Here is a 115,343-nt window from a genome sequence, read left to right as displayed (position 1 = left end):
AAGACACTTCAACATTTGAAAGTTGGATCGTAAGTAGATTTGGAAAAGAACTTTATAACATGTTTTTCAAGAATTATACAGAAAAACTTTGGGGTATACCATGTAATAGAATCGATTCTGATTGGGCAGCTCAACGAATTAAAAAATTAACACTATTTCAAGCTATAAAACATTCTATATTTCAGGACAAAAATAATACACACAAAACCTTGGTAGACCAATTTATGTATCCTAAGGGTGGCACTGGGAAGTTATATGACAATGCCGTGGAACAAATTATAGAGAACAAGGGCAGCGTGTTTTTAAATCAAGGAGTAAAAAGAATACTTTTAAATGAAAGCGAAACAAGGGCAATAGGTATTGAACTTATGTCCGGAGAAAAAGTTTTAGGAGATCATATGATATCCACTATGCCGCTAACGATAATGGTCAAGCATCTTCCAGGGCTACCCCCGGAGGTAAAAAAAGCAGCAGATTCTCTATATTTTAGAAATACAATATTGGTATATTTAGAGGTTGACAGAAATAATTTGTTCGATGACAACTGGCTTTATATTCATTCTAATGATGTCCTTCATGGTAGAATCACCAATTTCAGCAATTGGTGTCCCACATTGAACGCCAACAAAACTTCTACAATTCTTTGCTTGGAATACTGGTGCTTTGAAAGTGACGGTATATGGGAGGATATTGATTCTAAGCTTATTGAGTTAGCTTCTAAGGAGGTTAGAGAAATAGAATTAGTATCGGAGAAGGATATTATTCTAAATGGGAAAGTAATTAAGATTCCAAGATCATATCCAGTTTACGAAACTGGGTATTCAAATAATGTGAACATAATAAAAAAACATTTGGATAAAATAGAAAATTTAGATGCCATAGGAAGGTATGGATCGTTCAAATATAATAATCAAGATCATTCGATCTTAATGGGGTTGATGGTTTCGGATAAAGTTTTAGGGGAGTCAGGGATTGATCTATGGAATGTAAATTCAGATGATGAATATCAAGAAGATGCGGCTGTAGATGTTTTAACTGATTAGTTAAAAGAATTCTTGTTCGCAACACCACACATATCATTAAATATTTTTAAAAATAAGTTTCTATAAAAGGAACGTTATATAGCCTATAAAAAATAAAATGTTGGATAAAAAAGAAATATTTTGGTATCTATCCGGTATTGTAATTGTCTGTTTTTATTTTTTTCCCTTTCTGATTTTGGGGGAAGAATCCAAAATTTTTATCCATGACAACTTAGAAATATCATTTATACAAAGAGTTATTTTAGTCAGAAACGGAATCCCTTTTTCGCCAAGTTTTCCAATGGAACAAGTAATGAATGGTTTGCCTAGAGCCTATTACCCCTCCTCACTTAGTATAATAAACGTGTTTTTTTTTATGTTCCCGCCTTTTGTAGCCTATATGGTCAATGAATTTTTCGTGAGAATTATTGCATACACTGGAATGTACTTATTGCTAAAGAATTATTTAATGGAAGATAGCAACTGGAATAGGTATCTAATTATTTTGGGATCTATTTTGTTTGCCTTTATCCAATTTTATTCCATACAAGGATTAACTGTGGCCGGCCAACCATTATTGGTGTATGCATTTTTAAACTTACTTTATGGGAGAAACAAAAAACTTAGTTATACTCTAATATGTTTATTCTCACTGTATAGTTTCTTTGTATACTCCACGCTATTTATTTTAGTTTTTTTGCTAATTTTTGGGTTAGTTTATGTCTTTAAAACCAAAACCATTCCTACAGATTATATCAAAGGTTTTCTTTTATTGTTTGGATTCTCTTTGTTGGTAGAATACAATTTGGTCATACAGGTATTAGACAGCTTTTATATAAGTAATAGAACAGACTTTGTTGTCCCCATACTATCGCTGAATGAAATTAGAGATCAAGTGTATAATAAATATACGACTCCATACCATTCGGGAACTTTTGATCCAATTTTGGTCATTACCGCATTTTGCCTTTATATTATAATTCATAGGAAAATACCACTCAAGATTCAAATCGGGGTAGCTTCCATTGCCATGGTTTTCGCTATGATTTTTGGGGCTATTTACTTAAAGCAAATTACCGTTTCCTGGGGTTTAGAACTTGCAAAAGCATTTGATGCTACAAGGTTTTCATTTTTATTGCCCTTCTTATGGACTACTTTATTTATAGTATCTTTGTCAGGAATTATATCAAATAAATTTTTAAGGCTAATAGTACCAGTTCTATTTTTTTTCCATATCAAAGGTGTTTTAAAAGGAGATCCAAAAACAAATACTTATTTGCCAAACTGGGAAAATGTCTTAAAAATAAACGATAAGAAAGAAGATAAGGCTGATTTAAATTACGCTTCTTTTTTCGCAACAGATTTATTTAAAGAAATAGGGGAATTTATTGCTAAGGATAAAAGCACTTATAGAGTAGTAAGTGTAGGCATGTCTCCAAGCATAGCACAGTACAATGGGTTTTATACCCTAGATAGTTATGAGAATTCATATTCACTTGAATATAAAAGAGATTTTAGAAAAATAATTGGAAATGAAATTCAAAAAAACCCGGTAATAGAAAGATACTATGACACTTGGGGTTGTAGATGTTATGTTTTGCCGGTAGAGCTGAATAGAAATTATTTCTTTGATAAAAATTCAAAAAAAGTAATAAAAAATTTGGATATTGACATAGGCCAATTTAGCAAAATGAATGGGGAATACATATTTTCAGCCGTCGAGATTTTAAATGCAGAAAAAAAACATTTGAAATTAGAAAAAATATTTACAAATAAGACCTCGTTCTGGAAAGTATTTTTGTATAAAGCCTAAGTTTCATATTCGAATTTAAATCTTAACTTTTACAGAAATTAATGGGAAAAATTATAAAAGACAAATTAATATATGCAATAATTCCGGCTCGTTCTGGGTCCAAAGGGGTTATAGACAAGAATATCAGATCAATTGATGGGAAACCACTTCTATCGTATGCCATTGCTTTCGCAAAAGCAATTAATGCGGATAGAATTATTTGTTCCACAGATTCTCCAGATTATGCCAAAATTGCAGAGTTTTATGGAGCACAGGTTCCATTTCTACGCAGTCGAAAAGCCGCCTCGGATTCTGCCATGGAAGGTGATATTTTAGAAGATCTTTATGCAAACTTTGAGAAGATGAAAATAAGTCAACCGGATTATATTATTTGGTTGCGTCCTACTTTCGTATTTAGGGATAAAGTTTCAATATTAAACTGTTTAGAGGTTTTAGAAAAAGACCAAACACTATCAAGTGCAAGAACAGTTTGTGAGGCAGAAAGTAGGCTTTATTCATTGAATATTGATAAATTACTCATTCCGAATTTTGAAGATTCCGGAAAATCTATGATTAGACGACAAGATGTCGAGTCAAAATTTAAAGTTTACAGTACTGATATCATTAGATCCAACACAAAAGATTTTTCCAATACTTTTTTGGGAAATAAGGTATTTGGATATGAAATAGACAAAATTTGTGGTCTTGATATCGATGACGAAATTGATTTTAAAATTGTTGAATTATTAGTAAAATATGAAAAATCCCTTATCAATCAGTATTTGTACTGAAATAAAAGAATTAATTGAAATTAATTTAAATCTCATTATAGAGCTAAGAAGTAAAAAAACTTTAAAGGCCGATGGAAGTTACGTTTCTGAAGGTGATTTATTATGCGAAAGTTTAATAAAGGGTTTTCTTAAAAAAAAATACCCGAAAATCTGGTTAGTATCTGAGGAAAGTCCTATTGATAATGTTGAGAATATTAAGAAAGATGAGGTTTTGATCCTAGACCCTATTGATGGGACAGAAAACTTTGTGTCCGGGTTAATGGAATGGGGAATGGCCATATGTTATTATAAAAATGGCCAACACATAGAGTCCATGTTAGCGCTTCCTGAGCTTAGAAAATATTTAAAGACAGGTGATAAGATAGAAACTATTCAATCAAGGATATGTGGAATTTCATCCAGTTTAACAAAGGAAGATATTTTAAAATTAAAACCAGGCTTTGAATACAGAATCATAGGTTGTTGCGTTTATAATATGCTAAATGTTGTAAATGGATCTTTTAATTCATTTGAAAACCCTAAAGGAGCCTACATATGGGATATCATACCAGGATTGAATCTTGCATTGGAAAATGGATTAAACGTCGTTGTAAACAATAAAAAATACAACGGGGAATTGCTAAGTCCAAATGATAAATATACATTCAAAATAACTAGAAATTAGGGATACAACAATTTAGATAAACTTGATTAAATGAGCGAGTCCATTAAAAAGTTAATTAGGAAGGCCTTAAAAAATATAGATTTCGATACAAATAAGATCTACATCATAGGGAAGGGTCCAAGCATGAATAATGTTGACAAAAGCATTATGACAGACGGTTTAATAATTAACCTAAACGATTCAGAGATAATCCTACCGGGGCATTTTTCCCTTTTACATTCTAACTGGGCCATTGAAAGTGTTAAAAGAAACGGTTTTAAATCCAAAGTATATATATCAGATTCAGTATTGGAAAGCAATTCTATTTCTGTTCCTTATGTGCCAGTCTCGTTCGAACAAGTGCAAAATGCTACGATCGATTTAATCAATAAAGAATTTAGTCTTTCCGATTTTTTATTTTTAGGCGCAATTAAGCTAGCAAGAATAATAGCCGAGATTCAAAATAAAAAATATGAGGTGTATTTTTTAGGCTTCGATTTTAATTTTTCAATGGAAAAGACCATAAAAGACTTTTCTAATTATAATTCCGAATTTTCTTCAATATTGCTTCAAACACAGGAGCAAATATTTACAGTAATAAAATATCATTCAGATTATTATTTAAAAGATATAGATATAATTCATGTCGGAACTAAATCCTTTAGTGATTTATCTGTTGAAGATTTTAATAATAAAAACAGTATTGTTAATAAGACAACAAAATCTAATTCTGAACTTTATCTGAGTCTTATTGAAAAAATAAATGACAATATTCCGATTATTGTAGCTGAATTAACAAATAATCATATAGGTGATGAACATAGGTTAAGAAAAATGATTAAACTATGCAAGCAACATGGGGCAGATGCTATTAAAGTTCAAAAAAGAGATGTAGACACCTTCTATACCAAGAGTGAATTACAAAGTTTTTACAAGTCACCATTTGGTAATACCCTGAGAGATTACCGAATAAATGTGGAGCTAAACGACCATCTATTCAAAGTATTGATAGACGAGTGTAATAAAAATCAAATATTTTGGTTTACCTCTGTTCTAGATAAGAATTCTTACGAATATATGTTACAATATGACACCCCATTGATCAAACTACCAAGTACAATATCCAATCATCGTAACTATCTTAGTTATGTGGCTGATTCCTTTAAGGGAGATGTTGTTATCTCTACTGGTTTCACCGATTCCGAATATGAAGAATTTGTATTGAATACCTTTAAGAAAAAAGATAGATTGTATCTTTTACAATGCACATCTTCCTATCCTGCTCCTCCAGATTCTTGTAACATAGGTGTTGTGAACCACTATTCTCAAATAAGAGGAACATACAATAATATTGTTCCTGGATATTCAAGTCATGACGTAGGATCCTTAGCGAGTCAAATTGCCATTGGTGCAGGGGCATTAATGATAGAAAAACATGTTAAATTAGGGAATTTGGAATGGGTCCATTTTGATGGGGTAGCCTTAGATATTTCTAACGATGAATTTTCAACTTTTATTAAAGATCTAAAAAACGCTGTTGTAATAAAAGGAGAATCTTCAAAAAAAATTCATAATAAAGAACATCACAAATACAAGGTTAACAAGTTGCATAATTAAATGATCAAAGTTCTTAATCGATTATGGAACTCACCTACATTGACTACTTGGGCCAGTTTAGTCGTTATATCCACCAATACCATTGTTGTTTTACCTATGATATTGGTTAAATTTTCTACTATTGAGACCAAAATATATTTGGTTTTGGCAACTATTATCCAATTCAAAAATATATTTGATTTTGGTTTAAAGGAGAACTTATCAAGATTATTTTCCTATGCCAATGCCGGAGTGAAAAATTTAAACGAATTTTCATCAGTAACCGAAAACAATAGTGCCCCTAATTCCGAATTGATTTCCACTATTTTCCAAAGATCAAAGTTGTATTACAGATATATCTTTTTATTTTCCCTTCTATTCATCTCTATACTAACCTATTTTAGTTTAAGGAGTTCTATTGTCGATCAAATGGACTTCTGGTATGCTTGTTTAGCAGTGGTGATAGGCTCCGCATTTTTTTTATATAGCAACTTATACATTTCGATTTTAATCGGCTTAAATAAAGTGGCTTTGGTCAAAAGGTGGGAGGTTCTATTAAAGGGACTATCTGCATTATCACTTGTAGTTGTAATGTTGATCAATCCTACCTTATTGAGCTTTATGTTGGTTTTGAATATCTGGATTATAATAAATTTCTTCAACTACTATTTTTTAGCAAAAAGAGTTATCATCAAAAAAGACAGTCCTAAAATACATACTACGTCATCTATTGATAAAACAGTTTTTAACCTGTCCTGGAGATCATCTATAGCCGGTTTTGCAGGAACTGGAACACAGCAGGGCCTTAATCTTCTTATCGCCAATTTGGTGCCAGTTGATATAGCCAATGCCTATTTATTGACCGACAGGATATTTGGACAATTAAAGGAGGTTTCAAGAGCACCTTTTTATTCTAAAATTCCTGAATTTGCAAAATTAAGGGGACAAGGCAAAATTGCTCTTATGATTAAAAAAGTTCGTTTTTCAATGGGTTTTTCATATGTGGTCAATATTTTAGGTCTGATTATCCTTTTGTTTTTTGGAAATATAATCTTAGATCTAATTGGATCTAAAGTGCATCTTGTAGATAATTCCGTTTTTTCTTTAATGGCCTTGTTTCTATTTATAGAAAGATACACCGCTATGCATACACAATTATATACATTTATGAACAATGCAATTATTGCGCATTTCAGAATAATTGCCACAGGAAGCTTAACCATAATACTAATGTATGTGTTATTTCCAATTTTTTCTATAAAAGCCCTGCCTTTGTCAAGTAGTATTGCCTACCTAACCTTTTTTACGGTTTATGTGGTACGGAAGAATTACGACGAAATAGAACAATCGTTTTTCACTTTTGAAAAGCAATTGATAATCCCGGTTGGGTTACTATTCATTATATTTGTTATCTTATATGAAATACTTATTCCACATACACAGTAACATAAACCTACTAACTGCAATTTTATCCGTTGAGCATAGAAATATAAATAAAAACAATGTGGTTTTTATACTAGCCAGAGGAATAGAGACAGACTTTAAGGTAAATAAAATTACATTACCTGAAGTCGTTTATTACCATTCATTTAACACCTTAAAATCATTACCCAATTTAAAGTTTAGAAAGAATAAAGAAGTGCTTTCAAAAATAGATGGCATAATAGATAAATATGTGGATGAGGCTTTTACCTATTTTTGCCCTAATTCGAGAGTTCCGGTTTACAGAGCCTTCTTTTCCCATCCAAAATGTGTTAGTGTAAACTATATTGAAGATGGAATGGACGCTTATTTATCTAAGGAAGAGCTATTGAAGAAATTTCCAGTTCCGATACCTTTTCACCAGAAAATAGCAGACTATGTTTTCAGGTTTTTTCCTGTGTTCTGTGCCAATAGATTAAATTATGTATCCGACCGCTTTCTTCCAGACCTTAAAGATTCAGTATCCGAAATATATTGCTTATCCGACAAGTCTTTTTTAGGCCAAGACAACGGTAATAGAAATATATTACAGATTAAAGCGAACAGTTATTATAACGATGCAAACATAGAGTTTACAAACGTATTTGTTTTCGATGCCGTAAAAAATCAGAATGTCATAAAGGAAAAAGATCTTTTTAATTTTGTACTCTGGTTTTGCGAGGACTATTTTAGATTAGATGCCATTGCTATTAAGTTCCACCCCTTCCAAGATGAGAAAGAAATTGAAGAAATTATAGCAATTTTCAATAAGAATAATATTACTGTAAAGGTAATTCCAAGCCAACTTGTACTGGAGGCCGTTTTTATTAATAACAAACAATTAAATATTTTTGGTATTGGCTCCTCACTTCTGGTATATGCCGCATTATTTGGCATACAAAATGTTCATGTTCTTTATCCCTATTTTGAACTGGCAGTTAATTTCAAATCACCAAGATTGACTATATGGAATGACATATTTCTACAAAGAAATGATATAATATTACTAAATAAAGAATTTCAAACGCACCATAGCAAAAGTATATGAGTGCAAAAAAAATATTATTCATTCCTCAAAATAGGGAACACCTTTTAAATATGAACCCAGTAATGGCAAAACTCATTGAGGACGGCTTTATTTGTGATTATCTGGACACTAACAACATTTTTTTTCAAGATTTAGAATTCCCGAAGGGAATCAAAACCCTATCTTTTTCCGATATCAAGCTAAGAAGGTCGTTTTATAATATTTCGTCCTTGAAGAGAATGCAGTTGGTATATGGTTTAAGAAATAGAATCAAAGATATTACCGAAAAATACGATTCTTTCGTATTTGGCAACGATGGAGCCATTCAACGCCAGTTCATTTATTTCGCAAAGAAAAAAAACAAACCATGTTCTATGATTCTAGACGGGTTAATCAATGATCCAGTAATGTTTAACTTATTGGATATTGTAAAATACTCAAAAAATAAATTAGCCGACATAAAGGAGCTATACCTAAAAAAAATAGTGTTGTATGTTTCAAAAGCTTTTGCTACCACTAAATGTAGTCCTTATCTACCTAGCACTATTGCTTGTAGTAATCTAAATGTAATTTATACAATAGGCGAGTTTTCAGGAAAAGCTATTAGAAAATATGCCCATCAAAGAACCTCTATATTGAACACAGGTCTACCCCGGATGATATCCTATTTTAGAAGCAAGCCTAAATCTTTTATTCCTAAACACCCTAAATCTATTTGTTTTATAACTTCAGCCTATAAATGGCATGGTTTGCTTTCCTATCATCAGTATCAAATAAAGGATATACTATTGCTACGACGATGTTTGGACGAACTATATCCTAATGAAGGTTATACCCTTTACATAAAATTACACCCAAGAGAAAACCCGATGGACTATATACAATTTGAAAATGTCGAAGACTTGATATTAGTAGAAAACGAACCATTTATAGAGACAATTTCCAATTATAAGGTTTTATTGAGCAATTTGTCTACTTGCATCGTGGAAGGAATTAACTTAGGTGTAAATGTTGGGTCACTTATGATTAACTTTCCCTACTGGAAAGTTAAGAATGGATTTTTAAAGAACGATTCCATAATCAAATATTTTACAGAAGAAGAACTGAAATCTCATTTAAAGAATCAGTTCAAATTCCCCGAAGTATTTTATAATGATTCTTCCAATAATGTATTTTTATCACATGACACACCTTTATCGGTAGAAAGAATTTCGGAAGATATAAAATCTCTTTTTTAAATTGCACATACATATAAGTTGCTTTATCGGTTATAATTGTTTTTAGAAAAGAACGAACAAATTCCATCAGTATGCTATTTAATTCTTTAGATTTTTTATTTTTTACCAATAGTTCTGGCTATGATCGAAAAATTTCGAAGTTGACTGTGATGGCTTTGCTGTATATTAATCCTTTAAATGATTCTTTGATCCAAGTGAGCTTGTAAAAAAACCTACTAGTCTTCAATATTATTTTGACGAACAAAATGTTGCCGATTATTTCGAATAAAAATTGAAAATGACTGTTTTTAATGATAATTAATTAGCAAGGTGTAAGTTAAACTTTGTAGAATTGCCACCGTATTAATATGAAAATACAAAAACTCACACTTATTTTATTACTTATTACTGTTAGCTCGTTTACTTATTTTATAGATAAGACAATAGTAAAAGATATATTTCCATTTGATTTTGCACAGGCAGTAAATATTATTTATGTCTTATTAATATTTTTAATTTCATTTTTCGGATTACTTCAAAAACCAAAAATTGTAAGATTCCTTCCTCTTAATGTTTTTTTGATATTAATTACCTGGGTCTTCTTTATTGGCCTATTTTTTAATTCTCCAATAGAGATTTTGCCCAGTTTTTTACGTTTTTACATGTATTTTTTATTGGCCCTTTTAACTTACAATTTTATAAAAAATAATGGCTTGGGCGTATTTGACAAAAAAATGAAGATCTTTACTTTATCACTGTTTTTAATCGCTTGCGGCTTTGGGTTTTACGAAGCTTTCTTTATGGAAATCACATTCATGAATGGTGCTTATAGGTACTCTGGTTCATTTCTTAAACACCCACTTGCGGATTCTATGTTTTTGGCCATGGTAATTTTACTGTGGTTTGAATACTTTGTAATGCCCAAAAAATCATTTTTGAACGTTTTTGGATTACTGCTTTTATTTTATTTATTCATTAATACACATTCTAGAATGCCCTTGGTGTTTCTTTTCTTTTCTTTTTTCTTGTATTATTTTCTAAAGGAAAAGAGGGTTATTAAATTTTTTAAGGTTATAGCGGGTATTACTGTTGTATTGATTAGCCTTTATTTTTTAATTACAAAGACTGAAATCTCTCCAAGATTACGGACAATGGTTCTATCAGAAAAATCCTTTAAAGACCCGTCGACCAATACGAGATTCACTATCATTGAAAATACAATTTCCAATATGGATACCTTTGAAAACATTTTTGGAATTGGCTTGGGTGGCTTTAACAATTTTTATGAAGGCGTTTCTGGTAAGAGTGGTGTTGCCGCTCATAATAATTTTTTATTGTTCTATACCGAAGGTGGTATCATAGGATTAATAATATTTTTATTCTATCAATTGGTTCTAGTACTGGTACTATTTCAATTTATAAGAAAACCGCCAATGATTGGATCAAAAATTAATTATAGAAGACTGATTTTTGTTTCAGTTTTTTTAATGGAAATATGCTCGTTTCTTTTGAATAATTATTACTTTTTCACTTCTCAAGCAATTGTTTTTATATTGGTAGGACTGTTAATCTATATGGAATCTAATTCTGGAGAAAGTTCAAATATTGTAATTGATTAAATTTTCATTATGAAATCAAAATATCTTCATTTTTTTCATACGAAAGAATCCATCTTAAATCAATCAATATACTTTTTTTTTCTTTTAGTATTGATCACATACCCATTATCAATTAATTTGAATAGTATTGCTATAATTATTCTGTTCACACTATCATTAATTAATTTATTTTTTACGAGGTCATTGGAATTCAATACGCTTAACATTTTGTTCTATCTTTTTTTTTTAAGTCGCTTAGTGTCTTTATGCTATTCTGAAAATATTGAAAGTGGTCTTAAAATAATGGAAAGATCGTTGTCCCTAATTGTGTTTCCTTTAATTTTTATGGCAAATAAAAATCTTTTGTCCAATAAGATTAATTTTATTAAAGTATTATCCTTTTCCAGTTTTACAGCATGTTTATATTGTCTAATAAGGAATTTTTATTTCTTTATAAGTAATGATATCCCTTTTAAATGGTGGTTTGATTGGAAATACAATAACTATCATTTAAGTAAATATTTAGATTTTGGGCCAAATTATTTTTCAACCCTAATAATTATTAACTTCTTGGCAGTCTATTTTTTTAGACATAAATTACATCGTTTATATTGGTTATTAATAGGAGTACAATTATTTTTCTTGATATTATTGAGTTCAAGAGGAATAATTTTATTTTTTGCAGTATTTAGTATCGCTATATTCCTAAAAAAAGCCTACACCAGATATAATCTTTTAGGCATAATCTTTTCCCTTATTTTTACAATAGGTTTAATAATAACGACCTTTAATTCCATTCCCGTTTTAAGACAAAGATTCAAAAAGACATTGATCGAATTGAAATCTGAAAATATTAATGAGGGAAAAGTCGGTGGTCTGTACAACAGAGTTAAAAAAATAGAAGCAGGTAGTAATATTATTCAAAATAGTCCTTTGTTGGGTGTTGGTATAGGTGATGTAAGAGGTGAGTTAAAAAAACAATATATTTTAATGGACTTTAAAGAAGGTATAATAAGATCTTTCGATGCTCATAATCAATATTTGGAAAGCTTTTTGGCTTCTGGAATTATGGGCTTTATCAGCTTCGTTTCAATACTTTTGTATGGCCTAAATAAGGCTGTTATCTCAAGAGATGGATTATATTTTTCACTTATTAGTTTATTTATGTTTTTTGGATTCCTAGAATCATTTATGGAAACTCATAAAGGCATTGTTTTAGTTTCCATTGTAATACTATATTTTTTTCCATATAATAACATTGAACGTCGTGTACTTAATATATAAAAGATAAAAAAAACTATATCAAGTTTTGAATAGTAGATTAGAAATGGGAAAATTACCTAGCTTAATCACAAAAATAAATGAAAAAATGGTTTGGAGGTTGGCATTTACACTTTTACTATTTTTTCCATTTAAGTACTGGGGGGAAAAATGACCTATTTATATTTACGGACAGCTAGCAAGTTTTAGGTACCCAAAATGATATAGTAACTGTCTTACGGAAGATCGTTGTTTTACATTCTTACTTTTTGAATTGAATAGTACTTGCAAAAGCATATAAGAGTTCCAAAATTGAGAGAATAAAAAGACTGGGGTGTGAGGTTTACGTAGAAATTAGAAATAGGACATTATAATGAGGTTAGCAAATGATAGGATACAAAAAATATGGTCCGAGGAGGTTTTTGTAATAAGCTATTAACTTATGAGGGCAGGTTTAAAAAAATCAATATGATCAACGATGTTTTTTCCAAGATAACGGATAAAATAGATTACCGCAATGATTCCCAATTAGTGGGATATCTAAATATATATAACTATAAAATTTTAAGAAAACATTTCGAACGTATAAAAGCAATTGACTTTTTTACGTTGGATGGTATTATGTTGGCTATTTTTTTACGTGTATTTACCGGTAAAAAGATAAAAAGAAAATCTCCTGATTTTTCCTCATATTTTGACCCGATGTTTTCATTTTTTGATCAGAATAGAAAAAAGGTTTATTTCCTAGGTGCTTCACAAATTGATATTGAAAAATTTGTGAGCGTCATAAAAGTAAAATACCCCAAAATCAATGTTGTTGGTTTTCGAAGTGGTTTTGACATCAACGAAGAAACGATATTCAAAGAATTAATAATGAAGGAAGTTGACGCATGCATTGTTGGCCTGGGCACCCCTAAACAAGAGCTCTTTATGATAAGTGCACGAATTGCAGGATTTAAAGGCTCATGTTTTGCCTGTGGAGCTTTTTTTAGTCAAACCGCGGAAAAGGGAGTGAAATATTATCCTAACTTATTGTCCAAACTTCATCTAAGGTGGGTATATAGAATTTATAAGGAACCTAAGTTGTTTAACAGGTATTTTTTTGATTATCCTGTTGGGTTATTTTACCTTATAATGGATAGATTTAATTTATCTAAAAGGAGAGAAAAATAGGGTACAGAAATTCAGGAGTTATTTGAGATGCCCTAGCAAATCTTATGCATAGTTTGGATTATTTATTAAACCAAGGAAGAGAAGTTAAGTATCCCTAAATAAGCCATTTTTAATGGAGGATTTCCAAAATGGATTAAGCCCGCGATGATAATACTACACATATAATTAATACCGAAGGTGCCAATGTCTAGACTTAAAAGAAAATTGGATTGAAGTATGGGCCTCAGAATAATAGCTGAGACTTTATCTGTAAAACGTCTAAAGGAATTCAGTATCATCCCTGTTTTTTTTTACAAATTTAACTTTGTAATGGATGTGTAGAATTTATATCAAGCCCAGCCTACTTAAAAAATGGCAAGGTGTTCTCGATTGTGTATTTGTTTGTTTACTTTTGACTATTTAATTAAAGTAGATATTAGTTATTGTTATAATAGATACAATTAATGCTCTCCAAAAGACATCGTTATTCCAGCCTTATTACCCCAATATCCTATGGGTTGGATTTGTTGGTAATTAACTTCTTTGCATACATTCTGCCCATCAATTTTCAATATCCCATACTTTTTCACAGTTATCTCACCTTGGCATGGATTATACTTTCCTTTAAGAATAGCTTTTATGAAGTATATAGATATACTAAGGTATCTTATATTTTAAAACTGCTATTTAACCAATTTGTCTTTTTCTTTTTAATATTATATGCCTTTATTGGCTTCTTTAAGCAACCCAATATGAGCCGATTGGCACTAGGGGAATATTTTGTTTTTGTTGGGCTGGCCATTTTTACCATTAAATTCCTAAACTATATTCTTTTAATGAAATACAGGGAGAGAATAAAAGGGAACATGAGGAATGTAGTGGTTATTGGGAAAAATAAGAAAACCGACCAACTAATCGACGTTTTTAAAGATCGCCGGGAGTATGGATATCACTTTATGAAGCAATTCTGCCCTTCAGACCCGGTTTTTGATATCTATAAAACTTTTGTATACATAGTAGAAAATAATGTTGATGAAATCTACTGTTCCGTTTCAGAATTGAAGAATAATCAACTTACCGAGTTTATTAACTTTGCGGATAATAATTTGAAAACTCTGAAATTTATCCCGGACAATAAAAACATTTTTTCCAAAAAACTAACCTTTGAATACTACGATTATATTCCAATCCTATCGCTGAGGGACATTCCTCTGCACAATCCTTTAAATTCTGCCCTAAAAAGAGGTTTCGATATTGTATTTTCATTATTAGTGGTTGTTGGAATTCTTTCTTGGTTGGCCCCTCTTATTGCCCTAATTATAAGATTGGAAACCAAAGGTCCTGTATATTTCAGGCAAAAAAGAAACGGAATCGACAACAAGGAATTCTATTGCTATAAATTTCGCTCCATGGCACCCAATGAACACGCCGATACCCTTATGGCAGTTAAAAATGATATGCGAACTACCAAAGTGGGCAAATTTATCCGCAGAACAAGTATTGATGAACTGCCTCAATTTTATAATGTCCTGTTTGGAAATATGTCGGTGGTTGGGCCTCGACCCCATATGGTAAAGCACACCAATGAGTTTGCGAATAAGGTTGATAAATACATGCTACGCCACTTTGTTAAACCGGGGATAACAGGTTTGGCCCAAGTCCGGGGATATAGGGGTGAGATTGAAACTGATATTGATATTTTAAACCGCACTAAATTTGATATTTTTTATATTGAAAACTGGTCGCTGTTCATGGATTTAAAAATAATAGTACAAACAGTTTTAAACGCAATTTCTGGAGAGAAAAAAGCATATTGAGAAATAAAATAAACTTTAATTAACACTATAAAATCATAATCTATATCTTAACACAACCATCACCGCCATTTAAACTCACTTAATATAATTATCACACTTTACCCAACTATTTTGGCTAATAAACCATAATTATTTTTATAAATGCATGATTCGATTAAATTTGCTTGCTACCAATTTGACTTTAAAATAATCAATAAATGAAAAAAGTACTTATAACTGGCGCCGCCGGCTTTTTGGGATCACACCTTTGTGATAGGATGATCAAAGAAGGTCATTATGTTATTGCCATGGATAACCTAATCACCGGTGACCTAAAGAATATAGAACATCTTTTCTCCTTGGAACAATTCGAATTTCAGCATCATGATGTTACAAAATTTGTGCATATTCCTGGGAAGTTGGATTATATATTGCATTTTGCCTCCCCGGCAAGTCCAATCGACTATTTAAAGATTCCTATTCAAACCTTAAAGGTAGGAGCTATGGGGACCCATAATTTATTGGGACTGGCCAAGGAAAAACAGTCTCGGATCCTTATTGCCTCTACCTCCGAAATATACGGTGATCCATTGGTACATCCACAGACAGAAGAGTACTATGGCAATGTAAATACCATAGGACCTCGTGGAGTTTATGACGAAGCCAAACGATTTCAAGAATCCATTACCATGGCTTACCACCGATTTCATGGTGTAGATACAAGGATTGTCCGGATTTTTAATACCTATGGCCCTAGAATGAGATTAAACGATGGTAGGGTAATACCAGCTTTTATGGGACAGGCTTTACGTGGAGAGGATTTGACGGTATTTGGTGATGGCTCGCAAACACGCTCTTTTTGTTTTGTAGACGATGAAATAGAAGGGATTTATAGACTGTTGATGAGCGACTATACACTTCCCGTGAATATTGGAAATCCGCATGAAATAACTATCAAGGAATTTGCAGAAGAAATTATTAATTTAACAGGGACAGACCAAAAAATAATATACCAACCCTTGCCACAAGATGACCCTATGCAACGTCAACCCGATATTACAAAGGCGAAGGACATATTAGGCTGGGAGCCTAAAATTAGCAGAAAGGAAGGTATGAAAAAAACCTGGGATTACTTCAAAACCCTGACTGTTGAGGAATTAAGAAAAACAGAACATCGGGATTTTTCCGATAGAAATAGAAAATAGAACTGACCCACCCTTATAGGTGGGTTTTTTATTTAATATTATCCCTGAAATATATTTATATTTTGCCTTAAGTATGTTCAATATCCATTTCAAACCGTATTTTTGGGGAAATTTTTTATAATGAATATCTTGATCCTTGGTGCCGGTGGGCGCGAACATACCTTAGCTTGGAAATTAAAACAAAGTGCAAAACTTAAAAATCTTTATGTGGCTCCCGGCAATGCGGGAACCGCAACCATAGCGAAAAATGTACCCATAGGTGTAAACGATTTTGAAGCCATTAAAAAATGTGTGCTCTCTGAAAAAGTCCATATGGTTATTGTAGGCCCTGAAGACCCCCTGGTCAATGGGGTGCACGATTTTTTTCTTAATGATAATGCCTTAAAAAACATCCCTGTAATTGGTCCTCAAAAAGCAGCTGCCACTTTGGAAGGAAGCAAGCAATTTGCCAAGGAATTTATGATGAGGCACAACATTCCAACAGCGGCCTATGAAAGTTTTACGGCTGAAACCTTGGAAAAGGGATATGCCTTTTTAGAAACCTTAAAACCGCCTTATGTACTTAAGGCCGACGGATTGGCCGCTGGTAAAGGGGTTTTGATTCTGAATGAGCTGCAAGAAGCCAAGGACGAACTGAAAACGATGTTGATCGACTCCAAATTTGGGGCTGCCAGTACTACTGTGGTCATTGAGGAATTTTTGGACGGAATTGAACTGAGCTGTTTTGTACTTACCGACGGAAAAGGATTTAAGGTCTTACCGACGGCAAAGGACTATAAAAGAATTGGTGAAGGGGATACCGGATTGAATACTGGTGGTATGGGGGCCATTTCCCCTGTTCCTTTCGCAGATAAAACCTTTATGGCAAAAGTACTTGAGCGCATCGTAAAACCTACCGTAGAAGGCTTTAAATTAGATAATCTGCCATACAAGGGATTTGTATTTATCGGATTGATAAAAGTTGGGGACGAACCAAAAGTAATTGAATACAACGTACGATTGGGCGATCCGGAGACCGAAGTGGTAATACCAAGAATAAAGAACGATTTGGTTGCGGTTTTTGAAGCTGTGGCAAACCAAACCTTGGACAGTATTGACCTAGAAATAGATGAGCGCACTGCTACCACGGTTATGGCTGTATCCGGGGGCTATCCAGAGGCCTATAAAAAAGGAATGGAAATAACCGGCTTTGACAAAATTGAAGATGCCGTTGTATTCCATGCCGGCACCGAATTAATAGACGGCAAGGTCTTGACCAATGGAGGCAGGGTTTTGGCGGTTACCGCATACGGCTCCAACTTCAACGAGGCGCTAAAAAAATCCTATAAAAACATTGAAAAACTACAATTCGATAAAATGTATTATCGCAAAGACCTAGGATTCGATCTTAAGTAAAAGTTTTACAGCAAATAGGTCGGCTTAGGACAAAAACTAAAAAATGGATAGCGTTTGCTATCCATTTTTTATATTATTCATTATCCTTAAATAAAGCTTAAGTAAAACCACAGCTTCAAAAAAGAAGCCTTAATCCAAACCGAAATCCGAAAAACGATTAAAGGTAAGAGTGTGCAGTTGCGTCCTTGTCTTCCTCGCCGCTATCGTTGTATTTTTTCAACTCCAACATCCAATATACAAAGGCGGCAGCGCCGATAAGCATTAAAATCCAATTCAATGTATTTGCCGCCCACCAATTCTCCATACTACGCAAAGCGTCGAAAGGTGCGAAAAGCACATTCACAAATAAATCTTCAATACCGTAAAAAAATGAATCCATCTTAATTATATTTACCATGCAAAAATATAAAAACCTAGGATGATTTCAAGCATTTTTGGAAGAACAAAACCAATAAATTATATAATACTTGTGGTATTTCTATTTTTCTTCTATTGGTTTGTGCACTTTTTCCTGTTCCAAAAATCGTATTCACCAGAACAAATATTGGGGCAAACAGCAATTTTAGGATTTTTATCCTTTAGCATTTTTGTAGTTAATTTTATTACATTAAGAAATAAGATAACGGGCGGAAATTCATTGGCCATCCTATTTTATACCTTGCTGATGGTACTGTTCCCGGAAGTATTGACCGATTCCAACGCCATACTATGCAGCTTTTTTTTGTTGCTTGCCATTCGTCGTATACTAAGTTTCCGGTCTCTAAAAAATATTAAACTAAAAATTTTTGATGCCACCTTTTGGATATTGATTGCCAGTTTGTTTTACGACTGGGCAATTTTATACCTTATAATGGTTGTCATTGCCATATACTTTTATGATCCAAAAAATATTAGAAATTGGCTGGTTCCCTTTGCGGCAATTATAGCTATGTTCCTCATTATGTTGGCTGTTCTGGTGCTGAGCAATAATATGGACTTTTTATGGGATCATTATTTTTTCGATTTTAAGTTCAATGCCGTTTATTTTTACGATTGGAGCAATAGCACCCTTTTGTTTCTCTATGTTTTTACCGCTTTACTCTGCGGCTTTTTGGCATTTCTAAAATTGGGTAACGTTGGGGTAGGTAAATTGGTGACTATGCGTCTGGTTCTGGTTCTATTCCTTATTGGATTGTTGGTAAAAGTGCTTAAGTCTTCCCCGGATACACACCCCATTCTTATTACCTTCTTTCCCGCAGTAGTATTTATTACCACCTATGTCCAATCCATCAAAAAAGATAGTATCAGGGAAATAGTACTAATGGCATCCGTAATTGTTCCTTTTATTGTACTTCTGACCAACATCATTATGAAATAGAAAGGCTATCTGTTAATGTAACCTAAGTTTCTTAACCAATAACTTTCAAAACTTGCTCTATTGCTGAGTACATCATAAAATTGTTAGGTCTTCAACCCACAAAATAGCTTCCAAATAAATAAAATGTGTTTTTTAAATAAACGGTATCTTTGTCTTAAAATATTGTCGTTATGTTCAGTGATTTTGCCTATAAAATATTTGAAGAAAGCATAGAAAAATATCATCTATTGGACGATGTGTCCCAATCTTTCAGCAATCCATTTTCAAAAGAAGATATTGCCCACCTGTTATATCGTAAAAATTGGATAGATACCGTGCAATGGCATTATGAAGATATTATCAGGGACCCTAATATTGAACCGGTTGCAGCACTTCAACTCAAAAGAAAAATCGACTCCAGCAACCAGGATAGAACAGATTTGGTTGAATTTATTGATAGTTACTTTCTAAATAAATACCAATCGGTAGAAAAAAAAGAAAATGCTACCATTAATACGGAAAGTCCGGCATGGGCCATAGACCGACTATCCATTTTGGCTTTAAAGATATATCACATGCAGCAGGAGGTAGATCGAAAGGACGCCACCCAAGATCATATTCAAAAATGCAGCACCAAGCTTAACATATTATTGGAACAAAAGAAAGATCTATGTTCCGCTATAGATCAATTATTACTGGATATTGAATCTGGCAAGAAATACATGAAAGTCTATAAGCAGATGAAAATGTACAATGACAACGAACTTAACCCTGTTCTTCGTAAAGCGCCCTGAATCCAAATAATGAAAAGCTTATCTTAGCCCTGCAACTAAACAATTGATGGTAAACGAGAAAAGTATTTCAAAGGATGCCGAGGGGAAAGTAAGGGATGTAACTAAGTCAACTCTCCTTAATCCTGACCAAAAAAAGCATATTCTGGTCATTCGTTTATCGGCAATGGGCGATGTGGCTATGACCGTTCCTGTCCTATCCGCCTTGGTTAAGCAATATCCAGGATTAAAAGTTACTGTACTGACCAGAAGTTTCTTCAAACCTATTTTTCTCGACCTTGATAACGTTAGCATTTACGAAGCGGATGTAAAGGGTAGGCACAAAGGCGTATTTGGGCTTTGGAAGCTATTTAAGGAACTTAAAGACTTAAACATAGATGCAGTTGCCGATTTGCACAATGTATTGCGCAGTAACATTCTAAAAAGGTATTTTAAGTTTGGGGCTACACCCTTTGTTCAGATAGACAAGGGCCGGGCAGAAAAAAAAGCCTTAACTGCTTTGCGCTCAAAGGAATTTCGACAGCTTAAAACTACCCACCAGCGTTATGCGGATGTTTTTGGAAAACTAGGAATGCCCGTAGATTTACAAACAGCCCCAGTACTTCCTAAAAGATATATTGCACCTGCTACAAGTCAATTGGTGGATGGCAAAGAAAAAACATGGATCGGCATAGCTCCTTTTGCCGCTTTCGACGGCAAAATGTACCCCCTGGATCTGATGGAAAAAGTAGTGGATGCACTGAATAAAACCGATCTACACAAAATACTTCTGTTTGGAGGCGGAAAAAACGAACAGGAACAACTGGAAAAATGGGATACCAAATTCAGTAACTGTATTAATCTGGTGGGCAAATTACCATTCCAGGAAGAATTGGCCTTAATTTCCCAACTGGATTTAATGGTTGCTATGGATAGTGGAAATGCACATTTAGCGGCCTTGTTTGAAGTGCCTACAATAACGCTTTGGGGAGTTACCCATCCTTATGCCGGATTTTATCCCTTTGGACAAAATTCCAATAATGCAATGTTGGCAGATAGGAAACAATATCCTTTGATTCCAACCTCAGTTTATGGAAACAAATACCCTCCTGGATATGAAAATGCAATGCGCACCATTTCTCCAGAGGATGTTGTTTTAAAAATTGAGGAAATATTAAAAAAGTAGCAAAAAATTGAACTTCTGGTGTCATTTAGCATCGACACAGAAGTCACAAATAAAACTAAAGAAAGGTTCCACAGTTTATATTCCCTAAGCCAACCTTCTTAAAGTAAGTTGTCCGGAAACAATTGAAGCGGGATTTGAAAAAACACCAAACTATGCCGGCTCCTTGTGCTCTATTAATTTAAAGTAATGCCTAAGCTGTTGAATATAATTATAGCGTAACATTTTACCATTTCCTTCAACCATTAAAGTACGAATACCAATATAGGATGATATTAAATAAGTGGCCACGGCTTCGCTATCTACATGCCTGTTTACATACCCGTCCGTTTTTCCCTTCTGTAGGGCAGTAACCAAATTTACTTCCCACACTTTTAAAATGTCCTGAAGATAATTCATGATATCCGGGTTCTTCCCATTAAATTCAGTAATGAAATTACTCAGAACGAATCCGTAATCCAGAAAATTGTGCTCTGCTGTTTCCAATGCATTATCAAAACAAGCAGCAATCTTGTTCAATGGGTCTTCTTCGCCCTCTATAGGTTCTATTAGACTGCTATAGACCTTTCTGAATAAAAGGTTTTGCACAATACTGATAAAGAATTCTTCCTTGGATTGAAAATGGTAGTAAAACGCACCTTTAGAAAGGGAGAGTTCCTTTAAAATATCGTCAATGCTGGTATTATGATAGCCCTTTTGATAAAAAATCTCCAAGCCGGTAGTTTGTATGCGCTGCATGGTTGCCATGCGCTTTAATTGTTTGTCCATAAGATTTGGTTTTCTATAAACAGACCTATAAGTCTGTTACCCTAACTCTAATTTTGGTCTTTTATTTAAAAAGTAAAGCTAAAAATAACTTTAAATCGATAAAATACACAAAAAAAGCAATCTTAACGACAATCTTTATCCGCTACAAACCGAATGGTCCATTTATTTTCCAATTTATCATCTAACTTTTAATCAGAAAAATGCAAAAGATTCTAAGTAACGGAACCTTGGCAGCTGCTCCCCGCCCCTGCCGTACATCCATAACAATGTTGTGAAATTATAATGTTCCTGTCATTTAGAATATCTTCATTGTAATCCTTAATGTGTTTAATTTTACTGGCCACTTTTAATCCCAACATCTGATTGAAGTCGCAATCGTAAAGCCATCCATCCCAACTCACTGAAATGGTATTGGTGCACATTACGTTGGCTACGGCCGAAGGATTATAGGCCTCCACTAAGGAATACATATAATCTTCATAATTCCCCGAAGCTATCAAATAATCCAAAAAACGGGCTATGGGTAAATTTGTAATGGAAAAAAGGTTGTGAAAATTAATCCCAAAATCTTCCTTAAGCGCCTTTTTAAAGTCGCGCTCCATTGCCACCTGATCTCCTGGCAAAAAGGCCCCGGATGGATTATATACGAGATCCAATCTTAAGGAACTGTCCGGCATACCATATCCAACCGCATTTAACTCCTGAAGTGCTGTAATAGACAAATCAAAAACTCCTTCTCCCCGCTGTCTATCCGTTTTTCCACGAGTGTAGTGTGGCATGGAGGAAATCACATGGATATTGTGTTTCTTAAAAAATTGGGGAAGATCATAATATTTCTTGTTCGCCCTAATGATGGTCAGATTGGAGCGCACAATAAAATCCTTTATTCCAGCTTTGGCTGCCTCTTCCACAAACCACCTAAAATCCGGATTCATTTCCGGAGCACCGCCGGTCAAATCCAAGGTGTGAGCCGCAGTATTACGGATAACCTCCAAACACATTTCCATGGTTTCCCTGGTCATGATTTCCTTACGGTCCGGACCGGCATCAACATGGCAGTGTTCACAAACCTGGTTGCACATATAGCCTACATTGATCTGTAGAATTTCCAATTTTTTGGGACGCAATGGAAACTGCCCAGTCTGGGCAATTTTATCCTTAAAATAGGGCAGCTCCCCATTTTCAAAAATCCCTCCATTAAGGATTTCCATTTGTTTATTGTCCATCACAAGGGCTTCATGCCTTGCCTTTAAAGATTTTGTTGCCATTATAATCGTATTCGGTTATTAGTACGCCATATCTGGGGCAGATTACAGAAAGTTGAAATTTTCGGATCACACATTTCCAAAAATCCACATCCCAAAATAAGGCATATCATTAATCAAGAAAGCTCCATGTACTACATGGATAGCTTCTTATATTTATTCATCATTTGAACCCCATGTACCAAAGTGGCACCGCTTTCAATAGCCGCGCCAGCATGTACTGCTTCCATCATTTCCTCTTTGGTTATCCCCTTTTGCAAACCGTCTTTTGTATAGACATCAATGCAATAAGGGCACTTAACAACATGGGCTACAGCAAGCGCTATAAGGGATTTCTCCCTAGCACTAAGGGCACCTTCCTCAAATACTTTTCCATAGTAATCAAAGAACTTGGTTCCCAATTCCTCGCTCCATTCGGTTATATTTCCAAACTTGCGTAAATCCGCTGGGTCATAATAAGAATCTGCCATTATATATTTTTTATTATAGTTATATTTTTTGGAAACCATATGTTATATAAATTTCCATTATTTATGATTTATTGTTTTAAAGGCCCACTTCCGTTACAACAGTATTAAGTCGGGATAGAAAGTAACAATACAGATCTAAAAATCCGTTATTAAAATTTTAAACGATAAGGCCGAAAGTGATTAGGAAATAGATTTCCTCAACTAAGAAAAGATGGTAGAACCGGAAGGGGAACCCTTATTAAAATAATTGCTTACAAAGTAAAAGTTTATGAATATGCTCCGATGATGGAAGTACCTTTTCATCGGTATTATTATGGTTTTTATGGTATGAAAGATCTTTGACGAATAAGTCCTAAATCCCTCTAGAATCCTTTTTAGATCGGTATTATTATCCAGATCTAACAAAGTTCGAAGTTGAATTATTTGAATATTCGAAACTTCTATAAATTCAGTGATTTTTTTGGTGAGAGAATTTGTTTTCCAAGGTAAATCCTTAAAATCCCTAGCATCAAATTGGGATTTATTAAGTCCCATTAAATAAAAACCTCCGTCCCTTGATGGTCCCAAAACAAACTTATTTGCACTTAAATATCCTGAAGCTTTCAGGATATCGGAGACCTTTAGTTGGGGCGTATCGTTCCCTATAGTAATAACATTATCAAATCCCTTATCAAAAATGGAATTGATTGCATTTACGAACCTTTCCCCAAAAGAATTTCCATATTGCTCCTTTTCAGTCAGAAGAAAATAAGGCAGCCCTGTCTTTTTTACGGTACATATTGCATGTTCCGTTAACCCTTTAAACAATACATTACCCTTCGGGATGGCCTTATGCTTCAATTCTTCCCTGGAGGAATTGGCAAATACCAAAATTGCCGTTGTAAATATTTTTAAGGTTTCGGGCATTACTCTTGTTATTTCATAAACATACAATAAAATCCTAGAATTAATTGGTCGATTGCCGAAGCATTTCATTACAAAATTGGGCCCTAACCATAACTGTTATTCCAAATTAAACCCATTGGTTGGTTATCCTATTGAAATATGTGGCCAGCCTTGGAATAAGGGTAGATAAAAAGCCTTAATAAATCGGTTAAGGACGGAAAATGGTCAGCTAATAATAGTTAAACTATTGGTGACCGACTCCTTAGTTTAAAAAAAGTATTGGAATTAATGGGACACATAACACCATAAGGAGGTTTCGTGAGGTGGTTCCATTTCATATGTAGGGCATCATCCATGGAAAAATATAACCCTGAACTTACCTGCTTTGCAATTAATAAGGAAATGGATTCCGTACCCATAAACCTTGATAATCTTGTACAATATTTCAATATGAAATTCAACATTCTTTTTTTGTAGCCAACCTAAAGTCCTAAAACCTATAGTTTTGTTAAAGTCAATCATAAACTAAATGAACATTCATTTTCTTGTATCTTTGAGCTGTAATTAAATAAATGTTCAACATTAAACGCTATTAAGATGCATAATTTCAAATATAAAAATCCGACCAAAATATTGTTCGGTAAAGGACAAATAGAAAATTTGACAGAAGAGATTCCCGCCAATGCCAAAATATTAATGCTCTATGGGGGAGGAAGCATTAAAAAGAATGGTATTTACGACCAGGTTAAAAAAGCATTGAAAAATTATGAGGTAATTGAATTTGGAGGTATTCCCGCCAATCCGGAATATGAAATTCTATTACGTGCCCTGCAGTTAATAAAATCAGAGAACATTACTTTTATGCTGGCCGTAGGTGGAGGTTCTGTAATAGATGGCACCAAATTTTTATCGGCAGCGGCACTTTATAAAGGCGACATTCCTTGGGATCTATTAACACAAAATACTCCAACATTGGAAGGTCTACCTTTTGGAACGGTATTGACCTTACCCGCAACCGGATCTGAAATGAACTCAGGAGCTGTGATTACCAGGGCAGAAACCAAGGAAAAGTTGGCTATGGGCGGACCTGGATTGTTCCCTGTATTTTCCATCCTAGATCCACAAGTAATTGCCTCTATTCCAGAGCGCCAATTAGCCAATGGAATAGCCGATGCCTTTACCCATGTACTGGAGCAATATATGACTTATCCAATAGGAGCATCCCTACAAGATCGCATGGCAGAAAGTGTTTTACAGACCTTGATAGAGGTGGCGCCCATTATTATTAAAAACCCCAAGGATTACACAGCGGCATCCAACTTTATGTGGAGCTGTACCATGGCCTTGAACGGAATATTGCCTTTGGGCGTTCCTACCGATTGGGCAGTGCATGCCATTGGACACGAATTAACGGCACTCTACGGTATAGATCATGCCAGAACTTTGGCCATAATTACCCCAAGTCATTATCGCTATAATTTTGACAATAAAAAAGAAAAATTGGCCCAATACGCAGAGCGAGTTTGGAATATCACCGAAGGAACTTTGGAGGAAAAAGCCAATTTGGGTATTGAAAAAACGGAGTCCTTTTTTCATGAATTGGGAATAAAAACCAAGCTATCCGATTATACAGAGGAATTTGACGGAAGCGCAAATGTTATTTCCAATAGGTTTACAGATAGAGGTTGGTTGGGTCTAGGTGAGCATAATTCTCTCTCACCCTACGATGTAGCTAAAATTGTAGAACTGGCCTATTAGGACTGTCTGAATGCAACTAATAAGGCAATGAGCACGTTGTAGTTGGAACTAAAAAACCTTCGAACATAAGTTCGAAGGTTTTTTGTGATATATTGTCCCTAAGGACTATTGAATAAAGTTTTACTTCTTGTAATTATCGTTCAAAATTTTAACTATGGCATCGGTTACATTATGGGATTCAGTTCCATAAAGAACACTTCCTCCGTCTCCTCCGGTTAAAATAAAAGAGTATCCATTTGATTCCCCGTAAGCTTTGATTTCCTCTTTTACTTTAGACACCAGGCTATCCATCTCAGTCTGACCTTGCATTTGCAACTGCTGCTCTTCCTGTTGCAACTGCTGACCTATAAACTGACTACGTTGTTGCAACTGACCATACTCCTCTTGTGCCTTGGCCTGTGCCATTTTTTGAGCCTTAGCTTGGAATGCTTGGGCCTCCACTTGAAAAGCTTGGGAAATACTATCCCTCTTTTTACCAAAAGTTTCGGTTCTCGTTTTAAATTTAGCTTCAATATCAATTTTCTCTTGATAGGTATCCATCAACTTCACATTATCAACGAAAGCTATCTTTTCCTGTTGGCAAGATATTGTTCCGATAAATACCAGTGCCAAAACTAATTTTTTCATTTTCTGTTTAATTTAAATTTTGGCAAAAATAGAAAAGGTTTTCTAGAATAAGTCAAAAATTGTTGTCAAACATTAGAACACAATATTATAGGCCAACACTTCCCTTGTTCTTCGAACACTGAACACGAAAACCATCTTTTAGCATCTATAGATAAACTTTATACCAATTTATCTTTTCATAATCGATATCTATCATAAATGGAGCAGTTAATGCTGCTGACAGCGTCTTTCTTAAAGTGGGAATACTACGAGAGGACAATGGAGGTGTAACTTTCGCAGAGCCCCTTAAAACAAGTATTAGCGCCTTTTAATAATGTATATCAGGGAAGAATACTCTTTGGACCTAAAGGCAGACAAATTCGACTTAAATCCTGACCAAAGCGCCTTTGCAAAATTCTGTCTACCCGTCTTATATTTTTCAGAAAGCAGAGAAACATAAAAAGCATCAAATAACATAGGTTTGATCTTTACCACTTTCATCCCATGATTCCCAAAGATGTTCTTAATACTATTCCTAGAAAAATGCCATAGATGTCGAGGAACATCGAACGCTGCCCAAAATTGTTTGTAGTAAACAGCATCGTAGGATTTAAAATTGGGAACGGCAACAATAAGCGTTCCCGAATCAGATAGGAGTCCTACCAACTTGGATATCTGTTCATCCAAATTTGGCAAATGCTCCAGAACATGCCATAGGGTTATTACCTCGAATTTTTTCTGTGGTAGCGCATCCAAATCTTCAAATAGCTCGATATCCTTTTCCTTAGCTTTGTGTTTTGCCAGCACACTAGGTTCAACCCCAAAAATTTCCCAGCCCTGCTTTCTCGCTACTGCTAAAAAATCCCCAGTGCCTGCTCCTACATCCAATAGCGTTCTTTCTTTAGAACTATAGGAATCAATAAGTGCAAGTTTACTTTTTAGATTGTATCCCTTTACAGTTTGATAGATCTTATCCACTAAGGATTTCTTAGAGTCCGTATGTGAAATATAATCTTCACTATCATAATATTTACTAAGATCTTTAGGTTGTGGTTTCGTCACCAACATATCCAATACAGGATCGTGCAACAATTGAAACGACTCTCCGGTAAGGGTGTAATCTTTAGTCTCTAAATACAGCTTCATGGTATAAGATGCGGATAATTATAAATACACGAAGCAACGAAGATACTTTAAAACAGTAGTTCATGAAAGTGAATTTTAAATAACATTATTCTTTAACGGCATCCCTACTCCAATTACAAAATGATATCCTATTTGTAATCAATCCCTCTTTATATCATAAGAAGTAATATCCATATTTGAGAAAGAAGAAGATTGAAGTTTCGACCCAAAAATCATTTGACCCAGAAACAAGCTAATCTATATTAATAAATAACAATTTACTTAATACAACAAAACTGCAAGCACCCATTAAAATATCCACCTATATAAATAAATAGTTATAACAGTAAAATTTCCCGAAACAGTAAAATTAAAAAGCACACCTACAGTCGATTTTCTATTCTTTTGAAAATTTATTTAACTAACCCAATTCGAATCCAAAAACAAATAGTAGTTTAGTTTTAAGGCCAAAAATATCCGCCCAAAAATCCCTTCTAGATGTATCAACCTACAGCCAATTGATTTCATATTTGGCCACAAAAACTAAGCCACAAAAAAGGGTATCTGCCCATCAAATAGTGCAAACACCCTTTATATAAAATTAGAATATAAGGCCTTAAAAAGCCCTAAGAACACATTCAGTTTATTAATGTTCCACGTGGAACATTAAAATAGAATAAAAAATTATCGGCCCATATAAACCAGCAAAACGCTAATATCACTTGGCGAAACCCCACTTATTCTAGAAGCTTGGGAAATAGTAACTGGCTGTATTGCCTTAAGCTTTTCCCGTGCCTCATAGGACAGTGACTTCAGTTTACTGTAATCAAATCCCTTTGGAATTTTTATGTTTTCAAGTCGCTGTAATTTATCAGCATTGTTCTTTTCCTTGGCGATATAACCAGAATATTTAACCTGAATTTCCGCCTGCTCCATTATCTCTCGATCCAAATTATTATCTGAAACAAACTCAGAAACACCTTCCAATTGCATCATATGCTCCATGGTTACTTTGGGCCTAGAAAACACTTTAAACATTTTATCAGGTTGCTTAACTGTAGACGAATCCAACTCTTCCAAAATAGGGTTTATCTGTTCGGGCTTGAAACTAGTCTCTCTAAAGAATTCTACAAAAGCACTTGATTTACGCTCCTTCTCCTCCATCTTTTCTAGCCTATCCTTTGAAGCCAAGCCCATTTCAAAACTCCTGGGAGTAAGTCTTAAATCGGCATTATCCTGGCGCAATAAGGTCCTATATTCTGCCCTGGAAGTAAACATACGATATGGCTCTTCCGTACCTTTCGTAATAAGATCATCCACCAAAACTCCAATATATGCTTCGTCCCTATTAAGAATAAAAGGCTCCTTTTCATTAATTTTTAAATGGGCATTTATCCCAGCCATCAACCCTTGGGAAGCAGCCTCCTCGTATCCGGTTGTACCATTTATCTGACCAGCAAAATACAAGTTATCAATAAGCTTTGTCTCCAAAGTATGCTTCAATTGCGTAGGTGGAAAATAATCATATTCAATGGCATAACCCGGTCGAAAAAACTTGACATTTTCAAATCCTTTTACAGATTTCAACGCTTTATATTGAACATCCTCTGGCAAGGAAGTAGAAAACCCATTCACGTACACCTCCACCGTATTCCACCCCTCAGGTTCTACAAACAGTTGATGACTATCCTTATCCGCAAACCGATTGATCTTATCCTCAATAGACGGACAGTATCTTGGTCCCGTACTTTTGATCCTACCATTAAACATGGGAGAACGATCGAACCCCTCTCTTAGCAAATCGTGAACCAAAAGACTCGTATGGGACATATAACAATCCCGTTGCTTAGTAAGCGCCTTTGTGTCCGAATATGAAAACTTCTCAGGAATTTCATCCCCTGGCTGTGGAATCATTAAAGAATAATCCAAGGAACGACCATCCACCCTAGGAGGTGTTCCGGTCTTCATTCTTCCACTTTCAAAACCCAATCCCACCAATTGTTCGGTAATTCCTGTAGCGGCCTTTTCTCCCGCTCTACCCCCACCAAATTGTTTGTCTCCTATATGAATTAAGCCGTTTAAAAAAGTGCCATTAGTAAGCACAACGGACTTAGATTTAATGTCGATTCCAAGCGATGTTTTCACACCTACAGCACGCCCATTTTCCACTAAAAGCCCAGACACCATCTCCTGATAAAAATCAACATTAGGTGTATTTTCCAAAGCCATTCTCCACTCTTCCGCAAAACGCATCCTGTCATTTTGGGTCCTAGGACTCCACATAGCCGGACCCTTGCTTTTATTAAGCATCTTGAATTGTATAGCGCTTTTGTCACTTACTATTCCACTATAGCCACCAAGTGCATCAATCTCGCGCACAATTTGACCCTTTGCAATTCCACCCATGGCAGGATTACAGGACATTTGTCCAATAGTCTGTAAATTCATTGTAACCAAAAGGGTCTTAGACCCAAGGTTGGCAGCCGCAGCCGCAGCTTCAGCACCAGCATGACCGGCACCGACTACTATAACATCATATTCCTTTTCAAACATAATTTCTAATGTTCCACGTGGAACAATTTAATTTTTTCATCTTCTTTAGACCTCATCAACAAGGCCTCATCCTCACTCTTGTCACCGTAACCTATAAGGTGTAGCACTCCATGAGCCATTACCCGCTTCAATTCAGTATCGAACTCCACACCAAAATCAGAAGCATTATCCCTGACACGTTCAACCGAAATAAAAATATCTCCGGCGAGTCCGTTTAAATCCTCATAAGGAAAAGTAATAATATCTGTATATGTATCATGATTTAGATAATCCTGATTAATCTTCAATAGATACTCATCATTACAAAAGATAAAATCCAACTGACTATGACTACGGCCCTCAGATACCACTAACCTACTAATCCAATCGGCAAACCTGCCTTCATCTTCTATAACAAAATCTGCCTCGTAATGAAAATCAATCATCAATTCTAAAATATTCCTTAACCTTAATTTGAAAATTTTGCTGCAAAGGTAATGCTTGTCTGTTTAAAATCTCCACCTCATTACGATAATTCTCTAATATTGAGGGTTTAGTAAGTATTGGGTTCTGAAACATATCATTAGCTCTATTGCTCTCCCTTTTCTCCGATTTCCCCTGTTTAAGAGCAGCATTTTCTAATTTCAACATTTCCCGGTTAATATTATTCATCTTACTAAGGCTTTGCTGAGTAACACCATTCCTTAATAAGTCATTCTGAAAATCTTCCATCTGCCTCACCAATTTCTCCCCTATCTTACGATCATCATTATCAATCAGGTCCTTTAAATGATTCTCGAGTTGTTCCCGCAAAGTTTGTTGTTCCTTGTAAATTTCATAAATTTCATTTAACTCCTCTTCACTAGGACCTCCTTGACTACCGCTAGAACCACCTTCACCACCAACTCCTTCTTCTTCACCTTTGGACCCGCCACTGCCCTTGCCCTTACCTTCTTTTCCATTGCTACCCTCTTCACCTCCCTGACCCTCACCTTCTTTGCCACTATTCCCATTTTTCCCCTGCTTATTTCCATTTGCTTCACCTTCCTCACCTTCACCTGGATCATTTCCATTAGATCCCTTCTTACCCATCTCCCCCAACTTCTCGCCCAATTTCTCCTGACCCATAATGATATCAGGTAATTGAAATCCTTCCCCTTTTCCTTTACCAGAACCCATACTCATATTCTGCTGCATATTATCCAAAACAATGGCCAAAAAATCTGAAAGACTATTAGAGGCATTTAAAACATATTTCTGATATGAAGCCCCTTGATACATCTCACTCTCTGCCATACTTTCCAATGCCCTATCCAAATTATAATACACCTCACCTATCTGCTCATTTACAAATTCGGTCATCTCCGCCTGCCTTAAGGATAAAGCAAATAAACTATCATCAACATGTTTGAACAATTCCCTCAATTCCCGTTGCTTCCTAATACTACCCGAATTAACAGTACTCGAAATATCGGATTGTCCCAAACTATTATATAAACTCTCTTGCTTAAAAGAAAAAGTAATTAAATTATCCAACAACTGCCGCAATACCTCGGCATCCTCTGCTTCAGAGGAACCACCCCCCGAACTAGAGCCTGATTGCATTAAATCTTCCGCCATTTCTTTCATCTTACCAGCAGCAGACTTTTGTTTGGATTTGCCTTTTTCCGAGAGCTGCTTATCCTCGACACCATCTTCGGATTTAAGCTGTTTGCCAATCTCTTCCAAAGCCTCCTCAAGTTCCCGCCTGATTGCCTCGATTTGGTTCCTATCAATCTTCAAACCCATAGGCTTCTTCAAACTAGCATTATCTTTTCTCAACTCATCCAATTCCTTAGATACCCGATCAAAATCTGAACCTAATTTATTCTGTTCCTCTTTCAATATGGCCCTCTTCCTATCAAATTCCTCTGAAATCAATGACAATTGTCGATCTGCCAACTTTATTAATTCGTTGCCCAACTGTTCCGATTTCTGCTGTATATAATACCGTTTGGTAAGCTCCAAGAGCTGTTCCAAATTACGATCACCATTCTTCTGCCGCTTACCCAACTCTTCCAAGCGCCTGGCCAAATCTTCCTTATCCAACTTCTCAGCTATCCTATTCAACTCCTCCAATAATTTCTCATTCTTTTTAGCCTCCAACTCCTGTCGCTCAATCCGCTCTTGGAGCAACTTATTTAACCTGCTATCATCATTGGTCTTTTTAAGATTATCCTTTAGCTGACTACTGAACTTTTTCATCAACTCCTCCTGCTGTTGCTGTTGTTTTAAAAAATCCTTAATTCTATTCTGATCGGAAAAACTTAAACTACTATTCTCCTTTTGTTCCTTGGTCAAATCCTTTAAAGTTTCTTGTTGATTTTTAGATTTCTCCAAAGACTTATCCAAACTGCTCAAAACCGACCTTTGAAATTCTAACTCCTTGTTTTTCAATTGATTATCATCAAACATAGTAGAGCTAAACACCTGACTCTTAGTTACTTTACCCTTGTGAATAGCATCATTATCTACCACCTCAAAATAAAAATCATAAGTGACTCCCTCCACCAAATCCAAACCAGAGGGAAAAGTGTAGTAAAATTTATCGTAATTCAAATTTGGCCTGGACAACTCCAAAACCTTCCTATCTTCCTCCCCTTTTCTATAATAAACCAATCTAACCGTGCTTAATAAGTAATCATCAGTAGCCTCTCCTACATAATAAGACACGTTTGGATTTAAGGAATCCAACACTTGATTAACCCGCAGACTAGGATAAGCATCCCTAACCACGGTAAACCGATAACCCAATCTCTCGTAATCCCTAATATTGCTATTGGAAGTAGACAATTCGTAATCGAAATCAGAAAATATCCTTTTAGAAAAGGTGAAACGATCGTTGGACCTCTTAAAGATTTCCGAACTATCCTTGGCATGAAAAATTACCTCTTCCGTAGCCTTGGTGCCAATTCTCCATAAAACCTCTGTACCTTCCGGAAAAACCGCGTTTCCAGTACTCCTAATAACCTCATCCTTTTTGTTTGTATAATCCGGATAATCCATTACCATATCAAAATCCACTATGGCAGGAGTTTGAAGAACATTTAAAAAATATTCCTTCGATCTAACGCCATTTGCCAAGAAATAAAAAGGTGTACTCCGCAGTGGCGGCGTAAAAAGGTATTGATAAAAGCCATCTTTAAACTGCAAAAGCAATTCCTTACCATTAATTACAATAGACATAGTTTCCGGCCTGATACGACCTTCGGTAGTCACCAATAGAGTCGTTGGTTCATTGTCCAAAACATTTAGATCAGCATTAGCCAATATAAAGCTAAAAGGCGCAGGAGGTTCATAGGCCAAATCATAATTTACCACCCTTTTATATGAACTGAAGTACGAAACAATATCACCTGAAACCCATATTAAACAAAAAATACCAAACGGAATTAATAAATACTTTACATACCTAAAATTATCCTTAAAATTGATTGCCTTAACAAATGGTACCATCCCGAGGCTTGTTGAGCGCTGCTGAATACTAGCCAATAACAGCTCCGATTTAGAATCACTCTCGGCCAAATCCAACAAATTATACAATTTGTCATCAACCTCCGGAAAATATATTCCAATAAGCAGGGAAGCCTCCTTATTACTTAATCCACGTTTCCATTTAAATAAGAATGACAAGGGAATGAGAATAAATTTCCAAACCAAAAACAATTCTATCAAAACAAACAAAAGAAAGAGAATAAACCTTCCTGTAGAATTCAACCATAAATAATACTCTACACCCAGAACGAAAAAAAAGAAAAGCACACCCAAGGTCAAAAAAAGAATTACACCCTTAAGCAACATCTTGGTATAAAACTTTGCCATGAAGCGATTAAGCTTATCCAATATATTTTTATAATTCTCCAAAATCCAACATATTTAGAACCAAGATACAAAAAAGCCCAATAGACTCAATGCAGTAAAAACCACTTAACCAAATAGAACGCTTTATGTATCTTTGGGCAAAAATTAATACAATGACCAAGAAAGTACGCGTTCGTTTTGCTCCTAGCCCAACAGGGCCATTACATATTGGCGGTGTTCGTACCGCTCTCTTCAATTATTTATTTGCCAAAAAACACAATGGGGATTTCATATTGCGTATAGAGGACACAGATCAAAATCGTTACGTTGAGGGTGCCGAGCAATATATAATAGACGCCCTAAACTGGTGTAATATACCTTACGATGAAGGTCCTGGAAAAGATGGTGGTTTTGGTCCATACCGACAAAGCAATAGAAAAGATCTATATAAAAAATATGCAGATACCCTTATTGAGAACGGACATGCCTATTATGCATTTGATACAAGTGAAAAGCTGGATTTTCATAGAAAGGACCACGAAGAAAAGGGGAAAACTTTTATCTACAATTACCACAACCGCCTAAAACTCTCCAACTCCCTTTCCTTAAGTCCTGCTGAAACAAAGGCCAAATTGGAAGCAGGAGAGGATTTTGTTATACGCTTTAAAACCCCTCAAGACTGCGTATTACAGCTTCACGATATTATTAGGGGTGACATTAGAATAGATACCAATACCTTAGACGACAAGGTTTTGTTTAAGAGCGATGGAATGCCAACCTATCATTTGGCCAACATAGTTGACGACCATTTAATGCAGATTAGCCACGTTATACGCGGTGAAGAATGGTTACCTTCATTAGCTCTTCACCAGCAATTATATGATGCCTTTGGTTGGGAAGCACCCCAGTTTGCACATTTGCCGTTGATAATGAAACCGGTAGGAAAAGGCAAGCTAAGTAAAAGGGACGGCGCAAAAATGGGCTTCCCTGTCTTTCCACTTACTTGGGAGGATTCCGTTGGATATCGCGAAGAAGGCTATTTTCCAGAAGCAGTTACCAACTTCTTGGCATTGTTGGGGTGGAATCCTGGTACGGAACAAGAAATCTTTACACTTGATGAACTGGTAGCAGCCTTCAGCTTAGAAAGAGTAAACAAATCCGGAGCACGATTTGATCCGGACAAAACCAAATGGTACAATCAACATTATATGCAGACCCAGGACAATGCCGAACTGGCCAATGCATTTATGTTGAACTTGCAAAACAGGGGTATTCCTTTACCACAAGAAAAGGATAATGCTAACTATATCAAAGAAGTAGTAAGCCTAATAAAGGAACGTGCAACCTTTGTAAAAGATCTTTGGGAGTTAGGGAATTATTTCTTTGTTGCACCAACCAACTACGATGAAAAGGCGGTAAAAAAGCAATGGAAGGAAGACAGTGCCGCCATAATGACGCAATTGTTAACGCTAATTGAGGGTATAGATGATTTTTCCTCTGAAAATCTTGAAAATCAAGTGAAGGCATGGATTACGGATAATGAACTATCCTTTGGAAAGGTAATGCCCCCCTTACGCTTAGTAATTGTTGGTGAGATGAAAGGACCACATATATTCGACATTATAGCATTAATTGGCAAGAAGGATTGCATGGACAGAATTAAAACAGCTATTTCCGTTTTGTAGACCATTACTTTCAACATTACAATAAGGTAAGATTTGAAAGCCCATTAAGAAAAAGACTCCAAGGCCATGAAATTGAAAATGTAACATCTTGGACTAAAAAGCGACATATCTGCAAAGTCTTTTGTAAATTCATTAACTAATTTTAAACACTTAATCATGGGTTCATTTTTACTAATACCGTTAATATTATTCGGTCTTATTGTTCTTTTTTCTTCTTTCTTTACTGTTAAGCAACAAACCGCAGTTATTATTGAGCGTTTTGGAAAATTTAATAGTGTACGTACTTCCGGTTTAGGAATGAAAATTCCGCTTGTAGACCGCATTGTGGCCCGCGTTGGGTTAAAAATTCAACAATTGGATGTAATTGTTGAGACCAAGACATTGGACGATGTTTTTGTAAAACTTAAAATCTCTGTACAATACGTTGTACTAAAAAATAAAGTCTACGAAGCTTTTTATCAATTGGAATATCCACATGATCAAATTACATCTTATGTATTTGATGTAGTACGTGCCGAAGTTCCGAAAATGAAATTGGATGATGTATTCGTAAAAAAGGATGATATCGCAATAGCCGTTAAAACCGAGCTTCAAGATGCGATGTTGGACTACGGGTATGATATTATTAAAACACTGGTAACGGATATAGATCCGGATGCACAGGTGAAAGAAGCCATGAACCGTATAAATGCCTCTGAAAGGGAAAAAATTGCTGCCCAATTTGAAGGAGATGCAGCTCGTATCCTCATCGTAGAAAAAGCAAAAGCCGAAGCAGAAAGCAAAAGGTTACAGGGACAAGGTATTGCCGATCAGAGAAGGGAAATTGCCCGTGGATTGGAGGAATCTGTGGAAGTATTGAACAAAGTGGGTATAAATTCACAGGAGGCCTCTGCCCTAATCGTCGTTACACAACATTATGATACCCTACAGTCCATAGGGGAAGCTACCAACACCAATTTAATACTGTTGCCCAACTCACCACAGGCCGGAAGCGACATGCTTAATAACATGGTAGCCTCTTTTACAGCCAGTAATATGATCGGAGAATCTATGAAAACGCAAAATAAAAAGAAAGACACCAAATAGTCGACCATTTATTTTCTAAAGCAAAAACCTTTTACCACTTCTGTTTAACAAGTAGTAAAAGGTTTTTCTTTACATAAAAGATGAAACTAACTAAGCTTCTTTAAAATTTTATTGGCCACAAAGGAAATAATCAATTTTTTGGTTATACCTCCAAACCCTCCCAATAACCTGGTAGGATACAAACTGGATTTTGCATTATTAAGGTGCCCTTTAAGCTGCTCCTTATCAATAGCTCTCTGTAATTTTAGAATTCTCAACTTTTGGTCTATTTCCTCAAAGGAATTAAATGAAGGTACTGCCATAACTAGTTAATCAAAATAATATTTAGAAAAATTCTTCAACATGGGTTTATCCAATTTATGTCGGTATAGATAACAAATCCCACCAATAACAACGTAAAATAACCCTATAAACAAGAACCCCAAGAAAGTATTTTCCAACCAAAGGCCAATGCCATATGCAGCTGCAAAGGATAACATAAACAGAGCAAGTAACGCAATACTACCAACCATCAAGACCTTGGCAAAGGTAGTAATGCTCCGCATTGTAATTTTCAACAACTGAAGTTTATAATACTCACCAGTATTTTCTAAATATGACCTAACATCATTATCAACTTGTGTAAAACTTTCTTTTATATCCTCTAAAGCCATCTAACTTTCCTTTACTTCTGTAGTTGTGCGTTCTTTACTTTCAGGTCGGCCAACTTTTTTTCAAGAGCGGATATAATATCGTCTGCCTTATAGCTCATATTGGAGATGGTCTCCTCCAATTTTTGATCAAAATCAATCTTCTTGGCCTCGGCCGTTTTTGTCAGCTCTTCTTTTGCAAGGGATATTCTACTACTTAGCTCATCCGATGTTTCCATAGCTTTTTTCTTAATCCTTTTTCTGGTTTTGGTCCCTTTATCAGGAGCATATAATATTCCTATTCCGGCACCAATTGCAGCACCTGTTAGCAAAGCCAACAATGTATTTCCACTTTCGTTTGTCATAATTATTCTTTTTATTGTTATTAATTCCTATTTCTTTTTTTCAAATTAAATTACATCCAAAATAAACCTTTGTCTGATAATAACCAGTTCAATAAAAAACGTCCTGATAGCATAAGGAAATTCCCCAGGTTCTAAAATCCATATTGGAATAAATTCTTCTTTAAGATATGAAGTATTTGTTAATAGTTCAAAATTAAGATGAGGGATAACTTTGCATTGCCACTATCCAACAAACTTTTGACCTAAATAGCCATGATGGACCATTTTTTAGACTAAATCCGAAATAAGACCTTGTAAAGAACAAAAAAATACATGGGATGGATTTACCTTGGCTCAAAAAAAAACCACAGCAAATAAGAGCTGTGGAATCCGTTTTTTATAGAAAATACCAATTGTTATATCAAAAGGTATCAACTAAATTTATGCTACTTTTTTTCCTGAATTTTCGCCCAGGTATCCCTTAATCCGACCGTTCTATTAAAAACCAATTTATTGGGTTTGCTCTCCTTATCGATATTAAAATATCCCATACGTTGAAATTGGAATATATCCCCAATATTTCCCTCGGCCAAACTTGGCTCCACATAAGCAGAGATTATCTGTAGGGAATCCGGGTTTATGAAATCAAGGAAATTCTTATCCTTATGCGAATCGGGTGTCTCATCTGTAAATAGACGATCATACAACCTAACCTCAGCTTTCAAAGCGTGTTTTACAGAAACCCAATGCAAGGTACCCTTTACTTTTCTCAAACTTTCTTCCGTACCGCTTCCACTTCTACTTTTGGGATCATAGGTACACTGAACTTCAACAATATTCCCATCGGTATCTTTTGTGCAAGATTCCGCCTTTATTATATACCCATTCTTAAGGCGCACCTCGCCTCCAAGTTTTAATCTAAAGAATTTTCTATTGGCCTCCTCTAAAAAATCTTCCTGCTCAATGTACAATTCCCTCGAAAATGGTAATTTTCTAAACCCTGCTTCCTCGTCTTCCTGGTTGTTTTCTGCCTCCAACCATTCTTCTTTCCCTTCGGGATAATTGGTCAACACTACTTTTAACGGATTTAATACGCCCATTACCCTAGGCGCAATTTTATTTAAATGTTCCCGAACATGAAATTCCAACAAGGAAACATCAACCACATTATCCCTTTTGGCAATACCAATTGTATCTGCAAAATTTCTAATGGACTCCGGTGTATAACCCCTTCTTCTCAATCCGGAGATGGTAGGCATTCTTGGGTCATCCCAACCACTAACAAATCCTTGTTCCACCAATTGAAGCAACTTTCGTTTGCTCACAACGGTGTGACTAAAGTTTCTTCTTGCAAACTCCCTTTGTTTGGGCCGTACAAGATCTTGGTCCACTACCTGATCCAAAAACCAATCATAAAGTTCCCTATGCATAGCAAATTCCAAGGTACATAACGAATGCGAAACCTGTTCTATATAGTCGCTCTCGCCATGGGTCCAATCGTACATCGGATAAATACACCAATCGGTATTTGTTCTGTGATGAGCTCTGTATAAAATCCTGTACATAATTGGATCGCGCATCAACATATTGGAAGAGGACATATCTACTTTAGCCCTTAAAACATGTTCTCCCTCCTTAAACTTTCCATTGCGCATTCCCTTAAACAACTCCAGATTCTCTTCAACAGTGCGCTCCCTGTATGGGCTAGGCGTACCTGCCTCAGTAGGTGTTCCTTTTTGGGAGGCAATCTCCTCAGAGGACTGGCTATCTACATAGGCCTTTCCCTCTTTTATCAACATTATGGCCCAATCGTATAGCTGCTGAAAATAATCGGATGCAAAACATTCAGTATCCCATTCGTAACCAAGCCATTTAACATCCTTTTTAATGGCATCCACATATTCCTGCTCCTCTTTGGCCGGGTTGGTGTCATCAAAACGCAAATTAACAGGTGCCTGATATCTTAATCCCAAACCGAAATTAAGGCATATAGAACTTGCATGTCCAATATGAAGATAACCATTTGGCTCTGGTGGAAATCTAAATCGAAGCTTATCCTTAGGAAAGCCATTGGCCAAATCTTCCTCTACAATATGCTCAATAAAATTTAGCGATTTTGATGCTTCACTCATATTCTCTTTTTTGATGCGCAAATGTACGGAAATTGCAGGGAAAGCAGACTATTATTTACGCATACCATACAATAAAGTGGGTTTCACAACAGATTTAAATGTCCTTACAACTTTAAATTTTCAGTATTATAATTATATGACATATTTGTGGTTGGATACTTTGTAACTCAAGGTATTGCCAATTTTTGAAAAAAGTTATCTGATAATTATCAACAATAAATGCTGGTAGTAGCCCCTAACTACAACATCTTATGAACCCGAACAAGAAAAATAACCTACTAATTTTCGTTCTAACATTTATGATGTTGGGTATAAACTCCATTTCCGCCCAGACATTGAACAAACCCACTCCGGCCGACAACCCCAATTTAGCGGGAAATTCGGTATGGACCGCTGCCTGCGCATCCGCAACATTTAATGAATATTATATAAATTTCACGTGGTTACCCTCTGTCAATAGCGACAATAAATTTGTTTTGGAGCTATCTGATGCCAATGGTTCATTTACAGCTCCTAAGGAATTAAGTAGTGTATCCGACAAGAATTCGGACTTTGATTTTGAATTTAAATTTTCTTTGCCCACAGATACAAGAGGAGATGCCTACAGATTTAGGGTAAGAAGTACCAGTCCGGCCAAAACAAGTCCTGTTTCCGACGCTTTTGAAATGTATTATATAGATTTTAATTCAAGTCTTGCTATAAGGGAAGTAGGTGACTCTGGAGCACCACCATCACAAAAAATACAACTCTGTGATGGCGGCAGCACTACATTGGAAGTTTATAATGTTAGCAATCCCGAAACCTATCGGTATAATTGGTATAAAAATACGTCTCCCTTTACCAGCAGTGGAAGTGGATCCTCGATTGAGGTTACTGAAAGTGGTTACTATGTTGTGGAATTGGATTACGGTTCAACCTGTTCGGGTTCTGCCAATACCCAGTCCCTCTCCATTGAGGTTCAAATAGGATCCAGTGTAGGTTTGGCCCTTAACACGCCTGCTGAAACCGCTTTGTGCTCAGGCCAAAGCTATGCGCCCCTTGAAGCAAACATGAACTATCCAGATCTTTACTACACTTGGTATAAGGGATCCACAATTATCCAGCCAAGTACCTTAGGTGCCTATACCTATTCCATAGATACCAATAACGCCAATTTTCCAGGAGACTACTCCGTTAAAATTCAGGGTGCTGGTATCTGTACAGAAACCTCCAATACGGTAAGCATTAGTAATGCCGGACTCTTTACTGTTTCCAGGGATAACCCTGCCAACATGGTTATTTTGCCCGGAGCAACTGCAAATTTAGCTGCTTCATCAGATGTTGGATCGGTAACCTATCAATGGTATAAGGACAATGTTGCCCTATCAGGTGAAACAAACAGTACTTTAACGGCCAATGCAATAGGTGTTTACTATGCAGAAATTACATTAAGTGGTGGCGTCTGTACCTCTGCTGCCAAGAATACGGAAACAACTACCTTAGTTAACCCGGATTCCTTTGAGATAATTACAGACTACACCACAGAATATACCGATTGCGTTAATACTAGTGTGGCTATAGAGGTTAGTAGCATTAACGCAGTGCTATCAGATGGTTCCAAAACAGATGTTACTGCAGACTTAAAAAATAATTTTTCTTATCAGTGGACCAAAGATGCTGCCAACATTCCAAGTGCCAATGGTAGTAGTATAAGTTTAACCAACACCAACGAAAATGGTGAATATAAAGTTCAGGCCACTTTGGACAGTTTCAATTCCAACTCCAATTCCCTAACGGTACGCTTGTTGACAAACGAAACTTTATCTATTTCGGCTAGCGGTAGTATTATCTGTAATTCCAACGAAACTATTGATATTTCCACAACAACCGTCTTGACCGGTGAAAGCTATGATTGGTATAAAGATGGCGTAAATTTAAATACGGTGAGCGAATCCTTATCAGCTACAACACCTGGTACCTACCAATTGATAGTACAGAAAAACGGATGCGACCTTAAATCAAATGAAGTAATTATTTCTCCCTTGGACGCTTCATTGATAGCGCTAAGCACAACCAATAACGAAGTAGTATTTCCAGAAGGTGGCAGCAAAATAATTTCGGCCAGTGGCGCTATAAGCTACAAATGGTACGACCAAAATAATGTTCAAATCAGTGATACGGACACAGTTTCCATAACCCAGGAAGGAAGCTATTTGGTAACAGCGACCATTAACAACTGTGAGGTTTCAAAATCGTTCACCGCCTCTTTTCAGGATACATTCGGAATACCAAATGTAATCACTGCCAATGGTGATGGCTTTAACGACCAATGGATAATTCCCAATACATATACTAAAGACCCCAATATTTCAGTTATTATTTATAACGACAAGGGAGAGGAAGTGCTTAGTCAGAAACAATACCAAAACAATTGGCCAGAGGCTACCATGAAATTTCCAAAGCAAAATATGGTCTTTTATTACACCATAAAAAATGCCAAGGAAACCTTGAAAAAGGGAACTATTACAGTAATACGATAATATACCATGTTTAATAAAAACTACTTATATATACTTTTCCTTCTACTCTGCCTTACCAAGGTTACAGGGCAGGAAGAAAGTCCGTTTGTGTCTTACGACGTTCCTTCACAGAACCTCCTAAAATTTAATAGATTCCTAATAAACCCTACGTTTTCCACAGTAAGGGAAGACAAATCCTATATAAACCTATTGCACCGAAACCAATCGGTATCTTTTAATGATAACAACCAAGACTATTTCCTAAGTTACAGTGGTAGGGTTAATGACCGTAGTGGTCTAGGTTTAAGCCTATATACTCAGAGAGAAGGTTTAATATCCAACTACGGGGTTATGGCCAACTATGCCTATGGTATTAAACTAAGTGATAAAAGTAATTTTACATTTGGGGCCAACCTTGCCTATTACAACAGTGGTTTTGACAGGAACAGGGCCAACGCGTTAGATCCAAACGATCCCGCACTAAACGGACTACAGGATTCCAACCTTCTATCTTTTCAACCAGGCTTCAATCTTTCTTATGGAAAATTCGATTTTGGTGTATTCGCTGAAAACCTATTTGACTATAACCTAAAGACAAGTGAAACAATAACCCAATTCGGGGATAAAACATTTTCCGGTCATTTACAATATACCCATCAGTTTGAAAACGGCGACGGTATCTTTGAAGAAGGGCGATTAATGCCGTTGGCACGTGTTCGTAAAATTGGAGCTGAAGAGGTAGTGTTGGGAGGAAGTTTAATCCTAGACCTGCCAAAATTAGGCTGGTTACAAGGTGGATACGATAGTTTCTATGGTGCTTCCGCCGGTATAGGATTTAATATAAATCGCAGGCTTTCTTTAGGTTATACTATGGAAAAGGGATTGTCCAACAATTTTGACAATTTTGGGCTTACCCATGAAATATCATTTGCCTATTCCATAACCCCAACACTTACAGAAGATAGGGTAATGTTGGAAGAAGGTTACGAGGAACTGGCGCAGAACGAAGAAGAACCAGAAGAGCAATTAACCGCACAACAACTGGAAATAGAAAAACTTAAAAAGGCTTTGGCAGAAAATGATGAAATTTTGGCCGAGCTAATGTTCCGTCAGGATTCATCTGAAGTCAACCGTCAAAAGGATTTGGAACGCAGGTTCGAAATGGTTATGAGAATGGTTAGGGAAGAAACCCAGGGAAAGCGACCTGACATAGAGGAAAAAGCTAAGAAGATGTACTTGGTAAATAATGAAAACGGAGGCCTGGTCGCCAATTCAAAACCGACTATAAAGGAAAATAAACCGAACATTATAAATTCCGTTACCAAACCCAAGGATGCCATTGTAACTAGGGAAGTGGAGACCAAAATTACCCCGAGGGCGAAGACAGAGGACACCCAAATAGATGAGTTTACAAGGGTTGCACAACAAAACAATATTAAGAGCAGAAAATTTAGGAACTTGGATGGCGTGGCCGACGGATACTATGTTGTAGCCAATGTATATAAAGGCGAAAAATATCTTAACAAGTTCGTGGAAGAACTTGCAAATTCCGGAGTAAGGGCAGACCATTTCGAAAATTCGAACAATGGCCTTAAATATGTATATCTGGAAAGGTATGATACATGGCAAGAAGCCTTGGCGGCCCATAAATCCAATTTAAACGGATCATATAACAAGGACATGTGGATTATGAATGTTGACAACACCAATTACACGGATGCAGATAAGGCCTATGTGGAAAACGTTAACAAAATAAAGGAAAAATCGTCTAAATATGCTGTGGACAAACTACAGAAAAATGTGGTTGTCAAAGATAATGTTACCTCCAACGACCCAACCGCAAAGGTATACAAGATAAATGGTCTGGGAACTGGCTACTATATTATCGCCAATGTGTTTGCCAGTGCCAATAATGCCAATCGATTTGTAAAAATGTTAAATGCTCAAGGCTTAAGTGCCAGTTACTTTATAAACCCAGAAAATAATTATCGGTATGTTTATTTAAAAAGGCACGAATCCTGGAACAATGCACTAGTTTCCTATTACTCAAACATCAACGATACTTATAACGAAAAGATGTGGATTATGAAGGTAGCACCAAAACAATTGACCTAAAAAGAAATGTAGATCAAAAGTTCCTTTCAATAATTCAATAAGCAAACCACAATAAACAGAAAATAATCGATTCATATTTTTAACCGATCAAAACAAGAACAGCAAATTCATTAAAGGTTTTCTATCAATATCCAGATTATCACTTAAAACATTTTAGAAATTTTGAAAATTAATACAGAAAGCTATTAATGGCATTAACAGCACATTATAAATAGTCTTCCCTTTTCTACTCTAGATTAATTTATCCCAATATTTTCCAATATCAGCAAGGTGAATTTTCCACCGCGATTGAAAAGGTAGACAACGGTAATTCTAATTATGGAAGTACATTAATTTCCATTGTCCTTAATGTTTTGTATATCCATGATACTTAACTTATTATAATTGTTAATCACTAAAATCACTTTTGTTGTATATGACAACAAAATTCTAATAAAATAAATCCTTTTTAAAGAGAATAATATTTCACTTTTACAGCAACATCAGTTCCAAAATTTTCTTTAAACTCCATTATAACTGGTATAGGCTTGATTATCATAGACTTGATCTTCGTGCTTAAATTATTCTAAATTCCCTATAAAAAAAAAGGGTGACCATACAATAAAAGAGTTTCACAACAGAATACAACACTGCTACAACATTAAATTTACCAGCTCGGTATTAAGATTAATATTTGTTATGAATGTCAGGTTTTTAAAAACTTATCAAAAAGTTTTTCAACAACTAAAATTTAAATTTCCAAAAACCTCCCATTCAAAGTAAACATTATTAATGGCGTTAGAACCCAATTAATGTATACCATACCAAACTAATTTACCTGATGGGATCAATTCATATTAAAAAATTACTGCTGACTTGTTTTTTACTATTAGGCGTCTTCTTTGCCTATTCACAAGTAAAAAACACTTTCGATGTTCGTTATGAGAATGAACTACGTGGTGATATAACCTTTATTGCCAACAATATTGTCAATAGGCAAGCCGATGGATATTGGGACTACCAATGTGTTAGAGTAAAAAAAGGGGAATGTAAAGAGTGGGATTACGTATGGGTTTCGTCACCTGTTTCACCAAATGACCCCTACAATGATACAGGAAACTCCTCGGAATATAATGACGACCTCGATATGCAGTACATTGATATCGATGGCGATTCTTCCACTTTTAGCTCCAGTAGTGCCATATTAACCGTACCCAATCCGGATTGCGCCAAAGTACGTTACGCCGGACTATACTGGTCGGCCGTATTTAAACAAAATAACCGAAGTGGTTTTGACCAACTAAAATTTAAGATTCCCGGAGGTGCCTATCAGGACTTAACAGCAGATGAAATTTTATTTGATGGCGCTGGAGATGCCGATTTTGATTATTACAGCCCATATGCCTGTTATAAGGATGTTACAGCTATTGTGGCCGGTATGGCAGATCCTAACGGAGAATATTTTGCAGCCAATATAAGGGCCAGTTCGGGAAGTAGTATTTCCGGAGGTGTTTCTGGAGGTTGGAAAATGGTAGTAGTTTATGAAGACCCTAATTTACCAGGGAAATATATTACCACATTTGATGGATACGCAGGAATAAAATCTGGTCAAACGGTTGATATCCCATTTAATGGCTTTACAACACTTCCTGCTCCCTTCCCAGTAAATGCGCAACTTGGTGTAGCCGCCCTTGAAGGGGATAACAGAATCAGTGGAGACGGCCTTTCCATTAAAGCAAATAGCAACATCGCCTTTACCCCTTTAGGGAATACAGTAAACCCAACTACAAACTTTTTTAATAGCAATATAACCGATGCCGATGCTATCGTAACCACTAGAAACCCCAACTCCTTAAATACCCTCGGATGGGATGTGGATTATTTTAGCATAATTAACCCACTAAATGGAGTAATTCCCAACAATGAAACTGGTGCAGTATTTAGAGCTAGTTCTACACAGGATAAATACGATATTTTCTTTACCTCTTTTGACGTTGAGATTATTGAACCTATAATAAATTTAACGAAAACCGTTGAAGACATTGCCGGTAATGATATTACTGGACTAGGTGTAAATCTTGGTCAAACCTTGGACTATGTACTAACATTTCAGAATGTGGGTAACGATAGTGCAGATAACTATACAATAAAGGATGTTCTTCCTGTTAATGTTACCCTGGACGAAACAAACTTTACTTATCCAATAGGCGTTTCCTATACTTATGACGAACCTACAAGGACGGTAGTTTTTAGTATTCCAAATGCATTTGTGGAAAAAAATGATCCCAGTTATGCTATACGTATGCGCGTTAAGGTAGCTGAGAACTGCTTCGATTTTGTGGATGCATGTTCGGACCTTATCCAAAACCTTGCCTACTCTACCTACAGCGGAGTGTTGAACAGCAACCAAATTAGTGATGACCCCAGTGTTACAGACTTCGATAATTGTGGTTTTGTAACCCCTGGTGCCACCAACTTCCTTTTGGACGATTTGGCAGATTGTAATTTCGTCCGAAACGTAAAACTCTGTGGTGATCAGGCCCTCTTGGATGCAGGGGATGGTTTTGATGATTATATATGGTATAAGGATGAAAATGGCAACCAAGAATTGGATGCATCGGATACACTTATAACGGATGGAGACTCCGATAACGACCCAAGTACCTTCGTTGTTAGTACCATAGGTACCTATATTGTTGATAAAATAGTTGCTGACCCCTGTAAGGGATTTAAGGAAATATTGGTTGTAGAACGTTTTGGTGCCACTCAGACCAATCCGATTGTAGATTTCTTTAACAACAGTAACAATGATGCCGACCCCACCAATGATGTACAAGGGGAAATTGTTAGTTGTTCCGTTGATGGCAGTCCTTTACCAAAAATCTTTCTTTGCGGTGTAAACGACACTCAGTTAATACAAGTCAATATTGCCGATGCTCAGAATATGCAGTGGGAGCAATTGGTAGAAGGCAGTTGTACAGATTCAGGAGACGATTGTGGCAACAAAAATGCTACCTGTACCTGGAACCAAGTATCAACAGGTCCAAGCTTTACGGCAAACAGTGCCGGTAAATTTCGTTTGGTAGTCAATTACCAAAATGGTTGCTTTAGCCGCTTCTATTTCAACGTCTTCCAAAACAATTTGGATGTACAGTACAATGCCAACGATATTATTTGTAATACCCCTGGTAATATTACCATTACCAATTTAGGTTTGGGATATGGCTATCAACTATATGATGTTGCCAATAACACCATTGTAGTTCCCTATAGCGCCAATAATGGCCCAAGTTTTGACATTAGTACCAATGGTGCCTACAGAGTGGGCATTACTCAATTGGACAACACTACAGGGGAACCTATAGATGGCTCATGTGAATTTACAACCCCGGACATAGGGATAAGAAATCGAGATTTCCAACTCAATACAACAACAACAGCAGCCACATGTAGCACTCTGGGTAGCATAAACGTTCAGGCATTGAACGTAGAGGCCAATTACGAATATGAGATAAGAATTGATGACGGTAGCAACGGTGGCAACGGTACACTATTGGACAACGAGACTGCACAGCCTGACAATAATTTTACATTTCAAAATTTAAATGCAGGCAATTATATAATCCGTGTTCGTACCGATGATGGTTGTTTCCTGGAGGAAAAGGTCACTGTACTTAGCGAGGCCAACTTGGACTTAACAGCAAGGATTTCCCAACATATAAGTTGTAAGGAAGGTAATATTTTAATGGATTCCAATGGTGGAAAAACACCTCATACCTATGCTGTTTGGTCCTACGTGGATGAAGGTGGCAATACCGTTACCTCCTACCCAAATGTAACTTCAATACCTCCTAGTAACTTTCAAACTAGCCAAATATTCGATATACTGGACCCAGGAGATTATACTTTTGTAGTAGTAGATCGAAATAATTGCTATTCTTTTTCCAATACCGTTACCATTAATTTAGTCCCAGCAGTGGAATTCACAACCTCGGTCACGGATGAGAGTTGTTTTGGCGCGGAAGATGGTAGTATTGTTTACAACATGACCGCCACCAACGGTTATAAAGTGGAGTACACTATAACCTACCCAGACGACAGTACCATTACTAATTCCTCAGGTACTTTTACAGGCCTACCACAGGGGGATTATACGGTTACACTTACTCAATCTAAAGGAGGGGCAAGTTGCGATTTTGTACAAGATTTCACCATAGGTGGCCCCACAGACGGTATTTACGGGGATGCTACATTAATACAGGATTTTACCTGTCTTCAAGATGGTATAATCGAAGCCCAAAATGTTACCGGTGGATCAGCACCATATTCTTATAGTATAGATGGAGTGAATTTTGTAAGCGGACCTGGGTCTGAAACCTTTTCCAATCTTACCGATGGGTCTTATACTATTACTATTAGGGATGCAACACTTTGTACCTTTGTAACCAATACCATAGTAATTGCACCGCTTGACGAGCCAACCGACCTAACATTTACGTCAACAGCTCCAAACTGTCCAACACAAACATCCAATGTAACCGTAACTACAGTAAACGGTATTGATCCCTTGACCATAGAGATCATTGCCCCGTCAGCTATAGCATCAAATTCTATAGCGGGAAAAACGGCAACCTTTAATAACCTTAACCCGGACACATACACCTTTAGGGTCACAGATAGTAAAGGATGTTCTTATGACGAAACCTATACCATAACTCCTGTAAATCCGATCCAAGTAGTAGGGACATTGGTAAACAATGTATTGTGTAAGGGAAGCTCTGATGGAGCCATAGACTTTGAAATAAACGATTTTAGCACTACCTATAGCTATTCTGTTAATGGTGCAACCGCCATTACGGGACAGTCTGCCAACACAATTAATTTAACCGGACTTTCAGCAGGTGATTACACCATCGTGGTCACTGATGAGACTACCAATTGTACCGATACTGCCATGGTTACGGTAAGTGAGCCAGCAGCTTCGTTGGCCTTCACTTTTTCTGTGAGCCCTTTGACTTGTTCCGCTGACGCTTCCGTTACCATTACTGCAACGAATGGTTGGGGAGGTTATTCCTATGAAATTGTTCAACCAAATACGGATGTTCTTGGGCCACAATCAAGCAAGACGTTTTCAGGTATCGATCAAACCGGAACCCATACTATTCGCGTAACGGATGCCGGTGGATGTGTTGAAACGGACACTTTTGTGATTGATTCACCAACTATACCCACTGTAACACTTGACGCAACTACTGACCTTTGTTATGACCCAGGGACCGGTGTTAGCCTAACCGCTACCGCAGCAGGTGGAATTGCGCCCTATACCTATAGCCTAAATGGTGCCCCCGCACAGAACGGCAATGTGTTTAACAACCTTGCTCCTGGTGCCTATTCCGTTGTTGTTAGGGATGCTTATGGATGTAGTGATACTACAAATACAATAACCATAGAGCCACAACTGACGGTGTCCAATGTTATTACTAAAGAACTGGATTGTTCCGCTTCTCCGGATGCGATAATTGATATTACCATAAATGGTGGATATGCCGCATATAGCTATCAAATAAACGGCGGAACAAGTACCGCTGTAGTAGGTAATACCATAACTTATACCACAGCCGTAGATGGTAGTTTCACCTTCCTAATTACGGATAGTGAAGGCTGTACGGCACAAACCACTGTTGTTGTGGATCCCATTACCAATCCTGTTGCAACAAATAATATTACGGATCCAAATTGTGATAGTGCAGCCAACGGAAGTGTTGAAATTGTAATTGATCCCAACTTTGGAACTGCACCTTACCAGGTTAACTTCAATGGTGGTGGACTTAGCAATCAAACCACCTACTCTGGACTTGCTTCAGGAACTTACAACTATGTAATACAAGACAGTAAAGGTTGTATTTTCAATGGTAGCGCAACCTTTACAGCGCCCAATGCTATTACTGCGGATGCGGTATTAACACAACCTTATACCTGTTTGCAAACTGCCAGTATACAAGTTCAAAATATAACAGGGGGTACGCCTGGATATACCTATAGCATAGACGGAATTAATTTTGTAGTAGGGGATACTTTTACAGGACTTACCGATGGAGATTATACGATTACAGTTCGTGACGCAAGTGGATGTACTTTTGCTAGCGTTCCCGTAAATGTTCCGGCCTTAGATCCACCCACCGATATTACTTTTAGTAGTACAGCACCGAATTGTCCAGCGCAAACCTCAGATGTAACCCTTACCGTTACTGGCGGTATAGGAGCAATTACATATGAAATAACCGCTCCGACCGCAATAAATAATATAAATAATAATGTATTTGTAGGCCTAGCACCTGACACCTATACCTTTCTGGTAACCGATGCCAATGGCTGTTCTTATACAGAAACATATACCATATTACCGGTAACTCCTATTAGCATTGTAGGCACTTTGGTAAGTAATGTTACTTGTAAGGGAGCCGCTGACGGGGTGATCTCTTTTGACACTTCTGGCTTTTCCACAACATATCAGTATACCGTAAATGCAGGTGCTCCAATAACAAATCAATCAGCTGCAACTACCGCCATCGCTGGCCTCATTGCAGGAAATTATACTATCGTAGTAACGGATGAGACCACAGGTTGTTCAGACACCACAACAATAACAGTAAATGAACCTGCATCTCCTCTGGTGATTGATGCAGTGGCAGTAACAGATCCAAGCTGTTCCCCAAGTGGCACGGTTCCAGGATCTGTGAATATTAGTGTTTCCGGAGGATGGGGAGGTTATACTTACCAAATTACAGACCCAAGTGCCGCTACTACTTCCAATACATCTGGAGCCTTTGGTGGTCTTTTGGACACCTCGGCACCTTACAGTGTTGATGTTACCGATATGAATGGGTGTACTGTTTCCACAACATTTACCTTAACCCCAGCCGTTGCACCAGACTTGGCCATAAGTGCCAACAACCTATGTTATGATGCAGCCGTTGGTTTAACCATAACGGCTTCTGTAAGCTCAGGTGGACAAGCTCCATTTCAGTTTAGAATCAACGGTGGTGCTTACCAGTCCAACAACGTTTTTAGCGGATTGGCCCCTGGGACCTACACGTTGGACGTAATAGATAATAAGAACTGTACCGACACCGAAACCCTTACTGTTAATCCTACACTTATCGTAAATGCATCTCTTGTTAAAGATTTGGATTGTAGTGTTAGTCCAGATGCTGAAATCAGTGTTGAAGTTTCAGATGGAACAACACCCTATAATTACGAAGTATATTTAGACGGAGCAATTCATCAATCCAGCACTGTGGTTCCTGGTACTCCATTTACTTATACCCCAACAACAGCAGGTTCCTATGAATTTGTAATTACAGATGCCTCCAGCTGTACCGTTACATCCAATGCCATAATTGTAAGCAGCAACACCCCACCGACGGTGAGTCCAGTCATATCAGACCCAAATTGTGCAGGCTCTGCAGATGGTTCTGTTAATTTAAACGTAACTGGTGGAACTCCTCCATACCAAATAGTGTTCAATGGCAGTGCCCCTTCTACCCAAATGGTCTATAGCGGGTTAACTGCAGGAACTTATAATTATTCCGTTACCGACACCAAAGGGTGTGAAATAACAGGTACGGTAACCCTAACGGATCCTCCAGCATTGACATCAACAACCTCGGTTTCGCAAGACTATACCTGTATTTCCGGTTCAGCGACAATTACCGTGACGAGTACAAATGGAGGTGCTGCTCCATATCAATACAGCATTGACGGGGTCACTTTCGGAGCTTCCACGACATTTTCAGGCTTAATGGCCGGAACCTATACCATTACGGCAAGGGATGCAAAAGGATGTACAACAACAAGTACTCAGACTATCGCCCCTTTGAATGCACCTACAGATTTATCATTTGCTCCATCGGCATTGACCTGTCCGGCTATACTTAGTAATGTTACTGTGAATGTAACTAATGGTACTGGGCCTTTTATCTATAAAATTGTAGCCCCTTTCCTTGAGACTACCAACAACGGTAATAATGCAACATTCGTTGGATTAACACCTGGAACATACACTTTTGAAGTTACAGATTCCAAGGGGTGTTCCATTCAAAAAAATTATACCATCAATACCATTCCCAAGGTAAGCGTATTGTACCAATTGGTAAACAACGTAACCTGTAAAGGGGATGCCGATGGTGAGTTTGCCTTCACGGCAAGCGATTTTGTCTCAACCTTTAGTTATACAGTAAAAAATAGCTCAGGAGTAACCGTACAGTTTGAAAATAATATTACTACGACCACACCTATTTCGGTACCAAATATTGCAATGGGCGCCTATAGCGTATATGTTACGGATGATACCACAACCTGTACAGCTTCTGCTCCGGCATTGATAAGTGAACCAATTACACCGTTAGATTTTACTTATACAAATACGGATGTAACCTGTACAAACAATGCCGCGATAACAGTAACAGCTACTGGAGGGTGGAATTCCTACCAATACCAGTTGATGGATGCCACAAACACTGTAACCGTAGTCCCCTACCAAGGGAATAGGGTTTTCAGTAATATTCCTGCTGGTGATTATACTATTTATGTAATGGATGCCAATGGATGTGTTGTAAACAAGCCTCTTTCCATTGCTCCAGCAAGTATTCCAGTTTTAACCTTGGACCCGAGCTCAGATCTATGCTATGATGATAATGGAGCACAGATTATCTTGAGTATAACGGGAGGACAAGCTCCATATAGATATAGGGTAAACGGAGGGCCTTATCAACTTAGTAATACCTTTTCAGGGATAATTCCTGGAACCTTTGATTTTGAGGCAACCGATGCATATGGTTGTACTTCCACTACATTACAGGTAGTAGTTCCAGAAAGGCTAATTTTTGCCAGTGCCATAGTAAGTAAAGATCTAACTTGTTCTGCCCCAACGGATGCCGTTATTGATGTAGTTGTAGATGGAGGATATCCTCCATATGATCGTTACGAGGTAAGTACTGATGGGGGAGCTACGTTTAATCCTGGAGCAGCTATGGCAGGTACAAGCTTTAGTTTCAGCACCAGCACTGCAGGGAATTATATTTTTAAGGTCTATGACGACTCGGGCTGTGAGGCTTTATCCAACCCAATAACTGTTAATCCTACGGAACAACCAGAATTAACAACAACGGCAACAGATCCTTTGTGTAATGGGGATGAAACAGGAATTATACATGTTTCCATTGATACCTCTAAAGGAATTGGACCTTTTACCACCGAAGTAATAAATGTAAGTACTACTGTAAATTACGGAAGTCAGACAGAAGGTTTACCTGCAGGTAATTATGAAGTGACCATCACCGATAGTAAAGGGTGTGCGTCTGTTCCGTTTCCAATTACAATTGCCCAACCAGATCCAATAGCCTATGATTATTCGGTTACTCCCATACGATGTGATGTTGGAGGAATTACCCCAGGTAGTATAACAGTTGAGAACCTAACAGGAGGCACTGCCGAATATACCTACTTCCTAACTGGTAATAATGGTTATTCTGCAACATACACCACCACCGCTGGAGGGGAGGATCATGCCTTTACAATTTTAGAATTTGGTATCTATGAAATAGATGTTGTGGATGCCAATGGGTGTTCATTGAGTAAAACAGATATAATTGCTTCTCCGCCAGATGATCTGGATATAGATGTATCTGCCATTACAGCTGATTGCTCTTTAGGAGGTACTGCGGTTGTAACCGTTTCTTCTGCAGCAGGAAGTGGTAATTACGAGTTTGGTATATTGGATACATATACTTCGCCTTACGCCAGTGTTTACCAACCTGCAGATGCGCTTACTCCAGAAACCACAACGTTCACTGGCTTGACTCCAGGGGTAACTTATACCTTTGTCGTTCATGATTTGGATAATAATTGTTATTATTTTGAATCTGCGTTAGCGCCTATAGATTCACCATCCAATTTAACCTCTACTTGGGATGCAATTACCAACGTTAGCTGTAAAGGTATGGCAAATGGAGCCGTTTCTTTTACCTTCGATAATTATGATGCGGGTACAACGAGTGTTGATTATGAAATATACAATTCCCAATCTAACGCGTCCACAGGCATTTCAGGAAATTCAGGTCCACTTCCACATCCAGGTTCTGTTAGTGTTACCGATTTAGGCCCATTGGCCCCTGGAATATATTATGTTCTTTTCACGGAAAATAGTACTAATTTGTCCGTTGATGGTTGTACGGTAGGAACAGAAAGTTTCACTATAAATGAATCTTCAGTTTTGCTGGAAGTAACGGCATCTTCAATTAAAGATGACAACTGTACAACTAATGCCGGGGTAATTACCGCCACAGCAAAGTACGGTACTTCTCCTTACCTATATCAATTTCTTACAACTGCAACTCCAGCCCCTACAGCATCAAGCCCGGGATGGGTATCGCAAAATTATGCTAATGTAGAAAATGGAGATTATATCGTTTACGTAAAGGATGCCAACAACTGTATTCAATCTGATGCCGTCACCAATAATTTGGAGCCAGAATCCACAATTTCCATAGCCTTGACAACGGCTTGTGCCAATGAAGGAGCTTTTGAAATTATGGTTACCTTGGATAATGATGGAATTTCCCCATATTTCATGAGCGTAGATGGTGGAAGCTTAGAGCCGGTCAACCTGTCCGTTTCAGGAGATTCTGTATTAATTCCCAACCTTTCCTCCGGTACACATACTATAAGAGTAGTAGATTCCAGTGGATGCGGGGAAGCGGCAGAATCCATAACGATATATCCTCCATTATTGGCCCAAGCCAAAATTACCCAAGAAGAATTTTGTAACCCTGCCAATAATGCTGAAGTTACAATTTCTACGAGTGGCGGATCTTTGGATTTTAATTTTATTCAAACAAGCCCTGCTGGACCTACTCAGGTGAACGATCCTATATTCACGGGACTTACCAGTGGTACCTATGATTTTGATATTGTAGATAACATAACTGGTTGTAGCAAGAGTGTTACTATAACCATTGAAGCCCCTACCAATCCAACTTTTACTCTTTCTGCAACGGATGTGAGTTGTTTTGGAGGATCAGATGGTTCCATTACAGTTGCTTTAGACGCAGGAAATTTGGATACACCCTATCAATATAGCTTAGATGGTGGTACTACTACCCAAAATTCCAACGTATTTGCCGGGTTACCACAAGGAAACTATACGGTAACTGTACTATCTGGAAAAGGATGTACCCATGATGAGTCCATCACCATAAATCAGCCATCAGAGCTTTTATTTAGTGCTACCGCCTCAGATTACACCTGTGATGACAATGCCAGTACAATAACCGTTACAATTGGCAATGATGGCTCGGGAAATCCTTCTGGAACCGCTCCGTATTTGTACAGTTACAACGGTAGTTCTTTCCAATCAGATAACACTTATATGGTAGCCTATGGCTCCCCCAATGTAAATGTTATCGTTAAGGATGACAACGGATGTACCAGGTCTGTTTCAGTACCTGTACCGGCTAAACAGTTGGTTACAGCTTCCATAAACCAAGCTCAGGCTATTGATTGTTCCAATGGTTCCGAAATTATTCAAATTATTCCTGCCAGTGGCTCAGGGGACTATACCTATACTGAATTGCCGAGTGGAAATGCCGTTGCGGATCCATTAAATATTGTTTTGTCAGCTCCTGGAAACTATGTATACGAGATATTGGATAATATTACCAATTGTACAGTTGTTGTTGAACACAACATTGCCCCTTATAATTTCATTCAAGTAACATCATCCTTAGTTTCCGATGCAACCTGCAGTGATAGTTCTGATGGGAGGATTCAAATTAATATTGCAGGCTATCTAGGTACTTTTGATTATCAAGTTTTGGATAATGCAGGGAACCCAGTGGCTGGTGCATTTGGAAATTCAGATGCTATTTCAGATCCTTTTAATTATGTAATACCACAGACATTACCAGCAGGTATGTACACCGTTGAGGTAATAGAAACACAAACTCCATTCTGTAATGCAGTATCCAATTCAGTGACCATTGATGCCCCGGAAGAAGTGGTTGTGGTTCAGATAAGCAATACTCCTGACAACTGTAATGAAGATGCTGTTGTTGTAGTACAGGCCAGTGGGGGAACAGGACCTTATTCCTATGCGTATGTATTGGATGGTGCAGCTATCCCAGGAGCTTTTCCAGAGAACGAAACACTTCGTTTGGATTATAGTCTTGGTGCCAATTGGGATGTGTATGCCCAGGATTCCAATGGATGTATTTCCCAAGTCTTGGATATTACCATCACTGAGGATACGAGCCCTGATATTTCATTGACTTTAGTTGATGAATGTGAGGATGAGGGTAGTTTCTCGGTAGAAGTGAGTTTGGATGCTATCAATACTGGTGTAGCTCCATATAGAATTAGAATTGTTGGTAATGCTTTCCAAAACATAGCATCATTCCCATATATATTCAGCAACCTTTCTTCTGGATCATACGATATAGAAGTGCTGGATGCCAATGGTTGTGGAGAAATTGAATCGATTACCATTAACCCTGAATTGGAATTTATAGCTACCGTAAATACTCAGCCTACATGTGCTGCCAATGACGGGGTTATAGACTTTGCCGTAACGGGTGGATCTGGAGTAAATACTGTAGAATTATTCGAATCGGATGGAATCACTCCTACAGGAAATGCTCCTGTCGGGAACCAATTTACAAGTGTGGCCTTTGGGACTTATATTGTTCGGGTAACGGATAACACTCTAGGCAACCCTACCAACTGTACCAAGGAAATACAGCTTACTTTGGAAGAGCCAACACCAGTAACCTTACAGGCTACCCAAAAAACAGATATTAGCTGTTTTGGTGCAGCCGATGGCACCATCCAAGTTAGTTTGGTTGCTCCAAGTGCCGGAGTCAATGATAATCCACCATATTCCTTTACCATAAATAATGGATTAGATCCTGCAATTACCCAAAGTAATGGGTTCTTTTCAGGGTTGAATCCAGGAAATTATGTAATAACCGTAACTTCCAACAGGAACTGCGTGGCTACTTCCAGCGAAACTATTTATGAGCCTGCACAATTAGTTGCTTCCATTAGCAATGTGGTTGAATTCGCTTGTGATGTCAACAATTCTGCACAAACGGCTTCTTTTGATATCACTGCCGATGCAACAACAGGTACTGGACCATACTTTTTCAGTATAGACGGAGGTGCCTATTTTGAAGGAACCGGAGTCTCTAAAAATGTATATACCTATGTGACCAATACCTCTGGCACATTTTCCGTGGATGTTAAGGATAACAAGGGATGTTCCATTGTAGCGCCATTAACTCAAACAATTGATCCACTTCCAGTGATTACAGATGTTACCTTTGCCCAACAGACTGCCATTACCTGTAATAATGACGAAGAGGTGGAATTAACGGTAATTGGAGGATCGGGTGATTTTACCTTTGAATTGTTACCGATGGGCAACCCTAACGGTACTCAAACATCTGTAGCAGGAACTACTGCAGTTTATGAATTGAGTCAGGTAGGAGATTATACCTTTAGGGTGACCGATAATGTGACTGGGTGCTATTTCATTACAGCGCCATATAAAGTGGCCCCTTATGACCTGATCGAAGTGGTGGCAACCGCCATGACCCCGGTAACCTGTTATGGGGACTCCGATGGTCAACTGCAGATCCAGGTCAATAATTACTTAGGCAATTACGATTATCAGGTATTTGACAGCAGTGGAGCCAACGTTACAGCAGTTATAAGTTCCGATACCTCATCCAACCCTAGAACAATCTCAGGATTGCCGGCAGGGAATTTCTATGTGGTACTTACCGCTACCGATACCCCTTTCTGTGACGACAACTCCAAAACGGTGACAATTGCGTCCCCGGCTGCGGACCTGAACCTGACAGTGACCAAGAATATCAAGGCAAACTGTAACATCGGCGCCCAGGTGACCGTTCTGGCCACTGGCGGGAACAGCGGATATACCTATGCGTTTGTCCCCACAACGACCTCGCCTACGGGATTGTTCACTTCAAGTGCAAGCGCTGTTTTGACACCGGCGTCGTACCCATCGGATTATGATATCCACGTACGGGATTCCAAAGGTTGTACCTCTGTTATAACCATAACCGTAGAAGAGGACCCATTACCAACGGTAACGGTTCCAGCATATGCTGCAGACCAATGTACCTCCAATGGGAACTCATATACCTTTACCGCGACAGGTAACGGAATGGCCCCAATAAAATACAGTATCGGGAACGGATTCCAGAACAGCGGCATATTTACCGTATCCGCTCCGGGAACCTATACCGTGACCGTACGGGACGCCAACGGGTGTACCGTGACCGATACCATTACCATCCTCCCCCCATTGGGCGCAGCCGCTGTGGCCACTACACAGCCATCCTGTCCAGTGGACGACGGCGTGATCACCATCACCGCCAGCGGTGGGGCAGGTGCCGGAAACTACGAGTACGACCTTTTAAATAGTAGCGGTATAAGTGTTGTTGGTACCCCACAAGCTTCAAATGTGTTTAGCGGGCTTGCCCCGGGAAACTATACCGCCATGGTATACGATACCTCGGGATCCAATTGTGAAGCTCAGGTGCCCGTTTCCCTGGAAACACCAACACCGGTCATGTTTACCTCTACCAAAGAGGACGTTTCCTGTAACGGAGGTGCCGACGGGACCATACAGGTCATCCTGGATGCATCCAACGACAACCCGCCATACACCTTTACAATCAACGACGGGACCAATCCGCCGACAACACAGAACAGCAACCTGTTCACGGACTTGGCGGCAGGTACATACGACATTACTGTTACATCGGATAGGGGATGCTTTACCACGGAAACCGTGACTATTGGGCAACCAAACCCAGTGGATGTAACGGCAACTGCTACCAGTTTTGCATGTAATGCCAACAACAAGGCATCACAAGCTATAATAACTGCAGTGGGTTCAAATGGAACAGCTCCATATACCTATAGCATTAACGGAGTTAATTTCTTTGCTTCCAATACCTTTAATATAACCGATAATGGGTCTGATAGAACTATTACGGTAACCGTGAAAGACGATAATGGATGTACTGCGGATTATGATGTTGACATTAGTACCATCAATAAATTTACGCCTACACTATCCCAAGATACTGCTATCTCTTGTACTGGACCGGAAGAAGTAACCATAACGGTTAACGATAATGGCAATACGGCCAATGTTTATACCTATCAGTTGTTACCTGTTGGCAATACCAATGCCTCACTAACAGGAAATCCAACTTATAATACTGCCACCTTTGATTTAACCGCCGTTGGAAGTTATACCTTTAGGGTTACCGACACCACAACAGGATGTTATGTGGATACTGCGGCCTATAATATTGCTCCTTATGATTTGATCAAGGTAAGCGCTACAGCAATTACACCTGTAACCTGTTTTGGAGATAACAATGGTGCCTTGCAAATAAATGTAAGCGGCTATTCAGGTCCTTATAATTATACCGTATATACCGGTGCAGGAGTGGCAACGGCTATTACAGGATCGGCCAACACATCCACCAACCCACTTACCATCAACGGATTAACTGGCGGAAATTACTATGTTAGGGTAACAGAAACCAATGTTCCATTGTGTTTCGAGAATTCAAATACTATAAAAATAATTTCTCCTGATAGGGCTCTGACTGCAATTGTTGATCCAATTGCCAATGTTACCTGCTCCAATGATCAAGGTGAAATAATTGTAGACCCAAGCGGTGGATATGCTCCTTATGATATAGTACTTACCAATACTACAACCTCAGAGGTATACAATGCCACTGATGTTAACGTAATGGCATTTAACGAACTTTCCGCTGGGAATTACACCGTACAGATTACCGATGCCAATGGTTGTGTCCTAGATGCTACTGAAATTTTAGTACAACCTGCACCTATTACTGCAGATATCACACCACTTTCCACAACATTGGATTGTTATGGGGATAGTGATGGAGCATTGACCGCCATTAATATGGCTGGAGGTGAAGGTGTATATCAATATCAGTTGAATGTTTATGATTCCACTGGAACCTCAATAGTTTATACCTCAGGTGGACAGACCAATCCTAATTTCAACAACTTAAAATCTGGTATCTATACCATTACCGTATCGGATGGTTGGGGATGTGATGTAGAAACCGTACAGGCCACTATAATTGATCCTACCGAAGTTTATGCATCTTTAATAAGGACAAGTCCATTAACCTGTTTAAATGAAGCAGAATTGTTGTTAACGGCTTATGGAGGTACACCAAATTATGAGTATAGTGTGGATGGTATCAATTATTTCCCAATGAGTGGAGGAAATACACATACCTTCACTGTTCCTGCCGGAACCTATAGATATTACGTACGGGATTCCTTTGGGTGTAAATCAATTTTATCCAACGAAATAAAAGAGGATGCCATTGAACCCTTAACTGTAACTATGGATACTTCCGCTGCAGTCATCAATTGTAATGGCGATAATACCGCCATCTTGATTGCCAACGCAGATGGAGGATTGGGTAATTACAGATATGAATTGTTCACAGATGCAGCATTGACCAATAGTATTGCCGGACCTCAAACAAGCCGCCAATTTAGTAACCTAACGGTCGGTAGCTACTATGTTAGGGTAACCAGCGACGACTGTGTAGTAGTATCCACAGTAAACAGAATAACTGAACCTACTCCATTGGTTGTTGACGATTCCTTTACGAACGTTAGCTGTAATGGCGCCAGTGATGGTAGTATTACCGTTTCCTTAAGTGGTGGTTCCGGCGGATATCAATATGCCATTTCGCCCAACCTTGACAAATTTGATACAGTAAATACATTTACCGATCTAGCTCCTGGTAACTATACTATAATTGCACAGGATATAAATGGATGTTTTGAGCAATTGAGATATACCATAACAGAACCTGCAATTATAATGGCGGTACCAACCACCACACCTGAAATTTGTATCGGAAGTGCCGATGGAACCATATCCTTGGATATTTCTGGAGGAACAGCGCCGTATAGTACAAGTATAAATTCTACTACGGACAGCGATTTTGTATTGGACAGGACCTTGTTCAGTAATCTGGCTGCCGGTACTTACGCCATTTTTGTAAAAGATGCTCAGGGATGTATGATCAACATGGCAGTAACAATTGATCCAGGAGTTATTTTGAATGCAACGGTAACGCCCGTATATGAATGTACCGGGAACATCCCCAACAATTCAATTGAACTTCTATTGGAAGATCCAACGGTTGCCCCGGATGTGATGTATGCGTTGGACTCTACCGATCCAAATGACATGGTATTGGAGCCTAATTTTACAAATATTGCTCCTGGGAACCACTACATTGCCATAGCCCATGCCAATGGTTGTGTACTAACCGTAGATTTTGAAATAGAAAACTTTGAACCTTTGGTACTTACCTTAGCACCAGGGAATATCAACGAAATCTCGGCTGTCGCCACAGGAGGACAACAAGAGTATACCTTCTATTTTAACGACAAGGACAATGGTACGGATAACACCCATTACATTACAGAAACAAAAACCCATACCGTAAGGGTGGTAGATGAGAACGGATGTGAAGCCATTGCGGAAATCTTTATGGAGTTCATTGATATTGAAATCCCTAATTTCTTTACCCCTGACGGTGATGGACAAAATGATTTCTGGAAACCTAGAAATCAAGAAGGCTTCCCAAAGATACTAACCATAATATTTGACCGTTATGGTAGGGAGGTATACAGAATGGGTATGAATGACCAAGGATGGGATGGACTATACCACCAAACAGAGCTTCCAACCGGGGATTATTGGTACGTAATAAAACTTAAAGGAGAGGAAGATGACAGGGAGTTTGTTGGACATTTCACCCTTTATAGATGAAGAACTTAACCTAAATAAAAAATGCGCAGTAAACTATTAATCTTTGTGTTGCTTTTAAGTACCGTGGTCACCAGTGCCCAAGAGCTTAATTCGCCCCAGCTTTCACAATATTTGGCTGATAATCCTTTTGTGCTATCGCCAACCTACGCCGGTATCGGCGATCATGTGAAAATTAGGTTGAACGGACTTGCGCAATGGGTTGGAATAAAGGATGCACCTAGAACCCAATCCCTTGCCGCGGATATGCGAATAGGGGAAAAATCCGGAGTAGGCCTATTCCTGTACAACGACTCCAACGGGTATACAAAACAACAGGGAGCACGAATTTCCTTCGCCCACCATTTAACACTAAATCGTTATGAGGATGAGTTTTTATCCTTTGGCCTTTCCTATAATTTTAATCAATTTAGGTTAGATGTAAATGAATTTATTGACGCAGGTTTTGATCCGGGCGTTACCAATGACCGGTCCACATCCAACCATAATTTTGATGTAGGTCTTTTGTACCGGAAAAATGCCTTTTATCTCAGTTTAAATGCCTCCAACGTTATTAACAAGGACGTTTACATATTTGATCCCATATACGAACCCAGCAAACTTAGAAATTTCTATGTCTATTCTGGATACCGATACAAAAAATCCAGAAACAGTAATATGGAAATAGAACCTTCCATCTTATACAAAATATTTGAAAGTGATGGTAGATCGGAAGCCGATTTAAACCTGAAATTCCGATGGTATGATTTTGAGGATTACTATTATGCAGGTGTTACCTACCGCTTTTTAAATGACCAAATTGGAAGGCCCTTATATATAGCTCCCTTGGCCGGACTTAAAAAAAGCAATTTCTATTTCGGATATTCCTATCAAATTATATTAAACGAAATATTAGGATATAGTACAGGTACACACGTTGTAACCATCGGGGTAGACCTATTCCAAGGAATTAGTAATTGTAGATGTACTTATTAATTCAAAGCATAAATCATATCAAAATATCTACATAAAATATCCGCTACTTAAGCTCAAGATCGGCATTACCCTTTAAATTTTATATAATTTCCGTTCTTTTGCGCTTAGATTGATTTAATTTTGAAGAAATTATTGGTATGGTGGGGAAAGTAAGGGTCAGCAATATAAAAGTTTATGCAAATCATGGTTGTCTTAAAGAAGAGACCATAATTGGGAGCGATTATCAAGTAAATGTTGAGGTAAGTGCCGATTTAAACAAAGCATCCCAATCAGATAATCTTAGTGAAACTGTTGATTATGTTCACATAAACCAAATTGTAAAAGAAGAAATGGCTATTCCTTCAAAACTATTGGAACATGTTGCACAACGTATACTTCATAGAATTTTTGAAGAAATAACTATAGCAAAAAAGGTAGAAGTTGCCGTCTCCAAAATCAATCCTCCCATTGGTGGGGATGTTAAAGAAGTAACCATAATACTTAAATCCAAAAGATCAGGGTTATAGTTTTTGAAACATAAAAAAAGTATTACCTTTGCACTGCAAAAAGGCATTGTGGCCGAGTGGCTAGGCAGAGCTCTGCAAAAGCTTGTACAGCGGTTCGAATCCGCTCGATGCCTCTAAACCTTCATCTTAACCGATGAAGGTTTTTTGTTTTAAACAGTGTTTATATAGATAAATATAAGTGCGAAAAAACAACGATCTAATCCCTCATAAGCTCTATACCCTTTTCTATATTCAATTGATCTTTAGGTAGAAAGCCTTTTACTATTAAGACCAACCCACAAATAACCAGGATAATTCCAAGTCCTTTTTTAACCAAAAGAATTCGTCTTTTGGTCAGTTTTTTTCGCAATTGTTTAGCTAATAAAATTTTAAATATATCGGTAACAAAATAAGCACCAATCATGGCGGAAAAGAAAAGTATTATTCTATTTGAATCATTATCCAAACTTGGCCCTACTACAATAATAATACCCAACCAAAATACCAGAACCCCAATATTTATAAAATTCAATAAGAATCCCTTAACGCACAAACTAAGGTAGTCGCCCTTGGTAATTCTAATTTTAGTTTCTTTTTTAAGTGATTCTTTTTTAAAGACATTGGTAAGTCCGTAAACCAATAGGATAGTACCTCCAAAAACATATAGTCCAGGATGATTACTAAGATTTTCCAACAGTTGAAAACTACTAAAATAGGCTAAGGAAATAAAAATAATATCGGCAACAATAACACCAATATCAAAGCATAATGCGGCTCTAAACCCCTTTATTGCACTAGTTTCCAGAAGAACAAAAAAAACAGGCCCAATCATAAAGCTCAATAAAAAGCCCAATGGAATTGCCGCCTGTATATCCTCGATCATAAAGTTCTGTTACTTACATTCTGGTAATTTTACCACCAAAAACCGTTTTCTCTTCCATTTTAGCGGGATTACCGTATACCATTACCTCTCCACCGGCCTTTACCGCCGCCTTCACATAATCCGTTGCAAACACCTCTGCCCTAGAGCCAGCGTTTACATTAATGGTACTGAATTTAGTTTTAAAATCCTTTCCCTTATATATACCTCCGGTATTTATCTGTACATCTTGAATATTAGATGCACCAGATGCAGAAATAATACCACCTGTGACACTTTTTATTAGCATTTGATCTACTTGGGCGCTTATAATCAATTCTCCGCCTTCCTGTGCCTTAAGCTCCAAAATATCCTGTTTTATAGGCTCTTTGGATGAAATTCTAGCGTCTTCATTAGTATCAATAATAACCAGTTTTTCTGTATAGTGCAGATCCACAAAAGTTCTATAACCGCTAAATAACTTGTTAACTTCCATGCGAATCTTTAATACACCATCATTGTTAACAATAGCCACATTACTGGTATTGGCACCGGTAATTACAGCCTTGTTAACGTCTGATTTTATGAGGTTCACAGACAAACCATCAAAAGCCTTAACTTCTTTAAATGGCTGTAAATTCTGAGTTACCTTTTCGTTTTGCGAGCTCAATGAATGGGTCGCAATCACAAACAAAAGCATCACTATTAATTTTTGATCCATTATCATAGAGCTATAGTTTTTAGGTCACTATTAACTAACCCAAAAACATTCTTTCCGGACAAATTCCGTAACACGTATTTATGTATTTGAAATAATTCTTTCAACTTTATCGAGCTAACTCCATTAGTTAAACAAATTCCATTCCAAAACAAAAACTTAATCGTTTTTTCCCAATAGGGAAAAATCCAAATGGCGCTTTATTAAATCTGTACTCTTAACCATCACTACAACCTCGTCTCCCAATTGATAGGATTTCTTGGTTTTTTCACCAACAATGGCATATTCCTTTTCATCAAAGGTATAATAATCATCCTTTATATCCCTAATCCTTACCATTCCTTCACACTTATTCTCAATAATCTCAACATATAGACCCCATTCGGTAACCCCGGAAATTACACCTACAAATTCCTGGTCCTGATGATCTTCCATAAATTTTATCTGCATATATTTAATGGAATCGCGTTCCGCATTTGCAGCCAAACTTTCCATATCAGAGGAATGCTTGCATTTTTCTTCATAAGATTCTGCCTTTGGGCTCTCACCACCGTCCAAATAATACTGTAGCAATCGGTGAACCATCACATCCGGATATCTTCTAATAGGAGAGGTAAAATGTGTATAATAATCAAAAGCCAGACCATAATGGCCAATATTGTTCACAGTATAAATAGCCTTGCTCATACTTCGTATGGCCAAGGTGTCTACTAAATTCTGTTCCTTCTTCCCTTTTACATCCTCCAAAAGTTGATTTAAGGAATTACTTATAGATTTTTTGTCCTTAAAATCCAACTGATGTCCAAAACGTGAAATAATACCATTAAGAGCCATTAATTTATCCTCATTAGGTTCATCATGAACCCTATAAATAAATGTTTTTACCGGTTTTTGCTTGCCTATAAAACGGGCCACTTTTCTATTGGCCAACAACATAAATTCTTCAATTAGTTTATTGGCATCCTTGGATTCCTTAAAGTAAACACCTTCAGGCTCCATTTTTTCATTAAGATTAAAACGAACTTCTATTTTATCAAAGGAAATAGCCCCTTCCCGCATACGCTGATTACGCATTATTTTAGCAAGTCGGTCCATGTTCAAGGTAGCATCAACTACTTCATCACTAACGGTATAAGCTTCCTCCCTAATAGATATTTCCAGTGGAATATTACCATTACCTGTCTCAATAATATGCTGTGCTTCTTCATAGGCAAATCGTTCATCCGAATTTATTACAGTACGTCCAAACCATTCGTTTTTAATTACCGCTTTATCATCAATTTCAAAAATCGCGGAAAATGTATATTTTTCCTCATTCGGACGCAGTGAACAAGCATTATTGGATAATACCTCCGGTAACATGGGAACTACCCTATCTACTAAATAAACGGATGTTGCCCTGTCATAGGCCTCTTCATCCAGGATAGTACCGGTTTCCAAATAATGGGAAACATCGGCTATATGAATACCAATCTCATAATTGCCATTTTCCAATGTCTTAAAGGAAAGGGCATCATCAAAATCCTTGGCGTCCTTGGGATCAATAGTAAACGTCAAAGTATCCCTAAGATCTCTTCTCTTCGCTATTTCTTCCTCTTTTATACTGGTATCCAGTGTGTCGGCAAACATTTCTACCTCTGTAGGAAATTCGTAAGGCAGGCCATATTGCGCTAAAATGGAATGTATTTCTGTATTGTGCTCCCCTGGTTTCCCCAATACTTGGGTTATAGTCCCAAATGGGGAATCCGCATTATCTGGCCATTCATTTATTTCTGCAATCACTTTATCCCCATCTTCGGCCGTGGAAATTTTATTTTTTGGTATAAAAATATCGGTATACATTCTATAGTCCGTAGGCCGTACAAAGGCAAAATCCTTTTGCATATCCACAATACCAACAAATGCATTCTTATTTCTGGATACTAGCTTTGTAATTTCCCCTTCCAATTTTTTTCCCTTTCTTCTAGGAAAAATATATACCTCCACCACATCTTTGTGGAAAGCCTTTTTTAATTTATTAAAGGGAACAAAAACATCATCATCCAAACCTTCAACCACAATGTAGGCATTTCCCCTACCTGTTATATCGACCGTTCCGGTATGGTATGTCTTATTTGAAGCTATGGCCTTATAAGCACCTCTTCCTTCTTCCAAAATCCGCTTCTTTTCCTTTAATTCTACCAATCTTTTAATAAGAGTGTTCCTATCATTGGCCTCTACAACACCAATTTTAGCAGCAATTTGCTTATAGTTAAAAGATTTCTCGGGCTCCTTTTCTAGAACAGTGAATATACCTCTGGTTATTTCGTTTTTTCGTTGATTTTTGTTTCTTTTATTATTCTTTGACATTAACACTTTTATTTTTGGAAAATTACGAATTATAATCCATTGTCTATTATTTCAAATTTTAAGTTTCCATCTTCTTTAATAAATCTTGTTATCAACATCTATTATATATATATGTTTTCTTTTTTCTTAAATTTAAAATAAAATGGTGATTATAATGGTGTGTTTATAGTGGATATAAAAAAGCACGTATTAATTTGCTTTGAACCATTAAATAAGTTTATTGACAATTTATACAGCAAGTAATTATTATAAATCAATGACTTAAATGGGTTATTAATATTTGTTGACAACCTATATCAACATAAAATTATTGAAAAGTTAATGTAATGGGAATGTTAATTACTTCGTTTAATTATTTAATATCTTTCTATTAGTTTCTAAGAAGTAAATTATTCATTTAGGATAACATTTTGTAAAGCAAAATTAAAGTGGATAATCAAAATTTAATATTTACTTTTTATAAGTAGTTTGTTAACAATAAGCCATTGTTATTAAACCACTAAATAACAACGGTTTTCTTTTTTTCTAAAATTAATGTTGTTAATAACCTCATTTTTGTGGTGAAACCACGGGTATTTGTACATTTGTGTATATATGAGTACTTATTTCATATATGTATTGTGTTACTTTATTCATCAATAAGCAACCTTAAACAATGAAAATAGCTATAGGTAATGATCATGCTGGAACCGAGTATAAACTTGCAATAATTGGTTTACTGAAATCTATGGATGTAGATGTAGTAAATCATGGTACTGATGGCACTGATAGTGTTGATTATGCCGATTTTGTACATCCCGTGGCCAGGGAAGTGGAGGAAGGCAATGTGGATTTAGGAATTATAATTTGTGGAAGTGGTAATGGAGTTTCCATGACGGCTAACAAGCATCAGAAAATTAGGGCAGCCTTATGTTGGACCACCGAGATTGTACAATTGGCCAAGGAACACAATGATGCCAATATTTTAAGCCTACCTGCACGGTTTATTTCCTTACCTCAGGCGTTGGAGATGGTGAAAACATTTTTGAATACCTCTTTCGAAGGTGGTCGTCATGAAAGAAGAATAGAGAAGATTGCCTGTAAGTAAAATAATTGTTATAAAGTATTGTCCTTATTTATGAAGGTAGAAATAAAAAAGTTTCATGAACTTGGGGTCCAGGAACTTTATGATATTTTGCAATTAAGAAGTGAAGTATTTGTTGTTGAACAGGACTGTGTATACCAGGATTTGGACGGAAAAGATGAATTTGCCCTTCATGTAATTGGGTCTAAAAATAAAAAAGTTGTGGCATATACCCGAGTTTTTAAGGCTGGGGACTATTTTAAGGAAGCGAGTATAGGTAGGGTAGTGGTAAGAAAATCTGAACGTCAGTTTGGTTTTGGATTACAAATTATGCAAGCTTCAATTGCTGTTATAGAACAAAATTTTGGTTCAACACCAATACATATTTCTGCTCAGAAATACTTAACCAAATTTTATACTTCCCTTGGTTTTAAGAAAATTGGTGAGGAATATTTGGAAGACGGTATTCCGCATCTTGCGATGATCAAGGAGTAGTTAAATTTATTATTGTTTCTTAAGTTATTTCGATTCAGTCCATAAAAAAGAGCTGTAATTACAGCTCTTGTGGAATATAGTCTAGCTATGTAAATTTAAATTTTAATAGGTGTTTTGTCACTTAAATTAATGTCCTCCAACATACTATCCGTAAATTTATAGTGCCCTTTTGTGGTTATAATTTTAAAGCGATTGGAATTCATTCTACTTAGCGTATCCAAAAACAACCATTTTGATTTTAACAATAGAGGCCTATCGGACTTTAAACTGATTTCAAAATAGTATTTTTTACCATTTTTTAAGGCCACAATATCTGGGGTAATTTTGGTGTCACTACCCTTTTTTAAATAGGATTTTGGACAATCATAACCTTCTAAATCCGCCTTGATTTTTTCAAAACCGTGCGCTTCCAAATGGTTAATGGATTTCTTTATGAACTCCTCGTTAGCTGACTTTTCAATTTTTATCATAGTCGTAATTTACGAAAAAAAATCGACAAAAAGCAAATAAATACGCTGATTAACAGTTATTTATGTGGAGTTTAACAAAAAAAAACAGGACTAGGATAATTTATTGTAAAAAGGACTAGCCTAAAATGTAATTAAAGGTGTAGACCATGTAGTTGAGAATATTTAATTAATAACTGCAGGTTACATATTAATTTTATCGAATAGGGTTTTGCCTATTTGTTCTACAACGCCGATTACAAGCGCATTTCCCATAAAAAAAGCGCGTTTGGTATCACTTATTCCTTGGAGTTTTGTATGATTGTCCGGAAACATATTTAAGCGTTCCAGTTCTACGGGGGTCAACCTTCTTAATCCTTTTTGGGTTTTAACAACATGTTTAAATCGTGAGGGACTTTTTCCTCCTTCACCTGTAATTATTGTTCTGGAAGCATTGTCAAGATTATCTGGAAATACCATTTTCCCTTCCCCATACTGATATTGAAATCCGTTTTTAGCCTGGCGTAATTCCTTTTTTGCACCTTTAAGATATTCCCATTTGTCTATATCTTCAGGAGCAATTAAAAAGTCATCGGTTATTTTACCATTATGAAGAATATCACCAAGAGTTGTTTTTGGTCCTATATAATTGGCAGTAGTCTTTGTAGTGGTAATAGTACCATCAATACAGATTCCTGTATTTTGAAATGGTGACAGCTTCTCTTCTAAATTGAAATTATTGGAAATAGTAATCAAATCACCGTCCAAGTTTAAATTGGTTATTTGAGACGATACCAAATTAGCTGGGAAGGATTGGGCAATTGTTCCATTTTTAATTAGCCATGTTAATGGATCTAATGATTTAAGGGATTTGTAGATTGCCGTTGTTTTATGATAAGCCAAAATAAATACCCGTCTCCTGCGTTGTGGCATTCCATAATCCGCGGCATTAATAACGCGCCATTCTACAGCATAGCCCAAGTCGTCCAAACTTTTCAGCATTACAGCGAAGTCTCTCCCTCTTTGGTTAGAGGGCGATTTTAACAACCGGTCTACATTTTCCAAAAAGAGGTATTTTGGTTTGCTTTTCTTCTCCTTCAATATGTTGTGTATACTCCACCATAGCACCCCTTTTTTTCCAATTAGACCTTTGGAATTCTTTAGGGAGGTGGCTACCGAATAGTCCTGGCAGGGAAACCCTCCCACCAAAATGTCGTGATCAGGAATATCGGTAACAGGAACTTCCGATATATCTTTATTGCAGTGATTCTCCTTACCAAAGTTATGTTCATATACCAAAGAAGCGTGTTGGATTTTGGTAGATGGCTCCCATTGGTTGGACCAAATTATCTCGTAGTTTCTCGTTCTTTCCAAGCCCAATCGAAAGCCTCCAACTCCGGCAAATAATTCTATGGTTTTTAATTTTTTCGTCATTGCAGTGTCTAAAATTAGACAAAAAATAAGTCATAAATTTAATTTTACGAATTGTAGTACCTCACAATCCTTAAATTTTTATAATTTTCCGGATTCCAAAATGATTTTCGTTTCACAAGCCTAAAATAGTTTACATGAATTGTCGCCTTAAGGGAATATTTTTTCCATTTATTTCAGGAGTATTATTATTCCTTTCCTGTGAACCCAAAGTTGACCAAGGTGAGCTTGCCATTAATACCTTGTTGGAAGATATAAAACAAGAATATGCTCCGGACAAAAGGGTGGCCCTTTTTAATGTTGAATTAGTTAAAAGTGGGAATGAAAATATTTTGAAAGGGGAGTCCGATTTGCCGGTGGCCGTTGCTACCTTCAAAGATAGGTTGGTAGAAAATAAAATCAACTTTATAGATAGTATTCAATTATTGCCAGCTTCCCATTTAGAGGGCTCTAACCACGGCTTAATTACCATCTCCGTGGCAAATTTAAGGGGTAAGCCTGCACATTCGTCCGAATTGGTGACCCAGGCCACTTTGGGAACGCCTGTAAAAGTATTGAAGGAAGAGGATGACTGGTATTTGATTCAAACTCCGGATAAATATTTATCATGGGTAGACGGGGGAGGAATAGTGGCACTTTCCAGTGAGAGATATACTGCTTGGAAATCCACACCAAAAGTTATTTACATTAATACCATAGGACACTCCTATTCAGAACCGGATAAGGATACTCAAGTGGTTTCCGACATGGTGGCAGGAGGCGTATTGGAACTTATTGGAGAAGAAGGGGAGTTCTTTTTTGTAGCTTATCCAGACGAAAGAAAGGCTTATATTTCCAAAAATGAAGCCATGGATTATGATACTTGGTTGGCCGCTTTGGATCCCAGTCAGGAATCTTTGGTGGAAACTTCCAAAACCTTAATGGGTGTCCCATATCTGTGGGGAGGTACTTCTACCAAGGGGGTAGATTGTAGTGGATTCACAAAAACAATATATTTTTTAAACGGTATTGTTTTACCAAGAGACGCTTCACAACAAATCCATACCGGTAAACAGGTAGATACTGAGAAGGATTTTGATAAGTTGGTTCCTGGCGATTTATTATTTTTTGGCAAACCGGCAACGGATACGACCAAAGAACGTGTAATCCATGTGGGTATGTGGATAGGGAACAATGAATTTATCCACTCTGCCGGAAGGGTGCATATTAGTAGTATGGACAAAAATGCACCTAATTATGACGCGTATAATTTAAATAGATATTTGCGTTCCAATCGATATCTCGAGGAATCCAAAGACGGATTAATTGAGCTCGCAAAAACACCTGTTTTCAAGGACTAAGCCCAGATTATTTTAAGTTGACCGCTAAAATATAGTCATCTGCAGTCATGTAGAGTCTTTTTTCCTCCGTATCAAAAGCGCAATTTGCGGTGGCCTGTCCCGTATGGATTCTTGCCAAAGCTTCCCCCATGGGATTAAAGATCCAAACACCGCCAGGTCCTGTAGCAAAAATAATTCCCTTACTATTTATTTTTAAACCGTCCGGAAAGCCCTGTTGCCCTTTTTTTCCTATAAGATCGGTTACCTCATAGAAAAGCTTCTTATCGCTTACTTTTCCTGGTTCCACTATGTTATATTGGTACCAAGCCGCATGTTCCTCGTCAGAATTTGCCACATATAGCGTGTTGCCATCGGTTGATATTCCAATTCCGTTAGGTCTTGAAAGGGAATCCAATAATATTAATTCACCCGACGACAACAGGCAATAAATTCCTTGAAAATCCAGCTCTTTGGCGGGATCATTCATTCTTTTTGGCAAGCCATATGGGGGATCGGTAAAATATAAGTTGCCATTGTTATCGTAAGTGCCGTCATTGGGACTATTCAATTTCTTGCCCATATAAGAGGAAACCAAGGAGGAGAAGTCTGGTTTAGGAGAATTTAAGGGCGTATTCATTTTGGCTACCTGACGATTGCCGTGTTGCATAAGAACTAGGTCACCCTGCTTGTTAAGCAAAAGACCATTGGAACCCGGTTCTTCTCCGGTAAAGTTGGTTCCCGAAAACCCTGAGGGATGTAGGTAGGTAACCGTATCATTATTTTTTGGATCTAGCTTGTAGACCTTATTATTTGGGATGTCCGAAAACAATAAATAGTTGCCCTCTTTTATCCAAAGTGGTCCTTCGGTCCAGGCAAAGCCGCTTGCAAGTACCTCAATTTTCGATTTTGGATCAATAATCTCCAGCGCTTCGTCATCAAGTATTTCTATTGAAAATGATGAAGAAATATCTTTATCAGGCATTGATTTTTTGCTCACTTCCTTGCAAGACCCCAAGAGAAGAATGGAGCTTATGATAGCATATGTTATTTTATTCATTTTAGGTCATTATTTTAACGATTATAGTGATAACGGTCATGGAAGTGACACCTAAAACAAAAGTTCCGGCAGATTGAATCTGATAGCCTTGTTTTACATTCATTCCGGTAAGTTGGGTCAGTACCCAAAAGAAACTGTCGTTTACGTGGGATACTACTGATGCTCCTGCACCTATTGCCAAAACGGTCATTGTAGCCATAAATGGCTCGCTAAGTCCTAATGCGGGCATTAACGGGGCTATTATGGAGGCAGTGGTTACCAAAGCCACAGTAGAGGATCCCTGAGTGGTCTTAAGACAGGCAGCCAATAGAAAGGGTAGAAACAAACCTAACTCCATACCCGTAAACTCTGAAGTAATGGTATCGGCAATTCCCGAATTTTGCAACATCTTTCCAAAAATACCACCTGCACCGGTAATAAAAATAATTGGAGCGGCCTCCCTTAACGATTCTCCAAACCAACCTGTGGCGGAGAAAATCTTTTCATCCAACTTCTTAGGTAAAACAAGGGACAATAAAACCCCTACCAAAAGGGCAATTACTGGAGTACCCAAAAATGATATAACTGTTTTAAATATTGAAGGTTGAAAGGTGAATTCCGGGTAATCCATGACCGATTTAAAAATAATCAGCAAAATGGGAATTACAATGGCCAATAAGGATTTCCAAAGGGCCGGTTGTTCCTGTTTGGTAGTCACAGCCTCGAGGATTATAGGAACATGAATTCGGGATGCGAATTTGGTTGCAAAGAAATAACAGGCAATTAAGGAAATACTACTTATCAGCAAACCCCAAATCATTACACTCCCCAAATCTGCCCCCAAAATACCTGCGGCGGCAATAGGTCCAGGGGTAGGTGGCACCATGGTATGCGAAGCTGTTAAACCTAATGCCAGGGCCGCGGTGGTACCTGCAAAGGAAACACCTGCCTTGGAGGAGAGCACTTTGTTTAAAGGGTTCATTATTAAAAGTGCACTATCTGCAAATACTGGAATAGAAAGTATATATCCCGTAAGGAGCATGGCCAAGTGGATGGATTTTGCCCCTATTAATTGTAAAATTTTGGAGGCGATAACAAACGCTCCACCCGATTTTTCCAGGACCTTACCAATGGTAACTCCAAACAGGATTATAAGTCCTATTTTACCCATTATATCCCCAAATCCGTTGTTGATGGAATTGATAATGGCTTCAATATCCATTCCTGTCATAAACCCATAGGCGATGGCCGAAAAAAGGAGCACAAAAAAAGGATGTATTTTAAATTTAATGATACCTATAATCAATAGGGCGAGTGAAAGAACTAAAGCAATAAGGTAGGTCATGGTTTTTTGGTTGGTTAATGGTGTTATTCAGTTATATATACTTACCATTCGGTAAAGTTTCCATCACTGCCACGCCATATTGGATTTGCCCAATTATGACCTATTTTTTGACCCTCCCTTAATTTTTCTTCATTCATTTCAACGCCTAGTCCCGGTTTTTGAAACAATTCAATATACCCATCCCTGATATCGAAAATTTCGGGATTCAGTACATAGTCCAACAGATCAAAGCCCTGATTGTAATGGATTCCGATACTGTTTTCCTGGATAAAGGCATTTGCAGAGACAAAATCGACATGTAATGCAGAAGCCAATGATATAGGGCCTAATGGACAATGGGGAGCCAATGCTACATCATAGGCCTCGGCCATAGTCGCTATTCTCCTTACCTCGGAAATACCTCCAGCGTGACTTAGATCTGGCTGGATAATGTCTACCACACCCTCTTCCAGAATTTTCTTAAAATCCCAACGGGAAAACATACGCTCCCCTGTGGCAATAGGTATACTGGTGTAAGAGTAAATATGTTTTAAGGCATCGTTATTTTCGCTAAGTACAGGTTCTTCAATAAACATAGGTTCATATGGCGCCAGTTCATCTATTAGCCTTTTTACCATGCCTTTATGTACGCGGCCATGAAAATCCAATCCTATATCCAAATCGCTTCCAAATTCCTCCCTTAATAATCTAATGTTGTTGGCTACCAGTTTAACATCCTTTAAGGTGGAAATCCAGTCCATACCCCCAGTAGCGTTCATTTTTACGGCCTGGAACCCGGCCTTTACCTTTTCGTGTGCCTGCTCCAATAACACTTCCGGATGATCTCCTCCTATCCAGCAGTACATTTTCATTTTATGTCGCACCGCTCCACCCAATAAATCGTAAACAGGAACACCAAGGAATTTTCCCTTTATATCCCAAAGTGCCTGGTCTATACCTGAAATGGCACTCATAAGAATGGGGCCACCGCGGTAAAACCCTCCACGATAGAGTATTTGCCATATGTCTTCAATATTTGAGGCCGACTTCCCGATGAGGTATTGTTGTAGTTCCATTACGCAGGCGGCCACCGTATCTGCCTTTCCTTCCACTACGGGTTCGCCCCAGCCAATAATCCCCTCTCTAGTGGTCACTTTAACAAAAAGCCACCTTGGAGGCACTTTAAACAGTTCAATTTTTTCGATAATAAGTTGTTCCTTCATAGTGGTTTTACAAAAACTTCAGCCCTTTGTAGGGTATTATAGAATTTGTTTTTATTTTCTGCTGGTTGGTTTTTAAATGGATGAAAGCCATTTAACCGGCCCATGACTCCATAAAGTATTTTCGAATTAAATATAACTAATTGTTATGAATATTTAGAATATCGTAATTTTTTAACCGATTTAATTAAAGTATAACAGTTTTTCCGGTTTTAACCGACTCGTCGGCTGCCAATACAATTTTCAGGCTATTGATGGCATCCAACAAATGGGATGACAGATCAACATCCTTCTTAATCGCGTTTAACAAATATTCCTGTTCCAATAGACAGAGTTCGTCATGATCTGGCTCATCTTCGGTTCTAATAAATTCGTCTTTTTTAACGAAATTCCCCTCTTTGGTCAATTCGCTGAAATGAATTTGTAGACTGCCCGTTTTGGTATGTCCCTCTATATCCTGGGAATCGTTCTTTGGTTTGTCCGCGATGGAAACGGCACCTTTTGGGCCAATCACATCTTTGATAAAAACGGCTGTTTCACTCATCATGGGTCCCCAACCTGCCTCGTACCATCCAACGGACCCATCTTTAAAGCGCACCTGTAATTGGCCGTAATTATACATTTTGGCATCGATTTCTTTAGTTAAATTAACTCCAATGGCACTGACACTAATGGGTGTGGATTGGGTCATTAAACACATAATATCCACGTAGTGAACGCCACAATCCACTATGGGCGACATAGAATTCATTAACTGTTTATGGGTATACCACATATCTCCAGAACTTTGTTGGTTTAAGTTCATTCGCATTACCAAAGGTTTGCCAAGTGTACGCGCAATCTCCACAAACTTGGTCCATGAAGGATGTACCCTAAGGATATAACCAACCACCATTTTCCTGTTTTTTGCCTTCGCCAAAGCCACTAATTCTTCAGCTTCCTCAACCGTTAGGGCAAGTGGTTTTTCAACAAAAACATGGGCTCCTGCATTTAGACTTTTTCTAACATAGTCGGCATGGGTGTCCGGATAGGTATTAATTGATACTACATCTGGTTTGGATTCCCTCAAGGCAGTATCAAAGTTATCATAGGTGGGCAAGCCTCCCAATTCCTTGGATAATTTTTCCCTACTTTGGGGCTTACGGCTTACAAGTCCCACAATTTCAAATTCAGGAAGTCGATGATAGGCCCTGGAATGGGAAATACCCATATTTCCGCACCCTACGACAAGCGTTTTTAGTTTGTTCATAATCTTAATTTATATAGTTTCTTTATTTTTTATTCCAAGGCAAAAGCAATAATCTGATTCCCTTTTTCGGTTCCTAATTTTTCACCACCACATGCAATGGCTATATACTGCTTGCCGTCCAGTTCATACATGGCGGGAGTGGCAAATGCTGCTGCTGGGAGTTTGTATTCCCAAAGTAACTTACCGTTGTTTTTATTAAAAGCTCTAAAATATCCATCCTTTGTCGCCCCGATAAACAAAAGTCCATTTTTGGTCACTATGGCGCCGCCGTAGTTTTCCGATCCTGTCTGAGGGAATCCTTTTTCTTTCAGAGTCAAAGTTTCTCCAAAAGGAATGGACCAAAGGTAATCCCCGGTATTGAGGTCAATGGCATGTAATGTGCCCCATGGCGGGGAAATGGCAGGCAGTCCATTACTGTCCAAGAATTTTTTATACCCGGTATGTTTATAGATAGTTTCTATAGGTTTTGCCTTATTTTCAGCTACATTTTTTAATTTCTCCTCTCCATACAAGAATTGAAGCAATGCGTCCATTTCCTCTTTCTTAATCTGTGGAAACCCGGTCATCATTCCTTTTCCCTTTTGAATAGTCAAGGCAACAGCGTCTTTTTTATGAGTGGATTTTAGATTTAGAAGGGATGGATATCCACTGGCCACGAGTCCTTTACGATTTTTTTGATGGCATACAACACAATATTTGTTATAGGTACTTTCCCCTAATGGCAGGCTTGTATCCAAGGTATCTTTTTTCATTTGTAGAAACCAGGCCATTTCATTGGAATTTATGTAAATAATACCTTCCTCGGGATCGGCGGCGGCACCTCCCCATTCCGCAGCCCCATCATATCCGGGAAGAAGAAGTACTGGTTCTAAACTAGGCGGAGCATAAATTCTTTTATCCGCTTCATTGAACTGGGTCAGTAATTCCTCCTTATTTTCGGCATATGGACTAAGGTCTTTTTCGGTCAAAAGATTGGATTGCCTTGCAAAAGGCTTGGGTTTTGTTGGAAACGGTTGCGTGTCCCATGTTTTTTCACCTTCTAAAGTAGAGGCGGGTACGGCAATCTCTTCAATATCGAACAATGGGGTTCCCGTTGCCCTGTCGAAAAGAAACACATATCCCTGCTTTGTCACCTGTGCCACGGCCGGAATCTTTTTTCCCGCTCTGGAAATTGTTAACAGGTTGGGGGGTGCTGGAGGATCTCTATCCCATAGATCGTGATGTGTGAATTGATAATGCCAAAGGAGTTTTCCGGTATTGGCATTCAATGCCAGTAAAGAATTGGCATAAAGATTACTACCCTTTCTATCGCCACCATAAAAATCGGGAGCTGCAGATCCTGTTGGCACGTAAAGGATTCCAGTTTGCTCATCCAAGGCCATTCCGGCCCAATTGTTGGCCGCGCCTACGGTGTCACTTTTATAGGTGTTGGGATCTTCCCATGTTTCATTACCAGGTTCACCAGGATAGGGTATGGTATGGAATGCCCATTCCAGGGCCCCCGTTATTACATTAAAAGCCATAATGTCTCCCGGCGCTGCACCACTTCCCTCAGACAGCCGAATGGGCATTACAATTAAGTCCTTGTAAACCGTTCCCGGAGTGTTGGATACTACAAATTTATCTTTTGCGTTTGACGGTAATCCGGAGTGAAGGTCAATTTTTCCACTTTTCCCGAATGAAGAAATACGTTCGCCTGTCTTGGCATTTAGGGCAAAAAGATTGGCGCCTTGGGTAAACAGAATGCGTTCATCACCATCTTTTTTCCAATATGATACGCCTCGACTGGTGGAATTCTCCTGGTTTAAAGAATCGCCAAATATCCATATTTCCGATCCAGTTCTGGCGGCGAGTGCCACGGCCCTTAATGCGGCCGTAACTCCGTATAAGATGGTATCTACCACAATGGGGTTCATCTGCATCTGACCGCTATCCGGGGCGGAGTAAGACCAGGCCACCTTAAGTTGGGTAACATTTTCCGGGGTTATTTGTGAAAGTGTGGAATAGTGGTTGCGGTCCGGTCCGCCCAAATAGGAGGACCAATTGGTATACCTACTGGAATCGGTCTTGGTGGAAGTAACATCCTTGCAGCCTGTTAAAAAAAGGGCCGCTGCGGTTATGAGCAATAAATATTTGGCAATTTGAAGCGACATTGGTGGTGGTTTTATCGCTTAAATTAATTAATTTTTAAGGAATAAAGGTGATATTTCTTGCTTGTACCAAATTCTTTTATTTTGGTTGGATAGTAAGAAGGCTCAGTTTAGCACTGTTTAAAATATCCCGAAAGAGGATAGGGTTTATAAAGCAAATAATTATTTGTACTATAACTTATTCATCGTTTTTTGAAGGACAGGAAAAATTAGTTTTCCTAGATCTTCAAAAAAGCGAAAATTAATTAAAATATTCATAAGCGGCATGGCGGCAACACTTTAATGCCTAAACTATTTTGGTCCGTGGGAAAAAGAGTGGCTTCTACTATTCCAATGGGGATGGGGCAATTTGACAACATTCTTGATATTTTATGAATGTCATTAGAAAATCACTACATTGTTCCTACCAAATAAGCAACCACATACAAAATGACCAACGAAGCTACCAACCTTTCCAAAAGGTTATTTTCCCTAGACGTATTTCGAGGATTAACCATGTTTTTACTCATTGCAGAGGCCGCAGGGTTTCACGGGAGTTTTGGGGACTATGCGGAAAACAACGCCGTTTTGCACCCATTGGCGGAACAGTTGCACCATCATCCTTGGAACGGATTGCGGTTTTGGGATCTTATACAGCCTTTCTTTATGTTTATTGTGGGAGTGGCCATGCCATTTTCACTAAAAAAACGCTTGGCTACTGGAAGTAGAAAGGCCGCTACCCAACATATTTTAAGAAGATGTTTTTTGCTTTTTAGTTTTGGAGTATTGTTGCACTGCGTATATAGCCAGGCTTTGGTATGGGAACTGTGGAACGTTTTGGTCCAATTGGCTTTTACAATCCTTATCGCGTACGCCATTATGAATCTTCCGCACCGCACCCAGATAATAATTTGTCTTGGGATTTTAATACTAACCGAAATTCTATATCGGGTTTATAACCCACAGGATCCTTATAATCAAGGACAAAGTTTTGGATCTTGGATAGATATGTTGGTGATGGGTAAAATTAATAGCGGAGGCTGGGTTTTCATCAATTTTCTGCCTACTGCGGTCCATACGGTAATTGGTGTTATCTGTGGCCAATTGTTGCTTTCCAATAAATCGGGCAAGGAAAAGTTAAGTCCCATATTAATGTGGGGAGCAGCCTTACTTGTTGTGGGCTATGGGATGGATTTATTAGGAATAACACCAATCATAAAAAGAATAGCAACGACCTCATTTACCCTGGCATCGGGAGGATGGGCATTGCTGGCATTGGCATTATTTTACTGGTGGATAGACATTAAGGACCATAAGAACAAATGGTTGAAGATCTTTTCTGTTGTGGGGACCAATTCCATTTTTATTTATTTGTTTGCCGAAACAGTGGGGGCTCAATGGTTTAGAGATTTTGGGCATATTTTTACCGAAGGAATATTGGCTCCTTTAGGTGTACAGGAAGGATTAATATGGGTAATAAATTCCTTATTTGTACTATTTATGTTTTGGTATTTAACCTACTTTTTAGATCAAAAGAAGGTATATTTTAAGATATAAGGAGTAAAGAACATTGGTTCTCGGAGTAGCGATTATTTTAGGATATCCCGATACTTACCATTATCATTTAATAGGACGGAAGCAGTCATTATGGCTTCGTCATTTTGTAGATGATAATCATAAAGTCCTTCCCTGTAGAAATAACGTTTCAGAATCTCATCCTCCAAATTCTTTTGTATTTCCGCTTTGTATTTATCCAAGGCCATAATCTTGCTTTTGTCCATTTCCAACAAAAGTGATTTATAGTTTGCGGTAACGGAATTGCTATAAAGGGCGCTGTCCTCTCCCGCCATGGCTTCCTTAAGCGCTTTTTCAGCTTTGGTTTCAAAGTCAAAATTACTTTTGGACACATAATTCTTAAATGATGTGAAATTAACATCGTTAAAGCTGAAATCCATTACCTTTTCTAAGGTATTGTTATAATAATAGTCGGTGGCGAAATCAAAAATAACGTTACCCGATAGCAGGGCTTGGGTAAGTGTATTTGTTTTGGCGGCAGCAATTTCTATATCGGGTAAAACACCGCCTCCATCTTGTACTTTACGTCCATTTTTGGTTTTGAAATCCCTAAATTGGGTATTTTTAACTGCATTTCCATTCTCATCCCTATTCCAATAATCCAAAGATTGAATACATCTTCCGGATGCCGTATAATATCTGGAGATGGTTACTTTTAATTGGGTGCCATAAGTAAGTTTTAAAGGACGCTGTACCAATCCCTTGCCAAAGCTTCTTGCCCCTACTATCACGGCACGGTCCAAATCCTGTAGACTGCCCGAGACAATTTCACTGGCCGAGGCACTTCTGCCGTTGACCAATACTACCAATGGTATTTCGGTATCCACTGGCTGGTTGGTAGTTTTATATTCCCGATTGAATTTTTTTACTTTGGATTTAGTGGTTACCACAAGTTCTCCTTTAGGGATAAAAAGATTGGTAACGTTTATGGCTTCACTCAATAGGCCTCCAGGATTATCCCTTAGGTCCAGAATAATTTTATTGGCTCCATCGTTTTTAAGATCAAGGAGTGCTTTTTTTGTTTGCTCCGTAGCTTTCTTATTAAATTTTAATAGAACAATATAACCTGTATTACCGTTGATCATTTTATAATAAGGAACAGCGTCTACTTCTATGGATTCCCTATTTACAGTGGTAGATTTGGTCTCTCCCTGTCTAACATAGGTAATGCCCACACTTGTGTTGCTGGCACCCTTTAAAAGTTCGTCCGCATCATCCTTAACATCTGCTATGGCAATATCACCAATCTTAATAATTTCGTCCCCTGCCTTAAGTCCCGCCTTATCGGCTGGATAGCCCTTGTAAGGTTCAACAATAACTATTTTATCCTTGTAACTTCTTACTATTGCCCCAATACCGGAATATTCCCCGGCATTGTTTATTTTGAAGGATTCTACGTCTTGTTCGTTAAGGAATTTGGTATAGGGATCAAGCTCTTCCAACATGTTTTTAATGGCCGTATCCATTAGTTCTGCTGGATTGGTCTCATCCACATAGTTCATGTTCAACTCTTTGAATAGGGTAGTAAAAATTTCGATCTGTTTGGCAATCTCAAAAAAATCGCCCTTAAAACTACTTCCTGCAATTAATAGGGTAATTGCGATAATGGGAATAAGTACCCTCTTCTTTAATATCTCTTTCATTAGTTCATAATTTATTTGCTACCCTTTGCCAATTGACCAACAAATTTCTGCATAAGGGGAACCATAGCATCCGTTATTCTGGATTGCGATGGTATCTCCTTGCCAAGGTATAAAAACATAAACGCAAAGTCGCCCTCTATGTTGTTAAAAATTAGGTGTTTGTTCAGCCTGTAGCTTTCGCGCATCAATCTTTTAATACGGTTTCTTTTTACGGCACTTTTAAAGTTTCTTTTTGAAACGGTTACCCCTACCTTACATTTGGAAGCATCTTCAAAGGTGGTTTTAAGGTATACAAGTTTAATGGGATAATTGGTAATACCAACCCCTTCGGCAAACAACTGCTCAATTAGTTTTTTGCTCTTTAGCTTTTCTGTTTTTGGGAATCTAAACGACATTCTCCGCAAAAGTAAAAATAAAAACCACAGTTATGGGATATGACAATCATCATAGTACAAAATCTCCTTAGCCCTTATCTTAGGTTACATTTTTATTAAAACGCTAAACATGGATATATGGGAGAATTGCAAGTTGAAAAATTAAGGAACAATCCTCTTAAGGCTAGGTATATAAAACAATTGTTGGCAGACATCACGGCCTTGGAACAAATACTGGAAAACAAGTTGTTTGAACGAAGTCCGATTAGAATTGGTGCCGAACAGGAATTTTGTTTGGTAGATAGCTCATGGCAGCCGTCCAACAAGGCATTGGAAATTCTTAAAGATATAGATGACCCTCATTTTACCACCGAATTGGCCCTATACAATCTGGAAATTAATTTAGATCCAATTCTGTTGACCGGGAATTGCTTTTCGGAAATGCATTTACAGCTAGATCATTTATTGGCAAAGGCCGACAAGGCAGCTGAGGAATATGGCAATAAGATAATACTCTGCGGAATTTTGCCGACCATTTCAAAAAGGCATTTGGATATTGGGTATATGACTCCAATTGCCCGCTATCAGGTACTGAACGAGGTTATTAAGGAAATAAGAAACAAGGATATAGAACTTCATATTAAAGGGGTGGATGAATTAAACATTCACCACGACTCCGTTTTATATGAAGGATGCAATACCAGTTTCCAATCGCACTTACAGATAGATCCGTATGATTTTGTGGACACTTATAATTGGTCCCAAGCCATAGCAGGACCAATTCTGTCCATTTGTACCAATTCCCCTATGCTTTTTGGTAGGGAGTTGTGGGAAGAAACCAGAATTGCCCTATTTACACAAAGTGTGGATACCAGGGCCAGCTCCTTTTTATTGAATGAGCGGGAACCAAGGGTCAATTTTGGTAATAACTGGGCAAGGGGCACAGTTGTGGATTATTTTAAAGAATCCATAACGGGATTTAGAAGCCTTCTTACCTCCAATGTCCAAGTGGACAGCCTAAGCGAATTGAAACAGGGAAAAATACCTAAGTTAAAGGCACTGGCACTCCATAACGGTACGGTGTATACCTGGAACCGTATCTGCTATGGCATTACAAATGGCAAGCCTCACATTAGAATTGAGAACAGGTATATCCCATCCGGACCCACTACGGAAGATGAAATTGCGAATATGATGCTATGGGTAGGCGTTATGCTGGGTAGGCCTAAAAAGTATGATTCCATCCACACCAAGATGGATTTCAACGATGTTAAAGGCAATTTTTTCAGTGCCGCAAGATATGGTATGGCAGCCCAGTTTTATTGGGATGGACAACTTCTATCCAGTCAGCAATTATTGTTGGATCACTTATTGCCGATGGCTTTTAAGGGTTTGTATAGTATGGGGGTGGCACCAAAGGATGCTGAGCATTATTTAAAAATTATTGAAAAAAGGATCGGATCGGCCAATGGTTCCAGATGGATGGTTAAAAGTTATAGAAAACTTAGAAAGGAATATAAGCTACCCGAGGCGTTGACCATCTTAACGGCCAAAATGTATAAGAGTCAACAAAAGGGTTATCCGGTAGATGCTTGGCAATTGCCAAGAGGAGATGAATTTGTTCTAAATAAAAAGGATAAAAAAGTTTACCAAAACATGAACACAAAGACCATAACTGCGCAAGATAGCGATAGTTCGGAATTGGTATTGAAAATGATGCAGTGGAAAAATATTCATCATATACCCATACTCAATGATGATTTGGATCTGGTTGGATTGTTAACTTGGACCGATCTCAAGGAGTATTTGAAGAATCCGAATAAAGTTGAAGACCGTATAAGGGACATGATGAAAACAGAACTCATTACCATAACTGAAGATGAAAGTATGAACAGGGCAAGAACCTTAATGGAAGAGAATGGTATAAATTGTTTACCTGTTGTCCACGGTAAAAAATTGGTGGGTATTATTACTACAAAGGACTTATGACCAACTTGGCAAACCAAACTGGCAATAACCGGATCATAGGTCAATTAAACGGTAGCAACAATGGTCCTACCTTGGTATTCTTTGGTGGTATTCATGGCAATGAGCCCTCTGGAGAAATGGCTATACATGAGGTTTTCCTTAGAATTGAGGAAGAAGAAATACCTATAAATGGTAGCATTTATGGTATTCGGGGAAATATCGAGGCTCTTTTGGCAGGGAATAGATTTATGGATTGTGACTTAAACCGGTTATGGACCGATGAAAAAATTGAAATAATTAAAGGCAAAGCAAAAAATGAACTGCTTAACGAGGACAAGGAGTTGTTATCCATACACCAAGTCTTGTCGGATATTTTAAAAACAGAATCCGGGCCTTACTATTTTATTGATTTCCATACCACCTCCAGCAAGACCTTGCCTTTTATTACTATCAACGATGCCTTGATCAACAGGAAATTTTCCAAGCTTTTTCCGGTCCCTATAGTTTTGGGGATAGAGGAGTATCTAGAGGGCCCTTTACTTAGTTATATCAACGAACAGGGTTATCTTTCTGTGGGTTTTGAATCCGGCCAGCACACCGCAAGGGAATCGGTAGATAATAGTATAGCTTTTATGTGGTTGGCACTGGTTTATAGTGATGCACTAAAAAGGTTGGATGTTAAGGGGTTTGAAGAATATTACCTTCAACTTCAAAACTCTGCCATGAAAAACGGCAGTTTTTATGAAATAATTTACAGACATCCAATTGGTTCCAAGGACCAATTCTCCATGTTGCCCGGATTTAAGAGTTTTGATATTGTAAACAAAGGAAAAGTATTGGCCGAACATAATAAAAGGGCAGTATTGGCCCTGCAAAAATCGAGCATTTTTATGCCTTTGTATCAAAGTCAGGGAGAGGATGGATTTTTTCTGATACGGAGGATTCCCAAATTGGCCCTATGGTTATCCGCGGTATTGCGAAAAATAAGGATACCGGCCTTGCTTCCAATTTTACCGGGGGTTTCGTGGGCAGATAAGAAAAAGGGAACCTTGTTGGTAAATGAAAGAACTGCCAGATTTTTGGCAAAACCATTATTTCACTTACTGGGTTATAGGAATAGGCAGATCAATAAAAATGAAATCTTAATGAGCAGCAGGGAAGCTACAGCCAAGAATAAGATGTACAGTGGCACATGGTGGTATTAAAAATAAAAAATCCGTTCAAGATGTCTATTAAAAGTCATTTTAAACGGATTTAGCACTTTATTGATTTTTACTCCTGTCCTTGCCAAACATTATTTTCGGGATCTATATCGGCCATAAGTTGGGATGGATCCAATACAATGGCCTTAATATTGTTAAGTGATTTATCCAAGATAAAATCATAGTTGGGATATGCCCAAGGCCAATCCGGCAATGTAGTCCTCTTTAAATTGGCATACGGATTCTCTTTTTCTCCGCGCATCATACGTAAGGGTGCGTAAAACGTTTCTTGTGTACCATCCTTGTACAATACCAAAACATCTATGGGCATGGGCATAAGACCAAGGCGCTCCAAGCTTACCTTTGTCTTTTGCCCCTCTGCCTCCACGGCCTTAATGCCATAATCTATGGTATTGGTCGTTTGCGTCCAATCGGTAAGATACCAGTCCAACTCTATACCGGATACCTTTTCGGCGGTTCTTTTAATATCGTTTGGCGTAGGGTGTTTAAATTTAAAGTCCTGATAATACTTTCTTAGGGTCTCCATAAGCTTATCCTGCCCAATGATATAGCCTAATTGCGATAAGAATATTGCACCCTTGCTATATGCGGCAACCCCATAGGCAAAATTTAGTTCATACCTATCAGCGTGGGTAGTTTGGGGCTGTTCTTTACCGGAAGCCACCAAATTGTAGTACCCTTGATAGGAACTTTCAAAGGGGTTATCCTTATTTTGGTTCATGATTTGGTTCATACATAAGGTCGAGATAAAGCTGGTGAAGCCTTCGTCCATCCATTCGTGTTTGGATTCGTTGCTTGCCAGTACATGCTGAAACCAGGAATGGGCCATTTCGTGGACCATAACGCCTACCAGACTTCCAAAATTTCTGCCTCCGGTGATCAGGGTACTCATTGCGTATTCCATGCCACCGTCGCCCCCTTGTATTACTGAGTATTGCTCATAAGGATAATCGCCGATATTTTTATTGAAAAACTGCATGGCCTCAGCCGTTTTAGGCTGTAGTTTTTTCCAATTTTCTATGATATCCTTATCGTTCTTGTAGAAAAAATGTAGCATCGGGCCATTTTCTACCTGTAGGGTATCGTGTATGTAATCTGGGTCGGCAGCCCACATAAAATCGTGGACCATTGGGGCTTTAAAATGCCAAGTAAGTGTTTTTCCCTTGGTCTTTTTTATTTTTGACCCTGGAGCTTCATAACCATGACCTATTTCTTGGGCATTTTGTAAATATCCAGTTCCACCTACTACATATTTTTTGTCCAAGGTCAGTTTCACATCAAAATTGCCCCATACCCCATGAAATTCACGGGCTATATAGGGATCGGCATGCCAGCCTTCAAAGTCGTATTCGGCCATTTTTGGATACCACTGACTCATGGATAACGCCACACCCTCACTGCTGTTTCTACCACCTCGTCTTATTTGCAAAGGTATTTGTCCGTTAAAGGTCATTTCAAAGGTAGTTTTTCCGCCTGCGGCAATAGGTTTATTTAATTCAACAACCAAAACGGTACCTTCTTCCACATAGGAAACCGCTAGGTTGTCCTGAGTAAGGGAAGTAACCCGGAGATATCCTATTTCATCAGGGGAGAGGCTTGCTATTCGGCTTTTCCCTTCTTCCATCATTCTACCGTCTGGGTCAGCGATGCTTTGTAAACGCATGTCCATTTCACTGCCCGGTTGAAAGGCGTTGAAAAATAGATGATAATATACTCGGCTCAGTTCATCTGGAGAGTTATTGGTATAGACCAATTTTTGGGTACCGCTATATTGGTAATTTTTAACGTCCACGTCTACTTCCATTGCATAATCTACATGTTGCTGCCAGTAAGAAGTATTGTTTTGTGCTTCCAATGTAGATGTTAAGCTTAGGATCGCTACAACTAAACCTATAAAAAGTCCCTTGTTATATTTCATACGTTTAAAACTTTATAATTATAAAAAAGGGGAACGTTGATAACCACTGCGCTCCCCATTAAGAATTTTATTTATTCACTTTGGATGACAAAAACTATCGTACATCTTTGTACATTATGATTGTTTTGGCCTAGTCCGTTGTATTAAAGGTTTATTTTACCTCTAGATACTGCATCTGCCATTATTAAGGCGTTATAAGCATTGATCATTTTACCGGATTTCGATATTTTTTGAAAATCCATTGCCTTGGAGGAATCGCCTGCAACTACTACTTTGGATTTAGTAGTAAGGCCAGAATTCATCAATATGGCCTTTACTTGGGAGGCGGTTAATTTTGGATAATAAGATCTTACCAGGGCAGCTACTCCTGCAACAGCTGGTGCAGCCATGGAAGTACCTCCCTGAAAATCATATTCATTGTTGGGCATGGTAGAATAGATATCATCACCAGGGGCAAAAATATCTACATTTATAAAGCCATAATTGGAAAAGGTGGCCACCATTTCTGAACCATATTTACTTGCTAAAGCCCCTACAGTTATAACATTATCGGCCATTTCAGGACCATTATTAATTTGGTCGTTGGGGAAATTTGGGTTGTTTGGGTCATCAAGATCTTCTCCGGAGTTTCCTGCCGCATGCACAAAAATAACATCGTTGTCAGCTGCGTATTTAATGGCATCATATACCCATTGGGCATTTGGAGAGTAGGCTTTTCCAAAACTTCCATTAATAATTTTGGCACCGTTATCCACGGCATAACGGATACCCAAGGCAATATCCTTATCGTACTCATCCCCATTTGGAACTGCCCTGATATTCATAATTTCTACATTGTTTGCAACCCCATTGGCACCAAGGCCGTTATTTCTTTTTGCAGCTATAATACCGGCAACATGGGTTCCATGGCTTTCATCATCAACCCTATTATTAGGATTGCCATTGCCGTAACCCCTATCGTCAAAATTATATGGATCATCACCAACGATTTTTCTGCCATCAAAATCTACATTTAGATTATAGTTAAGTTGGTCTGTAAAATGTTTAATGCCATCCTTAAGCTCTGAAAGTACTTCTGGGATCGTATCCTTGATACTCAACATTTGCATCAAAATACTAACATTTCTTTGCATTGTCTCGTCCTCTGTTTTAATTTCGGTCAGGTCTTTTTTAGTATAGTCATCCTTCCCTAAATGGGCCTTTACTTCTTTATCCGCATTCTGTACTGCTTGAAGTATTTGTTCGTACTGTCCCTTGTTTTGAATTGCTTTCTGATAATCTTTTTCCAAGTTACTTTTGGCCTTGGCTTGTAAGGATGCATCTCCTAATTTCTTACTTACTATACGGGCCATTTCCAATTGTTCGTTATAGGATTCCCCTAAGAAATTGTAGCCGTGTATGTCGTCTATATAGCCATTATTATCATCATCTATGTTATTCCCAGCAATTTCTCCTTTGTTGGTCCATAACACATCTACTAAATCCTCATGGGTAAGGTCCATTCCGGAATCCAACACTGCTACTATTACCTTTTCACCTTTTTTATTCTTAATGATCTCTTCATAAGCCTTATCTATGCTCATTCCAGGAATGGTATCCGTAATTAAATCCGCATGACCCCAATTCTTTTTTTGGGTTTCGGTCAATTCAGATATTTTAAGGGGAAGCGTATCAATATTGCCAATTGGTGTGGAAATTAGGGCAGTACTGCCACACCCATAAAGTAAAATAGAGGCCGATACGGCCAAAAAAGTTCTGTTTAATGTTAGTGTCATTTATTTATAGTGTTAAAATTAGAATGTCTTATTAAATGTATTTCAGGGTTATGTGGCTTCAAAACTTGCTATGCAATAATGGTTTGCCGTTTATAGGAGTGTATAATTGATCATATTATTCAAAAAGCTGGGCAAAGGTATGTATTTCTTTTAAACGTATACCTTTTTCGGTGGTTTGAAGGGTACAGATTTGGTTGTGGGCATCGTGTTCCAAAAACAGGTAATGATTGTTTTTCTCTGCGTTTTCCAAGAACAGGGCCTTCTCTGCAAGAGTTAATAAGGGTCGTGTATCATAACCCATAATATAGGGTAGAGGAATATGACCAGCTGTAGGTAGTAGGTCCGCAGCAAAGACCAAAGTCCTATCCTTATATTGAATATGGGGAATCATTTGTTTTTCAGTATGTCCGTCCACGAATAGAATTCCAAAGTCCATTTCGGATTGGTCCATGAAAGGGTTGTTGTTCCTAGCAATAAATTGCAACTGACCGCTTTCTTGCATAGGGAGTAAATTTTCTTTTAGAAAGGATGCCTTTTCCCGTTCATTAGGTTCTGTGGCCCATTTCCAATGGTCCTCATTGGTCCAAAAGACGGCATTTTTAAAGGCCGGTTCATATCCGGTTTTATCTTTGTTCCATTGAATGCTTCCCCCACAATGGTCAAAATGGAGATGCGTCAGGAACACATCTGTGATATCATCTCTGTGAAAGCCGTATTGGTTTAATGATTTATCCAAGGAATGGTCTCCCCATCTGTAATAATATCCGAAGAATTTATCGGACTGTTTATTGCCCATCCCATTATCTATTAAAGTAAGCCGATCACCATTCTCTATTAATAGGCACCTGGCGGCCATATCTATCAAATTGTTGGAATCTGCAGGATTGGTTCTGTTCCATATCGATTTTGGTACTACGCCAAACATAGCCCCTCCATCCAATTTAAAATTTCCTGATTCTATAGGGTATAATTTCATAAATAACCTAGCCTAAAGTATGTGCAAATTAAGAAAAGCACTAAGGATATTTCTTGAAACTTGGGTTTATTAGAGGTTTTTTAACACTTTGTCAATAATTTTCTGCCAAACCTGCCTATTGAAGATATATGACACTTTCCTTTGGTCGAATAATCTCCTTGTAATGAAATGGACGTTTAATCCCGGATTCATCAAGAATTAGTATCGGTAGGATATCCTTGCTATTGGAATTATTCTTGACCCAATTGCGAGGGGTAATTTCCTTATCAACCTTTTCTAAATGTTCCATAAAATCATTGGTAGAAATTTTATAGGACCAGGGAACCAGATCGGTCTTATTGGCAAACATGGAAGAGGCATCCATATGATCCAGTAGATTTAGGCCAGCCCCATCTTCAAGGGGCGAAACAAGGACTATTCTGTTGGGGATATAAAATGAGTTGTAGGCCAATTGAGCGGAGAGTAGATTAATTTCACTATTGCCGGTCAGTGCTATAAACGTATTTTTGGATAGGGCATCGGCTTCTTCGAACGCATCCTCCCTTAATCCATTTCCATAGATTGCTTTTAATCCGTGTGCATTGGCCTCGTTCACCAGATCCTTATTGTAGTCGATAAGGATTACTTCGCTCTGTTCGGCAAGTTGCTTGGCGATGTATAGTCCCAACGGATTTGCTCCAAGAATCAGATATCCATTTCGTGCAGCCTGTTTTACAAGTTCACCACGTTTTTTAAGCCATTTTGTGGTCCAAGTGAGAAATATGGGTACGGTTAGGGTCGTGGAAATGGCCATAAACACCAATATTGAAAAAATTTCCTGGGAAATTATATTCATTTGAAGGCCGATACCGGCAATAATTATCTCTACAGCTCCCCTTCCGTTCATACCGGTCCCTATGGTGAAACCTTCACGCCAACCGTAACCACTTGGCAGGTAAAACAAGGTGGTTCCAAAAATTTTACCAACAACGGCCCCTACGATTATCAATATCAATAGGGCCAGATCTGTCTGAAAAACTTCTAGGGTAACATGAAAGCCAGCGGTAACAAAAAATATGGGCGCTAGAAATCCGATGGAGACATCGTGGAAGACCACGGTAACATCCTTGAGAACCTGTCTGGAAAATATACCTTCCCTTATGAACAGTCCGGCCATAAACGATCCCAATATACCGTGCAATCCAGCAAGTTCGGCCAATTCGGAAAAACCCAACACAATAATGACCAAAATGCCAAAAAGCAAGGTCCGCCCCGTTAACTTGGCCTTCGTGAGTAATTTTCCCAACAGGGGAAATATGTAAATACCTATTGATACTGCCAAGCAGAAATATAGAATGGCCTTGCCAGCCACCCAGGCAAGACCAATGGAATCTACGCTGCCAGCATCGACAAAACCAATAATTCCTGCAAAAATGATAAGTGCCAAGGTATCTGAAATAAGGGCGCCGGCCATAAGAACATAGGCTATTCGTGTATCCAAAAGCTTTAGGTCTACTAAAATCCTACTTTTGGTGGCCAGGGAAGTAACCCCAACTGCAATACCCACAAATAGACCCGCTATAGGTGTACCATCAAAAAATAGTATGGTATAATAGCCAAGTGCGAAGGGGACCACGAATCCTCCAATAGCTGCAAGAAAACCGGCCCATGACGCTTTTCCCAGATCCTTAAAATTGATTTCCATTCCAATGTAGGCCATGAGAAAAAGGATTCCTACCTCGGCCAAAATGTTCAGGGCATCGGAAGTTTCCAAAATTCCGAACAAAGCCGGGCCCAGCATGATTCCTATTAGAAGTTCACCTAAAATAGACGGGAAACCTATTCGATTGGCAAATATTCCTCCAAGCCAAGCGGCCAACAATACCATTAGCAGGTTTACTATATTTAGTTCTACCATAGGATTAAATTTGTTTGCGGGGAAACAGATGAAAAAATAACCAAATATTAGTAAATTGGCAAGTAAGAACCATATTATATTCCCAAGTTTAGAAAAGGGTTAATATCCTAAACCATACTCAATGAATAAGTTTCTTTTGGATAGGAAAAGCGGTCAATTTTAAAGCCGTGTCCAAGGTTTTTTTATCATAGATGGATTTTTTCTAGATTAAAACCTATATTGCTTCAAATTTTTTTATGGTAGAACTTGCGGGAATAATCGTTCTAGGTATCATTGCACAATGGGTTGCATGGCGGTTTAAATTACCAGCTATTTTGCCCCTTATACTTATAGGTTTATTGGTAGGACCAATATCTACTTTGTTTACGGAGGACGGCACTAAATTGATCAGACCAATCTGGAATAAGACCGAGGGTTTGTTTTTAGGGGAGAGCCTTTATCATTTTGTATCCCTAGCTATTGGTGTTATCTTATTTGAGGGCGGACTTACCCTGAAAAGATCCGAGGTAGCAAGAGTGGGGCCCGTAATTACAAAATTGATTACAGTGGGCAGTGCGGTAACCTTCTTTTTAGCGGGAACGGCCGCTCATTTTATTTTTGAGCTTCCATGGCAAATTTCTTTTTTGTTTTCTGCACTTATAATTGTAACTGGACCAACTGTTATTACCCCTATTCTTAGGAATATTCCATTAAAGAAAGATTTATCAGCTGTATTAAAATGGGAGGGCATTTTGATTGATCCCATTGGTGCACTAGTGGCGGTATTGGTCTTTGAGTTCATAAGCATCGGGGAAGGACAAGGCTATACACAAACCGGACTTTTAGAGTTTGTAAAGGTGCTTTTGTTGGGGTTTTCTTTTGGTTTTAGCTTTGCACATGCCTTGACCTTGGTTATTAAAAAAAATTATGTTCCTCATTATTTGTTAAATGTGGTATCGTTGTCCGTAGTGCTTTCGGTTTTTGTCATTTCCGAACTTTTTGCACATGAATCCGGGCTGTTGGCAGTAGTAGTTATGGGCATGGTCATGGGGAATACCCAACTGCCAAATATCAAGGAACTGCTCTATTTTAAGGAGTCGCTTAGTATACTTTTAATTTCTATGCTTTTCATACTTCTTTCTGCCAGTATGAATTTACCCGAACTGGAATTGTTGTATAGTCCCAACACGCTATTGCTTTTTGCCATAGTGGTTTTTGTGGTAAGACCGTTGGGGGTATTTATGAGTACTATGGGCTCCAAACTTAACTTCAGGGAAAAGCTATTTATTAGTTGGGTTGGCCCTAGGGGTATTGTTGCTGCCGGTATTGCATCCCTCTTTGGTTCTAAATTGATTTTAAGAGAGGAACCGGGTGCGGAATATATTACACCCTTGGTCTTTATGATCGTTTTGGGCACCGTACTGCTAAATGCCTCCACCGCACGGATTATGGCGAAATTGTTGGGGGTGTTTTTAGAAAAGTCCGAAGGAATTCTCATCGTTGGAGCTTCGAAGGTCCCTAGATTAATAGCAAGCTATCTTAAGAAGAACAACAGACATGTGGTTTTGATAGATAGCAACCAAAATAATATTGAAAAGGCCAAAAACCTAGGTCTGGAAGCCTTTGTCGCCAACATATATTCCGATAATTTAACGGACAATATAGAACTGAACGACGTTGGTTACCTAATGGCATTGACCGGTAACTCGGATATTAACGAATACGCGATCGACACCTTCAAAAAAGAATTTGGGGAACACGGTTCATTTAGACTGGTTAATACCGATGAGATGAACGACCCTGACAATAATCCACAAGAAGGTCTTTTTTCACATACCGATGACTTTATTACGTTGACCGAGGCCGCCAGGAGTAATCCAGTGATACATGAAATTGAATTAAAGGGCAAGGAACACTATGAAGCCCTCATTGAAATTACCAAGGCAGATAAGGATATTATTCCCATTTTTGTTAAGACCTCGGATGGGGACCTGAAAATTATTTCATCGTTTAGCAAGAATTTTGAAGACATTCAAGAAGGATGTAAGTTAGTGTATCTTGGTAAATTGTTGGATGCTGATAATAGGGAAAAAAAGCCCAAAAATAAGCTTTCAACTTAATATTTAAGATTGCCTGGCTAATATGCCCTTGTATTTACAGTCATAAAATTGTAGCACTAAGGACCGTACTTTAAATTAAAATAAAATCCAACTGTATTGAATCCACTTTTCGTTTTAGCCATCATTATCATCTATTTTGTCTTATTGATGACCATATCATATTTCACTTCAAGAAATAGAAGTGATGAGTCTTATTTTACAGGGGACCGGCAATCGCCTTGGTTTTTGGTTGCTTTTGGAATGGTGGGGGCCGGGCTTTCAGGAGTTACCTTTGTTTCCCTGCCCGGGATGGTCGGCAACAACAATTTCTATTTTTACCAATTTATTCTAGGGAATGTTGTGGGCTATTTGTTCATTACCTTCGTCCTGATTCCGCTGTACTATAGATTAAGATTGGTCTCCATTTATGGTTATTTAGATCAGCGGTATGGGGTTAAAACATATAAGACGGGGTCTTTGTTCTTTTTGGTATCCCAATCCTTTGGAGCTGCACTACGGTTATTACTGGCCTCAAAAATTCTTCAGTTTGCACTTTTCGATAAGCTCAACATCCCTTTTCCCATTACGGTAATAATTATCCTTCTTTTGGTTTGGCTATATACCAATAAGTCTGGTATAAAGACCATTGTTTGGACCGATACTTTGCAGACAACCTTTTTGGTCTTGGGCGCTATAATTACCATATATACAATTACTACCTCCCTAAATTTGTCCTTTTCAGAATCGGTACAACAGGTTACGGAGCATAAGTATTTTAAAGTGTTCAATTGGGAGAGTAAATCGAGCAATAATTTTTTTAAACAGTTTATAGCCGGTATTCTGGTGGCTATTGCCATGATCGGATTAGATCAGAATATGATGCAAAAAACGTTAACCTGTAAAAATCAATGGGATGCTCAAAAAAACACCCTGACCTATAGCTTAATTCTGGCCATGACCCAATTCTTGTTTTTAGGTTTGGGAATTTTATTATACAGTTATGCTGAGAGTAATGGCATTAGTTTGGCCGTAGGTGAAAATGGAGCACTTTTGGATACGGACAATCTGTTTCCCGATTTGGCATTGAACCACTTGGGAGTCTTTGCCGGAATCAGTTTTTTATTAGGGATCATTGCAGCTTCATTTTCCAGTGTGGATTCCTCCCTTACGGCTCTAACCACCTCATTTACCTATGATTTTCTGGATATTTCACACAAGTCCAGTGCTGACAAAAAAAGGCTTAAAAATTGGGTTTTGCTTGGTTTTTCTGCAGTACTATTTATAATAATTATGTTGTTTTCCAACAGTAGGGGCGATGTTGTTTCGCTTATTTTTAAAGTTGCCGGGTATACCTATGGACCTCTTTTGGGACTTTATATGTTGGGAATGTTCACCAAGATAGCGGTTAAGGATAAATGGGTACCTATTATCTGCCTAATGGCACCGGTACTTACTTATCTACTGAGCGTCTACTTTTCCCAGACCTTTAATTTCGATTTCGGGTTTATTAATATAGCCGTCAATGCCGGACTTACCATATTGGGATTGTTATTGGTAAAGCGCAAGGGAGAAACCGCCAAATCCCAATAGGATAGTATTCTATTCTATTCTATTGGGGAATTCTTCAAATAAAAAATCTATATTAAAATTATTGGCAAGGAGTTGCCAATATAATAATCTTGGGCAATATTTCAGCCCTATATAACCTGATTAGTCGTTCAGTTTAAGCACCGCCATAAATGCCTGCTGGGGTATTTCTACATTTCCAACCTGACGCATACGTTTTTTACCTTTCTTTTGTTTTTCCAACAATTTTCTCTTTCGTGAAATATCTCCACCATAACATTTGGCAGTTACATCCTTTCTCAAGGCTTTTATGGTTTCCCTGGATATTATTTTGGCACCGATAGCAGCTTGAATAGGAATGTCAAATTGTTGTCTTGGAATTAGTTCCCGGAGCTTCTCGCACATTTTTTTACCAATATTGGCGGCATTGTCTGCATGTATTAATGCGGACAAAGCATCCACTGGCTGGGCATTCAGAAGTATGTCTACCCTCACTAATTTTGAGGTTCGCAGACCAATTGGGGTATAATCAAATGAGGCATAGCCTTTGGATACTGTTTTTAACCTGTCGTAAAAGTCGAATACAATTTCTGCCAGGGGCATATCAAAATTTAATTCAACCCTTTCTGTGGTTAAGTAGGTTTGGTTCGTAATCAGCCCTCTTTTATCAATACATAAGGACATAACGTTACCCACAAAATCGGCCTTTGTTATAATTGTGGCCTTGATATAAGGTTCCTCTACATGATCTAAAGTAGAAGGGTCTGGTAAATCTGATGGATTGTTAACAATAATGGGCACATCTGGATTCTTGCGGGTAAAGGCGTGGTAACTTACGTTGGGTACGGTTGTGATTACCGTCATATCAAACTCGCGCTCCAAACGTTCTTGGATGATCTCCATGTGCAACATCCCAAGGAAACCACAACGAAATCCAAACCCAAGTGCAGCACTACTCTCTGGTGTAAATACCAAGGACGCATCATTTAGCTGTAATTTTTCCATAGAAGAACGGAGTTCTTCGTAGTCTTCAGTATCAACTGGGTATATACCAGCAAATACCATGGGCTTAACATCTTCAAATCCTCCGATAGGATTTTTCGTAGGGCTGGCGGCATCCGTAATGGTGTCACCCACTTTTACCTCCCTTGCATCTTTGATTCCGGTTATAAGATAGCCAACGTCTCCGGCTTTTATACTTTGTTTTGGGTGTTGTATCAATTTGAGGGTACCCACCTCATCTGCGTAATAGTTTTTGTCTGTAGCTACAAATTTTATTTTTTGACCTTTCTTTATTTCACCATTTATAACCCTAAAATAGGTTTCTACCCCTCTAAACGGATTGTAAACAGAATCGAACACCAAAGCTTGTAGGGATTCATCCACATTGCCCTTGGGCGCCGGAATGCGTTCTATAATGGCGGTCAAAATTTCCTGTATACCCAAGCCAGTTTTAGCACTTGCTGGGATAACGTCCTCTGGCTTGCAACCTAATAAATCAACTATATCATCGGTAACCTCTTCTGGGTTGGCACTTGGTAGGTCTACTTTATTTAAAACGGGAATAATCTCCAAATCATTTTCCAAAGCCAAATAAAGATTGGAAATGGTCTGGGCTTGGATGCTCTGCGCGGCATCCACTATTAATAAGGCTCCTTCGCAGGCGGCTATGGATCGCGATACTTCATAGGAAAAATCCACGTGTCCCGGAGTATCTATAAGATTAAGTACATATTTTTCGCCATTATATTCATAATCCATTTGGATGGCGTGGCTCTTAATGGTAATTCCACGCTCCCGTTCAAGATCCATGCTATCCAATAACTGGTCTTGCTTTTCGCGATCTGTCACCGAACCGGTAAATTCCAATAACCTATCCGCCAATGTACTTTTACCGTGATCAATATGTGCAATAATGCAGAAATTCCTTATGTTTTTCATTTATGCTGTATTTACTTGGACTGAAATTCCCTTAACAAAATAAATAGATGCCAAAGGCAATTCAGTTTCCCATTTTCCATGATTTGCGCTCCAATGAACCATCATTGCAAACCAAAGCAACTGCAAAGATAGGTTTTATCCATGATTTTTAAAGTAAAAATCTCCAGTCTCGTTTATATGCAAGGGCTGGGATTCAATTTGGTAGCTAACTATAGGGAATTTCTAGAGGCTAATTCCCGGTTGGTAGATTTTTACTACAAAGTTTAGAGAAAACATTGTGGGTAGTTAATAAAAAGTTAACTTTAAAATTTTTATAACGAATATGCCGCCGTTTGTGACAATGTCAAAGGTTTCTACCTTATTCCTTCTTCTATTAAGCATCCCTGCTACGGGTCAGGAATACAAGGTTTCAGGACATGTTAAGCAAACTGACGGAGCAGATGTTGCCTTTGCAAATATACTGCTTTATAAAGTATCGGATACCAGTTTTGTCAAGGGTGCCGCTTCTGACGAAAAAGGTTTTTTTTATTTCGATAACGTAATCCACAACCAATACTTAATTCGGGCCAGTTATATAGGGAACTATTCTAGCTACAAATTGGTGGATGTTAATTCTGATTTAATGGTTGATACCTTCTTTATAGATGCCATTGGGCAGGAATTAAATGAGGTGGTAGTAATCTCCAAAAAGCCGACCTTGGAACAAAAGGTGGATCGTTTGGTATTTAATATAGAAAATACGGCGCTTTCCGATTCCGATATTTGGGATGTTCTAAAGAGTACCCCAACCGTATTTGTAAAGAATGATGAGATTACGGTAAAGGGTGAAGGTGGGGTACAAATAATGATCAACGATAAAAAGGTAAATCTACCACCTGAAGATGTACTAAATCTTCTAAGTGGTACCTCAGCCAAGGGAGTGCAATCTATTGAGGTCATTACTACACCACCAGCAAAATATGATGCCGAGGGTGGTACCTTGATCAATATTAAAATGAAAAAGAATTTAATAGCCGGGTATAATGGTGCCGTATATAACAGATATAGCCAAGGTGTATTTCCGCGTCAAATGCTTGGTACCAGTCACTATTTTAAAAGTAGGCGGTTAGAGGCCTCATTTAATTATAGTTATGCCCAGAACAAGATATTAACGAATTATACGGATATCACCAATTTTATGGAGGATGGCCAAATTACGGAAACCTGGACTTCTGACTTGGAGGTTATCTACAGAAGCAGGAAACACAATACCAGCGCTTTTTTGGATTATGCCATAGACGACAATAATACCCTCAGTTTTTCTTCCATAAGTACCTTTACTCCATCTTATTTGACCAGAGATTTTTCCGATACTAAAATACAGGATGCCAATAATGGCAGTACTTCTGGTTTTTTAACTGTGAACGATGCCAAGTTTGAAGCGATCAACGCCGCCTTTTATTTGGATTATGTACATAAATTCAATGATTTCGGGTCTAAATTGGGGGTTAATTCACATTTCACCTACTACGACTACGATAAAAACCAAGCTTTGGAAACCGATTTTTATGATGGGACCGGGACCACAGTAGGAGAGAACGACTTTAGCACCTTTAATCAGCAGCATACCAAATTATTTAGTGTTCAAGTAGATTATTCGTCACCCATAGGAGAAAATGCCAATTTTGAATCCGGTATAAAATATGCACTTATTGACTCCGAAAGTTATATTGCCCAGGAAGGTTTTAACCGAGATCAGGAAGGCATAGAACCTACAGAGGATGGTACATTTTTTTACGATGAAGAAATTTTTGCCGGCTACGCCAGCTTTGATGCCAATTGGAACAATTGGACCATGAAATCTGGAATAAGGGCCGAGTATACTGAAACACAAGGGGATTTCAGCAATAGTACGAACAAGATTCAGAATCATTATTTGGAATTGTTTCCTACCTTATTTCTTCAATTTAACCCGAACAGAAAACATAGATTCGGGGCTAGCTACAAAAGAAGTATCATTAGGCCCAGTTACAATAAGATTAATCCTTTTCAGGTATTTCAAAGTAATAATTCGGTGGTGGAGGGCAATGTAAACCTTCAGCCTTCCTTTAAGAATTCTGTAATAATGTCCTATACCTATAACAGGGATTACACCTTTGAGCTTTTTTATAGATATCATAGGAATGTTATGAGACTGTTGACCTTTCAGGACAATGAAAGCAAACTTCTGAGATTTATAACGGACAATACGGATAGGGAATTGGCCTATGGACTGGATTTTATTTATAGGAAAGAGATAACGAATTCTTGGGATACCTATTTCCTTTCCTCATACTATTACGGGACAGAGCGCTTTACCGATATTCTATCACTACAATCCTTGGATCAAGGACTGTGGACCCTCTTGTTGCAGTTCAACAATAATTTTACCCTTCTGGAAGACCGATCTTTAACTGCCAGCCTTAACTATTCCTATGTTTCCCCGATAGTTATTGGGAATTCCAGACAGGAATACTACAATGAATGGGGGATTTCGCTAAAAAAGAATATTTGGGGGAAAAAAGGAACCATAACTATGGGATTGACCGATATTTTTAAGCAGTTTAAACTAAAAAATACCCGTAAATATGGCAACCAGGATAATATATCGATTTACAGGCCGAATGGAAGAATATTTTCCCTTGGATTTAGATATAATTTTGGCAATATGAAGATTCGGGACAATTATAAATCCAAGGATACGGATGAACGGGATCGACTATAATAATCCGACCTCAATCCATACTTTCTATAAACCCTACTGTTTTTCCACGAAACTTCCTTTCTGCTATTCTTATATATAGCGGTTCCTTGCGGAGTTTAATCCTACAAAGAACAAAGCAATAGCCGATACCACCAATAACGCCAAAGGTACATGCCAATTGCCTGTAAGGCTAAAGAGCGCACCAAATAGGGGAGGTCCACATGCTGCTATAATATACCCTACTGTTTGCGACATGCCAGAGAGCTCGGCCGATTCGGAGGTGGTCCTGGTACGCAGTACCATAAACATCATGGCCAGGGCAAAGGCCAGACCAAGGGAAATCCCGATAATGATTACGGAAGGAATAATAAAGCTGGTCTTTCCAAAAATAATACCTGCCAATCCTAGAATCAGTAAAGTAAAGGAGACCCAAACCAAAATAACCTGGTCTTTCATTCTTGCCGCTAGGATGGGACCAATGAGCATAATGGGCAATTGGGCCATTTGTATAAATGAGAGCATCCATCCAGAACGACTTGCAGCCATTCCCCAACTTTGTAGAACAGCGGGAAGCCAGGCGGCCAAACTAAAGAACAATAGAGACTGAAGCCCCATAAATACGGCTATATTCCACGCCAATCCGGACTTCCAAAGAGATTTAGTGGAAGTCTTCTTGCTTGCTACAGCGACTGTAGGGGAATTTTTGACCTGGGGATACCAAATAAATAAGGATATCACGGCCAATACTCCCCAAACACCTATAGAACCTTGCCAGCCCATTCCACTAGCTTGCCCGATACGGATACTAAAGCCAGCGGCCAAGGCGGAGGTAAAGTTCATGGAAACCAAATACATGCCCGTAACAAGGCCTACCTTGTTAGGAAACATCTTTTTTATGTAAGCGGGCATCAGTACGTTAGCCATGGTAATGGCAGCCCCTATCAGGGCCGCTCCTGTAAATAGCAAAGGAACATTTCCTACGGAACGGATAAACAATCCTATGGCCAAGACCAATAGGGAATATAGCAGTAGTCTTTCCAAACCTGTTTTCCTAGCTACCTTAGGGGCAAAGGCCGATAGTACCGCAAAGGAAATTAGTGGTATGGCCGTAAGCAGTCCGATAAAGGCAGGTGAAAGATTTAGGTTTTCGGATATTTCTGTGATTACCGGTCCTACCGAAGTGATAGGAGCCCGCAAATTAGCTGCAATAAAAAGGATTCCCAATATTATTACAACAACATCAATATTTAATTTTTTGGCCCATTTATCAGATAAACTAACATTGGTTTGCCCTTTCATTGTAGAATTATTTATTCATTTTTGGACCGGCAAAGATACTCTATATAAAAGTCCTATAGGTTAATGGTTCCTTAAAGGTGATATATTTTTTGTAACAACCTGCTTGAACCTTTTTCTATTCCCCTCCCTAAGCCCTATCCGAAGGGTAGAAGGCAGATTTTTGGCTCATATTAAAACCCGGGGTTTTGTAATTAAAACTGATTTTTGCGTTAGCTATTGCAGCGGTATCCTTTTTTGGCGTTTTATTGCCTTGTCCCGCAAGGTTTCCCAAATCCTAGAGTGGATAATAATCTAAACCGGAACAAACAGGGTTGCGACCAAAAAAGATATAGTGGAAAGAGCGACCCATTAGGGGAACGCCCAACATTAAATTTAAAGGAATTAGTTTTCTACGGGGCTTAATCAGTAGTTCTTTAACCATAGTCTATTTTGGAATTTGCCCGCTGCCATTGCTTACTGTTCATAATTCTTTCTTGATTGCAATTGCCTAATATCTTAATACTAAATACTGATTTTCAGCTTCCTAATATTGGATTAGCGATTTTTTCAGTAGTTTTGCAGTCCCAAAATTTAAAGGATATATACTGTGCCTAAAATAGGAGACATTCAATTACCGGATTTCCCATTGTTGCTTGCACCAATGGAAGATGTTAGTGACCCACCCTTCCGCGCCTTGTGCAAGGAGCAGGGAGCAGATGTGGTGTATACCGAATTTATCTCTTCGGAAGGCCTTATTCGTGATGCCGCCAAAAGCGTCATGAAATTGGATATTTATGAAAAGGAACGTCCGGTGGGGATACAAATTTTTGGGGCCAACCTAGACTCCATGTTACAGTCTGTAGAGATCGTGGAAAAGTCAGGGCCCGATATTATCGATATCAATTTTGGATGTCCTGTAAAAAAAGTGGTGAGCAAAGGAGCTGGAGCCGGCATCCTGAAGGATATCGACTTAATGGTATCGCTGACCAAGGCCATGGTAGAACATACCAAGCTGCCAATTACGGTAAAAACCCGTTTGGGATGGGATTCCGATTCCATTAAAATTGTGGAAGTAGCGGAACGCTTACAGGATGTTGGCTGCAAGGCCATATCCATTCATGGGAGAACCAGGGTACAAATGTACAAGGGGGAAGCCGATTGGAGGCCTATTGCTGAGGTAAAGAACAACCAACGCATGCATATTCCGGTTTTTGGAAATGGTGACGTGGATACTCCTGAAATGGCCATGAAAATGAGGGATGAATACGGATTGGACGGAGCCATGATAGGTCGTGCTAGCATTGGATATCCTTGGTTCTTCAAAGAGGTGAAGCATTATTTTAAAACAGGGACCCATGCCGCCCCTCCAACTATGGAGGAACGAGTACAGGCAGCCCGTAGGCATTTACAAATGGCCATAGATTGGAAAGGGGAGCAATTGGGCGTTTTTGAAACCCGAAGGCATTATACCAACTATTTCAAGGGAATTCCCAATTTTAAGGAGTACCGCATGAAAATGGTCACCAGTGATCATTCAGTTGATGTGTTTGAAGCTTTTGATGAGGTTATGGAAAAATTCGGCGATTTCGAATTTATGGTTTAATGTGCTATTAATTTTTTATTGATTCTACTACTGGCAATCAGGGAAGCAATTATCCCCAATACAATAATAGTGGCCAAAACAATAAATACGTTGATCAATCCGTATTCTACAGGATAGGACAAGCTAGGCGTTATTTTTAACCATCCAAAGGCCAATTGTGACCATATTAACAAGGAACCCAGAAACACGCCAATAAGGCCGCCCAGTCCTGTTACCAAAATACCTTGTACAAAATATATTTTTCTAAGAGACTTTATGGTCGTACCCAAATTATACAAGGTCTTGGAGTTTTGCTGTTTGTCCAAAATCATCATAATAATGGCACCTACCACATTAAATAGGGCAATGATAAGTACAAGTGTAAAGATGAGATAGGTGGCCAGATTCTCCGTATTTAACATCCGGTGAAGGGTACTATTCAATTCCCGGCGATCCTTGAGAATTATTTGACCAGAAAAAATAGCTTCGATTTGTTGCCTCAGATCAGGAATATTGGCATCATTGTTCAATTTAAAGTTTATGCCGGATATCTGGGTACTATCTTTTTCCAGTAAAGCCCGGACCAATGGCAGATCCGCAAAAATATATTTTCGATCTAACTCCTCTTCAATTTGATATATGCCACTTATGATAAGAGAGGTTTCATTATAGCTGTCCTTTAATAGGCGCTGTCCTAGGAGTCCCTTACCTGGTTTAGGAACACGAATAATTAGTGGACTTCTAAAATTATTGATGCTCAATCCCAAAAGATTAACGATTCCTTGTCCGGCAACCCCTTGTAATCCGTTTATGGCCCAATCTCCGTAAAAATACAGGCTACTATCAATAGGTGTGGTTTTTATAAAGGTTGAATCTATTCCTTTTATATAGGCAATATGTGCTTTTTGGTCGTGGGTCAGGTATACCTTTTCCTCAATTTCCTTGGAATAGGCAACAACACCCTGTAGTTGCTGAAGTTCTTTGTCCTGGGATTCCGAAACGCTAAAGAATTTACCAGTTAGTGGTAAAGCCTTTAGATCTGGATCAACCATGTTGGTATAGGAAAGGCTAAAGGTTTTCAGTCCCGCAAAACCGGAGAGCACAATAAATAAGGCTGCCGATCCAATAACGATGACCAGAAAAGTAATAAAATTGATGATGTTTACGGCATTTTGGCTACTCTTGGAACGTAAGTACCGCTTTGCTATGTATAAAGGGAAGTTCAATCTTATGATTTTTTCCTTTTCTCCAACAGGTCAGGATTCTTAACAGGATTTTCTTCGCCCTTAAGCGATTTTTCAATGCCGTCTATATATTCCAAGGAATCATCCAAAAAGAATAAAAGTTCTGGAACCCTTCTTAACTGATGCCTAGTACGTTGAGCCAGTTCGTGCTTGATCATGGGCTGGTTGGATTTAATTCCTTCCATTAATTCCTTGCCTTTGGTAGCAGGAAATATGCTCACATATATTTTGGCAATGGAAAGGTCAGAGGTGACCGATACCTTGGATACGGAAAGAAGCGTACCTTTTAGTCCACCATCGGTTGCCGCACGTTGTAAAATATCCGCGATATCTTTTTGTATTACCCCGCCTATTTTCTTCTGTCGTTGTGTTTCCATAGGGCAAAAATACGATATATTTATATAGATTCTATGATTGGGACCGGATTAGCCTTGGATTATGTGGAATGTAGTATTTTTGAGGTAGGGGGTGGGCAAGCCCTTTAGGCTATCCAATTAATTGATGGGGAGGCGGCGAAAATAGCCAAGACCCAAATATATTGGTAAAGGTTAAATATGGTAAAAATGAACAAAATTGAACATCTGGGAATAGCGGTACATGATCTGGAAGCATCCAATGCTTTGTTTGAAAAAATACTGGGTGTGCCACATTATAAAATTGAAGAGGTGGCTTCAGAGGGAGTTAAAACGTCCTTTTTTAAGGCAGGTCCAAATAAGATAGAGTTATTACAAGCGACAGATGAGGATAGCCCCATAGCAAAATTTTTGCAGAAAAGGGGAGAGGGGGTACACCATATTGCGTTTGCTGTAGACGATATAGAAGCTGAGATAGAGCGTTTGGCCAAGGAGGGATTTACCATTTTAAACGCAACTCCCAAAAAGGGTGCCGACAATAAATTGGTGGCCTTTTTACATCCCAAGGGTACCAATGGGGTGCTGATAGAGCTTTGCCAGGAAGATCTTTTGGCAACTCCCCAAAGCGGTACGGAATGATATTTGCGGAGGTAGTGTATAATTAAGCCCAATTAAGCTTGTAATTTTGTTTGCAGTGTTGGAAAATAAGTAGTAATATTGCATCCGCAATTTGCGGTTCCCGATTGCTTTTTCAGATAAGCGTATTTGAAGGCAGAAGCAAAAAAGGAAATGGTCCTATAGCTCATCCCGATAGTTATCGGGAGGTTAGAGTACTAAAACGGTCCTATAGCTCAGTTGGTTAGAGCACCTGACTCATAATCAGGTGGTCCCTGGTTCGAGCCCAGGTGGGACCACGGAAAACGCTTGATAAGCCCTGTAAACACTAAGTTTACGGGGCTTTTTTCTTTTTAGGGGACGAATTAGGGGACGATAATTTTATTTTATACTTCTTCAAATATATCAATTGTTTCCTCTGTAGGTACTTTATTGTAGTTCTTTAATAATTGAAAAGCAACTCTATAAACCAATTCAACATTGACCATATTACCTAAAACTCGAAAAGAGGCAGTTTTAGTTTCTGGTAATTTTATTTGTTCAGGAAGTGATTGAACTCTAGCTCCTTCTTCTGGAAGAATATATCTCATATATTTTCCGATAATTGGAATTTGAGTTGAAACAGTTACTAATGATGGCAGATAATTATTCTTCTTAATTCTAACACCAGAACCTCTAAATTGAATTAGTTTATCATAGAATATACGTTGGGTGCCTGGGCAATTCCATTCGAATTTTTTCCAACTTTCTAATTTAAAATCTTTAATCTTATTTAAAGTTGTTTTAGAAATAAATTTTTTATTCTCTTTATAGAATGTTCTGTTATTGTAAATAAATTTTTGTTTCCAAGTAGGGGGAATACCTTTTTGAGTTTTAACATAGTTGGGCAATTTTTCAAACACTAGTTCCAAGCTATCGCAACTTTTTAGTGGATACCCATACATTCCTTTATATTTATGCCATTCATTTAATGGCAAAGATTCCCATTCAACGTCTAAGGGGTAGTTTGCACCAAATTCCATAGACCATAAAGGTCTATATGGCTCAACATCTTTAGGCAGTTCATTTAAAAACTCACCCCATGTATTTAATACATTTATTTTTTCTAACTCTAAATTTGAGTCAATTTCGTCATTATTCAATATTGAATCTACAGAATTTACATAATCTTCTTTTGGAGGCCATTGCATTTCCTCAATATCAATTGATTTCAGACTTCCAACAATAAAGATACGTTCCCTGTGTTGCGGAATATTTATTAGATGTGGTGAAAGAATTCTTTTATCAAAAAAATATCCTAATTCGTCTAATTTATGTGATATATAATTCCAAGTATTACCAGAATCATGCATTAATAAATTTCTAACATTTTCTAAAATAAAATATCTAGGTTTGTGGTAGCTTAAAATTTTTAATATTTCATCAAAAAGTTTACCTCTAGCCTCTTTCATTCCATTTTGATTCCCTGCTTTAGAAAATGTCTGGCACGGAAATCCAGCACACAATACGTCATGATTAGGGATGCTTTCAATACTTATTTTAGTTATGTCACCCTGGCAATCAATACCATAATTTTCTTTATATAAAGACCTTAAATCATAACTTAATTCTGATGCAAAGACACACTTATGTCCAAGTTTTTCCAGGGAAATGTGAAAAGCACCAATCCCCGCAAATAGGTCAATAAACTTCAACTTTTTTTCAGTCATTTATATTTGCTATTACAAAATCTATTATCCGAGTATTTAGTAGGTCATCCGAGATATCATAAAACTTCAAAATGCGTCCTCTATCAAAAACTATTGAATTTCCAAATTCTGAATGCACAGACCTCAATTTATCAGATTCTAAAAAATAAACCACGCTTAATAACGTCGTTGGAGGCTTAATGGCAAAAGTAATATACTCATCTTGCCACCTTTGATGTATTACTTTTTTCTCCTCGAAATGCTTTCCAACACAAGCTTGCCCTAAAATTATTAAATTGCCTGTATTCCTTATATCTAGAGGCTTGTATACAATGAAATCAACCCCATCATCCTTTGCCCTACCTGGAAGATTGTGATAAACGCCTGGCTTTTCAACAATTAGATTGGAGATTTCATTTAATCGCTCTATGGTAAGATTTGATCTTCCTTCACCAACCATAATTACTTTCGACCCATCACCTAAAAAATTCTTCACAGCGTTTGCAGAAATATCTTCAAATAGTTCAGCTGAACCATCTGCATTTGCATTACTACCGCCAGTTACCGATTTGTAAGATAAAAACCTGTGTATATATTTCTTTATATTCAGGTCTACATTATCCTTTACTTGTAAAATACTAAATCCGTTTTGAGGACTTAAAACATTTAGATTGTATAATTCAGCGAATCTATATTGAAGAGAATCTAATTGACGCTTTCTAAAGCTCAAAATATCCATTTCTTGTATTTCTTCATCCGTATACGTTTCACTCAAATATTCATCAATTATATCTTCAAAAACAATAATTGAATCTAGGAGTGATATTCTGTTTTCTATAACATCAATAGGACTATCCATACAATATCTATTTGTAATCAACAGCTATATTAGTGCTCTCTACTTTATCAATAACGTTGGCTTTATATATTCTAAGTAAATCTTCTCTATTGTCAGATTGAGTTTTTGACCAATTTTGTTGGATATGAGTCAGAGATTTGTGCACGGCAGAACTTGAGTTCCTAACGATATTATCATAAGAGTCGGACAGTAAAAGGGCGGTGTCTTTATCCTCACCTGATTCAAAAGCCTTTGTAGAAGTAATACTACTTAAAATAGGTTTAAGATATTTATTGATTTCCCTACTTTCTTTTATTGGTGGATTTACAGAAAAAACCCAAATTATGATGTTTTTAATTTCATTTTCTTTATTCTCGGGTATGATATTCTCGTAGTCTTCGGGGTCTAATCTTGCATAGCTAGAAATACCTATATAATCTGCGACAGGTCCTCTTCCTGTTTTGCCAAGTGCCACTTCAAGAAGTGAAAACTTATTGTCAATTGAAGCCTCTATTCTTGGGTCAGCCTCTATAATTTCTTGCATGTCCTTATATATGCAATATTTGTAAAAATGGTTTAAGACATCTGACCTTTTATTATTTGTTTCGTCAACAAATGCTGAAATGGCATCTGTTACTGTACCGTTTACAATACTTTCTTTTTTTAATAAAATCTGTTTATAAACGTATTTTGATTGCGCAAGAGGCTCCCAGCGAACAACACCTCCTAAATGCCTAACTCCTAAATATGCCGTAACACTAGCCCTATTCGCAGCTACAACGACGGGAATTGCTTGAAGGCTTTTGATTAGTTTTGCTGAGGCTGTATAATCTTCTCTTCTTCCCTGTGAAATACACTTATTCCTGTATTCTTCATCACACAATATTTTTATTGTGGTTAGCCTTCGATTTCCTTCTACAACAATAAAATTTCCTTCACCATCATTAGCCGGAATCGCGACCATTGGCTCAACAGGGAAGTAGCCGTTTTTTAGGATTGAATCTTTCAGGTCACTTATACCAAAATTATCATATATGAATTCAGCAAGGCTAACTTGAGTAATGTGGTTTGATATGTTTTGATGAATCCTAGGGTTTTCCTTATCTAAAAGTAATTTATTTAAAGGAATTGCGTCAATATTATTCATTACAAACGAGTTTATACAAACATATACAATATTTCATAAAGTATTATAACAACCAAGGGTATGCTGATGCAGAAAACTTACTTTTCCAAAAGCAACTTAAAGTTTCATGATGCCATAGATATCTTGAAACCACAACTTATTTAACTTGAAGTTAAACGGTTATTAAAATTAAATATCATCATAGTTACATACGCTTTTTCAATAGCGTTATGATAATAGCCATTTAGTTTTTTAGAAACCGACCATTTTAATTTGTTTATATCTAAGTCTTTTTGAATTAAAAATTGACTTTGCGTATTGCCCAATTCTAATATTGTAAGTATGCAAATTTCCCCTATTACGGTAACTTTAACGTTATCAAATATCCCTAATTTTAAATTTGGCCTACTCACTATAATTTTCAGGTTGTCGCAATTATGCTGAACTTTTGAGGAGTCCGTAGTTATATGAAGCCCTTTAATAATTTTGCTATTGGCTTTGTAGCTTGTTGGTTCTCCGAATTCGTTTTTTATTGTAAAATTTATATGTTTCATAGTGTTATTTTATTGCTTTGTTTTTATCGTCCAATCTTTTATAAAGGGGCAAAGTTTGTCTGTTCAGGTCAATCATTTTTATGTTTAGGGCGGGTTGGTTTCTTTCCCCAATAATCACAGTCTCCTTTATTACGGCTTTTAGGCGCTTAAATTGGTCCGTAAACTCCGTAGTAGTGTAAAAGTCTGTATACAGTTCAGAAACGCGCCTAGAACAGTTCCAGACCTGACATTTAAATTTTGCATTGTTCTTTGTAACGTACTTTGTTACGTAAGATGCGATTGACCTGATGTTACTGGAATTTAATTGTTTTACATCAAATGCGCTAGAGGGCTTGAATTCTTTTTCCCTAGGTTCTATCCCGTTCTTTTTTTGCAAGTCCAGCCAGTAGTTCCACCATTTATCTATTTTCCAATATTTATTGGTGATGATATGGAAATGAACATTGCCCTCGAATTCTGCGTTTTTGGTCTGTCTTTCCGCTACCCACACATATTGAAAATCGGTACTACGTTTTTTAACGTTGTCCAAGAATTTTCTAAGGACATCGACCGCTTGTTTGTCCTCTACCTTGTTCAGAAAGGTGAGGGTAACAAAACTTAATCGTTTATAGCATCGTGCAAAGCAGGTTATTTTCTTCCTGATTTTTTGCTTGGACCGCCTAGAGAGGGACCGCAGTTTTATTTTGCCATCATCCTTTTTTGGCTTGGGCCTGGGCTTATCCTTTTCGGGTTCTTTTTTTTTGCGTTGAAGCGCAGAGCCTGAAAATTCATCCTTGGGAACTACCCCAAATTGCCTAGTGGAAAAAGCTACGCTTGTTCCGTATGTATTCTTTACTATCATAATCTGAATCGTTGTACATTAATTAAAACCATTAAAAGGTTAATTATTAAAGGTTCTAATTGAAGGTGCGTTGTTTTAAAGGTTAAAAAAAAGAAACTATTCTGTGATGAACGGCGGAATGAAGCTATCCCTTTGGAATCTGCGCATAAAACTGCCAGTTCTTCTATTGTAGACGTTCATATATTGCCAATTGGGATGGCTCTTTTTTAGGAACATTGAAAAGCCGTTCAATTTGTGGACATATTGCCATTTTTTTGGCTTGGTTCCTTCTTCAAAAAATACGATAGCGGAGTAATCATTTTTCTTTTTTAACATGATAGCCCCCTTTCTTTTTTGGATGTTTGAATCATGTTCAAAGCACCGTTGACCTCTTCCAGTTTATAGAGAATTCTATTCCCTATTCTGTGAGCTTTAACTATCCCAGTTTTTGTCCATTCGTGAAGTGTTGGTAAGGAGATACAGAGAAGTTTTGCCGTATCTTTTCTTGATAAGAGTTTTAGCCCTTCCTTTTCAGGTTGTGGGTTCAAGTTCTTTAACTTGTTTTCAATAACTTCCTCAACAACTTTTTTGATGTCGGAAAGCTCCAAAGTACTCAACATTAATTTTGCCATGATTTAATTCTATTTTATTAAACAATGGCGCAAATATGATTTTATGATTACCTGTGGTAGTTAGTGGGGTAGCCACAACCTTATTTCTTTATTTTCTCTATGTCTTGGTTAATTGTTGTTGCAAGGTCGTTAAATCCCTCGTTTTTAAATAATTGGAGAACTTTTTTTAAATTGTTTTCGGTTCTAACTTCATTTTTGCCAGCAGATACATAAGATAGGTTCTTTCTAATGTTTTCTTCACCCAGTCCTAAAATAAGAGAAAGGACTTTGGCCATGTTTTTATTATTTTGATTTTCCCCAAAGTCAATTTTTAAATAATGGAGTGCCAATAATTTTTCTTTTTGGGATAGTGGTTCTTTTGCAGGTTTTTTGGTTTGGGCAGATTGTAGATTAATTAGCCATTCATAATATTGGGCGAATAGAATAGCTTCTTTCATTACGGCAATTAGAGGTTCATCATCATCAATATCAATTGGTACAAGTTCGTTTTCTTCAGTTACTCCCATTATTCCAAGCTCACATTCCCCGTGCATTAAATATTGATGGAAATAATTATTAAAGGAAACACGATTTCCAAAGTCCACAACATCGGAAAAACAACTTGTATCATAATTATAGTCTTTATCAAATGGCTTGAAATCGCGCCCATCGCTTGTAAAGACTTCAATTTGATTAATCTCATTTTTAATCAAATATTTAGTGTGTTTTACTTCGGTTAATCTTTCTTCAAAAGCCTCTATAAAATAATTTTCGGTTTCTTCTTGCATTAGTTGAAAAATGGATGGTTTAATAATTTATCTGCGTTTTGTTCTTGAGTTACCCGGATATATTGCATAAAGGAACGTTCTGTTTTATGTCCTGTAATCTTCATGATGGAAATTGCGGGAATATCTGCCAAAAATAAATTGGTAGCAAAACTTCTCCGCGCTGTATGAGTTGTAACTAAGTTGAACTTTTTTACAGCTTCTTTTTTCATAACACCACCTTTGGTAATGGTTGTTTCTACTTCATCCTTTAATTGTGCTAAACTAGCGACGTCTTTAAGATATTTGTTCATAACCTGATTAGTATACGCACTAGGAAGATTATTATTGTATTTTTTCAGGATGTTTTTTACAGTTTGGTGAAGTGGAATTGAAACTCGTTCTCCAGTCTTTTGTGTTCTAATTTGGAGCATAGATTTATCTGAAACAATATTTTCGGGTTTAATCTGTGTAAAATCAGAAAAACGCAAGCCAGTATAACAGCCAATTAGAAATAAATCCCTAACTTTTTCTAATCTAGGGCTAGAAGATAAATTTATTTTTTCCATTCGCTTTAATTCTTCAATATTTAAATAAATAGTGTCCGCTTCTTCCCTTAAGGTTTTAAATTTTCGCTTCTTGAATTCTAGGTTTTGATTATAACCTCTTTCAGTAGCTTCGTTCATAAATGATTTAATTGTCTTTATATGCTTGCCAACGGTGTTGGCGGAAAGATTGGAATCAACTGACAAATATGCTGTATACTGATTATAAAACTCCAATGTGATAGATTCAAAATCTACACTCTTGTTTATTTTTATAGCATATTCTTTTAGATACTTGAAAATGGTATTGTAGACTTTAATTGTACCTGATTTCTTGTTTAATTTGCTCTCTTCTATGTAGCCCTCAACAAAATCAAAAAAGGTCTTTTTATTACCCTGTAGAATGTTACCTGATAATTCAGCTTCAAGAGCCTTTTTTAGGATTTCGTTATTAGGCTGTATCCCGTCATTAAGTAATCTTCGAAAGGCATTATTCATGCCATTTTCTAATTTATCCAAACGGGAATTAAATTCGGGATATTCTATGAATTGTTTAGACTCTTTTGCTCTTTGCGCTTTAGGATTCCAAAACTTTGGATTTATCTTTTCCCCTGTCGAATATTTAAACCTCTTGTATTGATAATTGTAAAACATATAGACTAATGTTTCTATTTTTGAAGAAGGTTCTTTGAGTATAAATTTCGCTTTTGCCATGAAGCAAATATATGTAAAAAACTAAGTTAGGGGACGAATAAGGGGACGAATAATTTTAATTTGGTTTGTTTTTGGCTTGTTGCGGGTTGTGTATAAAGTTACTGTGTATAGGGGTTAAAAGCCTAGTATACAATAAAATATGATAAAATAGCATCAAGATATAAGGGGTCCAGGTGGGACCACCAGACCATAAGTCCAACTTATTAATTTAGGTTGGACTTTTTCTTTTTAGCCCAGTAAACATAGGGTTTTGGGGAGAATAGTATAGGATCAAGAACAATTGTTGTGTTTATGCAAATATTGTAGTTAATCTATAAAGGAAGAATTCTATGTTTTTGACTCCTCTGAATTGAGCCCTAAAGGCTTTTATTTTTGCATTGAATGATTCTGCCGAAGCATTGGTGCTCCTGTTTATAAAATAATTGAGGATAGACCTATAGTTGAGGGATATTGTGTTGGCAATGGTATTGAAGGCCCTGAAGCCTGTGTTTTCCACGTCCTTGTACCAATGTGCCAGCTTGGTATATGCCGTTTGTATAGAGGTTGCCGTATTGAATATGTTTCTGAGCCCCTGGACCAGGTCAAAGGCAATTTTTATATCGGGATATTGATCGAACAATATTTTACTTCTCTCGGATTGGTTCCGGGTCCAATTGTTGGGCGATTTATAAAGGAGGTACCTACTTCTGGCCAAGAGTTGTTTTCTGGTGTCCCCATTGCTGAATTCTTTTGGGACGAATGTCCCGTTCTTTGCCCTTGCCCGTTTTATCTGTTCGTTCTCTAGGTCTATGGCGTCCCATCTGTGCTTGATCCGGATATCCTGAAGGGCTTCCAGTGCCAGCTTCTGTACGTGGAAGCGATCGGTGACCTGTATTGCCTTAGGGAAGCACTTCTTGGCGATGGTCTTCATCGAGTTCGCCATATCCAGGGTGATTTCCTTGACCGTTGCCCTTTTCTT

The 115,343-nt window shown here is 37.7% G+C and carries 80 protein-coding genes and 2 tRNA genes (1 of these 82 running past the window's edge); 38 read left to right on the top strand and 44 right to left on the bottom strand.

Annotated elements, in window-relative coordinates; genetic code table 11:
- The 14 genes from MWU78_RS00410 to purD form a co-directional block, all read left to right on the top strand.
- Positions 1 to 1,043: the 3' portion of an FAD-dependent oxidoreductase gene (locus MWU78_RS00410; RefSeq protein ID WP_246993918.1), read on the top strand. Its footprint begins 379 nt before the window's first position; the window shows 1,043 of its 1,422 coding nt (coding positions 380–1,422); its start codon lies off the left edge, out of view; the stop codon is at positions 1,041 to 1,043.
- 97 nt (positions 1,044 to 1,140) lie between these two features.
- Entirely contained in the window at positions 1,141 to 2,835 is a 1,695-nt protein-coding gene (locus MWU78_RS00405; RefSeq protein WP_246993916.1) for a DUF6044 family protein, read from the top strand.
- Between the two features lie 41 nt (positions 2,836 to 2,876).
- Positions 2,877 to 3,605 (top strand): acylneuraminate cytidylyltransferase family protein, encoded by a 729-nt coding sequence (locus MWU78_RS00400; RefSeq protein WP_246993914.1) that lies wholly within the window; start codon positions 2,877 to 2,879, stop codon positions 3,603 to 3,605.
- A complete protein-coding gene (locus MWU78_RS00395; RefSeq protein WP_246993912.1) occupies positions 3,571 to 4,269 on the top strand; it encodes an inositol monophosphatase family protein in 699 nt (232 codons plus the stop codon). Before MWU78_RS00400 ends, MWU78_RS00395 begins: the two co-directional genes overlap by 35 nt.
- 30 nt (positions 4,270 to 4,299) lie before the next feature.
- Entirely contained in the window at positions 4,300 to 5,865 is a 1,566-nt protein-coding gene (locus tag MWU78_RS00390) for an N-acetylneuraminate synthase family protein (protein WP_246993910.1), read from the top strand.
- Positions 5,866 to 7,290 carry a hypothetical protein gene (locus tag MWU78_RS00385; protein ID WP_246993908.1) on the top strand — a complete coding sequence of 475 codons (1,425 nt, stop codon included), beginning with the start codon at positions 5,866 to 5,868 and terminating at the stop codon, positions 7,288 to 7,290. It begins immediately after the preceding gene.
- Positions 7,262 to 8,353, top strand: coding sequence for a polysialyltransferase family glycosyltransferase (locus MWU78_RS00380; RefSeq protein ID WP_246993906.1), 1,092 nt, complete (start codon positions 7,262 to 7,264; stop codon positions 8,351 to 8,353). Before MWU78_RS00385 ends, MWU78_RS00380 begins: the two co-directional genes overlap by 29 nt.
- 62 nt (positions 8,354 to 8,415) lie before the next feature.
- On the top strand, positions 8,416 to 9,570 hold the full coding sequence (locus MWU78_RS00375; protein ID WP_246993904.1) for an alpha-2,8-polysialyltransferase family protein: 1,155 nt from the start codon (positions 8,416 to 8,418) through the stop codon (positions 9,568 to 9,570).
- Between the two features lie 347 nt (positions 9,571 to 9,917).
- Complete coding sequence (locus MWU78_RS00370) at positions 9,918 to 11,168, top strand: O-antigen ligase family protein (RefSeq protein ID WP_246993903.1); 1,251 nt, start codon at positions 9,918 to 9,920, stop codon at positions 11,166 to 11,168.
- A 324-nt stretch (positions 11,169 to 11,492) separates the two neighbouring features.
- Positions 11,493 to 12,431, top strand: coding sequence for an O-antigen ligase family protein (locus MWU78_RS00365; RefSeq protein ID WP_246993901.1), 939 nt, complete (start codon positions 11,493 to 11,495; stop codon positions 12,429 to 12,431).
- 507 nt (positions 12,432 to 12,938) lie between these two features.
- Positions 12,939 to 13,580 carry a WecB/TagA/CpsF family glycosyltransferase gene (locus tag MWU78_RS00360; protein ID WP_246993898.1) on the top strand — a complete coding sequence of 214 codons (642 nt, stop codon included), beginning with the start codon at positions 12,939 to 12,941 and terminating at the stop codon, positions 13,578 to 13,580.
- Positions 13,581 to 14,023: 443 nt separating this feature from the next.
- A complete protein-coding gene (locus tag MWU78_RS00355; protein ID WP_246993896.1) occupies positions 14,024 to 15,376 on the top strand; it encodes an exopolysaccharide biosynthesis polyprenyl glycosylphosphotransferase in 1,353 nt (450 codons plus the stop codon).
- A 197-nt stretch (positions 15,377 to 15,573) separates the two neighbouring features.
- Positions 15,574 to 16,560 carry a UDP-glucuronic acid decarboxylase family protein gene (locus MWU78_RS00350; RefSeq protein WP_246993894.1) on the top strand — a complete coding sequence of 329 codons (987 nt, stop codon included), beginning with the start codon at positions 15,574 to 15,576 and terminating at the stop codon, positions 16,558 to 16,560.
- Positions 16,561 to 16,680: 120 nt separating this feature from the next.
- Positions 16,681 to 17,955 (top strand): phosphoribosylamine--glycine ligase, encoded by a 1,275-nt coding sequence (gene purD, locus MWU78_RS00345; protein WP_246993892.1) that lies wholly within the window; start codon positions 16,681 to 16,683, stop codon positions 17,953 to 17,955.
- 157 nt (positions 17,956 to 18,112) lie between these two features.
- Here the strand turns inward: purD and MWU78_RS00340 are convergent, their stop codons facing one another.
- The gene (locus MWU78_RS00340) at positions 18,113 to 18,334 is read right to left on the bottom strand and encodes a uracil phosphoribosyltransferase (RefSeq protein WP_246993890.1); all 222 of its coding nucleotides are present in this window, start codon (positions 18,332 to 18,334) and stop codon (positions 18,113 to 18,115) included.
- Positions 18,335 to 18,373: 39 nt separating this feature from the next.
- On the opposite strand from MWU78_RS00340, the gene MWU78_RS00335 reads away from it, so the two are divergent.
- From MWU78_RS00335 to MWU78_RS00325, 3 genes are all read left to right on the top strand, one after another.
- Positions 18,374 to 19,312 (top strand): hypothetical protein, encoded by a 939-nt coding sequence (locus MWU78_RS00335; protein ID WP_246993888.1) that lies wholly within the window; start codon positions 18,374 to 18,376, stop codon positions 19,310 to 19,312.
- Between the two features lie 170 nt (positions 19,313 to 19,482).
- Positions 19,483 to 20,085, top strand: a complete 603-nt coding sequence (locus MWU78_RS00330) for a DUF4254 domain-containing protein (RefSeq protein ID WP_246993886.1) — start codon at positions 19,483 to 19,485, stop codon at positions 20,083 to 20,085.
- 46 nt (positions 20,086 to 20,131) lie between these two features.
- On the top strand, positions 20,132 to 21,247 hold the full coding sequence (locus tag MWU78_RS00325; RefSeq protein ID WP_348647046.1) for a glycosyltransferase family 9 protein: 1,116 nt from the start codon (positions 20,132 to 20,134) through the stop codon (positions 21,245 to 21,247).
- 150 nt (positions 21,248 to 21,397) lie between these two features.
- Here the strand turns inward: MWU78_RS00325 and MWU78_RS00320 are convergent, their stop codons facing one another.
- From MWU78_RS00320 to MWU78_RS00305, 4 genes are all read right to left on the bottom strand, one after another.
- On the bottom strand, positions 21,398 to 22,012 hold the full coding sequence (locus MWU78_RS00320) for a TetR/AcrR family transcriptional regulator (protein ID WP_246993884.1): 615 nt from the start codon (positions 22,010 to 22,012) through the stop codon (positions 21,398 to 21,400).
- 212 nt (positions 22,013 to 22,224) lie between these two features.
- A complete protein-coding gene (arsS, locus tag MWU78_RS00315) occupies positions 22,225 to 23,280 on the bottom strand; it encodes an arsenosugar biosynthesis radical SAM (seleno)protein ArsS (protein WP_246993882.1) in 1,056 nt (351 codons plus the stop codon).
- A gap of 131 nt (positions 23,281 to 23,411) precedes the next feature.
- Positions 23,412 to 23,747, bottom strand: coding sequence for an arsenosugar biosynthesis-associated peroxidase-like protein (locus MWU78_RS00310; protein ID WP_246993880.1), 336 nt, complete (start codon positions 23,745 to 23,747; stop codon positions 23,412 to 23,414).
- A 201-nt stretch (positions 23,748 to 23,948) separates the two neighbouring features.
- On the bottom strand, positions 23,949 to 24,653 hold the full coding sequence (locus tag MWU78_RS00305; protein WP_246993878.1) for a DUF2064 domain-containing protein: 705 nt from the start codon (positions 24,651 to 24,653) through the stop codon (positions 23,949 to 23,951).
- A 576-nt stretch (positions 24,654 to 25,229) separates the two neighbouring features.
- Between MWU78_RS00305 and MWU78_RS00300 the strand changes: the two genes are divergently transcribed.
- The gene (locus tag MWU78_RS00300) at positions 25,230 to 26,390 is read left to right on the top strand and encodes an iron-containing alcohol dehydrogenase (RefSeq protein WP_246993876.1); all 1,161 of its coding nucleotides are present in this window, start codon (positions 25,230 to 25,232) and stop codon (positions 26,388 to 26,390) included.
- Between the two features lie 120 nt (positions 26,391 to 26,510).
- On the opposite strand, the gene MWU78_RS00295 is transcribed toward MWU78_RS00300, so the two are convergent.
- From MWU78_RS00295 to MWU78_RS00275, 5 genes are all read right to left on the bottom strand, one after another.
- Positions 26,511 to 27,017, bottom strand: coding sequence for an OmpH family outer membrane protein (locus MWU78_RS00295; RefSeq protein WP_246993874.1), 507 nt, complete (start codon positions 27,015 to 27,017; stop codon positions 26,511 to 26,513).
- 297 nt (positions 27,018 to 27,314) lie between these two features.
- On the bottom strand, positions 27,315 to 28,142 hold the full coding sequence (locus MWU78_RS00290; RefSeq protein WP_246993872.1) for a class I SAM-dependent methyltransferase: 828 nt from the start codon (positions 28,140 to 28,142) through the stop codon (positions 27,315 to 27,317).
- Positions 28,143 to 28,805: 663 nt separating this feature from the next.
- Complete coding sequence (gene mnmG / locus MWU78_RS00285) at positions 28,806 to 30,674, bottom strand: tRNA uridine-5-carboxymethylaminomethyl(34) synthesis enzyme MnmG (RefSeq protein ID WP_246993870.1); 1,869 nt, start codon at positions 30,672 to 30,674, stop codon at positions 28,806 to 28,808.
- Positions 30,675 to 30,679: 5 nt separating this feature from the next.
- The gene (gene ybeY, locus MWU78_RS00280; RefSeq protein ID WP_246993868.1) at positions 30,680 to 31,099 is read right to left on the bottom strand and encodes an rRNA maturation RNase YbeY; all 420 of its coding nucleotides are present in this window, start codon (positions 31,097 to 31,099) and stop codon (positions 30,680 to 30,682) included.
- Positions 31,092 to 34,514, bottom strand: a complete 3,423-nt coding sequence (locus tag MWU78_RS00275; protein WP_246993866.1) for a hypothetical protein — start codon at positions 34,512 to 34,514, stop codon at positions 31,092 to 31,094. Before MWU78_RS00275 ends, ybeY begins: the two co-directional genes overlap by 8 nt.
- A gap of 152 nt (positions 34,515 to 34,666) precedes the next feature.
- On the opposite strand from MWU78_RS00275, the gene gltX reads away from it, so the two are divergent.
- Positions 34,667 to 36,178 carry a glutamate--tRNA ligase gene (gene gltX / locus MWU78_RS00270; protein ID WP_246993864.1) on the top strand — a complete coding sequence of 504 codons (1,512 nt, stop codon included), beginning with the start codon at positions 34,667 to 34,669 and terminating at the stop codon, positions 36,176 to 36,178.
- Between the two features lie 156 nt (positions 36,179 to 36,334).
- Positions 36,335 to 37,264, top strand: coding sequence for an SPFH domain-containing protein (locus tag MWU78_RS00265; RefSeq protein ID WP_246993862.1), 930 nt, complete (start codon positions 36,335 to 36,337; stop codon positions 37,262 to 37,264).
- Positions 37,265 to 37,350: 86 nt separating this feature from the next.
- Here MWU78_RS00265 and MWU78_RS00260 read toward each other — a convergent pair whose 3' ends face one another.
- The 4 genes from MWU78_RS00260 to MWU78_RS00245 all read right to left on the bottom strand — a co-directional run bounded on the left by MWU78_RS00260 (position 37,351) and on the right by MWU78_RS00245 (position 40,369).
- A complete protein-coding gene (locus MWU78_RS00260) occupies positions 37,351 to 37,566 on the bottom strand; it encodes a DUF6327 family protein (RefSeq protein ID WP_246993860.1) in 216 nt (71 codons plus the stop codon).
- A gap of 6 nt (positions 37,567 to 37,572) precedes the next feature.
- Positions 37,573 to 37,917 carry a phage holin family protein gene (locus MWU78_RS00255; RefSeq protein WP_246993858.1) on the bottom strand — a complete coding sequence of 115 codons (345 nt, stop codon included), beginning with the start codon at positions 37,915 to 37,917 and terminating at the stop codon, positions 37,573 to 37,575.
- A gap of 11 nt (positions 37,918 to 37,928) precedes the next feature.
- Entirely contained in the window at positions 37,929 to 38,258 is a 330-nt protein-coding gene (locus MWU78_RS00250; RefSeq protein ID WP_246993856.1) for a YtxH domain-containing protein, read from the bottom strand.
- Positions 38,259 to 38,683: 425 nt separating this feature from the next.
- Positions 38,684 to 40,369 carry a glutamine--tRNA ligase/YqeY domain fusion protein gene (locus tag MWU78_RS00245; RefSeq protein ID WP_246993853.1) on the bottom strand — a complete coding sequence of 562 codons (1,686 nt, stop codon included), beginning with the start codon at positions 40,367 to 40,369 and terminating at the stop codon, positions 38,684 to 38,686.
- A 251-nt stretch (positions 40,370 to 40,620) separates the two neighbouring features.
- On the opposite strand from MWU78_RS00245, the gene MWU78_RS00240 reads away from it, so the two are divergent.
- The 6 genes from MWU78_RS00240 to MWU78_RS00215 all read left to right on the top strand — a co-directional run bounded on the left by MWU78_RS00240 (position 40,621) and on the right by MWU78_RS00215 (position 64,493).
- The gene (locus MWU78_RS00240; protein ID WP_246993850.1) at positions 40,621 to 42,888 is read left to right on the top strand and encodes a gliding motility-associated C-terminal domain-containing protein; all 2,268 of its coding nucleotides are present in this window, start codon (positions 40,621 to 40,623) and stop codon (positions 42,886 to 42,888) included.
- Between the two features lie 6 nt (positions 42,889 to 42,894).
- Entirely contained in the window at positions 42,895 to 44,982 is a 2,088-nt protein-coding gene (locus MWU78_RS00235) for a PorP/SprF family type IX secretion system membrane protein (RefSeq protein WP_246993848.1), read from the top strand.
- Positions 44,983 to 45,802: 820 nt separating this feature from the next.
- Positions 45,803 to 62,902, top strand: a complete 17,100-nt coding sequence (locus MWU78_RS00230; RefSeq protein ID WP_246993846.1) for a T9SS type B sorting domain-containing protein — start codon at positions 45,803 to 45,805, stop codon at positions 62,900 to 62,902.
- A 21-nt stretch (positions 62,903 to 62,923) separates the two neighbouring features.
- A complete protein-coding gene (locus MWU78_RS00225; protein WP_246993844.1) occupies positions 62,924 to 63,874 on the top strand; it encodes a type IX secretion system membrane protein PorP/SprF in 951 nt (316 codons plus the stop codon).
- Positions 63,875 to 64,014: 140 nt separating this feature from the next.
- Complete coding sequence (gene folB, locus MWU78_RS00220; protein WP_246994666.1) at positions 64,015 to 64,380, top strand: dihydroneopterin aldolase; 366 nt, start codon at positions 64,015 to 64,017, stop codon at positions 64,378 to 64,380.
- A 42-nt stretch (positions 64,381 to 64,422) separates the two neighbouring features.
- Positions 64,423 to 64,493: transfer RNA gene (locus MWU78_RS00215), tRNA-Cys, on the top strand.
- A gap of 83 nt (positions 64,494 to 64,576) precedes the next feature.
- Here MWU78_RS00215 and MWU78_RS00210 read toward each other — a convergent pair.
- The 3 genes from MWU78_RS00210 to rnr form a co-directional block, all read right to left on the bottom strand.
- Complete coding sequence (locus MWU78_RS00210) at positions 64,577 to 65,242, bottom strand: LysE family transporter (protein WP_246993842.1); 666 nt, start codon at positions 65,240 to 65,242, stop codon at positions 64,577 to 64,579.
- Between the two features lie 13 nt (positions 65,243 to 65,255).
- A complete protein-coding gene (locus tag MWU78_RS00205; RefSeq protein ID WP_246994664.1) occupies positions 65,256 to 65,939 on the bottom strand; it encodes a head GIN domain-containing protein in 684 nt (227 codons plus the stop codon).
- Between the two features lie 156 nt (positions 65,940 to 66,095).
- A complete protein-coding gene (gene rnr / locus MWU78_RS00200) occupies positions 66,096 to 68,285 on the bottom strand; it encodes a ribonuclease R (protein ID WP_246993839.1) in 2,190 nt (729 codons plus the stop codon).
- Between the two features lie 655 nt (positions 68,286 to 68,940).
- Here rnr and rpiB point away from each other — a divergent pair.
- Positions 68,941 to 69,372 (top strand): ribose 5-phosphate isomerase B, encoded by a 432-nt coding sequence (gene rpiB, locus MWU78_RS00195; protein ID WP_246993837.1) that lies wholly within the window; start codon positions 68,941 to 68,943, stop codon positions 69,370 to 69,372.
- Between the two features lie 30 nt (positions 69,373 to 69,402).
- Positions 69,403 to 69,843 carry a GNAT family N-acetyltransferase gene (locus tag MWU78_RS00190; protein WP_246993835.1) on the top strand — a complete coding sequence of 147 codons (441 nt, stop codon included), beginning with the start codon at positions 69,403 to 69,405 and terminating at the stop codon, positions 69,841 to 69,843.
- 95 nt (positions 69,844 to 69,938) lie between these two features.
- Here the strand turns inward: MWU78_RS00190 and MWU78_RS00185 are convergent, their stop codons facing one another.
- Both MWU78_RS00185 and MWU78_RS00180 read right to left on the bottom strand, forming a co-directional pair.
- On the bottom strand, positions 69,939 to 70,313 hold the full coding sequence (locus MWU78_RS00185; RefSeq protein ID WP_246993833.1) for a hypothetical protein: 375 nt from the start codon (positions 70,311 to 70,313) through the stop codon (positions 69,939 to 69,941).
- 180 nt (positions 70,314 to 70,493) lie between these two features.
- Entirely contained in the window at positions 70,494 to 71,723 is a 1,230-nt protein-coding gene (locus MWU78_RS00180; RefSeq protein WP_246993831.1) for a DNA cytosine methyltransferase, read from the bottom strand.
- Positions 71,724 to 71,857: 134 nt separating this feature from the next.
- Here MWU78_RS00180 and MWU78_RS00175 point away from each other — a divergent pair, with 134 nt between their 5' ends.
- Positions 71,858 to 73,060 (top strand): SH3 domain-containing C40 family peptidase, encoded by a 1,203-nt coding sequence (locus MWU78_RS00175; protein ID WP_246993829.1) that lies wholly within the window; start codon positions 71,858 to 71,860, stop codon positions 73,058 to 73,060.
- Between the two features lie 7 nt (positions 73,061 to 73,067).
- Here MWU78_RS00175 and MWU78_RS00170 read toward each other — a convergent pair whose 3' ends face one another.
- From MWU78_RS00170 to MWU78_RS00150, 5 genes are all read right to left on the bottom strand, one after another.
- A complete protein-coding gene (locus MWU78_RS00170) occupies positions 73,068 to 74,096 on the bottom strand; it encodes an SMP-30/gluconolactonase/LRE family protein (protein ID WP_246993827.1) in 1,029 nt (342 codons plus the stop codon).
- A 1-nt stretch (position 74,097) separates the two neighbouring features.
- Positions 74,098 to 75,420 (bottom strand): GntP family permease, encoded by a 1,323-nt coding sequence (locus tag MWU78_RS00165; protein WP_246993825.1) that lies wholly within the window; start codon positions 75,418 to 75,420, stop codon positions 74,098 to 74,100.
- Positions 75,421 to 75,461: 41 nt separating this feature from the next.
- Positions 75,462 to 76,622, bottom strand: a complete 1,161-nt coding sequence (gene dgoD, locus MWU78_RS00160; protein ID WP_246993823.1) for a galactonate dehydratase — start codon at positions 76,620 to 76,622, stop codon at positions 75,462 to 75,464.
- Between the two features lie 184 nt (positions 76,623 to 76,806).
- Positions 76,807 to 77,868, bottom strand: coding sequence for a Gfo/Idh/MocA family oxidoreductase (locus MWU78_RS00155; protein WP_246993821.1), 1,062 nt, complete (start codon positions 77,866 to 77,868; stop codon positions 76,807 to 76,809).
- Between the two features lie 29 nt (positions 77,869 to 77,897).
- Complete coding sequence (locus MWU78_RS00150; RefSeq protein WP_246993819.1) at positions 77,898 to 80,021, bottom strand: PQQ-binding-like beta-propeller repeat protein; 2,124 nt, start codon at positions 80,019 to 80,021, stop codon at positions 77,898 to 77,900.
- Between the two features lie 426 nt (positions 80,022 to 80,447).
- On the opposite strand from MWU78_RS00150, the gene MWU78_RS00145 reads away from it, so the two are divergent.
- On the top strand, positions 80,448 to 81,554 hold the full coding sequence (locus tag MWU78_RS00145) for a DUF5009 domain-containing protein (protein WP_246993817.1): 1,107 nt from the start codon (positions 80,448 to 80,450) through the stop codon (positions 81,552 to 81,554).
- Between the two features lie 32 nt (positions 81,555 to 81,586).
- Here MWU78_RS00145 and MWU78_RS00140 read toward each other — a convergent pair whose 3' ends face one another.
- On the bottom strand, positions 81,587 to 83,215 hold the full coding sequence (locus MWU78_RS00140) for a S41 family peptidase (protein ID WP_246993815.1): 1,629 nt from the start codon (positions 83,213 to 83,215) through the stop codon (positions 81,587 to 81,589).
- An 11-nt stretch (positions 83,216 to 83,226) separates the two neighbouring features.
- Positions 83,227 to 83,610: a ribonuclease P protein component gene (gene rnpA, locus MWU78_RS00135; protein ID WP_246993813.1), complete on the bottom strand. Its 384-nt coding sequence runs from the start codon at positions 83,608 to 83,610 to the stop codon at positions 83,227 to 83,229.
- A gap of 117 nt (positions 83,611 to 83,727) precedes the next feature.
- On the opposite strand from rnpA, the gene MWU78_RS00130 reads away from it, so the two are divergent.
- The gene (locus MWU78_RS00130) at positions 83,728 to 85,578 is read left to right on the top strand and encodes a CBS domain-containing protein (protein WP_246993811.1); all 1,851 of its coding nucleotides are present in this window, start codon (positions 83,728 to 83,730) and stop codon (positions 85,576 to 85,578) included.
- Positions 85,575 to 86,762, top strand: coding sequence for a succinylglutamate desuccinylase/aspartoacylase family protein (locus MWU78_RS00125; RefSeq protein ID WP_246993809.1), 1,188 nt, complete (start codon positions 85,575 to 85,577; stop codon positions 86,760 to 86,762). The genes MWU78_RS00130 and MWU78_RS00125 overlap by 4 nt, the downstream gene beginning before the upstream one ends.
- Before the next feature lie 67 nt (positions 86,763 to 86,829).
- Here MWU78_RS00125 and MWU78_RS00120 read toward each other — a convergent pair whose 3' ends face one another.
- From MWU78_RS00120 to MWU78_RS00105, 4 genes are all read right to left on the bottom strand, one after another.
- Positions 86,830 to 88,698 carry a M1 family metallopeptidase gene (locus MWU78_RS00120; protein ID WP_246993807.1) on the bottom strand — a complete coding sequence of 623 codons (1,869 nt, stop codon included), beginning with the start codon at positions 88,696 to 88,698 and terminating at the stop codon, positions 86,830 to 86,832.
- 143 nt (positions 88,699 to 88,841) lie between these two features.
- Complete coding sequence (locus tag MWU78_RS00115; RefSeq protein ID WP_246993805.1) at positions 88,842 to 90,473, bottom strand: S8 family peptidase; 1,632 nt, start codon at positions 90,471 to 90,473, stop codon at positions 88,842 to 88,844.
- Between the two features lie 115 nt (positions 90,474 to 90,588).
- Positions 90,589 to 91,449, bottom strand: coding sequence for an MBL fold metallo-hydrolase (locus MWU78_RS00110; protein WP_246993803.1), 861 nt, complete (start codon positions 91,447 to 91,449; stop codon positions 90,589 to 90,591).
- A gap of 115 nt (positions 91,450 to 91,564) precedes the next feature.
- Entirely contained in the window at positions 91,565 to 93,346 is a 1,782-nt protein-coding gene (locus MWU78_RS00105) for a cation:proton antiporter (protein WP_246993801.1), read from the bottom strand.
- 236 nt (positions 93,347 to 93,582) lie between these two features.
- On the opposite strand from MWU78_RS00105, the gene MWU78_RS00100 reads away from it, so the two are divergent.
- Together MWU78_RS00100 and MWU78_RS00095 are read left to right on the top strand one after the other, a co-directional pair.
- Positions 93,583 to 95,445: a sodium:proton antiporter gene (locus MWU78_RS00100; RefSeq protein ID WP_246993799.1), complete on the top strand. Its 1,863-nt coding sequence runs from the start codon at positions 93,583 to 93,585 to the stop codon at positions 95,443 to 95,445.
- Between the two features lie 96 nt (positions 95,446 to 95,541).
- Positions 95,542 to 97,014 (top strand): sodium:solute symporter, encoded by a 1,473-nt coding sequence (locus MWU78_RS00095; RefSeq protein WP_246993797.1) that lies wholly within the window; start codon positions 95,542 to 95,544, stop codon positions 97,012 to 97,014.
- A 120-nt stretch (positions 97,015 to 97,134) separates the two neighbouring features.
- Here the strand turns inward: MWU78_RS00095 and lepA are convergent, their stop codons facing one another.
- On the bottom strand, positions 97,135 to 98,931 hold the full coding sequence (gene lepA / locus MWU78_RS00090) for a translation elongation factor 4 (protein WP_246993795.1): 1,797 nt from the start codon (positions 98,929 to 98,931) through the stop codon (positions 97,135 to 97,137).
- Between the two features lie 340 nt (positions 98,932 to 99,271).
- On the opposite strand from lepA, the gene MWU78_RS00085 reads away from it, so the two are divergent.
- Positions 99,272 to 101,674, top strand: coding sequence for an outer membrane beta-barrel family protein (locus MWU78_RS00085; protein ID WP_246993793.1), 2,403 nt, complete (start codon positions 99,272 to 99,274; stop codon positions 101,672 to 101,674).
- A 69-nt stretch (positions 101,675 to 101,743) separates the two neighbouring features.
- Here MWU78_RS00085 and MWU78_RS00080 read toward each other — a convergent pair whose 3' ends face one another.
- Positions 101,744 to 102,952: an MFS transporter gene (locus MWU78_RS00080; RefSeq protein ID WP_246993791.1), complete on the bottom strand. Its 1,209-nt coding sequence runs from the start codon at positions 102,950 to 102,952 to the stop codon at positions 101,744 to 101,746.
- Between the two features lie 586 nt (positions 102,953 to 103,538).
- Here MWU78_RS00080 and dusB point away from each other — a divergent pair.
- Complete coding sequence (dusB, locus tag MWU78_RS00075; protein WP_246993789.1) at positions 103,539 to 104,534, top strand: tRNA dihydrouridine synthase DusB; 996 nt, start codon at positions 103,539 to 103,541, stop codon at positions 104,532 to 104,534.
- Here the strand turns inward: dusB and MWU78_RS00070 are convergent.
- Positions 104,531 to 105,739, bottom strand: coding sequence for an FtsX-like permease family protein (locus MWU78_RS00070; protein ID WP_246993787.1), 1,209 nt, complete (start codon positions 105,737 to 105,739; stop codon positions 104,531 to 104,533). The genes dusB and MWU78_RS00070 overlap by 4 nt on opposite strands.
- A gap of 2 nt (positions 105,740 to 105,741) precedes the next feature.
- Positions 105,742 to 106,134: a 30S ribosome-binding factor RbfA gene (gene rbfA / locus MWU78_RS00065; protein WP_246993785.1), complete on the bottom strand. Its 393-nt coding sequence runs from the start codon at positions 106,132 to 106,134 to the stop codon at positions 105,742 to 105,744.
- A 186-nt stretch (positions 106,135 to 106,320) separates the two neighbouring features.
- Between rbfA and mce the strand changes: the two genes are divergently transcribed.
- Positions 106,321 to 106,749: a methylmalonyl-CoA epimerase gene (mce, locus tag MWU78_RS00060; protein ID WP_246993783.1), complete on the top strand. Its 429-nt coding sequence runs from the start codon at positions 106,321 to 106,323 to the stop codon at positions 106,747 to 106,749.
- A 201-nt stretch (positions 106,750 to 106,950) separates the two neighbouring features.
- Positions 106,951 to 107,024, top strand: a tRNA-Ile gene (locus tag MWU78_RS00055).
- Between the two features lie 87 nt (positions 107,025 to 107,111).
- Here MWU78_RS00055 and dcm read toward each other — a convergent pair.
- The 10 genes from dcm to MWU78_RS00005 all read right to left on the bottom strand — a co-directional run.
- Positions 107,112 to 108,434, bottom strand: a complete 1,323-nt coding sequence (dcm, locus tag MWU78_RS00050) for a DNA (cytosine-5-)-methyltransferase (protein ID WP_246993781.1) — start codon at positions 108,432 to 108,434, stop codon at positions 107,112 to 107,114.
- Positions 108,427 to 109,272 (bottom strand): hypothetical protein, encoded by an 846-nt coding sequence (locus tag MWU78_RS00045; RefSeq protein WP_246993779.1) that lies wholly within the window; start codon positions 109,270 to 109,272, stop codon positions 108,427 to 108,429. Before MWU78_RS00045 ends, dcm begins: the two co-directional genes overlap by 8 nt.
- A gap of 7 nt (positions 109,273 to 109,279) precedes the next feature.
- On the bottom strand, positions 109,280 to 110,398 hold the full coding sequence (locus MWU78_RS00040) for a hypothetical protein (RefSeq protein ID WP_246993777.1): 1,119 nt from the start codon (positions 110,396 to 110,398) through the stop codon (positions 109,280 to 109,282).
- 140 nt (positions 110,399 to 110,538) lie between these two features.
- Positions 110,539 to 110,931 carry a hypothetical protein gene (locus MWU78_RS00035; RefSeq protein ID WP_246993775.1) on the bottom strand — a complete coding sequence of 131 codons (393 nt, stop codon included), beginning with the start codon at positions 110,929 to 110,931 and terminating at the stop codon, positions 110,539 to 110,541.
- A 4-nt stretch (positions 110,932 to 110,935) separates the two neighbouring features.
- A complete protein-coding gene (locus MWU78_RS00030; RefSeq protein ID WP_246993773.1) occupies positions 110,936 to 111,772 on the bottom strand; it encodes a hypothetical protein in 837 nt (278 codons plus the stop codon).
- A 96-nt stretch (positions 111,773 to 111,868) separates the two neighbouring features.
- A complete protein-coding gene (locus tag MWU78_RS00025; RefSeq protein ID WP_246993771.1) occupies positions 111,869 to 112,087 on the bottom strand; it encodes a hypothetical protein in 219 nt (72 codons plus the stop codon).
- Positions 112,081 to 112,383, bottom strand: a complete 303-nt coding sequence (locus MWU78_RS00020) for a helix-turn-helix domain-containing protein (protein WP_246993769.1) — start codon at positions 112,381 to 112,383, stop codon at positions 112,081 to 112,083. Before MWU78_RS00020 ends, MWU78_RS00025 begins: the two co-directional genes overlap by 7 nt.
- Positions 112,384 to 112,463: 80 nt before the next feature.
- Positions 112,464 to 113,150 (bottom strand): hypothetical protein, encoded by a 687-nt coding sequence (locus MWU78_RS00015; protein ID WP_246993766.1) that lies wholly within the window; start codon positions 113,148 to 113,150, stop codon positions 112,464 to 112,466.
- Positions 113,150 to 114,385, bottom strand: a complete 1,236-nt coding sequence (locus MWU78_RS00010; protein ID WP_246993764.1) for a site-specific integrase — start codon at positions 114,383 to 114,385, stop codon at positions 113,150 to 113,152. The genes MWU78_RS00015 and MWU78_RS00010 overlap by 1 nt, the downstream gene beginning before the upstream one ends.
- Before the next feature lie 289 nt (positions 114,386 to 114,674).
- Positions 114,675 to 115,343, bottom strand: a 669-nt coding sequence (locus tag MWU78_RS00005) for a transposase (RefSeq protein ID WP_246993762.1), incomplete at its 5' end; no start/stop codon positions are given.

Origin of the sequence: Arenibacter sp. F26102 (assembly GCF_023015865.1) — a bacterium.
Lineage (GTDB): Bacteria > Bacteroidota > Bacteroidia > Flavobacteriales > Flavobacteriaceae > Arenibacter.
Note: the sequence above shows the minus strand (reverse complement) of the source record. Positions and strands in the feature narration are given on the sequence as shown.

Bases quoted from the DNA above. Each gene is read 5' to 3' on its own strand.
- MWU78_RS00405 (WP_246993916.1), top strand. From the start codon at position 1,141: ATGTTGGATAAAAAAGAAATATTTTGGTATCTATCCGGTATTGTAATT.
- MWU78_RS00400 (WP_246993914.1), top strand. From the start codon at position 2,877: ATGGGAAAAATTATAAAAGACAAATTAATATATGCAATAATTCCGGCT.
- MWU78_RS00395 (WP_246993912.1), top strand. From the start codon at position 3,571: ATGAAAAATCCCTTATCAATCAGTATTTGTACTGAAATAAAAGAATTA.
- MWU78_RS00390 (WP_246993910.1), top strand. From the start codon at position 4,300: ATGAGCGAGTCCATTAAAAAGTTAATTAGGAAGGCCTTAAAAAATATA.
- MWU78_RS00385 (WP_246993908.1), top strand. From the start codon at position 5,866: ATGATCAAAGTTCTTAATCGATTATGGAACTCACCTACATTGACTACT.
- MWU78_RS00380 (WP_246993906.1), top strand. From the start codon at position 7,262: ATGAAATACTTATTCCACATACACAGTAACATAAACCTACTAACTGCA.
- MWU78_RS00375 (WP_246993904.1), top strand. From the start codon at position 8,416: ATGGCAAAACTCATTGAGGACGGCTTTATTTGTGATTATCTGGACACT.
- MWU78_RS00370 (WP_246993903.1), top strand. From the start codon at position 9,918: ATGAAAATACAAAAACTCACACTTATTTTATTACTTATTACTGTTAGC.
- MWU78_RS00365 (WP_246993901.1), top strand. From the start codon at position 11,493: ATGGCAAATAAAAATCTTTTGTCCAATAAGATTAATTTTATTAAAGTA.
- MWU78_RS00355 (WP_246993896.1), top strand. From the start codon at position 14,024: ATGCTCTCCAAAAGACATCGTTATTCCAGCCTTATTACCCCAATATCC.
- MWU78_RS00350 (WP_246993894.1), top strand. From the start codon at position 15,574: ATGAAAAAAGTACTTATAACTGGCGCCGCCGGCTTTTTGGGATCACAC.
- purD (WP_246993892.1), top strand. From the start codon at position 16,681: ATGAATATCTTGATCCTTGGTGCCGGTGGGCGCGAACATACCTTAGCT.
- MWU78_RS00340 (WP_246993890.1), bottom strand. From the start codon at position 18,334: ATGGATTCATTTTTTTACGGTATTGAAGATTTATTTGTGAATGTGCTT.
- MWU78_RS00335 (WP_246993888.1), top strand. From the start codon at position 18,374: ATGATTTCAAGCATTTTTGGAAGAACAAAACCAATAAATTATATAATA.
- MWU78_RS00330 (WP_246993886.1), top strand. From the start codon at position 19,483: ATGTTCAGTGATTTTGCCTATAAAATATTTGAAGAAAGCATAGAAAAA.
- MWU78_RS00325 (WP_348647046.1), top strand. From the start codon at position 20,132: ATGGTAAACGAGAAAAGTATTTCAAAGGATGCCGAGGGGAAAGTAAGG.
- MWU78_RS00320 (WP_246993884.1), bottom strand. From the start codon at position 22,012: ATGGACAAACAATTAAAGCGCATGGCAACCATGCAGCGCATACAAACT.
- arsS (WP_246993882.1), bottom strand. From the start codon at position 23,280: ATGGCAACAAAATCTTTAAAGGCAAGGCATGAAGCCCTTGTGATGGAC.
- MWU78_RS00310 (WP_246993880.1), bottom strand. From the start codon at position 23,747: ATGGCAGATTCTTATTATGACCCAGCGGATTTACGCAAGTTTGGAAAT.
- MWU78_RS00305 (WP_246993878.1), bottom strand. From the start codon at position 24,653: ATGCCCGAAACCTTAAAAATATTTACAACGGCAATTTTGGTATTTGCC.
- MWU78_RS00300 (WP_246993876.1), top strand. From the start codon at position 25,230: ATGCATAATTTCAAATATAAAAATCCGACCAAAATATTGTTCGGTAAA.
- MWU78_RS00295 (WP_246993874.1), bottom strand. From the start codon at position 27,017: ATGAAAAAATTAGTTTTGGCACTGGTATTTATCGGAACAATATCTTGC.
- MWU78_RS00290 (WP_246993872.1), bottom strand. From the start codon at position 28,142: ATGAAGCTGTATTTAGAGACTAAAGATTACACCCTTACCGGAGAGTCG.
- mnmG (WP_246993870.1), bottom strand. From the start codon at position 30,674: ATGTTTGAAAAGGAATATGATGTTATAGTAGTCGGTGCCGGTCATGCT.
- ybeY (WP_246993868.1), bottom strand. From the start codon at position 31,099: ATGATTGATTTTCATTACGAGGCAGATTTTGTTATAGAAGATGAAGGC.
- MWU78_RS00275 (WP_246993866.1), bottom strand. From the start codon at position 34,514: ATGGCAAAGTTTTATACCAAGATGTTGCTTAAGGGTGTAATTCTTTTT.
- gltX (WP_246993864.1), top strand. From the start codon at position 34,667: ATGACCAAGAAAGTACGCGTTCGTTTTGCTCCTAGCCCAACAGGGCCA.
- MWU78_RS00265 (WP_246993862.1), top strand. From the start codon at position 36,335: ATGGGTTCATTTTTACTAATACCGTTAATATTATTCGGTCTTATTGTT.
- MWU78_RS00260 (WP_246993860.1), bottom strand. From the start codon at position 37,566: ATGGCAGTACCTTCATTTAATTCCTTTGAGGAAATAGACCAAAAGTTG.
- MWU78_RS00255 (WP_246993858.1), bottom strand. From the start codon at position 37,917: ATGGCTTTAGAGGATATAAAAGAAAGTTTTACACAAGTTGATAATGAT.
- MWU78_RS00250 (WP_246993856.1), bottom strand. From the start codon at position 38,258: ATGACAAACGAAAGTGGAAATACATTGTTGGCTTTGCTAACAGGTGCT.
- MWU78_RS00245 (WP_246993853.1), bottom strand. From the start codon at position 40,369: ATGAGTGAAGCATCAAAATCGCTAAATTTTATTGAGCATATTGTAGAG.
- MWU78_RS00240 (WP_246993850.1), top strand. From the start codon at position 40,621: ATGAACCCGAACAAGAAAAATAACCTACTAATTTTCGTTCTAACATTT.
- MWU78_RS00235 (WP_246993848.1), top strand. From the start codon at position 42,895: ATGTTTAATAAAAACTACTTATATATACTTTTCCTTCTACTCTGCCTT.
- MWU78_RS00230 (WP_246993846.1), top strand. From the start codon at position 45,803: ATGGGATCAATTCATATTAAAAAATTACTGCTGACTTGTTTTTTACTA.
- MWU78_RS00225 (WP_246993844.1), top strand. From the start codon at position 62,924: ATGCGCAGTAAACTATTAATCTTTGTGTTGCTTTTAAGTACCGTGGTC.
- MWU78_RS00210 (WP_246993842.1), bottom strand. From the start codon at position 65,242: ATGATCGAGGATATACAGGCGGCAATTCCATTGGGCTTTTTATTGAGC.
- MWU78_RS00205 (WP_246994664.1), bottom strand. From the start codon at position 65,939: ATGGATCAAAAATTAATAGTGATGCTTTTGTTTGTGATTGCGACCCAT.
- rnr (WP_246993839.1), bottom strand. From the start codon at position 68,285: ATGTCAAAGAATAATAAAAGAAACAAAAATCAACGAAAAAACGAAATA.
- rpiB (WP_246993837.1), top strand. From the start codon at position 68,941: ATGAAAATAGCTATAGGTAATGATCATGCTGGAACCGAGTATAAACTT.
- MWU78_RS00190 (WP_246993835.1), top strand. From the start codon at position 69,403: ATGAAGGTAGAAATAAAAAAGTTTCATGAACTTGGGGTCCAGGAACTT.
- MWU78_RS00185 (WP_246993833.1), bottom strand. From the start codon at position 70,313: ATGATAAAAATTGAAAAGTCAGCTAACGAGGAGTTCATAAAGAAATCC.
- MWU78_RS00180 (WP_246993831.1), bottom strand. From the start codon at position 71,723: ATGACGAAAAAATTAAAAACCATAGAATTATTTGCCGGAGTTGGAGGC.
- MWU78_RS00175 (WP_246993829.1), top strand. From the start codon at position 71,858: ATGAATTGTCGCCTTAAGGGAATATTTTTTCCATTTATTTCAGGAGTA.
- MWU78_RS00170 (WP_246993827.1), bottom strand. From the start codon at position 74,096: ATGAATAAAATAACATATGCTATCATAAGCTCCATTCTTCTCTTGGGG.
- MWU78_RS00165 (WP_246993825.1), bottom strand. From the start codon at position 75,420: ATGACCTACCTTATTGCTTTAGTTCTTTCACTCGCCCTATTGATTATA.
- dgoD (WP_246993823.1), bottom strand. From the start codon at position 76,622: ATGAAGGAACAACTTATTATCGAAAAAATTGAACTGTTTAAAGTGCCT.
- MWU78_RS00155 (WP_246993821.1), bottom strand. From the start codon at position 77,868: ATGAACAAACTAAAAACGCTTGTCGTAGGGTGCGGAAATATGGGTATT.
- MWU78_RS00150 (WP_246993819.1), bottom strand. From the start codon at position 80,021: ATGTCGCTTCAAATTGCCAAATATTTATTGCTCATAACCGCAGCGGCC.
- MWU78_RS00145 (WP_246993817.1), top strand. From the start codon at position 80,448: ATGACCAACGAAGCTACCAACCTTTCCAAAAGGTTATTTTCCCTAGAC.
- MWU78_RS00140 (WP_246993815.1), bottom strand. From the start codon at position 83,215: ATGAAAGAGATATTAAAGAAGAGGGTACTTATTCCCATTATCGCAATT.
- rnpA (WP_246993813.1), bottom strand. From the start codon at position 83,610: ATGTCGTTTAGATTCCCAAAAACAGAAAAGCTAAAGAGCAAAAAACTA.
- MWU78_RS00130 (WP_246993811.1), top strand. From the start codon at position 83,728: ATGGGAGAATTGCAAGTTGAAAAATTAAGGAACAATCCTCTTAAGGCT.
- MWU78_RS00125 (WP_246993809.1), top strand. From the start codon at position 85,575: ATGACCAACTTGGCAAACCAAACTGGCAATAACCGGATCATAGGTCAA.
- MWU78_RS00120 (WP_246993807.1), bottom strand. From the start codon at position 88,698: ATGAAATATAACAAGGGACTTTTTATAGGTTTAGTTGTAGCGATCCTA.
- MWU78_RS00115 (WP_246993805.1), bottom strand. From the start codon at position 90,473: ATGACACTAACATTAAACAGAACTTTTTTGGCCGTATCGGCCTCTATT.
- MWU78_RS00110 (WP_246993803.1), bottom strand. From the start codon at position 91,449: ATGAAATTATACCCTATAGAATCAGGAAATTTTAAATTGGATGGAGGG.
- MWU78_RS00105 (WP_246993801.1), bottom strand. From the start codon at position 93,346: ATGGTAGAACTAAATATAGTAAACCTGCTAATGGTATTGTTGGCCGCT.
- MWU78_RS00100 (WP_246993799.1), top strand. From the start codon at position 93,583: ATGGTAGAACTTGCGGGAATAATCGTTCTAGGTATCATTGCACAATGG.
- lepA (WP_246993795.1), bottom strand. From the start codon at position 98,931: ATGAAAAACATAAGGAATTTCTGCATTATTGCACATATTGATCACGGT.
- MWU78_RS00085 (WP_246993793.1), top strand. From the start codon at position 99,272: ATGTCAAAGGTTTCTACCTTATTCCTTCTTCTATTAAGCATCCCTGCT.
- MWU78_RS00080 (WP_246993791.1), bottom strand. From the start codon at position 102,952: ATGAAAGGGCAAACCAATGTTAGTTTATCTGATAAATGGGCCAAAAAA.
- rbfA (WP_246993785.1), bottom strand. From the start codon at position 106,134: ATGGAAACACAACGACAGAAGAAAATAGGCGGGGTAATACAAAAAGAT.
- mce (WP_246993783.1), top strand. From the start codon at position 106,321: ATGAACAAAATTGAACATCTGGGAATAGCGGTACATGATCTGGAAGCA.
- dcm (WP_246993781.1), bottom strand. From the start codon at position 108,434: ATGACTGAAAAAAAGTTGAAGTTTATTGACCTATTTGCGGGGATTGGT.
- MWU78_RS00045 (WP_246993779.1), bottom strand. From the start codon at position 109,272: ATGGATAGTCCTATTGATGTTATAGAAAACAGAATATCACTCCTAGAT.
- MWU78_RS00040 (WP_246993777.1), bottom strand. From the start codon at position 110,398: ATGAATAATATTGACGCAATTCCTTTAAATAAATTACTTTTAGATAAG.
- MWU78_RS00035 (WP_246993775.1), bottom strand. From the start codon at position 110,931: ATGAAACATATAAATTTTACAATAAAAAACGAATTCGGAGAACCAACA.
- MWU78_RS00030 (WP_246993773.1), bottom strand. From the start codon at position 111,772: ATGATAGTAAAGAATACATACGGAACAAGCGTAGCTTTTTCCACTAGG.
- MWU78_RS00025 (WP_246993771.1), bottom strand. From the start codon at position 112,087: ATGTTAAAAAAGAAAAATGATTACTCCGCTATCGTATTTTTTGAAGAA.
- MWU78_RS00020 (WP_246993769.1), bottom strand. From the start codon at position 112,383: ATGGCAAAATTAATGTTGAGTACTTTGGAGCTTTCCGACATCAAAAAA.
- MWU78_RS00015 (WP_246993766.1), bottom strand. From the start codon at position 113,150: ATGCAAGAAGAAACCGAAAATTATTTTATAGAGGCTTTTGAAGAAAGA.
- MWU78_RS00010 (WP_246993764.1), bottom strand. From the start codon at position 114,385: ATGGCAAAAGCGAAATTTATACTCAAAGAACCTTCTTCAAAAATAGAA.